The organism is Streptomyces durmitorensis (assembly GCF_023498005.1).
GTDB lineage: Bacteria > Actinomycetota > Actinomycetes > Streptomycetales > Streptomycetaceae > Streptomyces > Streptomyces durmitorensis.
The window spans coordinates 5,009,157-5,124,499 of the sequence record NZ_CP097289.1 but is presented as its reverse complement, the minus strand read 5'-3'; the positions used below and the strand labels follow the sequence as shown (position 1 = coordinate 5,124,499).

General features: G+C 69.7%; 94 protein-coding genes, 6 tRNA genes, 3 rRNA genes and 1 riboswitch (2 of these 104 cut by a window edge). Of the genes, 51 read left to right on the top strand and 52 right to left on the bottom strand.

Going from position 1 to position 115,343, the window contains the following annotated elements; all coding sequences use genetic code 11:
* The 6 genes from M4V62_RS22990 to M4V62_RS22970 form a co-directional block, all read right to left on the bottom strand.
* Positions 1-648, bottom strand: the 5' portion of a protein-coding gene (locus M4V62_RS22990) for a sulfurtransferase (protein ID WP_249589119.1). Its footprint begins 198 nt before the window's first position; 648 of the gene's 846 nt are visible here — the first part of the coding sequence; its start codon is at positions 646-648; its stop codon lies beyond the left edge, outside the window.
* Between the two features lie 155 nt (positions 649-803).
* Positions 804-884: a putative leader peptide gene (locus M4V62_RS43935; RefSeq protein WP_351007875.1), complete on the bottom strand. Its 81-nt coding sequence runs from the start codon at positions 882-884 to the stop codon at positions 804-806.
* A 202-nt stretch (positions 885-1,086) separates the two neighbouring features.
* Positions 1,087-1,842 carry an LmeA family phospholipid-binding protein gene (locus M4V62_RS22985; RefSeq protein WP_249589118.1) on the bottom strand — a complete coding sequence of 252 codons (756 nt, stop codon included), beginning with the start codon at positions 1,840-1,842 and terminating at the stop codon, positions 1,087-1,089.
* A gap of 138 nt (positions 1,843-1,980) precedes the next feature.
* Complete coding sequence (locus M4V62_RS22980) at positions 1,981-3,174, bottom strand: hypothetical protein (protein ID WP_249589117.1); 1,194 nt, start codon at positions 3,172-3,174, stop codon at positions 1,981-1,983.
* Positions 3,175-3,182: 8 nt separating this feature from the next.
* Positions 3,183-3,437, bottom strand: a complete 255-nt coding sequence (locus M4V62_RS22975; protein ID WP_249589116.1) for a MoaD/ThiS family protein — start codon at positions 3,435-3,437, stop codon at positions 3,183-3,185.
* 30 nt (positions 3,438-3,467) lie between these two features.
* Positions 3,468-4,328, bottom strand: a complete 861-nt coding sequence (locus M4V62_RS22970; RefSeq protein WP_249589115.1) for an alpha/beta hydrolase — start codon at positions 4,326-4,328, stop codon at positions 3,468-3,470.
* 271 nt (positions 4,329-4,599) lie between these two features.
* Between M4V62_RS22970 and M4V62_RS22965 the strand changes: the two genes are divergently transcribed.
* The 6 genes from M4V62_RS22965 (at position 4,600) to M4V62_RS22940 (ending at position 10,216) form a co-directional block, all read left to right on the top strand.
* Entirely contained in the window at positions 4,600-5,424 is an 825-nt protein-coding gene (locus M4V62_RS22965) for a winged helix-turn-helix transcriptional regulator (RefSeq protein WP_249589114.1), read from the top strand.
* Positions 5,425-5,447: 23 nt separating this feature from the next.
* Positions 5,448-6,470 carry a LacI family DNA-binding transcriptional regulator gene (locus M4V62_RS22960; protein WP_249589113.1) on the top strand — a complete coding sequence of 341 codons (1,023 nt, stop codon included), beginning with the start codon at positions 5,448-5,450 and terminating at the stop codon, positions 6,468-6,470.
* 293 nt (positions 6,471-6,763) lie between these two features.
* Positions 6,764-7,777 carry a S1C family serine protease gene (locus M4V62_RS22955; RefSeq protein WP_249589112.1) on the top strand — a complete coding sequence of 338 codons (1,014 nt, stop codon included), beginning with the start codon at positions 6,764-6,766 and terminating at the stop codon, positions 7,775-7,777.
* A 25-nt stretch (positions 7,778-7,802) separates the two neighbouring features.
* On the top strand, positions 7,803-8,027 hold the full coding sequence (locus M4V62_RS22950; RefSeq protein ID WP_249589111.1) for a hypothetical protein: 225 nt from the start codon (positions 7,803-7,805) through the stop codon (positions 8,025-8,027).
* Positions 8,028-8,069: 42 nt separating this feature from the next.
* Positions 8,070-8,804 (top strand): response regulator transcription factor, encoded by a 735-nt coding sequence (locus tag M4V62_RS22945; protein ID WP_249589110.1) that lies wholly within the window; start codon positions 8,070-8,072, stop codon positions 8,802-8,804.
* A complete protein-coding gene (locus M4V62_RS22940) occupies positions 8,801-10,216 on the top strand; it encodes a sensor histidine kinase (protein WP_249589109.1) in 1,416 nt (471 codons plus the stop codon). The genes M4V62_RS22945 and M4V62_RS22940 overlap by 4 nt, the downstream gene beginning before the upstream one ends.
* Before the next feature lie 4 nt (positions 10,217-10,220).
* Here M4V62_RS22940 and M4V62_RS22935 read toward each other — a convergent pair whose 3' ends face one another.
* On the bottom strand, positions 10,221-11,525 hold the full coding sequence (locus M4V62_RS22935; RefSeq protein WP_249589108.1) for an LmeA family phospholipid-binding protein: 1,305 nt from the start codon (positions 11,523-11,525) through the stop codon (positions 10,221-10,223).
* A 97-nt stretch (positions 11,526-11,622) separates the two neighbouring features.
* Positions 11,623-13,446: a bifunctional metallophosphatase/5'-nucleotidase gene (locus tag M4V62_RS22930; protein ID WP_249589107.1), complete on the bottom strand. Its 1,824-nt coding sequence runs from the start codon at positions 13,444-13,446 to the stop codon at positions 11,623-11,625.
* A gap of 235 nt (positions 13,447-13,681) precedes the next feature.
* On the opposite strand from M4V62_RS22930, the gene mshD reads away from it, so the two are divergent.
* The 11 genes from mshD to pstB all read left to right on the top strand — a co-directional run bounded on the left by mshD (position 13,682) and on the right by pstB (position 25,552).
* On the top strand, positions 13,682-14,605 hold the full coding sequence (gene mshD, locus M4V62_RS22925; protein ID WP_249589106.1) for a mycothiol synthase: 924 nt from the start codon (positions 13,682-13,684) through the stop codon (positions 14,603-14,605).
* A gap of 112 nt (positions 14,606-14,717) precedes the next feature.
* Complete coding sequence (locus tag M4V62_RS22920; protein WP_249589105.1) at positions 14,718-15,152, top strand: GntR family transcriptional regulator; 435 nt, start codon at positions 14,718-14,720, stop codon at positions 15,150-15,152.
* On the top strand, positions 15,149-16,054 hold the full coding sequence (locus M4V62_RS22915) for an ABC transporter ATP-binding protein (RefSeq protein WP_249589104.1): 906 nt from the start codon (positions 15,149-15,151) through the stop codon (positions 16,052-16,054). Before M4V62_RS22920 ends, M4V62_RS22915 begins: the two co-directional genes overlap by 4 nt.
* Positions 16,051-17,019 carry an ABC transporter permease gene (locus tag M4V62_RS22910; RefSeq protein ID WP_249589103.1) on the top strand — a complete coding sequence of 323 codons (969 nt, stop codon included), beginning with the start codon at positions 16,051-16,053 and terminating at the stop codon, positions 17,017-17,019. The genes M4V62_RS22915 and M4V62_RS22910 overlap by 4 nt, the downstream gene beginning before the upstream one ends.
* A gap of 106 nt (positions 17,020-17,125) precedes the next feature.
* Positions 17,126-19,477: an RNA degradosome polyphosphate kinase gene (locus tag M4V62_RS22905; RefSeq protein ID WP_425575274.1), complete on the top strand. Its 2,352-nt coding sequence runs from the start codon at positions 17,126-17,128 to the stop codon at positions 19,475-19,477.
* On the top strand, positions 19,458-20,765 hold the full coding sequence (locus M4V62_RS22900; RefSeq protein ID WP_249589101.1) for a CHAD domain-containing protein: 1,308 nt from the start codon (positions 19,458-19,460) through the stop codon (positions 20,763-20,765). Before M4V62_RS22905 ends, M4V62_RS22900 begins: the two co-directional genes overlap by 20 nt.
* Entirely contained in the window at positions 20,762-21,184 is a 423-nt protein-coding gene (locus M4V62_RS22895) for an NUDIX hydrolase (RefSeq protein WP_249589100.1), read from the top strand. Before M4V62_RS22900 ends, M4V62_RS22895 begins: the two co-directional genes overlap by 4 nt.
* A gap of 225 nt (positions 21,185-21,409) precedes the next feature.
* Positions 21,410-22,540, top strand: coding sequence for a phosphate ABC transporter substrate-binding protein PstS (gene pstS / locus M4V62_RS22890; protein WP_249589099.1), 1,131 nt, complete (start codon positions 21,410-21,412; stop codon positions 22,538-22,540).
* A gap of 117 nt (positions 22,541-22,657) precedes the next feature.
* A complete protein-coding gene (gene pstC, locus M4V62_RS22885) occupies positions 22,658-23,680 on the top strand; it encodes a phosphate ABC transporter permease subunit PstC (protein ID WP_249589098.1) in 1,023 nt (340 codons plus the stop codon).
* Positions 23,677-24,726 carry a phosphate ABC transporter permease PstA gene (gene pstA, locus M4V62_RS22880; RefSeq protein ID WP_249589097.1) on the top strand — a complete coding sequence of 350 codons (1,050 nt, stop codon included), beginning with the start codon at positions 23,677-23,679 and terminating at the stop codon, positions 24,724-24,726. Before pstC ends, pstA begins: the two co-directional genes overlap by 4 nt.
* A 49-nt stretch (positions 24,727-24,775) precedes the next feature.
* Positions 24,776-25,552, top strand: coding sequence for a phosphate ABC transporter ATP-binding protein PstB (gene pstB, locus M4V62_RS22875; protein ID WP_249589096.1), 777 nt, complete (start codon positions 24,776-24,778; stop codon positions 25,550-25,552).
* Between the two features lie 191 nt (positions 25,553-25,743).
* Here pstB and M4V62_RS22870 read toward each other — a convergent pair whose 3' ends face one another.
* Both M4V62_RS22870 and M4V62_RS22865 read right to left on the bottom strand, forming a co-directional pair.
* On the bottom strand, positions 25,744-26,742 hold the full coding sequence (locus tag M4V62_RS22870; protein ID WP_249589095.1) for an inorganic phosphate transporter: 999 nt from the start codon (positions 26,740-26,742) through the stop codon (positions 25,744-25,746).
* A 9-nt stretch (positions 26,743-26,751) separates the two neighbouring features.
* A complete protein-coding gene (locus M4V62_RS22865; protein WP_249589094.1) occupies positions 26,752-27,372 on the bottom strand; it encodes a DUF47 domain-containing protein in 621 nt (206 codons plus the stop codon).
* 231 nt (positions 27,373-27,603) lie between these two features.
* Here M4V62_RS22865 and M4V62_RS22860 point away from each other — a divergent pair, with 231 nt between their 5' ends.
* Positions 27,604-27,960 (top strand): metal-sensitive transcriptional regulator, encoded by a 357-nt coding sequence (locus M4V62_RS22860; protein ID WP_283779105.1) that lies wholly within the window; start codon positions 27,604-27,606, stop codon positions 27,958-27,960.
* Between the two features lie 540 nt (positions 27,961-28,500).
* On the opposite strand, the gene M4V62_RS22855 is transcribed toward M4V62_RS22860, so the two are convergent.
* Positions 28,501-28,689 carry a hypothetical protein gene (locus M4V62_RS22855; protein ID WP_249589093.1) on the bottom strand — a complete coding sequence of 63 codons (189 nt, stop codon included), beginning with the start codon at positions 28,687-28,689 and terminating at the stop codon, positions 28,501-28,503.
* A gap of 166 nt (positions 28,690-28,855) precedes the next feature.
* A complete protein-coding gene (locus tag M4V62_RS22850) occupies positions 28,856-29,677 on the bottom strand; it encodes an SCO4651 family lipoprotein (protein ID WP_249589092.1) in 822 nt (273 codons plus the stop codon).
* Positions 29,678-30,033: 356 nt separating this feature from the next.
* Here M4V62_RS22850 and M4V62_RS22845 point away from each other — a divergent pair, with 356 nt between their 5' ends.
* Positions 30,034-31,614 carry an FAD-binding oxidoreductase gene (locus tag M4V62_RS22845; RefSeq protein ID WP_249589091.1) on the top strand — a complete coding sequence of 527 codons (1,581 nt, stop codon included), beginning with the start codon at positions 30,034-30,036 and terminating at the stop codon, positions 31,612-31,614.
* A 422-nt stretch (positions 31,615-32,036) separates the two neighbouring features.
* Here the strand turns inward: M4V62_RS22845 and M4V62_RS22840 are convergent, their stop codons facing one another.
* From M4V62_RS22840 to M4V62_RS22830, 3 genes are all read right to left on the bottom strand, one after another.
* Entirely contained in the window at positions 32,037-32,759 is a 723-nt protein-coding gene (locus tag M4V62_RS22840) for a phosphatase PAP2 family protein (RefSeq protein WP_249589090.1), read from the bottom strand.
* 320 nt (positions 32,760-33,079) lie between these two features.
* Positions 33,080-34,045 (bottom strand): C40 family peptidase, encoded by a 966-nt coding sequence (locus M4V62_RS22835; RefSeq protein ID WP_425575330.1) that lies wholly within the window; start codon positions 34,043-34,045, stop codon positions 33,080-33,082.
* A gap of 117 nt (positions 34,046-34,162) precedes the next feature.
* Positions 34,163-34,396 carry a hypothetical protein gene (locus tag M4V62_RS22830; RefSeq protein ID WP_249589088.1) on the bottom strand — a complete coding sequence of 78 codons (234 nt, stop codon included), beginning with the start codon at positions 34,394-34,396 and terminating at the stop codon, positions 34,163-34,165.
* A gap of 322 nt (positions 34,397-34,718) precedes the next feature.
* On the opposite strand from M4V62_RS22830, the gene M4V62_RS22825 reads away from it, so the two are divergent.
* The gene (locus tag M4V62_RS22825; RefSeq protein ID WP_249589087.1) at positions 34,719-35,402 is read left to right on the top strand and encodes a DUF4232 domain-containing protein; all 684 of its coding nucleotides are present in this window, start codon (positions 34,719-34,721) and stop codon (positions 35,400-35,402) included.
* A 74-nt stretch (positions 35,403-35,476) separates the two neighbouring features.
* Here M4V62_RS22825 and M4V62_RS22820 read toward each other — a convergent pair whose 3' ends face one another.
* The 3 genes from M4V62_RS22820 to M4V62_RS22810 form a co-directional block, all read right to left on the bottom strand.
* Positions 35,477-35,701 (bottom strand): hypothetical protein, encoded by a 225-nt coding sequence (locus tag M4V62_RS22820; RefSeq protein WP_249589086.1) that lies wholly within the window; start codon positions 35,699-35,701, stop codon positions 35,477-35,479.
* Between the two features lie 192 nt (positions 35,702-35,893).
* The gene (locus M4V62_RS22815) at positions 35,894-36,529 is read right to left on the bottom strand and encodes an NADPH-dependent F420 reductase (protein ID WP_249589085.1); all 636 of its coding nucleotides are present in this window, start codon (positions 36,527-36,529) and stop codon (positions 35,894-35,896) included.
* A gap of 96 nt (positions 36,530-36,625) precedes the next feature.
* Positions 36,626-37,384: a TetR/AcrR family transcriptional regulator gene (locus M4V62_RS22810; RefSeq protein WP_249589084.1), complete on the bottom strand. Its 759-nt coding sequence runs from the start codon at positions 37,382-37,384 to the stop codon at positions 36,626-36,628.
* Positions 37,385-37,478: 94 nt separating this feature from the next.
* Here M4V62_RS22810 and M4V62_RS22805 point away from each other — a divergent pair, with 94 nt between their 5' ends.
* From M4V62_RS22805 to M4V62_RS22750, 12 genes are all read left to right on the top strand, one after another.
* Positions 37,479-37,700: a hypothetical protein gene (locus M4V62_RS22805; RefSeq protein WP_249589083.1), complete on the top strand. Its 222-nt coding sequence runs from the start codon at positions 37,479-37,481 to the stop codon at positions 37,698-37,700.
* Positions 37,701-38,274: 574 nt separating this feature from the next.
* Positions 38,275-39,714, top strand: coding sequence for a hypothetical protein (locus M4V62_RS22800; protein WP_249592940.1), 1,440 nt, complete (start codon positions 38,275-38,277; stop codon positions 39,712-39,714).
* A gap of 236 nt (positions 39,715-39,950) precedes the next feature.
* Entirely contained in the window at positions 39,951-40,259 is a 309-nt protein-coding gene (locus tag M4V62_RS22795) for a hypothetical protein (RefSeq protein WP_160505898.1), read from the top strand.
* Positions 40,260-40,454: 195 nt separating this feature from the next.
* Positions 40,455-41,294 (top strand): DUF8175 domain-containg protein, encoded by an 840-nt coding sequence (locus M4V62_RS22790; RefSeq protein ID WP_249589082.1) that lies wholly within the window; start codon positions 40,455-40,457, stop codon positions 41,292-41,294.
* Positions 41,284-42,636 carry a hypothetical protein gene (locus M4V62_RS22785; RefSeq protein WP_249589081.1) on the top strand — a complete coding sequence of 451 codons (1,353 nt, stop codon included), beginning with the start codon at positions 41,284-41,286 and terminating at the stop codon, positions 42,634-42,636. Before M4V62_RS22790 ends, M4V62_RS22785 begins: the two co-directional genes overlap by 11 nt.
* Positions 42,633-44,192: an SCO6880 family protein gene (locus tag M4V62_RS22780; protein WP_249589080.1), complete on the top strand. Its 1,560-nt coding sequence runs from the start codon at positions 42,633-42,635 to the stop codon at positions 44,190-44,192. The genes M4V62_RS22785 and M4V62_RS22780 overlap by 4 nt, the downstream gene beginning before the upstream one ends.
* Before the next feature lie 17 nt (positions 44,193-44,209).
* Positions 44,210-45,631, top strand: coding sequence for an ATP-binding protein (locus M4V62_RS22775; RefSeq protein ID WP_249589079.1), 1,422 nt, complete (start codon positions 44,210-44,212; stop codon positions 45,629-45,631).
* Between the two features lie 3 nt (positions 45,632-45,634).
* Positions 45,635-47,182: a type IV secretory system conjugative DNA transfer family protein gene (locus M4V62_RS22770; RefSeq protein WP_249589078.1), complete on the top strand. Its 1,548-nt coding sequence runs from the start codon at positions 45,635-45,637 to the stop codon at positions 47,180-47,182.
* A 110-nt stretch (positions 47,183-47,292) separates the two neighbouring features.
* A complete protein-coding gene (locus M4V62_RS22765) occupies positions 47,293-48,228 on the top strand; it encodes an ATP-binding cassette domain-containing protein (RefSeq protein WP_249589077.1) in 936 nt (311 codons plus the stop codon).
* Positions 48,225-49,034, top strand: a complete 810-nt coding sequence (locus M4V62_RS22760) for an ABC transporter permease (RefSeq protein WP_249589076.1) — start codon at positions 48,225-48,227, stop codon at positions 49,032-49,034. Before M4V62_RS22765 ends, M4V62_RS22760 begins: the two co-directional genes overlap by 4 nt.
* Positions 49,035-49,059: 25 nt before the next feature.
* Positions 49,060-50,334, top strand: a complete 1,275-nt coding sequence (locus M4V62_RS22755; protein ID WP_249589075.1) for a sensor histidine kinase — start codon at positions 49,060-49,062, stop codon at positions 50,332-50,334.
* On the top strand, positions 50,331-51,005 hold the full coding sequence (locus M4V62_RS22750; RefSeq protein ID WP_249589074.1) for a response regulator: 675 nt from the start codon (positions 50,331-50,333) through the stop codon (positions 51,003-51,005). The genes M4V62_RS22755 and M4V62_RS22750 overlap by 4 nt, the downstream gene beginning before the upstream one ends.
* A 90-nt stretch (positions 51,006-51,095) precedes the next feature.
* Here M4V62_RS22750 and rrf read toward each other — a convergent pair.
* From rrf to M4V62_RS22730, 4 genes are all read right to left on the bottom strand, one after another.
* A 5S ribosomal RNA gene (gene rrf / locus M4V62_RS22745) occupies positions 51,096-51,212 on the bottom strand.
* A 91-nt stretch (positions 51,213-51,303) separates the two neighbouring features.
* A 23S ribosomal RNA gene (locus M4V62_RS22740) occupies positions 51,304-54,425 on the bottom strand.
* A gap of 305 nt (positions 54,426-54,730) precedes the next feature.
* A 16S ribosomal RNA gene (locus M4V62_RS22735) occupies positions 54,731-56,256 on the bottom strand.
* Together the 16S, 23S and 5S rRNA genes form the textbook arrangement of a ribosomal RNA operon.
* A gap of 656 nt (positions 56,257-56,912) precedes the next feature.
* Complete coding sequence (locus tag M4V62_RS22730; RefSeq protein ID WP_249589073.1) at positions 56,913-57,461, bottom strand: MarR family winged helix-turn-helix transcriptional regulator; 549 nt, start codon at positions 57,459-57,461, stop codon at positions 56,913-56,915.
* 123 nt (positions 57,462-57,584) lie between these two features.
* Between M4V62_RS22730 and M4V62_RS22725 the strand changes: the two genes are divergently transcribed.
* Positions 57,585-58,862, top strand: coding sequence for an MFS transporter (locus M4V62_RS22725; RefSeq protein ID WP_249589072.1), 1,278 nt, complete (start codon positions 57,585-57,587; stop codon positions 58,860-58,862).
* On the opposite strand, the gene M4V62_RS22720 is transcribed toward M4V62_RS22725, so the two are convergent.
* Both M4V62_RS22720 and M4V62_RS22715 read right to left on the bottom strand, forming a co-directional pair.
* Entirely contained in the window at positions 58,859-60,532 is a 1,674-nt protein-coding gene (locus M4V62_RS22720; protein WP_249589071.1) for an ATP-binding SpoIIE family protein phosphatase, read from the bottom strand. The genes M4V62_RS22725 and M4V62_RS22720 overlap by 4 nt on opposite strands.
* A 142-nt stretch (positions 60,533-60,674) precedes the next feature.
* Positions 60,675-62,033, bottom strand: a complete 1,359-nt coding sequence (locus M4V62_RS22715; protein ID WP_249589070.1) for an NAD(P)/FAD-dependent oxidoreductase — start codon at positions 62,031-62,033, stop codon at positions 60,675-60,677.
* A gap of 374 nt (positions 62,034-62,407) precedes the next feature.
* On the opposite strand from M4V62_RS22715, the gene M4V62_RS22710 reads away from it, so the two are divergent.
* Together M4V62_RS22710 and M4V62_RS22705 are read left to right on the top strand one after the other, a co-directional pair.
* Positions 62,408-63,181 carry a TetR/AcrR family transcriptional regulator gene (locus M4V62_RS22710; protein ID WP_249589069.1) on the top strand — a complete coding sequence of 258 codons (774 nt, stop codon included), beginning with the start codon at positions 62,408-62,410 and terminating at the stop codon, positions 63,179-63,181.
* Positions 63,182-63,431: 250 nt separating this feature from the next.
* Positions 63,432-65,372 (top strand): sigma-70 family RNA polymerase sigma factor, encoded by a 1,941-nt coding sequence (locus M4V62_RS22705; protein ID WP_249589068.1) that lies wholly within the window; start codon positions 63,432-63,434, stop codon positions 65,370-65,372.
* A 40-nt stretch (positions 65,373-65,412) separates the two neighbouring features.
* Here the strand turns inward: M4V62_RS22705 and M4V62_RS22700 are convergent, their stop codons facing one another.
* Both M4V62_RS22700 and M4V62_RS22695 read right to left on the bottom strand, forming a co-directional pair.
* Positions 65,413-68,616, bottom strand: coding sequence for an ATP-binding protein (locus tag M4V62_RS22700; RefSeq protein WP_249589067.1), 3,204 nt, complete (start codon positions 68,614-68,616; stop codon positions 65,413-65,415).
* A 220-nt stretch (positions 68,617-68,836) separates the two neighbouring features.
* Positions 68,837-70,933, bottom strand: a complete 2,097-nt coding sequence (locus M4V62_RS22695; protein ID WP_249589066.1) for an asparagine synthase-related protein — start codon at positions 70,931-70,933, stop codon at positions 68,837-68,839.
* Positions 70,934-71,631: 698 nt separating this feature from the next.
* Between M4V62_RS22695 and M4V62_RS22690 the strand changes: the two genes are divergently transcribed.
* From M4V62_RS22690 to M4V62_RS22675, 4 genes are all read left to right on the top strand, one after another.
* Positions 71,632-73,086, top strand: a complete 1,455-nt coding sequence (locus M4V62_RS22690) for an NsdA family TPR-like regulatory protein (RefSeq protein ID WP_249589065.1) — start codon at positions 71,632-71,634, stop codon at positions 73,084-73,086.
* A gap of 176 nt (positions 73,087-73,262) precedes the next feature.
* Positions 73,263-74,465: an L-2-hydroxyglutarate oxidase gene (lhgO, locus tag M4V62_RS22685; protein ID WP_249589064.1), complete on the top strand. Its 1,203-nt coding sequence runs from the start codon at positions 73,263-73,265 to the stop codon at positions 74,463-74,465.
* A 265-nt stretch (positions 74,466-74,730) separates the two neighbouring features.
* Positions 74,731-75,522 (top strand): tRNA (guanosine(46)-N7)-methyltransferase TrmB, encoded by a 792-nt coding sequence (gene trmB / locus M4V62_RS22680; protein WP_249589063.1) that lies wholly within the window; start codon positions 74,731-74,733, stop codon positions 75,520-75,522.
* An 86-nt stretch (positions 75,523-75,608) separates the two neighbouring features.
* Positions 75,609-76,967: a PrsW family intramembrane metalloprotease gene (locus tag M4V62_RS22675; RefSeq protein WP_425575093.1), complete on the top strand. Its 1,359-nt coding sequence runs from the start codon at positions 75,609-75,611 to the stop codon at positions 76,965-76,967.
* A gap of 5 nt (positions 76,968-76,972) precedes the next feature.
* Here M4V62_RS22675 and M4V62_RS22670 read toward each other — a convergent pair whose 3' ends face one another.
* The 10 genes from M4V62_RS22670 to M4V62_RS22625 all read right to left on the bottom strand — a co-directional run bounded on the left by M4V62_RS22670 (position 76,973) and on the right by M4V62_RS22625 (position 88,007).
* Positions 76,973-77,917: an aldo/keto reductase gene (locus tag M4V62_RS22670; RefSeq protein WP_249589062.1), complete on the bottom strand. Its 945-nt coding sequence runs from the start codon at positions 77,915-77,917 to the stop codon at positions 76,973-76,975.
* Between the two features lie 139 nt (positions 77,918-78,056).
* A complete protein-coding gene (locus tag M4V62_RS22665) occupies positions 78,057-79,142 on the bottom strand; it encodes a M23 family metallopeptidase (RefSeq protein ID WP_249589061.1) in 1,086 nt (361 codons plus the stop codon).
* 11 nt (positions 79,143-79,153) lie between these two features.
* Positions 79,154-79,300: riboswitch (cyclic di-AMP (ydaO/yuaA leader) on the bottom strand.
* Between the two features lie 221 nt (positions 79,301-79,521).
* The gene (locus tag M4V62_RS22660; RefSeq protein ID WP_425575092.1) at positions 79,522-80,766 is read right to left on the bottom strand and encodes a PP2C family protein-serine/threonine phosphatase; all 1,245 of its coding nucleotides are present in this window, start codon (positions 80,764-80,766) and stop codon (positions 79,522-79,524) included.
* Positions 80,767-80,938: 172 nt separating this feature from the next.
* A tRNA-Met gene (locus M4V62_RS22655) sits at positions 80,939-81,012 on the bottom strand.
* Between the two features lie 111 nt (positions 81,013-81,123).
* Entirely contained in the window at positions 81,124-82,335 is a 1,212-nt protein-coding gene (locus M4V62_RS22650; RefSeq protein WP_249589060.1) for an alginate lyase family protein, read from the bottom strand.
* Between the two features lie 131 nt (positions 82,336-82,466).
* Positions 82,467-82,542, bottom strand: a tRNA-Lys gene (locus M4V62_RS22645).
* 121 nt (positions 82,543-82,663) lie between these two features.
* Positions 82,664-84,235: an amino acid permease gene (locus M4V62_RS22640; protein ID WP_249589059.1), complete on the bottom strand. Its 1,572-nt coding sequence runs from the start codon at positions 84,233-84,235 to the stop codon at positions 82,664-82,666.
* 109 nt (positions 84,236-84,344) lie between these two features.
* Positions 84,345-86,642 carry a DEAD/DEAH box helicase gene (locus M4V62_RS22635; protein ID WP_249589058.1) on the bottom strand — a complete coding sequence of 766 codons (2,298 nt, stop codon included), beginning with the start codon at positions 86,640-86,642 and terminating at the stop codon, positions 84,345-84,347.
* A gap of 341 nt (positions 86,643-86,983) precedes the next feature.
* Positions 86,984-87,547: a hypothetical protein gene (locus M4V62_RS22630; protein WP_249589057.1), complete on the bottom strand. Its 564-nt coding sequence runs from the start codon at positions 87,545-87,547 to the stop codon at positions 86,984-86,986.
* Between the two features lie 109 nt (positions 87,548-87,656).
* Complete coding sequence (locus tag M4V62_RS22625) at positions 87,657-88,007, bottom strand: metallopeptidase family protein (protein WP_190082831.1); 351 nt, start codon at positions 88,005-88,007, stop codon at positions 87,657-87,659.
* A gap of 59 nt (positions 88,008-88,066) precedes the next feature.
* On the opposite strand from M4V62_RS22625, the gene M4V62_RS22620 reads away from it, so the two are divergent.
* From M4V62_RS22620 to M4V62_RS22605, 4 genes are all read left to right on the top strand, one after another.
* Complete coding sequence (locus tag M4V62_RS22620) at positions 88,067-89,617, top strand: metallophosphoesterase family protein (protein ID WP_249589056.1); 1,551 nt, start codon at positions 88,067-88,069, stop codon at positions 89,615-89,617.
* A gap of 79 nt (positions 89,618-89,696) precedes the next feature.
* Positions 89,697-89,769, top strand: a tRNA-Glu gene (locus tag M4V62_RS22615).
* Between the two features lie 39 nt (positions 89,770-89,808).
* A tRNA-Asp gene (locus tag M4V62_RS22610) sits at positions 89,809-89,883 on the top strand.
* 22 nt (positions 89,884-89,905) lie between these two features.
* A tRNA-Phe gene (locus tag M4V62_RS22605) sits at positions 89,906-89,982 on the top strand.
* Positions 89,983-90,470: 488 nt separating this feature from the next.
* Here M4V62_RS22605 and M4V62_RS22600 read toward each other — a convergent pair.
* The 4 genes from M4V62_RS22600 to M4V62_RS22585 form a co-directional block, all read right to left on the bottom strand.
* Positions 90,471-91,583 (bottom strand): ABC transporter permease, encoded by a 1,113-nt coding sequence (locus M4V62_RS22600; RefSeq protein WP_249589055.1) that lies wholly within the window; start codon positions 91,581-91,583, stop codon positions 90,471-90,473.
* Positions 91,584-91,612: 29 nt separating this feature from the next.
* The gene (locus M4V62_RS22595; protein ID WP_249589054.1) at positions 91,613-92,461 is read right to left on the bottom strand and encodes a cytochrome c biogenesis CcdA family protein; all 849 of its coding nucleotides are present in this window, start codon (positions 92,459-92,461) and stop codon (positions 91,613-91,615) included.
* Positions 92,458-93,210 carry a DsbA family protein gene (locus tag M4V62_RS22590; RefSeq protein ID WP_249589053.1) on the bottom strand — a complete coding sequence of 251 codons (753 nt, stop codon included), beginning with the start codon at positions 93,208-93,210 and terminating at the stop codon, positions 92,458-92,460. Before M4V62_RS22590 ends, M4V62_RS22595 begins: the two co-directional genes overlap by 4 nt.
* A gap of 63 nt (positions 93,211-93,273) precedes the next feature.
* Positions 93,274-93,675, bottom strand: a complete 402-nt coding sequence (locus M4V62_RS22585; RefSeq protein WP_249589052.1) for a hypothetical protein — start codon at positions 93,673-93,675, stop codon at positions 93,274-93,276.
* 83 nt (positions 93,676-93,758) lie between these two features.
* Between M4V62_RS22585 and hrpA the strand changes: the two genes are divergently transcribed.
* From hrpA to M4V62_RS22570, 3 genes are all read left to right on the top strand, one after another.
* Positions 93,759-97,736 carry an ATP-dependent RNA helicase HrpA gene (gene hrpA / locus M4V62_RS22580; RefSeq protein ID WP_249589051.1) on the top strand — a complete coding sequence of 1,326 codons (3,978 nt, stop codon included), beginning with the start codon at positions 93,759-93,761 and terminating at the stop codon, positions 97,734-97,736.
* A gap of 95 nt (positions 97,737-97,831) precedes the next feature.
* Positions 97,832-97,906, top strand: a tRNA-Asp gene (locus tag M4V62_RS22575).
* Positions 97,907-98,239: 333 nt separating this feature from the next.
* Positions 98,240-98,449, top strand: a complete 210-nt coding sequence (locus M4V62_RS22570) for a DUF6274 family protein (protein ID WP_249589050.1) — start codon at positions 98,240-98,242, stop codon at positions 98,447-98,449.
* A gap of 546 nt (positions 98,450-98,995) precedes the next feature.
* On the opposite strand, the gene bldC is transcribed toward M4V62_RS22570, so the two are convergent.
* Together bldC and M4V62_RS22560 are read right to left on the bottom strand one after the other, a co-directional pair.
* Positions 98,996-99,202, bottom strand: coding sequence for a developmental transcriptional regulator BldC (gene bldC / locus M4V62_RS22565; RefSeq protein ID WP_003949541.1), 207 nt, complete (start codon positions 99,200-99,202; stop codon positions 98,996-98,998).
* Positions 99,203-99,691: 489 nt separating this feature from the next.
* Positions 99,692-100,561 (bottom strand): DUF8083 family protein, encoded by an 870-nt coding sequence (locus M4V62_RS22560; protein ID WP_249589049.1) that lies wholly within the window; start codon positions 100,559-100,561, stop codon positions 99,692-99,694.
* Between the two features lie 209 nt (positions 100,562-100,770).
* On the opposite strand from M4V62_RS22560, the gene M4V62_RS22555 reads away from it, so the two are divergent.
* Positions 100,771-101,853, top strand: a complete 1,083-nt coding sequence (locus M4V62_RS22555; protein WP_249589048.1) for a Leu/Phe/Val dehydrogenase — start codon at positions 100,771-100,773, stop codon at positions 101,851-101,853.
* 290 nt (positions 101,854-102,143) lie between these two features.
* A complete protein-coding gene (locus M4V62_RS22550; protein ID WP_249589047.1) occupies positions 102,144-102,404 on the top strand; it encodes a DUF3073 domain-containing protein in 261 nt (86 codons plus the stop codon).
* 110 nt (positions 102,405-102,514) lie between these two features.
* Here M4V62_RS22550 and purM read toward each other — a convergent pair whose 3' ends face one another.
* Both purM and purF read right to left on the bottom strand, forming a co-directional pair.
* Positions 102,515-103,582 carry a phosphoribosylformylglycinamidine cyclo-ligase gene (gene purM, locus M4V62_RS22545; protein ID WP_249589046.1) on the bottom strand — a complete coding sequence of 356 codons (1,068 nt, stop codon included), beginning with the start codon at positions 103,580-103,582 and terminating at the stop codon, positions 102,515-102,517.
* Between the two features lie 37 nt (positions 103,583-103,619).
* Complete coding sequence (gene purF / locus M4V62_RS22540) at positions 103,620-105,146, bottom strand: amidophosphoribosyltransferase (protein WP_249589045.1); 1,527 nt, start codon at positions 105,144-105,146, stop codon at positions 103,620-103,622.
* Between the two features lie 174 nt (positions 105,147-105,320).
* On the opposite strand from purF, the gene M4V62_RS43750 reads away from it, so the two are divergent.
* The 3 genes from M4V62_RS43750 to M4V62_RS22530 all read left to right on the top strand — a co-directional run bounded on the left by M4V62_RS43750 (position 105,321) and on the right by M4V62_RS22530 (position 108,443).
* The gene (locus tag M4V62_RS43750; protein ID WP_344646327.1) at positions 105,321-105,422 is read left to right on the top strand and encodes a putative leader peptide; all 102 of its coding nucleotides are present in this window, start codon (positions 105,321-105,323) and stop codon (positions 105,420-105,422) included.
* 87 nt (positions 105,423-105,509) lie between these two features.
* Complete coding sequence (locus tag M4V62_RS22535) at positions 105,510-106,919, top strand: sulfatase family protein (protein ID WP_249589044.1); 1,410 nt, start codon at positions 105,510-105,512, stop codon at positions 106,917-106,919.
* A 183-nt stretch (positions 106,920-107,102) separates the two neighbouring features.
* Positions 107,103-108,443, top strand: a complete 1,341-nt coding sequence (locus M4V62_RS22530; RefSeq protein ID WP_249589043.1) for an LPXTG cell wall anchor domain-containing protein — start codon at positions 107,103-107,105, stop codon at positions 108,441-108,443.
* On the opposite strand, the gene M4V62_RS22525 is transcribed toward M4V62_RS22530, so the two are convergent.
* The 8 genes from M4V62_RS22525 to purS form a co-directional block, all read right to left on the bottom strand.
* Positions 108,415-109,215, bottom strand: a complete 801-nt coding sequence (locus M4V62_RS22525; RefSeq protein ID WP_249589042.1) for an META domain-containing protein — start codon at positions 109,213-109,215, stop codon at positions 108,415-108,417. The two genes, M4V62_RS22530 and M4V62_RS22525, sit on opposite strands and share 29 nt — an antisense overlap.
* A 60-nt stretch (positions 109,216-109,275) precedes the next feature.
* The gene (locus tag M4V62_RS22520; RefSeq protein ID WP_249589041.1) at positions 109,276-110,070 is read right to left on the bottom strand and encodes a maleylpyruvate isomerase family mycothiol-dependent enzyme; all 795 of its coding nucleotides are present in this window, start codon (positions 110,068-110,070) and stop codon (positions 109,276-109,278) included.
* 9 nt (positions 110,071-110,079) lie between these two features.
* Positions 110,080-110,718, bottom strand: coding sequence for a TetR/AcrR family transcriptional regulator (locus M4V62_RS22515; RefSeq protein WP_249589040.1), 639 nt, complete (start codon positions 110,716-110,718; stop codon positions 110,080-110,082).
* 5 nt (positions 110,719-110,723) lie between these two features.
* Entirely contained in the window at positions 110,724-111,566 is an 843-nt protein-coding gene (locus tag M4V62_RS22510; RefSeq protein WP_249589039.1) for a M23 family metallopeptidase, read from the bottom strand.
* 65 nt (positions 111,567-111,631) lie between these two features.
* A complete protein-coding gene (locus M4V62_RS22505) occupies positions 111,632-112,132 on the bottom strand; it encodes an ArsR/SmtB family transcription factor (protein ID WP_249589038.1) in 501 nt (166 codons plus the stop codon).
* Positions 112,133-112,223: 91 nt separating this feature from the next.
* Positions 112,224-114,473, bottom strand: a complete 2,250-nt coding sequence (gene purL, locus M4V62_RS22500; protein ID WP_249589037.1) for a phosphoribosylformylglycinamidine synthase subunit PurL — start codon at positions 114,471-114,473, stop codon at positions 112,224-112,226.
* On the bottom strand, positions 114,473-115,153 hold the full coding sequence (purQ, locus tag M4V62_RS22495; RefSeq protein WP_249589036.1) for a phosphoribosylformylglycinamidine synthase subunit PurQ: 681 nt from the start codon (positions 115,151-115,153) through the stop codon (positions 114,473-114,475). Before purQ ends, purL begins: the two co-directional genes overlap by 1 nt.
* Positions 115,150-115,343, bottom strand: the 3' portion of a protein-coding gene (purS, locus tag M4V62_RS22490; RefSeq protein WP_135332092.1) for a phosphoribosylformylglycinamidine synthase subunit PurS. It continues 58 nt past the right edge of the window; only the last 194 of its 252 coding nucleotides appear in the window; the start codon falls outside the window, past its right edge — the gene reads right to left on this strand; the stop codon is at positions 115,150-115,152. The genes purQ and purS overlap by 4 nt, the downstream gene beginning before the upstream one ends.

Here is a 115,343-nt window from a genome sequence, read left to right as displayed (position 1 = left end):
GAGCTCGTCGTCCGACTTGAAGGTGCCGTCGTCGTTGGCGTTCTTCGACCACGGGATGTTGCGCGCGGACGGGACGTGGCCCGGACGCTGCGACTGCTCCTGCGGAAGGTGCGCCGGGGCGAGCAGCTTGCCGCTGAACTCGTCGGGCGAGCGCACGTCGACCAGGTTCTGCGCGCCGATCGCGGCGACGACGTCGTCGCGGAAGGCGCGGATCGACTTGTCCTGGGGCTTGGCCTTGTACGAGGTGGCCGGGCGGCTGGGAACCTCGGAACCGTCGACCAGGTCGCGGGAGTCGAGCTCCCACTTCTTGCGGCCGCCGTCGAGGAGCTTCACGTCCTGGTGGCCGTAGAGCTTGAAGTACCAGAAGGCGTAGGACGCGAACCAGTTGTTGTTGCCGCCGTAGAGGACGACGGTCGTGTCGTTCGCGATGCCCTTGCCGGACAGGAGCTTCTCGAAGCCCTCCTGGTCGACGAAGTCGCGGCGGACCGGGTTCTGGAGGTCGTCGGTCCAGTCGATGCGGATCGCGTTCTTGATGTGGTTCTTGTCGTACGCGGAGGTGTCTTCGTCGACCTCCACGATGGCGACCTTCGGGTCGTCGATGTGGGCCTCGACCCAGTCGGCGTCTACCAGGACGTCGCTGCGGCTCATACTTCTTCTCCTCCGGGGCAGTTGCGGCGGGGCTGCGGTGCTGTGCGAGGGGATGTCGCGTACGGGCTGTGATCGCGCGGTGGCACGTCGTACGCGGCACGGGGTGGCCCTGACGAGGTCAACGGGCCGGGGGATACGGGAGTCGGAGCTCCCGCTCAGAAGGTGCGACAGAGCATGGCGGCGACGCGGCACAGGTCTACTGCCCGCCGCTTCGTGAGGTCCGCCTGTCGCTGCATGCGTCCGATCGTAAGGACGCAAGGGCTGCCGTGTCACCGGCGTGTCGGATGATGAGACGGGATCATCCGTACTGTGAGATTGATTGAACGACGAAGCCGCCCGCGCGGGGGCGGAGGGCCGTGTTCACCCTCGCCGCATCCATCGCGCGGACGGCTCTGTCTCGTACTGCGGAACGGCCGCTCCGAGCGGCCCCGCCGGGCCTCAGCCCGCGAGCTTCACGTTCGTGCCCTTGACGGAGATGTCCACGCCGTCCTCGGCCGGTGTCACCTCGTCGATCTTGATGCCGCCCGGCAGACCGCTGACCTTCTCCTCGAAGTCGGTCACATCGCGGACCAGACCCTCGGGCAGGGGGATCGAGACGCCCATGACCTCGAACTTCTTCGGGATCTCGTCGGCGTTCACCTTGATCGTGTCGTCCTCGACCCGGACCGAGCTCAGCACGTGCACCGGCTTGGGGAGCTTCGTGCCGCCCTTGCTCACCTCGACCTCGACCTTGATCTTGCCGTCGCCGCCGTCCGAGAGCCCGACCACCTTGCCGGTGGCGCCGAGGGGCAGCTCGACCGGCGGCTCGCCCTGCGCCTCCTTGAGCAGCTCGTCGTACGAGATCCGGGCCGTGCCGGTGGCCTTGTCGGCGGTGGCGGAGCTGTAGTCGCCGGAGAACTCGACGCCCTGCATACGGGCGTTCAGGTCGGCGATGCGGATCTTGTCGGAGCCGGAGGTGGCGTCGTAGTCCTGGATGCCGATCTCGACGTCGTCGAGCGTGCCGCCCGCGACCTGCGTCAGGAAGGGAAAGCCCTTGATGGAGACGTCGGGTGTCTCGCTCAGCCCCTCGCTGGTACGCAGCTTCTCCGCCGCCTCGTCCTCCGCGAAGCCCACCGCGAGGCGGTCGGCGCCCACGAAGAGGCCCCCCAGGATCACGACGACGGTCAGAGATATTCGTACGGCGCGCTTGCTCATGTCCGGTGTTCCCCCACCTTGTGCCCCCGACTCAACTGCTTTTGCCGCGAGCCTAAAGGACAGGTCCCCGGCGGGAGAGCCCGACCGGGGACCTGTCGATCAGCTGTGACGATCAGCCGCGACGACCGACTTCCGCCGTCAGCCGATGGCACGGCCCAGGACGTAGACGGCCGGGGCGGCCGCGGCGAGCGGCAGGGCGACGCCCGCCGTCATGTGCACGAAGCGCGACGGATAGTCGTAACTGGCCACGCGGTGGCCGATCAGCGCGCAGACACCGACGCCGAGGCCGAGCAGCGCGCCCTTGCTGCCGAAGTCCGTCGTACCGCCGACGGCGATACCCGCTCCGGCGGCGGCGAGCAGCGCGACGACCACGGATGCGGGCGTCGGCAGGGGCAGCGCGCGGGCGATCACGGCGACCGCGACGGCGATGCCGCCCACCGTCACGGCGTCGTCCGACGCCGCGAGATGCCCGGTCGCGATGATCGCGAGCGCGGCGGACACGACGGTCGCCATCAGCCCGTACATCCGCTCGTCGGCGGAGGCGCGGCTGCGCAGCTGCAGGACGAGCACGAGCAGCACCCACACGCCCAGGGTGCCGAGGATGGCGGCGGGCGCGTGCGCCTTGCCGGTGACGAGCAGCGCGATGTCGGCGACGACACCGCCCATGAAGGCGAGCGCGATGCCCTGCCGCGCGGGCCACATCCCGTTGAGCCGGAACCATCCGGCGGCGGTGACGGCCTGCAGCAGGATCAGCGGCACGAGGAGTGCGTACTGCCCGACGGCGGCCGTACCGGCCAGCAGAAGACCGAGGACGGCGGTCAGCGCGGCGGGCTGGATCCCCGGCTCTATGACCGGCGACCGCCCTTCGGCACGAGCACGCTGGGCGTCGGTGACACGGGGGTTGCCGGTGGTGGTGGCGGGGCCGTAGGTGGCGGAATCGGCTTCGGGCTCGGGCTCCGCCCCAGCCATGGGCCGGTGGGCATGGCGACCAAGGCTGCCGGGTTCGGCGTGAGCGACGGCAGGCTCCGAAGGCAACGGCTGCCCATAGGACTGCGGGGGCAGATACGCGGTGTCGGTCACGTCCGCCACAGGTGACGGCTGGACCTGCGTGTCCCAGGTCTGCCCCTCCCACTGCTGGGTGTACGAGTCCTGGGCGTACGGCTGCTGCTGCGGGTACTGGTACTGCTGCTGAGGGGGATAGCCCTGCTGCTCAGGAGCGTAAGGCTGCTGCTGCTCAGGGGCAGGGGGATGCTCCTGACGGTACGGGTCGTAGTCCCCGTACCCCTCGTACCCCTCGTACCCCTCGTACCCCGAATACCGCGGATCGCTCATAGCGCTGCTCACCCTCCTGCGAACGGCGGGAGCACCTCGACCGTGCCGCCCTCGGCCAGCCGTACCGTCTCATGCCCACGGGTACCCACGGGGTCGCCGTCGATGAGGAACGAGCATCGCTGCAGTACACGGACCAGCTCACCGGGGTGTCGCTCGCGTGCCGCGTCCAGCGCCTCGGCGAGCGTCGTCGCGGCGTACGGCTCCTCCGCGACGCCTGCGGCTGCTTTGGCCGCGGCCCAGTAACGAATGGTGCCGTTCACCATGGCAGCTCCTCTCGATCGGCGGTCGCCGACTCACGTATCGGCGGTTGCCGACGTCCATGATGCCGTGGCCCACTCGGCGATCCGACCGAGCAGGGCGTCGTCCGCCGCGTTCTCCGCGTGCCCCATCCCCTCCTCCAGCCACAGCTCCGCCCCGCCCTCCGCGGCGGCGGCCAGCATCCGGGGGTGGTCCACGGGGAAGTACGGGTCCCGGTCGCCGTGCACGATCAGGAGCGGCGTGGGCGCGATCAGGGGGACCGATTCCACCGGTGAGAGGGGGACGGGGTCCCACTCGTGCGGGTGGATTCGCGTGCGCAGGCCGAAACGGCCCACCACGCGCCCCAGGGGACGCGTCACGACCCAGTGCAGCCGCCGCATCGGCGCCGTCCCGCGGTAGAACCACCGTGCCGGAGCGCTCACGGCGATCACCGCGTCAACCCGCGCTTCTGTGCGCCCCCCATGCGCGGCGCCGGCGAGCGCCGCGTGCCGGAGCACCACGGAACCGCCCATCGAGAAGCCCACGGTCACCACCCGCGCATGGCCGAGGGAGCGCGCCCACTCCACAGCGGCCGCCAGATCGAGCACCTCGCGGTCGCCGACCGTAGAGAGCCCGCCGGACGCCCCGTGCCCCCGGAAGGAGAACGTGATCACGGCCGCACGCTGGGCGAAGACCCCCGCGGCGCGGCGCACGTGCGGCCGGTCGAGGCCGCCCGTGAAGCCGTGCGCGAGCACGATCGCGAGCTCCCCCGCGGGGTCGGGCCCGGGGTCGTACGCCGCGTCGATGTCGACCCCGTCCTGTGTACGGAGCGTTGCGCTCCGTTGAACGCGGGAAGGAGTGCGAGTGATCGGCGGCACAGAAGATCCCGCCGCTTGACCTGCCGGACCGGATGTCATGTGGGCTATTCTCCTTGGCAGAGGATCCGGGCAGCGAAGCCCCCGGGTCCTTTCGTGCTTTCTGAAGCCTTGTATACGGCCAGTCGCATCGGCCGTCGCGAAGTGGGGAAACCGCACGTGGGGATCCCAGGGCGCGGGGTCCCCGCCGCAGAACCGCAGTAATCAGTACGAAGCAGTGCCGTAAACGTCCTCGCAGGGACCGAGGAGGAACCGACGTTATGGGCGAGCGAACCGTGCACAACCGTAGGACGACCCAGGCAGGTGGGCGGCGATGAGTTCTCTGCTGCTCCTTACCAATGCCCTTCAGCCGTCGACGGAGGTGCTTCCCGCCCTCGGCCTGCTGCTGCACAACGTGCGGGTGGCCCCCGCCGAAGGCCCGGCCCTCGTCGACACCCCTGGTGCCGACGTCATCCTGATCGACGGCCGCCGTGACCTGCCTCAGGTCCGCAGCCTCTGCCAGCTCCTCCGCTCCACGGGACCCGGCTGTCCACTCGTCCTCGTCGTCACGGAGGGCGGCCTCGCGGCCGTCACCGCCGACTGGGGCATCGACGACGTACTCCTCGACACGGCAGGTCCTGCCGAGGTCGAGGCGCGTCTGCGGCTCGCGATGGGCCGCCAGTCGATCACCGCCGACGACTCCCCCATGGAGATCCGCAACGGCGATCTCTCCGTGGACGAGGCGACGTACAGCGCGAAGCTCAAGGGCCGGGTCCTGGACCTGACCTTCAAGGAGTTCGAGCTGCTCAAGTACCTGGCGCAGCACCCCGGGCGCGTGTTCACGCGGGCCCAGCTGCTCCAGGAGGTCTGGGGCTACGACTACTTCGGCGGCACGCGGACGGTCGACGTCCACGTACGGCGCCTGCGCGCGAAGCTCGGTGTCGAGCACGAGTCGCTCATCGGCACCGTCCGGAATGTCGGCTATCGCTTCGTGACGCCGGAGAAGGTCGAACGTGAGGCCGACGGAGCCAAGGCGAAGGCGGCCACTCCGCCGGCCGAGGGCGAGCACAGGGAGCAGCACAGGGAGATCCCGAAGCGGGACGCGGCACCCGCCGCGTCCGCGCCGAAGGAAGCTGCCGTACGCCCTGCCCAGCGGTAGTTCCATCCGCGTAGACTCCGCGCGTGGCCAAGGTGACTCGGGATGACGTGGCGCGACTTGCGGGTACTTCCACCGCCGTCGTCAGCTATGTCATCAACAACGGACCCCGGCCGGTTGCCCCGGCCACGCGCGAGCGTGTACTCGCCGCGATCAAAGAGCTGGGGTACCGCCCTGACCGGGTGGCCCAGGCCATGGCGTCGCGGCGTACCGACCTCATAGGCATGATCGTGCCGGACGCGCGCCAGCCGTTCTTCGCGGAGATGACGCATGCCGTGGAGCAGGCGGCTTCCGAGCGCGGAAAAATGGTGCTGGTCGGCAACACGGACTACGTGGACGAGCGCGAGGCCCACTATCTGCGGGCCTTCCTCGGCATGAGGGTCTCCGGCCTCATCCTCGTCAGCCACGGCCTGACCGATTCGGCGGCCGCGGAGATCGACGCGTGGGACGCGCGGGTCGTGCTGCTTCACGAGCGGCCCGAGGCGATCGACGACGTCGCCGTCGTCACGGACGACCTGGGCGGCGCGCAGCTGGCCACGCGGCACCTTCTCGAGCACGGGCACGAGTACGTCGCCTGTGTCGGCGGCACGGCCGAGACGCCGACGGTGGGTGACCCCGTCTCCGACCATGTCGAGGGGTGGCGGCGGGCCATGCGGGAGGCCGGGCGGTCGGTGGAGGGGCGGCTCTTCGAGGCGCCGTACAACCGCTATGACGCGTATCAGATGGCGCTGGAGCTGCTTGCCCGGCCGGATCGGCCGAGCGCCATCTTCTGCTCCACCGACGACCAGGCGATCGGCATTCTGCGGGCTGCGCGGGAGCTGCGGATCGATGTGCCGGGGCAGTTGGCTGTCGCCGGGTTCGATGATGTGAAGGAGGCGGGGCTCACGGACCCGCCGCTGACGACGGTGGCCTCGGATCGGCCTGCGATGGCTCGCGCCGCGGTCGACCTTGTCCTGGACGACGGGCTTCGGGTGGCGGGGTCCCGCCGGGAGCGCCTGAAGCTGTTCCCCTCGCGGCTGGTGGTCCGCCAGTCCTGCGGCTGCAGCTGACGCCTGGTTCATCGCGTGCCCGGCAGCTTCGGGCTGTGCCCACCCGTTCCGCCTTGCGGAACGCCTGCCCACAGCAGGAGGCGGCTTGGCGGCCCGACAGCCCCCACCACCCCCACCCACAGCAGGAGCGGCTGGCAAGGGCGGGACGCTGCGGGGTGATCGGGTGGGTGGGCGGGAAAGTATCGCCGCGAAGCGGCGGCCTTGAGCACCTTTATAAGGGGCATACGCACTTCTACCGGTGTTCTCAGGGCGTACTCAGCCGCCTCTCATGAAGGCCCCGCAGCCTGGATTCCATGACAACCAGCGGTGAGTACCCCCAGCAGCAGCAGTCGTCAGCGCCTGTTCACCATGGCGGTACGCCGGGCGCGTACCCGCCCCCGCCCGCTTACGCACCGGAAGAGCCGCAAGTACCGCAGAAGCACCGGCGCCGGGCACGGGGCCCCCTGGCCCTGCTCGCCGCCGTGGCCATCGCGGCAGCGGCAGTCGGTGGCGGCACCGCCTACGCCTTCCAGGAGCTGACCGGCAAGGACGGCTCCGCCAGCAGCGCCACCAACACGAACGTCGTGCCCACCAGCCAGAAGGGCACCGTCTCCGGCGTCGCCGAGGCGGTCAGCCCCAGCATCGTGGAGATCAGCGCCAAGTCCAGCGCGGGTGAGGCCACCGGATCCGGCGTGATCATCACGGACGACGGCGAGATCATCACCAACAACCACGTGATCTCCGGCGCCTCGTCGGTCAAGGTGAAGACGAACGACGGCAAGACGTACGACGCCAAGGTCGTCGGCACCGACAGCAAGAAGGACCTGGCGCTGATCAAGGTCGAGGGCGCCTCCGGCCTCAAGCCCGCGAGCCTCGGCAACTCCGACAACGTGAAGATCGGCGACGACGTCGTGGCGATCGGCTCCCCCGAGGGCCTGACCGGCACCGTCACCAGCGGCATCATCTCCGCCCTCGACCGGGACGTCACCGTCTCGACCGACGAGGACCAGGGACAGCAGCAGCAACAGCAGGGCGGCGGCAACTGGCCGTTCGAGTACGGCGGCGAGCAGTTCAACGGCGACACCGGGTCGTCGAAGACCACGTACAAGGCCCTGCAGACCGACGCCTCGCTCAACCCGGGCAACTCCGGCGGCGCCCTCATCGACATGAACGGCAACATCGTCGGCATCAACTCCGCGATGTACTCGCCCAGTTCGTCGCAGAGCGGCACCGAGTCGAGCTCGGGCAGCGTCGGACTCGGATTCGCCATCCCGATCAACACGGTCAAGGCCGACCTCGACACCCTGCGCGCCGGCGCCACCGACTGACCCGCCCACTCCCCTGGAGGCCCTCATGTCCGGACCGACCATCACCGTCAACCGCGCCCGGCACGCGCTCGCCGTCACCATCGGCTGGGGCAGCCTTCCCGACACCGATCCGGCGGGGCTCGGCCTCCCCCTCGCCGTGGCCGGTGAGCTGCACGGCGCCACCGCGGCCCGTGCCCCGGAAGTGGCCGCCTCCCAGGTGTCGTCCCGCCCCGCCGCACGCCGCAAGCCCCGCGCGCGCGTGCGAGGCTGATACCGGCCCCGTCCGACCCGTACCCAAGGAAGTCACAAGCCGATGAGCCCCGCCGAAGGCGAGCAGCAGCAGCGCATCCTGATCGTCGACGACGAGCCCGCCGTGCGGGAGGCGCTGCAGCGCAGCCTCGCCTTCGAGGGGTACGGCACGGAGGTCGCCGTCGACGGCGCCGACGCCCTTGAGAAGGCGGCGGCCTACCGCCCCGACCTCGTCGTACTCGACATCCAGATGCCCCGCATGGACGGCCTCACCGCCGCGCGCCGGCTCCGCGCCACCGGGTCCCTGACGCCCATCCTGATGCTCACCGCGCGCGACACCGTGGGCGATCGCGTCACGGGGCTCGACGCGGGCGCCGACGACTATCTGGTCAAGCCGTTCGAGCTCGACGAGCTCTTCGCGCGGATCCGGGCACTCCTGCGCCGCAGTTCGTACGCGGCCGCGGCGGGCCAGGCCGAGGAGGGCGACATGCTCGCCTTCGGCGACCTGCGGATGGACCTCGCGACGCGTGAGGTCACTCGCGGGGCGCGGACGGTGGAGCTGACCCGCACGGAGTTCACCTTGTTGGAGATGTTCCTGGCGCACCCCCGGCAGGTCCTCACGCGGGAGCAGATCCTGAAGGCCGTCTGGGGCTTCGACTTCGAGCCCTCCTCCAACTCCCTGGACGTGTACGTCATGTACCTGCGCCGCAAGACCGAGGCGGGGGGCGAGCCGCGCCTCGTTCATACGGTGCGGGGTGTGGGGTACGTGCTGCGGCCGGGGTCCGGGGGCGGCGAGTGAAGGGGCTCGTCCGGCGCTTCCGGGCGCTGCCGCTCCGCTCACGCCTTGCCATGCTGGTGGCCACGGCGGTCGCGTTGGCGGTCGCGGCGGCCGCCGTCGTGTGCTGGTTCGTGGTGCGCACCGCGCTGATCAACTCGCTGGACGAAGCGCTGAGTTCCAACCGGGTGCCGGATCAGCTCGTGCTCAGCCTGATCGACGGCAACGGACAGTGCCGCCACGCGTCGGTCATCAGCAACCAGGAGAACGATCCGAACCCGTTCAAGTCGACGGTCCAGGTCGTCGACCGCAAGGGCAACAGCTGCGTCATCTCCGGCAAGCAGTCCATCGAGGTCTCCCCCGGGGACGTCGATGTCGCCGACCGCACGTCCACCCAGGTGATCCACACCGCCACGGCGTCGAACGGCGCCAAGTACCGCGTCCTCACCTACCCCCTGGACGGACAGCCTCTCGCGGTCTCCGTGGCCCGGCCCCTCAGCGAGGTCGACGACACCCTGGGCAACCTCGTCCTGGTCCTCGTCCTCGTCGCCGGAATCGGCGTACTCGGCGCAGGCGCCGCCGGCCTCTGGGTGGCCCGCACCGGTCTCCGCCCGGTGGACGAGCTCACCGCGGCCGTGGAGCACGTGGCCCGCACGGAGGATCTGGACCTGCGGATCCCCGCCGAGGGCGACGACGAGATCGCCCGCCTCTCGCGCTCCTTCAACTCCATGACCGCATCGCTCGCCTCATCGCGCGACCTCCAGCAACAGCTCATCGCCGACGCGGGGCACGAGCTCCGCACCCCCCTCACCTCGCTCCGTACGAACATCGAGCTGCTCGCCCGCAGCGAGGACACCGGACGGGCCATCCCGCCCGACGACCGCAAGGCCCTGCTCGCCTCGGTGACGGCCCAGATGACCGAACTCGCCTCGCTGATCGGCGACTTGCAGGAGCTGTCCCGCACGGACACCGGGCAGGGCGGCAAGGTGCAGGTCATCGCCCTGCACGAGGTCGTGGAGAACGCACTGGAGCGGGCGCGTCTGCGCGGGCCCGAGCTGACGTTCGCCGCGGACCTCGCCCCCTGGTACGTACGCGCGGAGCCCGCGGCCCTTGAGCGGGCAGTCGTGAACATCCTGGACAACGCGGTGAAGTTCGGGCCCCCCGGCTCCACCGTCGAGGTGGCCCTGAAGGACGGCGCGCTGACCGTCCGCGATCACGGCCCCGGCATCCCCGACGACGAACTCCCGCACGTCTTCGACCGCTTCTGGCGCTCCCCGTCGGCCCGCAGTCTCCCCGGATCGGGCCTCGGCCTGTCCATCGTGGCCCGCACCGTGCACCAGTCGGGCGGCCAGGTGGCGCTTGAGCACGCTCAGGGCGGCGGGACGGTGGCGACGGTCCGCCTGCCGGGCGCGCCCACCCCGCCCCCGACCGGCTAGGCCCCTACTTGCCGATGCTCAGCCCCGTACCCGTGAGCCGCACCCGGATCCCGTCGTCCCGCACGCTGACGTCCTTCAGCCACACGTGCCCGTCCCCCGGCAGCTTCGGCAGCTGGAAGGCGAGGGTGAGGCGGTCGGCGAGCACGGGGCGGGTGAGCTGGGAGAGGCCCTTGAGGAGCGCCGGGTCGAGGCCCAGCTTCTTCAGGAGCTCGGGGTGGCCCATGGCGACGTCGATGAGGTTCAGGCCCATCACGTCGTTGATGAAGCGCGGCGAGCCCACCAGGTCGTGGAGCTTGGAGTCGCTCTTGAGTGCCCCGCTGACCACCGAGTCCGGCACCCCGAGCCGCTCGACGATCGACGGGACGGAGAGCAGCGCCTTCGCCTTGGCGGTCTCCTCGGCGAGCCGGTCGGCGGACTTCTTGCTGAGGTGCAGGCCCTCGGACTCGCGGGTGCCGGGCCGGTAGGTCGCCAGGTCGCCGATCTGCAGGCTCATCCTGCCGATGTCGGTGGAGATGCCGCGGTCGCCGTTGCGCTGGATGCGGGCGTCGGCGCGCAGCTTCAGGTCGTGGCCCGCGACGGGCAGCGTGCCGCGGGCGAGCACCTGGTCGCGGCCGTGGCCGGTGAACGTGACCTGGGACGCGCCCAGTTCACGGTTCAGGTCGTCGAAGGAGAGCAGCACCTCGCCGTTCATCTCGGAGATGAGGGCGCCCTTGATGTCGGTGGGCCCGTCGCCGGTGATCTTCACGTCGTTGGCGGTGGCGGAGACCTGGGCGAGCGAGATCCGGTCGGCCGCGACGTCCGGGACGGTGACCTTGACCTTGTCCACGCGCTTGTCGACGACCTGGGTCAGGAAGGGGAAGCCCTCGATGTCGACCTCGGGCGTGGCGCTCAGGTGCATGGAGTCCTTGAGCTTCTGAGCGGCCTCGTGCTCGGCGTAGAGCAGGGCCCAGCGGTCGCCGAGGCCGAGGAAGGCGGTGGCGACCAGGAGTGCGACGACGGCCTTCGCGGCGAGCGGGAGCCCGGCGAACCGGTTGCTGCGGCGGCGGCTGCGGCTGCCCCGGCGGTGGTTCGGCGGCTGCCAGGGCGCGTCGGACTTGTCGGCCTCTTCGTCGTCCGTCTCGTGGAGGAAGTCCTCCAGCGGGTTCGGCGACGCGAGGGCGCCGAGCTCGTCGTACGGATTCAGGGGAGCGGTGGTCTCTACCGCCTCTGAGGCTGCTTCTGGGGGAACCGATGCGGCGTGCCAACCATCAGACGGATAGGCCTGGTTGTGATCGGGCGGAAGCGTGGCTATGCGGTGGGGGGAACGCATCAGCTGATTTCACCATACGTTCACACCCCACCCCAAGCCTCACGCCCAGTAACCGCCGATTTGGGCCACCTTCTGAGTGCGTCTGTTAACGCGTCATTCACTTCACGATGGTGATCCTGTCCGCCTTGGGCGGCGCGATCGGCTTGTCCGCCGAGGAGTTGGCGGTGAGGTAGTCGTTGAACGCCTTCAGGTCATCGCTGCCGACCAGCGGCTTCGCGCCCTTGCCGAGCTCGGCGAAGCCGTCGCCGCCGCCCGCGAGGAAGGAGTTCATCGCCACACGGTACGTGGCGGCCGGATCGATCGCCTTGCCGCCCAGCTTGATCGAGTCCGTCACGACACGGTCGGCGCCGGACTTGGTCATGTCGAGCGTGTACGTCAGGCCGTCCGAGATCTGCAGAATCTTCGGGGATGCCTCGTTCGACCCGCTGACCTGCTGCTTCAGGCCGGTGATCAGCTGGGCGCCGGTCAGGTCGACAAGATTGACCGTGTTGCTGAACGGCTGCACGGTGAAGCCCTCGCCGTACGTCACCACGCCGTCACCCTCGCTCCCGCTCGCCTTGTGGACGAGGTCGGAGCGGATGCCGCCGGGGTTCATCAGCCCCAGATCCGTCTCGGGGTCGAGCGACTTGCCGTGCGCGAGCTGCGCGTCCGCGATCAGGTCGCCGAGCGGCGCCTCGGGGGTGGTGGCGCCACGGCCGGGGATGTCGGCGGAGATGAAGCCGACGGGCTTGTTGGCGACGGGCTCGGCCAGCTTGTTCCAGCGCCCGATGAGCGAGGTCATGTCCTTGGCCTTGGCCTGCTCACGGCTGACGACGTGGTTCGCCGACTTCACCGACGTACGGACGATGTCCTTCGTCTTCCGGTCGTACGTGAGCGTCGTGTCCGTGTAGAGCTTCCCGTAGGACGAGGCGGACGTGACCATGCGGGGCTTGCCCGCGGGGTCCGGGATGGTGCAGACGTACGCGGAGTGCGTGTGCCCGGTGACCAGCGCGTCGACCTTGGGCGTGATGCCCTTGGCGATGGTGGTGATCGGTCCCGAGATGCCGTCGCCCGCGCCCGGGGCGTCACAGTCGTAGTTGTAGCTCTGCGACGCGGGAGAGCCGCCCTCGTGGAGGAGCGTGACGATCGACTTCACGCCCTGCTTGTCGAGGATCTTGGCGTACTTGTTGACCGTCTCGATCTCGTCGTGGAACTTGAGCCCCTTGATGCCCTCGGCGGAGACGATGTCGGGCGTGCCCTCAAGCGTCACGCCGATGAAGCCGACCTTCACGCCCTTGTGCTTCCACACCCAGTACGGCTTGAGGATGGGCCGTTCCGTCTTCTCGTCGGTCACGTTGGCCGCGAGGTAGGGGTAGTCGGCCCCCTTGAACTTCTTGCCCTTCTCGAAGCAGCCGTCCTTGGGGTGGCAGCCGCCCTTCTGCATGCGGGCCAGCTCCTTGGCCCCCTCGTCGAACTCGTGGTTCCCGACGCTGGTGACGTCGAGGTCGAGCTTGTTCATCGCCTCGACGGTCGGCTCGTCGTGGAACAGGCCGGACAGGAGCGGGCTCGCGCCGATGAGGTCACCGGCCGCCGCCGTGACGCTGTAGGGGTTCCCCTTGCGGGCCGTACGCAGCGACGTGGCGAGGTACTCGGCACCGCCCGCGTCGATCTTCTTCTCGGTCCCGTCGGGCTGCTTCTCCGTGACCTGGCCCGACGATCCGGCCGGCGGCTGCAGATTGCCGTGGAAGTCGTTGAAGGACAGCAGCTGCACGTCGACGGTGCGCTTCTTGCCCGCCGCGCCCGCAGCATCCTGTCCGGCGGACTGCCCTGCGCTCGCGGGCAGCGCGGCGGCCAGCGCACCGAGCGTGGCGAGACCGGCCGCGGCGGCGAGCAGACGGGTGGCGCGGCGTCTGGGCCGACGTGGCTGAGGAGTGGCTGGCACGAGTCCCCCTGGGAGAGGTATGAGACGGCTGAGGGTGTGAAACTCCGCGCAGCCTAAAGTCAACGCGCGTAGCGCGACAGGGGGTTACGGGTTACGAGGTGGTTGCCGTCGGGGGCGTTGCGGACACTTGGGACAAGCGTGACGGCGTACGAGGGACGAGCGGGGACGAGCGAGCGCGCGGGTGAGTACGTCCGTGATCTGCTGCTCGACCTGCCGTCGCCGTACCCTCGACTCCATGACTGACGAGCAGCAGCCTCCCGCCCCCCTGCGGCAGATCGACACGGTCGCCGCCCTCACCTCCGACCAGGCCGACGCCGTGCTCGGGCTCATCGCGGAAGCGGCCCGCGCGGACGGCCAGCAGGCCGTTTCCGAGCAGGGGCGGCTGCAGCTGCGGGGAGGTGCGCGGACCGGGGTGCGGCACCTGCTGCTCGGCGTCGGCGACGAGCTCGTCGGGTACGCGCAGCTGGAGGACACCGACCCCATCGAGGCCCCCGCCGCCGAGCTCGTCGTGCACCCCGCGCACCGCGGCCGCGGGCACGGCCGCGCGCTCGGCACCGCGCTGCTCGCCGAGTCCGGCCGGCGGCTGCGGATCTGGGCGCACGGCGGGCACTCGGCCGCGCGGCACCTCGCGCAGGTGCTCGGGCTCACCCTCTTCCGTGAACTGCGCCAGATGCGGCGCTCGTTGGGCGACCTGGACCTGCCCGAACCCGTCCTGCCCGACGGCGTATCGGTACGCGCCTTCGTCCCCGGCCAGGACGACGCGGCCTGGCTCGCGGTGAACGCCGACGCCTTCGCCCACCACCCCGAACAGGGCTCCCTCACCCAGCGCGACCTGGACGACCGCAAGGCCGAGCCGTGGTTCGACCCGGCGGGCTTCTTCCTGGCCAAGAAGGACGGCGAACTGATCGGCTTCCACTGGACCAAGGTGCACGCGGCCGAGGGCCTCGGCGAGGTGTACGTCCTCGGGGTGCGGTCCGGCGCGCAGGGCGGCGGCCTCGGCAAGGCGCTGACCACCATCGGCCTGAACCACCTGGCGGGGGCGGGCCTGCCCACCGCGATGCTGTACGTGGACGCGGACAACAAGGCGGCCGTGAGCGTCTACGAGCGGCTCGGGTTCATCACGCACGAGACGGACCTGATGTACCGCACGGAGTCCTGAGCCAACTCCCCTGCCAGAGGGAGCGAACCCCCAAAGGGGCGGCGTCACTTGACGTCGCCCCTTTCTTGCACCACCCTTTCACTACTCAATTAGTGAAAGGGTGGTGCAAGGCATGGTCGAGTTCCGTATCGACCGGCGCAGCGGCGTCGCCACCTATCTCCAGATCGTCCAGCAGACCCAACAGGCCCTGCGCCTTGGCCTGTTGGAACCGGGGGACAAGCTGCCCACGGCCCGTGAGGTCGTCGAGGCGACGGCCATCAACCCGAACACGGTCCTGAAGGCCTACCGCGAACTGGAGCGCGAGGGCCTGGTCGAGGCCCGCCGCGGGCTCGGCACCTTCGTGCGGAAGTCGCTGGGCTCCACGCCCGCCGACTCCCCGCTGCGGGGCGAGCTGAGCCAGTGGGCCGCCCGTGCCCGCGCCTCCGGTCTGGAGAGGGACGACGTCGCGGCGCTGTTCAGCGCCGTACTCGAAGAGCAGTTCACGCAGTCAGGGCACTCGGACGACTCCGAGCACCCACAGCACGTGACCAAGGGGGAGCACGCATGACCGACACCGCCATCGAGGCGGCCGCGCTTGCCAAGAGCTACGGGCGGCGGGGCCATGCCCTGCGCGACTGCTCCTTCCGGCTGCCCGCCGGAAGGATATGCGCGGTCGTGGGGCCCAACGGCGCGGGCAAGTCGACGCTGCTCACCCTCGCGGCCGGGCTCATGAGGCCCACCGAGGGCACGCTCACCGTGCTCGGCACCGACCCGGCCGCCGCGCGCGAGCACGTCGCGTACGTCGCCCAGGACAAGCCGCTCTATCCGCAGCTCAGCATCGCCGACACCCTGCGGCTCGGCGCCGAGCTGAACCCCGGGCGCTGGGACGCCGCCATCGCCGAACGCGTCGTACGCGAGGGGGACCTGGACCCGAAGCTGCGCGTGCGCACGCTCTCCGGCGGTCAGCGCACCCGCGTCGCGCTCGCCCTCGCCCTCGGCAAGCGGGCCGAACTCCTGCTCCTGGACGAGCCGATGGCCGACCTCGACCCGCTCGCCCGCCATCAGCTGATGGGGACGCTGATGGCGCAGGCCGCCGAGCACGGCACGACCGTGGTGGTGTCCTCGCACATCGTCGGCGAACTGGCCGAGTCCTGCGACCACTTGCTTCTGGTGTCCGGCGGCCGGGTCCGGCTCGGCGGCGGCATCGACGACCTCGTCTCCGCGCACGCCCTGGTCACCGGGCGCCGCCCCGTCGAGGAGCTCGCCCCGCACACCGTCGTCGAGTCCCGCGCCACCGGGCGCGGCCTGACCGCGCTGATCCGGCCCGACGGCCGCCCGGTCGCCGACGGCTGGGACGTCGAAGAGCCCTCCCTGGAGGAACTGTTGCTGGCCCATCTGCGCTCCCCCGAAGCACCGGCACTGCTGACGCCGAGCACGGCGCCCGCCGCTGACCGCGAGGTGACGGCATGAGCTCGCCTCTCCTGCGCGGTCCGCGCTGGGCGGACGTCCGGTTGCACCGCACCGCTCTGTGGACGGCGGGCGGCCTCATCGTTCTGACGGCGGCGGTGACGGGTTACCTGCGGTGGGCGGCCTCGGCCTACCCAGTGCCGACCGCCGACTGCTACGGCCCCTGCGAGGACACCTTCCTCGGGTTCGCCAGCGCCATGGACCTGCTCTCCAGCACCATGGAACAGGGGGCCGCGGCCCTGCTGCTCCTGCCCGTGCTGATCGGCGCCTTCGTCGCGGGCCCGGTGATCGGCCGCGAGATGGAGTCCGGCGCGTACAAGCTGGCCTGGACCCAGTCGGTCTCCCCCGCGCGCTGGCTCGCGTCGAAGCTGACGACGGCCGCCGCACTGACCGTGGGCGGCGCGCTCGTGCTCATGGCCGTCTTCCAGCTCGGCGCCTGGAACCTCCTGGGCCGCTGGAACCTCTCCTGGACCGACCGCGGCGTGTACGAAGCGATCGGTCCCGTCCTCGTCGCGTACTGCCTGCTCGCCGTGGCCGTCGGCGCGCTCGCCGGACTGCTCCTGCGGCGCACACTGCTCGGCATGGCCGCCACCGGCGTCGTCACCGGCGGCATTCTCTTCGCCCTGGGCAGCGTGCGCTGGCACCTGTTCCCGGTGACCACGGTCTCGGGGCCCGCCTCGGGCAAGAGCACGGGCTACACCATGCATGACGTCCCCGTGGACTCCCTCATCATGGACATGGGGGTCCACAACGCCGCCGGTGAACGGTTCGTGACCGGACAGTGCTCCCCCGCACAGATGGCCGACTTCCCTTGCCCGTCCGACACCCGCGTCACCGGCTGGTACGCCGACATCCACCCCCATTCCCACTTCTGGTACGTCCAGTTGATCGAGACCGGCATCGTCCTGGCCCTCGCCGCGGCAGCCGCGTACGCCGCGTTCCGGGTGCTGCGGCGCCGGACCGCCTGATTCCACAGGGCCCCCGGACGTGTAGACGTCCGGGGGACTCCGGCACATGTCCCGCACGTCATGTCGCCGTAACCAGTGATTCAGACTGGCTTGCGACCCTCGCTCAATGCAGCCCGCCGTGCCCGACCCTCCCCCCAAGAACGGGAAGCTCGTCCTCACCCCGGCACTCTCCGACGCGCCCATCGGGGTCCCCGCGCGGAAGAATGGGGCCATGAGCCAGCCCAGCACGCAAGGTCAGGTCCAGCACGCCCAGCCCTCCGTCGGCTCCATCGCCGCGCACCGCCCGCACACGCTGTCGGCGGCGGTGTCGGATCTCGACCCCGACATCGACGCGGATCTCGACGCGTACGACGAGGACGGTCAGGTAGGACACGACGGCCAGGAGCTTCCGCAGGGCCGTTTCCTGGACCGGGAGCGCAGCTGGCTCGCCTTCAACGAACGTGTCCTGGAGCTCGCCGAGGACCCGAACACGCCGCTACTCGAACGGGCTAATTTCCTGGCGATCTTCGCCTCGAACCTGGACGAGTTCTTCATGGTCCGGGTGGCCGGTCTCAAGCGCCGCATCGCGACCGGCGTCGCCACCCGTTCGGCCTCGGGCCTGCAGCCCCGCGAGGTCCTCGAACTGATCTGGAACCGCTCCCGCGAGCTCATGGCCCGGCACGCCGCCTGCTACCAGGAGGACGTCGCGTCCGGCCTCGCCGACGAGGGCATCCACCTGGTCCGCTGGAACGAGCTGACCGAGAAGGAGCAGTCCCGCCTCTTCACGCTCTTCCGGCAGCAGATCTTCCCCGTCCTGACCCCGCTGGCCGTGGACCCCGCGCACCCCTTCCCGTACATCTCGGGGCTCTCGCTCAACCTCGCCGTGGTCGTGCGCAACCCGGTCTCGGGCCACACGCACTTCGCCCGCGTGAAGGTGCCGCCGCTGCTCTCCCGCTTCCTGGAGGCCTCCCCCTCGCGGTACGTCCCCATCGAGGACGTCATCGCCGCTCCCGCGCACCTCGCGGAGCTGTTCCCGGGCATGGAGATCCAGGAGCACCACATGTTCCGGCTCACCCGGAACGAGGACCTGGAGGTGGAGGAGGACGACGCCGAGAACCTCCTCCAGGCCCTGGAGAAGGAGCTCATGCGGCGGCGCTTCGGGCCGCCGGTGCGCCTTGAGGTCGAGGAGTCCATCGACCGCAACGTCCTCGACCTCCTCGTACGCGAGCTGAAGATCAGCGAGGCCGAGGTCTATCCGCTGCCGGGCCCGCTCGACCTGACCGGGCTCTTCGGCATCGCGGCCCTGGACCGGCCCGAGCTGAAGTACCCGAAGTTCATCGCGGGCACGCACCGCGACCTCGCCGAGGTGGAGTCGGCGTCCGCGCCGGACATCTTCGCCGCCCTGCGGGAGCGCGACGTCCTGCTGCACCACCCGTACGACTCGTTCTCCACGTCCGTGCAGGCCTTCCTGGAGCAGGCGGCCGCCGACCCGGACGTCCTGGCGATCAAGCAGACGCTGTACCGGACGTCGGGCGACTCCCCCATAGTCGACGCGCTGATCGACGCCGCCGAGTCGGGCAAGCAGGTGCTCGTCCTGGTCGAGATCAAGGCGCGCTTCGACGAGCAGGCGAACATCAAATGGGCGCGGAAGCTCGAGGAGGCGGGCTGCCATGTCGTCTACGGCCTGGTCGGCCTGAAGACGCACTGCAAGCTCTCGCTCGTCGTCCGCCAGGAGGGCGAGTCGCTGGTCCGCTACTCGCACGTGGGCACGGGCAACTACCACCCCAAGACGGCCCGTCTCTACGAGGACCTGGGGCTGCTCACCGCCAAGCAGGAGGTGGGCGCCGACCTGTCCGACCTCTTCAACCGGCTCTCGGGCTACTCGCGCCGCGAGACCTACCGCCGTCTCCTCGTCGCCCCCAAGTCCCTGCGCGACGGGCTCATTTCACGCATCGACAAGGAAATACAGCACCACCGCGCGGGCCGCCCCGCCTACGTACGCATCAAGTGCAACTCGATGGTCGACGAGGCGGTCGTGGACTCGCTCTACCGCGCGTCGCAGGCGGGTGTGCCGGTGGACGTGTGGGTGCGCGGGATCTGCGCGGTGCGGCCGGGCGTCGCGGGGCTCTCGGAGACGATCCGGGTGCGTTCCGTGCTCGGCCGCTTCCTGGAGCACTCCCGTGTCTTCGCCTTCGGCAACGCGGGCGAGCCCGAGGTGTGGATCGGCAGCGCCGACATGATGCACCGCAACCTCGACCGACGTATCGAGGCACTGGTCAGGGTCACCGACCCGGCACACCGGGCGGCCCTGAACCGGCTCCTGGAGACCGGCATGTCGGACACCACCGCCTCCTGGCACCTGGGCGCGGACGGCAACTGGACCCGGCACGCGCTGGATCCGGAGGGCCAGCCCCTGCGGAACGTACAGGAGATGCTCATTGACGCCCGGAGGCGCCGGCGTGGCACAGCTAAACCATGAGACGACGACAGGCGATGTCCTGTCGGCCTATCTGCAGGGCCAGGCCACGGAGTTCCTGCGCTCGCTGCGGCTGCACCGCGAGTCGACGACGGACGCGCAGGGCGCCGAGGTGTCCCTGGAGGCGGCCATGTCCCTGCGCCGCGCGGCCCGCCGCATCGGCGGCACACTGCACACGTTCCGCCCACTCCTCGACCAGGAGTGGGCATCCGGACTCCGTCCCGAACTGGCATGGCTCTCCGGCACATTGGCGAGGGAACACGCGTACGCGGCGCGCCTTGAGCGGCTATTGGACGCACTGCACCGCTTGTCGGGAACGCCGACGGTCCCGAACCCGGCGGTGGGCACCGCTGTGGGCAACCCCCGCGCAGCCGCACACCCCACCCAGGCCACCCCCACTGTGGGCAACGGCCCCACAGCCGCACACCCCACCCAGGCCACCCCCACTGTGGGCAACGGCCCCACAGGCGCACACCCCACCCAGGCCGCTCCCGCTGTGGGCAACGGCCCCGCAGCCGCACACCCCACCCAGGCCGCCCCCGCTGTGGGCAGGCGTTCCGCACGGCGGAACGGGTGGGCACAGCCCTCACCGCAGGGTGCCGATGAACGGGGCGGGACTCCGAGGGGCCTCACGGTAGGCGCAGCCAAGGCCGCAGCACTCCTGGAGCGCCAGCTCACCCTCGCCCGCACGCGGGCCCACTCCGCCGCCCTCCAAGCCTTCGGCTCCTCCCGCTTCCACGCAGTGGCGGACAACGTCGCCGTACTGGCGAGCGAGGTCCCGCTGATCCGAGCCGCGGAGGACCTGAAGCCACTGGCAGCAAAGGCCGAGGAGAACCTCGCGGAAGCCGTCGCCGCACTCCCCCTCGGCCAGGCGGGCCACCCCTACAACGCGGAAGCGCTGACGCACGGCCTCGCCGCGGCCGAGGCCCCCGAGGCCCAGGACGCCCCCTGGCTGAAGGCCCGCGCCCTCCTGCGCCTGCACAGGTACGCCCAGGAAGTCCTCACCGGAAACATCGGAAGCACCGGAAGCACCGGCCCCGGCACCGGAAGCGCGGGCGCCCCCCGCGGGGACCTGCGCCTGGCGGAGGCGGGCCACGCCCTGGACCGCCACCGCGAGGCCGCGGACGCCGCAGCGGCAGCGGCATCGGCCGCCCGCACCCCCCGCATCGCCCCGGCGACGGCGTACGCCCTGGGCGTCCTGCACGCCGACCAGCGCCACGAGGTCGAGGCGGCCCGCTTCGCCTTCCACCAGGCCTGGCTCCGCGAGACAGAGGTGGTGAGCACCCCATGACGCTCGACGAGCGCGGAGTCGTCCTGGCCGCGGGCTGCGTCCTGTGGCGGCACTCCCCGCACGACGGCCGCCTGGAGATCTGCCTGGTGCACCGGCCGAAGTACGACGACTGGTCGCACCCCAAGGGCAAGCTGAAGCGGACCGAGGACGCCCTCGCCGGTGCCCTGCGCGAGGTCGAGGAGGAGACCGGACACCGCTGCACCCCCGGCGCCCGCCTCCCCACGGTCCGCTACCTGGCCCAGGGCCGCCCCAAAGAGGTCAGCTACTGGGCGGCGGAGGTGGCCGACGGCCGCTTCATACCCAACGACGAGGTCGACCGCATCCTCTGGCTCTCGCCGACGGCGGCCCGCAACCGGCTCACGCAACCCCGTGACCAGCACCTCGTCGACGCCCTGCTCGGCGTCCTCAACCCGGCGTAACAGATCCGCTACGTTCCGTAGCACGTTGCCTAACCAGGCCGACCGCCGAGGTTCACCCTCCGTTCACTCATGCCCTTTGGCCACTTCACCTGCCCTGCCTAATTTCAGCCTTACAACACAACGTAAGACCGCAGAACCGCAGAACGCAGAACGCAGAACCGCTCGACGAAGACCTCGCACGCCGCCAGCAAAGGGCCGGCGGCTCCCGGAAGGAAGACCCGAAAAGTGAAGCTTCAGCGCAAGAACCGGCTCCGCGCCCTCTCCCTCGGCGCCATCGCCGTCTCCGGCGCCCTGGCCCTCACGGCGTGCGGCTCCGACGACACGAGCGGCGGCGACGGTGGCACCGGCAAGGAGACCAACGCCAACGCCAACATCAAGTGCGATGACGCCAAGGGCCAGCTCGCGGCCTCCGGTTCGTCCGCGCAGAAGAACGCGATCGACGCCTGGCGCAAGGTCTACTCGACCACCTGCAAGGACGTTCAGCTGAACTACAACCCGACGGGTTCCGGCGCCGGCATCACCGCGTTCATGCAGGGCCAGACCGCCTTCGCGGGCTCCGACTCGGCGCTCAAGCCCGAGGAGATCGCGGCCTCGAAGAAGGTCTGCAAGAACAGCCAGGCCATCGACCTGCCGATGGTCGGCGGCCCGATCGCCGTCGGTTACAACGTGCCCGGCGTGGACAACCTCGTCCTGGACGCCGAGACCCTCGCCAAGATCTTCGACGACAAGATCAAGACCTGGGACGACAAGGCGATCGAGAAGCTGAACCCCGACGCCAAGCTGCCCAGCACCAAGATCCAGGCGTTCCACCGCTCGGACGAGTCCGGCACCACGGACAACTTCACCAAGTACCTCAAGGGCGCGGCCCCGTCCGCCTGGTCGCACGAGCCCGGCAAGTCCTGGGAGGCCAAGGGCGGCCAGTCCGCCAACGGCTCCTCCGGTGTCGCGGGCCAGGTCAAGCAGACCCCCGGCGCCATCTCGTACTTCGAGCTCTCGTACGCCTCCGACGGCATCAGCACGGTCGACCTGAAGACCGAGGCCAAGGAGCCGGTGAAGGCCACCGTCGACAACGCCTCCGAGGCGATCGCCGAGGCCAAGGTCGTCGGCAAGGGCAACGACCTCGCCCTGGAGCTGAACTACAAGCCCGAGGCCGAGGGCGCGTACCCGATCACCCTGGTGACGTACGAGGTCCTCTGCGAGAAGGGCAACAAGGCCGAGACCCTGGCCGCGACCAAGTCCTTCCTGACCTACATCGCGAGCGAGGACGGCCAGAACGTCCTCAAGGAGAACGACTACGCGCCGATCCCGGCCGAGATCATCTCCAAGGTCCGCAAGACCGTCGCGGGCCTGAGCTAGTCGAACCGAGTGCGGCCGGCCCCGTGAGTCAGGGCCGGCCGCACCGTCCGGTGCACCGCCGCCAGGAGCAACTCCCGCTGAAGAAGCGGTGATTGGCTCCGCAGACCGGAGAATCCCATGGATATACCCAGCAGTACGACCGCACCTCCACCCCTCAATGACGTGAAGCCCTCGGGCATCACCCCCAAGCGTCCACGCCGCAGCGCGACCCGCCCCGGTGACCGGATCTTCCTCGGTCTCTCGCGCGGCTCCGGCATCGCGCTGCTCGTGATCATGGCCGCCATCGCGGCCTTCCTGACCTACCGAGCGGCCCTCGCGCTCTCGGACAACACGGGCAACTTCCTCACCACCTTCGAGTGGGACCCGGCCGGCGGCACCACCGGCGGCAAGCCGTACTTCGGCATCGCGGTCCTGGTCTTCGGCACGGTGGTGAGCTCGGTGATCGCCCTGGTGATCGCCGTCCCCGTGGCCATCGGCATCGCGCTGTTCATCTCGCACTACGCGCCGCGCAAGCTGGCGACCCCCATCGCCTTCGTGATCGACCTCCTGGCCGCCGTGCCGTCGATCGTCTACGGCCTCTGGGGCGCCCTCGTGGTCGCGCCCAACCTGACCGGCCTCTACAGCTGGCTCGACGACTACTTCGGCTGGACCGGCGTCTTCGAGTACCAGGGCGGCGCCCCGCGCTCCCTGATGACGGTCGGCATCCTGCTCGCCATCATGATCCTGCCGATCATCACGAACGTCAGCCGTGAGGTCTTCCTCCAGGTCCCGAAGATGCACGAGGAGGCCGCGCTCGCGCTCGGCGCCACGCGCTGGGAGACCATCCGCATGTCGGTGCTCCCCTTCGCCCGCTCCGGCGTGATCTCCGCCTCGATGCTGGGCCTTGGCCGCGCGCTCGGCGAGACCATCGCCGTCGCCACCGTGCTCTCCCCGACCTTCCTCATCAGCGCGTCCGTGCTCGACCCCGGCGGCGGCACCTTCGCGCAGAACATCGCCAGCAAGTTCAACGAGGCGACCGAGTACGGCCGTGACGCGCTCATCGCATCCGGCCTGGTCCTCTTCATCATCACGCTGCTGGTCAACGGCGCGGCCCGCATGATCATCGCGCGCCGCAAGGAGTACTCGGGGGCCAACGCATGAGCGCCACCATCGTCAAGCCCGCGAGCCTTCAGGGCGCCCGCCTCCCGCGCTGGACACCGGCCGTCGTCGCGCTCGGCTCAGCGGCCGTCGCCATCGGCATCGGCGTGGGCGCGGACCTGCACAGCCGCATCCAGTGGGGCCTGATCGCGGCCATCCTCTACATCGTCGCCTCGTACGTCCTCGCGGTCGCCGTGGAGGGCACCCGCCAGGCCAAGGACCGCCTCGCCACCTCGATGGTGTGGGTGATGTTCCTGCTCGCGGTCGTCCCGCTGGCCTCGCTGATCTACGAGACCGTCGAGCGCGGCACGACCGTCTTCAACGGCTACTTCCTGACCCACTCCATGGGCGTGGTCGCGGACGACGAGCCCGGCGGCGGCATCTACCACGCGATCATCGGCACCCTGGAGCAGGTGCTCCTGGCCTCCGTCATCGCCGTGCCGATCGGCCTGCTCACCGCGATCTACCTCGTCGAGTACGGGCGCGGGAAGCTCTCCAAGGTCGTCACGTTCTTCGTGGACGTCATGACCGGCATCCCCTCGATCGTCGCGGGCCTGTTCGTCCTCAGCTTCTGGATCCTGATCCTGGGCTTCGACTTCTCCGGCTGGGCCGGCGCCATGGCGCTCGCCATCCTGATGATGCCGGTGATCGTGCGCTCCACGGAGGAGATGCTCAAGCTCGTCCCGAACGAGCTGCGGGAGGCGTCACTCGCCCTCGGCATCCCGAAGTGGCGGACCATCCTGAAGGTGGTCCTGCCCACCGCGATCGGCGGCATCACGACGGGCGTCATGCTCGCGGTCGCCCGTATCGCGGGCGAGACCGCGCCGGTCCTGCTCCTGGTCTGGGTCAACCCCATGATCAACACGAACCCGTTCGAAGGCTCGCAGGCCTCGCTTCCGCTGTACATCTACCAGCAGTACGCGGCGGGCAACCAGGCCGGTTACGACCGCGCCTGGGCGGCGGCCCTGGCCCTCATCGGCTTCATCATGATCCTCAACCTGGCGGCCCGCGGCGTAGCCCGCTGGAAGGCCCCCAAGACGGGCCGCTGACGCGGCCACTCAGCGACCCTCTCGTACCCCCCTTAAGGCAGTGATCCCCATGGCCAAGCGAATCGACGTATCGGGCCTGACCGCTTACTACAGCGCCCACAAGGCCATCGAGGACATCTCGATGACCGTGGAGCCCCGCTCCGTGACGGCCTTCATCGGCCCCTCCGGCTGCGGCAAGTCCACCTTCCTGCGCACCCTCAACCGCATGCACGAGGTCACCACCGGTGGCCGCGTCGAGGGCAAGGTGCTCCTGGACGACGAGGACCTCTACGGTCCCGGTGTCGACCCGGTCGCCGTGCGCCGCACGATCGGCATGGTGTTCCAGCGCCCCAACCCGTTCCCGACGATGTCGATCTTCGACAACGTCGCCGCGGGCCTGCGGCTCAACGGCTCGTACAAGAAGAGCGAGCTGAACGCCATCGTCGAGAAGTCCCTCAAGGGCGCCAACCTCTGGAACGAGGTCAAGGACCGCCTGAACAAGCCCGGCTCCGGCCTCTCCGGCGGTCAGCAGCAGCGTCTGTGCATCGCGCGGGCCATCGCGGTGGAGCCCCAGGTGCTCCTGATGGACGAGCCCTGCTCGGCCCTCGACCCGATCTCGACCCTCGCCATCGAGGACCTGATCGGCGAGCTGAAGGAGCGCTTCACGATCGTCATCGTGACGCACAACATGCAGCAGGCGGCGCGCGTCTCGGACCGTACGGCCTTCTTCAACCTCGCGGCGGTCGGCCAGCCCGGCAAGCTCATCGAGATCGACGAGACGGAGCGGATCTTCTCCAACCCGTCCGTGCAGGCCACCGAGGACTACATCTCGGGCCGTTTCGGCTAGGCCTCGCCCCGGGTATCCCCCGACTCCTTGCGGTGCTGCATGGCGGTGCCACCGCAGGGGCAACAAAGAAAGGCCCGCCCCCTGGCTCCCGGGGGGCGGGCCTTTCCTGTGTTCGGGCCGTGCCCCGAAGGGGCGCGGGGAACTGCGCGACCAGCCACAAACTGCTCGCGGCCGAAGAGCTAGCCGAAGAACTACAAGAACGCCAGGTTCACGATCCAGAAACTGACAGCGGCGACGATCGCAGCCGCAGGCATCGTGATGAACCACCCGAGGATGATGTTCTTGGCGACGCCCCAGCGCACGGCGTTCACACGCTTCGTGGCGCCCACACCCATGATCGCGGAAGTGATCACGTGCGTGGTCGAGATCGGCGCGTGGAACATGAACGCGGTGGTGAACATGATGCCCGCGCCGGTGGTCTCGGCGGCGAATCCCTGCGGCGGGTCCAGCTCGATGATCTTGCGGCCGAGCGTACGCATGATGCGCCAGCCACCGGCATACGTACCGGCGGAGAGCATCAGCGCACACGCGATCTTGACCCAGATCGGAATGGGCGCGTCGGCGTCCTGCACATCGGAGATGACCAGGGCCATCACCACGATGCCCATCGTCTTCTGCGCGTCCTGAAGACCGTGCCCGAGCGCCATTCCGGCCGCGGAGACCGTCTGCGCGATACGGAATCCGCGCTTTGCCTTGTGCGGGTTGGACTTCCGGAACATCCACATGATCGCGCACATCACCAGATAGCCGGCGACGAGGCCGACAAGGGGCGAGATGAACATCGGAATGACGACCTTGTCGAGCACTCCGGACCAGATCACCCCGATCCCACCGGCGAGCGCGGCTCCGACCATTCCACCGAACAGTGCGTGCGATGAGGAGGAAGGAAGCCCGAAATACCAGGTGATGAGGTTCCAGACGATGGCGCCCACCAGGGCGGCAAAGAGGATCCACATTCCCTTGTTGCCTTCGGGCGTCTCGATCAGGCCCTTACTGACCGTCTTGGCGACCCCGCTGCCCATGAAGGCACCGGCGAGGTTCATGACGGCGGCCATCGCGAGTGCCGCACGGGGCGTCAGCGCACGGGTGGAGACGGAAGTGGCAATGGCATTCGCAGAGTCGTGAAAGCCATTCGTATACGTAAATCCGAGCGCGACGCCAATGGTCACGACCAAAGCAAAGGTGTCCATGGAGAGGCCTCAGGACTCCTTGACCGCGATGGTCTCCACCGTGTTCGCGACGTGCTCGAACGCGTCGGCCGCCTCTTCAAGCACGTCGACGATCTGCTTGAGCTTCAGCACCTCTATGGCGTCGTACTTGCCGTTGAAGAGCTGAGCGAGAAGCTTGCGGTGAATCTGGTCGGCCTGGTTCTCCAGACGGTTGACCTCGATCCAGTACTCGGTGAGGTTGTCCATCGTCCGCAGATTCGGCATGGCCTCGGCCGTGAGCTCGGCGGCTCGCGACAGGACCTCGATCTGCTGCTCGACTCCCTTGGGGAGTTCCTCGACCTGGTAAAGGACGACCAGGTCGACGGCCTCCTCCATGAAGTCCATGATGTCGTCCAGGCAGGACGCCAGGTTGTAGATGTCCTCGCGGTCGAACGGCGTGATGAAGGAGGAGTTCAGCTGGTGGAAGATCGCATGTGTCGCGTCATCTCCAGCGTGCTCCGCGGCCCGCATACGCTCTGCGATCTCGGCTCGGGCGGAGGCGTCAGCCCCGAGCAGTTCCATCAGGAGCTTCGAGCCCGTGACAATGTTGTCCGCGGATGCGGCGAACATGTCGTAGAAGCTCGTCTCCCTGGGGGTCAGACGAAAGCGCACGTGGGGTCCTCGGGGTGCTTTGGATTCGGTCAGGCTGATGCTAGGCGCATCATCCGGCCACGGCTAACCGGCCAGACCCCAGTGTCGCCCATCAGGCACAGTGATCAGCACGCCCCCCGAGCAATCGAGTATTCTATACCCACTAGGGGTATAGGAAGCCAGTTGAGCCAGCGGCTTTTCTATCACTGCCCAGAAGAGTGACTGTCCAAGCAGTCCGAGCAGGAGGACGCGATGACGACCACCGATGCGGCCGGTGTGGCCATGAACACCGAAGCGCCCTCCGAGCCCGGCGGCCACGACCAGGGTGTCCACGGCTACCACAAGCAGAAGGACGAGCACCTCAAGCGCCTGCGGCGCATCGAGGGGCAGATCCGTGGCCTGCAGCGGATGGTCGAGGAAGACGTCTACTGCATCGACATACTCACCCAGGTCTCGGCGGGCACGAAGGCGTTGCAGTCCTTCGCGCTCCAGCTCCTCGAGGAACACCTGCGGCACTGCGTGGCGGACGCGGCGGTCAAGGGCGGCGACGAGATCGACGCGAAGGTCGAGGAAGCGACGAAGGCGATCGCGCGCATGATGCGGACGTAAGGCTCCCGCCTCGGGCAACCCCGGCTCGGCGCTCAGCCCTGTCTCCGGCTCACCCCGCGGCCACGCCCCGCCCGCGACAGCCGGTCCTCCCCCGGGCGCCAGCTCTGACCCGCCGCTGCGCGCCGGATGCCACCCACCCACCCACCCGATCACCCCGCGGCGCACCCCACCCACGGCCACGCCGCGCCCGCGACGACCGGTCCTCCCCCGGGCGCCAGCTCTGACCCGCCGCTGCGCGCCGGATGCCACCCACCCACCCACCCGATCACCCCGCGGCGCACCCATCCCCCGTCCCCGGGCGGGCGGACGTCTCCCACTCACCGATTACCCCGCGGCGTGCCCCCTCCCCCCCGATTGCCCGCCGAGTAACGGGTGGGCGGGTGGGGAAGATCCGCCGCGAAGCGGCGGGCTTGAGGCGGACGGAGAGCCGACACGACGGCCTCAGCCCGCCCCGCACCGCAACGCTCCCCCGCGGGGTAACGGCGGACGGGCACGCGGGAGACACCTCGCGAAGTCGAGCGAGCACGGCAGGGCCCGGGACTAGTCCCGGCCCTCGCCCAGGTGACGCTCCACGTCAGTGGAGACGTTCAGGACCTCGTCGATGCGGTCGGCGCTCAACCGCTCTTCCCCCGCGGCACTCGCCGCGATGATCAGCTCGCCGCAGAGTTCGATCTCGGCGAGGGCAACGTGGTCCTGAACAGTCGTACCGCGCACCAGAGCCACGTTCATCACCTCTTCCTGACCTTGCTTCCTGCCGCTGCCGACTTCCTAGAGTAGGGAGCGGCCTACACACCGCGCATGGCACGGACGGACCATTTCCACACCCCCGGGCGCGACTAGCCGGGTACCCCTACTTCCCGGCGATTACCGCTCCGCGGCACTCACTTCCCGGCACTCACTTCTCGGCGATCTTCCCCGCGAAGATGTCCTCACTCGCCGGCAACCGCACGTCCACCCGCACCCCGAAGTCGTACAGCAGCGTGGTCGACGCCACCTCCGCGTTCGCGACGCTGAAGTGCTGCCGCAGCTTCCGCAGCCGCCCCTGCTCGTCGACGTACGCGTCGAACGGCACCCCGCCCTTGCTGAACCCTTTCGCCGCCGCCCCCAGGGCCCGCCGCTGCCCCTCGGAAGCGGACTTCGCGGCGCTCGGCAGGTCCGCGGTCCCGCGGTAGTGCCGCACCGTCACGCCCGCCACCGCCGTCTCCCCGACGTACGACGCCTTGCTCACGCCCCGCAGCAGCTCCGCCGCGGCCAGCGGATCGGTGGCCCCGCCCGTGACCAGGTTGCCGTCGGAGAGCGACGCCGTGTCGATCCGCACCCACTTGTCGGCGGGCACCCCGGCGCCCCGGTTCTTCATGTAGAGCGCGCCGCTCGCCATCAGCTCGGTGATGGGGCGGTGCTCGTCGTCCCCGGCGGGATCCTTCGGCAGCACGACCACGAACCGCCCCACCTGCCGCCTGAAGTCGTACGAACCGTGCCCGCGGATGGTCACGCGGGTCCCGCCGCTCGCCATCTCCATGGACGTACGCGCCTTGGAACTCCCCGCGCGGACAAGGGCGTCCGCGGAGTCCCGCACGACGTCGACGGCGTCCTCGGAGGCGCTGCGCCCGTCGTCCGCCGCGGCCCCGCCCCCCGAACACCCCGTGGCGACGGCCATGAGACCCACCGCCGCGGCCGTGACGACCGCCCCGCCTGTGCGCCTGTGCTGCTGACCCATCGCCCGACTACCCCCAAGCCTTCCCGCGAGGTGCTGTAGCCCCCTGTCGTTCCGTGTAACGACCGGTACGTTGACCCGTCACGCGTAAGAGCGTTCACCCGGCGTGGGTACGGTGGAGACGTGGCCGAGGAGCAACAGGACGAACCCCACCGCACGACAACGGTCGAGCAGGGCCGATTCTGTGCGGCCCGGTGCAGCTGCGGCTGGCGCGGTCCGGCCCGCAGAGCGCGCAGCAAGGCGCGGACGGACGCCGCATCCCACATGTCGGACGGATAGACCAACACCCCTTTCCGCTCACCGGAACCCATGGGTCCCGCAGCCCGTCTCGTACTCCGGGAAGCAACGGGAGGCGGGTCATGGAGCGACGTACGTTCATCAGCACGACGGTGGCGGCGACAGCGGCGTTCGCGGCCGCGGGGTGCAGCGGTTCGGGCGGGGGCAGCGGGAGCGGCGGCGCCACCTCCCGCAGTGCGAGCGGCCCGCGCTCCGGCACTCCCATCCGCACGTCGAGCGCGGCCGCGTCCGCCGCGGCGAACCTCACCGCCCTCGCCAAGGACCTGGACGGCACCCTGGTCAAGCCGGGCGAGGCGAAGTGGGCGGCGGCGCGTCAGCTCTACAACACGCGCTACGACAGCCTGAAGCCGACGGCGGTCGCGTACGTGGCGAACCCGGACGACATCCGCACGACCCTGGCCTACGCCCGTGCGCACGACGTCCCGGTCTCCATACGCAACGGCGGCCACTCCTACGGGGGTTGGTCGTCCGGCACGGGCCGCCTCATCGTCGACGTGTCGAAACTGAACAAGACGCGCGCCAGCGGCTCGACGGCGACGGTGGGCGCGGGCGCGAAGCTGATCGACGTCTACCGCGCGCTCGCCGCGAAGGGCGTGACGATCCCGGCGGGCTCCTGCCCGACGGTCGGCGTCTCCGGCCTCACCCTGGGCGGCGGCCATGGAGTGGTGTCACGGGCGTACGGCCTGACCTGCGACAGCCTGACGTCGGCGACGCTCATCACGGCGGACGGCAAGCAGCTGACGGCGAGCAGGAGCGAGAACAAGGACCTGTTCTGGGCGCTGCGCGGCGCGGGGAACGGGAACTTCGGCGTGGTGACGGAGCTGCGGTTCCGCACGCACGCGGCCCCGCAGGGGGTCTCGGCCTACATGACCTGGCCCTGGTCGAAGGCGGCCGCGGTCATCAAGGCGTGGCAGGAGTGGGGGCCCGACCAGCCGGACGAGATCTGGTCGTCGGCGCACCTGGCGAATACGCCCGGCGGCACCCCCACGGTCTCGGTCGCGTGCTTCTCCCTCGGGACGTACGGGGAGCTCCAGAACGCGGTGGACCGCCTGGCGGACAAGATCGGCGCCCCGGCCCGCAGCGTCTCGCTGAAGCGGCGCTCGTACGAGGAGTCGATGGAGGTGTACGCGGGCTGCTCGTCCTTCTCGGCGGACGCCCAGTGCCATCTGCCCGGCGCGACGCCGGGCAGGAGCCCGCAGGGGGCCCTGAACCGCGAGACGTACGCGGCGAGTTCGGACTTCTTCGACCGCTCCCTCTCGGCGGCGGGAATCCGCGCGCTGCTCACCCAGGTGGAGAACGTGACGGGCGCGAGCGCGGGCAGCATCGCGCTGACCGCCCTCGGCGGCGCGATCAACCGGGTCGACCCGACGGCCACGGCCTTCGTGCACCGCCGCTCGCGGATGCTGGCGCAGTACATCGCGTCCTGGCGCCCGGGCACCTCCGGCAAGCCGGCGCAGGCATGGCTGAAAACGGCCCATGGGGCGATGTCCCGGTACGCGTCCGGGGCGGCGTACCAGAACTACGCGGACCCGACGCTGAGCAACTGGCGTGAGGCTTACTACGGTTCGGCGGCGGCCCGCTTGAAGCAGCTGAAGAAGCAGTACGACCCGAAGCGCTTCTTCGACTTTCCCCAGGCGCTTTAGAGCTCCCTGGTTTTTCAGCCCGTCCGGCGTTTGAGGACGAACTCGGCGAAGCCGGTGATGACGGCGACGAAGGCCCCCGCGCCAGTGGCCCGCGGCGGAGCCGCCAATAGATGCAGTCGGGAAGGGGCGGGGTTGGGGAAAAATCCCCGTCCCTCAGACGGCCGCCCCCGCAACCCGAACAGCTCACCCGACACGCCCTCAGGTGGCCCACTCAGCAGGACCCCGCTGCCCTGGGGGTATGAGCCCACGCATAGCCACCACCGCGGCGGCCACCGCCGCCCTCCTGGCCCTGGCGGCCCCCGCCGCCCACGCCGCCGAACCCGAGCACCCGGCCGCGGGCCCCCTGACCGCCGCATCCGCGGGAGTCACCGCGGCCGCGGCCGGCGCGGGCTGGTGGCTCCTGAAGCGGCGTCGCGAGGACGCTACGCGGCAAGATCCCGCTCATCGGGAACGGAAGCCGACGCCGGCGACGCCGCCGAGGGCGAAGGCTGGGGAAGCTCCGCCACAGCCTCCTCCGGCTGCGGCGCCCACACCAGCCGCCCGCCCCACCCCGTCCGCCCGACAGCCTTGGCCACAGGCGTGAGCGCGGCCATCGCAAGCGGCGAGAGCAGCAGCGCGACAGCCGTCCCGAGCGCGAATCCGCCCACGACGTCCGTCGGATAGTGCACGCCCATGAACACCCGGCAGAATCCTTCGAGCAAGGCGAGGGCGATGCCGACAAGACCGAACTTCCGGTTGGCCACGAAAAGGCCGACGCCAAGAGCCATCGCGAGCGTCGCGTGATCGCTCACGAAGGAGAAGTCGGTCTTTCCGTGCACAAGGAGCTCTAGACCGTCGTGATCCTTGAAAGGGCGACGACGTTCGACAAATCCACGGATCGGCACATTCACCAGGACAGCGAGCCCGGCCGCCAACGGCGCCCAGACAACAGCGGCGACAGAGGAAGCCGCGTCATCGAGCATCCCGCGCTTTCGCTGGCCCCACCAGCACCAGAGCACGAGCAGAACGAGTGCGAGCAGCAGTCCGTACTCGCCGACGAATGCCACCGACTTTGCCAGCCAGTCCGGAGAATCCTCAGCCAGGCCGTTGATGTCGTAGAGCAGGCTGACGTCGGGGTTCGACCCGGTTGTATCGAGTCCAGCCATGGTGCTGCGGCCCCTTGTCTTCTCGCCTCGGACGCACCTTGCCGTGCGCCCTTCCATCAACCCCCGTGTTTTCGTGCCGCTTGCTGCGTGGTCAATGCCGCTCGCTACTGGGTGGTCGCGCTCTTCCAGTCAAGGGAACGCGCAGTCCCCTTCACTACGTTCCACTCTCCACCGAATGATCACGCAGACGTTACCGAAGAGAGACTCATCGCCGCAGCTCAGAGAAGTGTACTGACGGAGAGTTCAAGCCACATCACCCCCCGCGCACGCGCCCTGCGAGGGCCCCTCACAAGGGCTCGCGGCGCGCTCGCACGGCGCTCTCAGGCGTCCGACAGCTTGTCCGGCACGGCATTCGCCCCGTCCTCTGTGACGCGAGTCGCGCCAAAATAATCCGGAGTGTCGATCGGGTCGAACCGGATCACCGCACCGGCCCGCGGGGCGTTAATCATGTAGCCGCCGCCCACATAGATCCCGACATGCCGGATGGCACGGGAATTGGTGAGGTCGTCGGAGAAGAACACCAGGTCACCCGGGAGCAGTTCGTCCCGTTTCGGATGTGGCCCTGCGTTGTACTGGTCGTTCGCCACACGCGGCAGATCGATATCCACGCTGCGATAGGCGGCGAGAGTTAGGCCGGAGCAGTCGAAGCGGCCGCCCTGTTCGCGGGTCCCGTTGCCGCCCCACAGATACAACGTGCCGAGCTTCTTCTGCGCGTAGTAGATGGCTCCTGCCGCCTGCTGCGAGGGCTGCACCCTGCCGGTGGGCCGGGCGAAGCTCTTCTCCAGGTCCGTGATGGTCTTCACGTAATTCTGGGTCTCGCTGTAAGGCGGTACGCCGCCGTACTTGATGACGGCGTAGGCGCCCGCGTTGTACGCGGCGAGCATGTTCTCCGTCGGGCTTCCCGGGGCGTCCTTCACATAGCTGGCGAGTTTGCAGTCGTACGACGCGGCGGAGGGGATGGCATCCTGCGGATCCCACACATCACGATCCCCATCACCATCACCGTCGAGCCCGTGCGTGGCCCAGGTCCCCGGGATGAATTGCGCTATCCCCTGGGCCTTGGCCGGGCTCTTGGCGTTCGGATTGAACCCGCTCTCCTGGTACAGCTGCGCGGCGAGCAGGGCGGGGTTGATCGCCTTGCAGAGATTGCCCCACTTCTGCACGAGGGACTGATAGGTGCTGGGAACGGCGCCCTTGGCGAGGCCCACGTTCCCCTGGCCCGCCCCGTTCGCCATGCTTCCGGCGGCCATGTACGTCCCCACGACGAGCAGGGCGATGAAGCTCATCGCCCCGCTGATGCCGACGGCTGCGATCAGCCACGTCTTACGCACCGTCAACCACCCCTCACCGCGCGGGAGTCCACCGCGCCTCAGTGTAGAGGCGGCACCTGTGCCTGCGGGGGATCACCGCCGACCTCCGTCGACCACTTCGCGGAGGGGGTCGCCCGGCGGCTGGAAGTTCGGGTTGCAGTTGAGGACCAGCAGCCCGGAGGCCGACAGATCCCGGATCGTGTCGCCGTCCGGCGCGATCACGGCGAAGTCCTTGCCGACGGCGAAAACGCCCTTCGCTCCGGCGAGTTCGTCCGTCCTCATCTCCTCGGCGATCTCCGCCCGGTACGCCGTCTGGAACTGCTTCATGTCGCTTCGCTGGTCTTGAAGACCCGGATCCAGCCGTCCCCGCTGTCGTCGCACGTGCCACGGAACTGGGTTCTCCAGCATCCACTTCTGACGGACTTCGGGCCCACCGCTGGTACCGCCGTTACGAGCAGGAGCCTCGTCAGAGCCCCTGCCCATCCCACTCCCCCATCCCACTCCCCATCCCAGGCGAGGCACGTTCGCGCAGGTCAGACCCCTGAAACCATCCCAGCGTCCCGGATGCCCCGGCGTTCCTTGCCCCCGCCGGCCCCCGCCCCCTTAGCTGTGATCACCACTGAACAGCAGCACCACTACGGGGGACCCCATGAAGCACACCCGCAAGGCCGTCGCCGCAGTCATCGGTCTCGTCGCCGCCCTCTCGCTCACCGCCTGCAACGGCGACGACACCGGGGCGGCGGACAGCAGGACCACCGCGCCTCCCGCGTCGGCGGACAAGGGCGGCAGCGAGGGCTCCGGCACCGGCACCGGCACAGGAGAGGCGTCCGGCGGCGGAGACGCGTCCGGCGGCGGCGAAGCCGCCCAGGGCACGGCTGCGGGCACCGGCGACAACAGCAACGGCGAGGTCGGCATCTGCCGTACCGACGAGCTCGAAGTGAATGCCACGGACAACACCACGGACAAGACGGAAGGCGTCGTCACCGTCGTCTTCAAGAACGGCGGCGGCCGCGACTGCACCATCAAGGGCTTCGCCGGAGTCGACCTGACGGCGTCCACGGGCGACACCCTCTCCGTGAACCGCAACGGCGAGCAGCCCGCGCCCGGGGTCCTGAAGGACGGCGAGTCCGCCGCCTTCAACATCACGTTCCCGTACAACAACACGGGCGGCTCCGGCGTCCGCATCACCAGCCTCGTCGTCACGCCCCCGAACGAGACCAAGCACGTCACCCTCGACTGGCCCGCGGGCACGCTCCCGGTCACCGACGGCGAAGGCGCGGTCAAGCTGGAGATCAGCCCGGTGAACAAGGTCAGCGGCTCCCCGGCGGGCTGAACCCGGCAGACCCCGGCTGAACGGGCGTGCGGGCCACCGGACGACTCCGGCGGCCCGCACAGCTGGAGACGGTGTCAGCAGGGCTTGACGTAGTAGGTGCCGCCGGGGCTCCTGACCTTGCCCTTGCTGTAGGCCCCTCCGGTCTTCTGGATCGTGTTCTTGTTCTTGTCCTTGAACTTCGCGACGGTGCCGCGCGTCTGGTTGTTGATGTAGTAGGTCGGGTGGAACTTCTTCCACGGGCCGTGGTTGACGCAGGAGTAGTACGGCTGCGCCCAGTAGTACTTCTTGTGGCCGTCCACCCACTTGTAGCCGTGACGCAGATCGCTCCGGAGTTACAGCGGTAGGCGGCCACCGATGCTGTGCGTTGCCCGCCGTGCACACGTCACTCTGCCCGGACTGCCCCAGTACGGGCCATACAGTTCGGCGGAGCCCGAAAGAACCAGCTCAGAGGCGTTTGTACGACCGCAATGCCCGACCCCACCTCCCGCCGCTCAACCAATCGTCGGCCGCACCACCTTGAAGCCGAAGCCGTACGTGCCGATCGCGTCCCCCACTCCGATGAACAGCAGCGCGGCGTGTTCCTGACCGCGTGCGGTCCCGATGCCTCCCAGATCCAGCTGGGCGGCATCGGGCCACCCCAGGTCGCCGAGCAGCTGCCGCGTCGTCCGCTTGGCGGCGGCGTCGTCACCGGAGAGGAACACCATGCCCGTCTCCTCCAGGCTCCCCGGATTCGTCATGACCACCGAGTCCATGGTGACGAGCGTCTTGACGACGGGCGTCTCGGGGAACGCCGCCTGAATCTCTTCGCTGAGGCTGTAGTTGGGGTGGGAGAGCTCCATGTTCGCGGTGAACCCGACACCGACGTCGACCAGCGTCTTCCCGGCCAGGGCAGCCGCACCGATCCCCCTCAGAACCCCCACCGACTCCGTGCCGGGCGTGGCATTCACCAACACCTCCCCGTGCGCTGCGGCCTCCCCAAGCCCAACGACGGTGAACCCGCCCAACTCCTCAGCGTCTCCCCGCTCCTTGGGAGACCGCGACCCCAGCACGACGTCATGCCCCGCCGCCTGCCATCCAGTTGCCAGCGCACGAGCGACATTCCCTGTTCCAAGCAGTCCGATTCGCATGAGTACGACGCTAAGTTCCCTGCCGGGCAAGGAAATCGGGCAGAAGTCGCGGGCCCACTGGTCCCGTCGACGTACCCCACAAGCCCGATCGGATCCTCAGGCCTCGGCCGAGGTGAAAATCTTGGCCAGGTGGTAATCCAGCGTGCCCCGGACGTCGTCCAGCGTGCGGCGGCCGTGCAGTACGTCCCCGCCGAGTCCGACCGCCGCGGCCACCAGCAGGTCGGCCTCGCGCTGGGCGTCCAGGCCGGGGGCCGTCTGCCCGCTCTCCTGGGCCGTGGCGATGAAACCGGCGACGAGTTCCTCCAGGGGGTGGTCGTCGCTCAGGAAGACCGCCGCGATGGCCGGGTCGGTGAGGCTGCGGGCGTAGTACGCGGAGAACACCCGCAGGGCCATGGCCCGTTGGGCGTCCAGGGGCAGGAACTCGTCGAGCATCGCGCTCAGTACGCCGCGCAGGTTCGCGGGGTCGAAGTGGATGCGGGTCCTGGCCAGGCGTTCGTTCTCGCGGTGGAGCATGTGCAGGGCGGTGACCAGGAGTTGATGCTTGCTGCCGAAGTGGTACTGGACCATCCTCAGCGACACCCCCGCCTCGGCCGCGATCTCCCGCATGCTCGCCGCGTCCAGACCCCGCTCGGCGGCGATGCGCCACACCGCCTCGGCGATCTGCCTGCGCCTGCGCGACCGGGCGTCGGACGTGGGCGCGGGGCGCTCGGGCGCCGGGACGGGCGGCTGCTTCCGCCGCCGGTAGGCCCTCGCCTGGCAACTGCGGGAGCAGTAGAGGGCGGGGCGGCCGCGCTTGCCCGGGGTGCTCATTCCGGCACGGCAGACCGTGCAGCGAGCCTTCTTTTCGTCACGCATGGCTCCCATTCTAGAACCTGGAATGTGTGACGTAATAGAGAGAAATCCCTTGATAGAGAAGGAGATTAAAAGATCTCGCTGATACGTTCGTAACGTGAAGTACGACATCCTGCAGATCCTCGGCGCGGTCCTGATGTGTTTCTCCGCCCAAGGCCTCATCCGACTGCTCATCGACCACGACTACACCGGCTTCATGGGCTGGCTCCCCGGCGGCTTCGCCGCCCTCCTGATCGCCTACGCCGTGGCCCTCACCGCCGGCGTACTCCTGACCGGCTGGTCCCACACCCGGGCGAAGGCGCTCGGCCGCCGGAACTGAACGATCTGACCGGAACTGAGGGGCGCGCGGGCGGTTGACGGGTGTCCAACTTTCCCCGATCGTTGGGGAATTGGGCGCAAATCAAAGCGCTGCGTTGTGACGGCTGGGGGGAGCCGAGATGCAACCTGGGGACGAGCACGGCGCGGAGCCGAGCGATGCGGTACCACCGAGTCAGGGCGGCCGGTTCGGGCCACCGCCCCCGATGACACCGCCACCCGCCGCGTCACCACCGCCACCCCCCGCTTCACCACCGTCACCCTCCCCTTCACCACCGCCACCCTCCGCTTCACCACCGCCACCCTCCGCTTCACCGACCCCCTCCGCGTCGGCGCCACCTTCCGCGTCGCCGCCGCCCCCGCCTCCCTCATCACCTCCCCCCACGCCCCCGCCTCCCGCAGCCCCGCCCACCATCGGTCCACCCGCACCGCCGCCCCCGCCCCCGGCTGCCCCGGACGCCCTGCGTGCCCTCTCCGCAGCCCTCCTCAACCTCACCGGCCTCGGCCTCGGCTACGTCCTCCTGAAGCGCTGGCTCCTGGCGGCCGTCTGCTGGGCCGCGACCGCCGGGCTCCTCTTCGTGGCGTTCCCCGCCGAGGTCGACGGCGTCCCCGGCGGCGTACTCATCGGCTTCGTGGCCTTCCTGCTCATCGCGGCGGCCGACGGGGCCCGCCGCGCCCTCCGTACGCACCGGACCTGGCCGCTGCGCGCGCCGCTCGCCGTCGGGCTCGGGCTCGTCCTGCTCGCCGTCCCCGCCGGCGGCGTCATCGCGTACGACGCCGCGCGTGACGACGCCGTCGAGGAGATGCTGCTCGACCGGCTCGACAAGGCCGACAAGATCGTCACGGCCGCCGACGGCCGCACCTTCGACTCCGCCAAGGACGACTACCGCTCCGCCCTCGCCATCTACCGCGACCTCGGCGACGACCACCCGGACTCGAAGGCCGCCAAGCGCGTGCCGGACAGCCTCAGCGCGTACTACAAGTCCGTCGCCGCGCCCTACGACGAGCGCAAGTACTGCGACGCACTCGCACCCCTCAAGTACCTCCGCACCCTCCCCGACACCCTCGGCAAGGACCGCGTCGGCACCCTCGCCACCTGGCCCGACGACCGCCTCGCCACCTCCCTCTACGAGTGCGGCAGCCAGGGCCTCGGCACGGCCCCCGGCACCACGGCCGGCACGGGGACCGGCGGCGAGTTCGGCGAGCTCCTGCGGACGTTCCCCGAATCCGACCAGGCCGGGAAGGTCGAGCCCGCGATCCGCGACGCCATCGACGCGCGCTCATCGGACCTGAAGGGCTCCGACCCCTGCAAGGCCACCGAGGAACTCCGCGGCATCGGCACCACCGCCAAGGCGCTCCCCGCCGACGCGGGCGGCGACCTCTCCGGCGACGCCGCGAGCGCGGTGGAGTCCGGGGTGTACGCGTGCGGCGTGGACGAGTTCAAGGACGGGAAGTTCGGGGCGGCAGCCAAGACGCTCAACGACTTCACGGGGACCTACAAGAGCAACGGCAAGCGCGACCGCGCCAAGGACATCGCCATCGCCGCCGAGATCGCCGAAGCCCGCCCCTCGGCAGGCAGCGGCCTGCCGCCTGCCAAGTCGCCCGGCGGCGCGAAGCTCACGTACGTCGTCGAGAACGGCGGCCCCGGCCCGCTCGAAGTCCTCTACACCGGCCCCACCACCGGCACCTTCAAGCTCGCGTCGTGCGGCGGCTGCAAGACGTACACCAGCAAGGCCCAGGGCAAGAAGGCCTGCCTTGCGGGCAAGGGCCACCCGCAGAAGACGCTCCGCCTGCCCCCGGGCGACTACCACTTCCTCTACAAGCGCGACGCGAGCAGCGTGGGAAGCGTCCGCAACAACGCCGAGGGCAGCAAGGTACAGCCCGGCTACCGCTACACCGACTGCTCGTACGTCGTGACGGGCGGCGGTCTCGGCGACCTCGACGGGCTCGACGGCCTCGACGGGCTCGATGACGTCAGTGACGTCAACGACCTCGATGGCCCCGACGGGCCTGCATGACCCATGATGTGAGTGCCCGTCACCGGACCAGGTCAGAATGAGACCTGGTCAGAGGTCACGCCGGGCCGTCATTGCCCGGCGTCACTCACCGTGATACACAGAGTGACCATACGTTTCAGCCAACGAATGACGCCAAGTCGACATGCACTGGCCCATTTGTCGGCGAGAATGAGCTGTCCTCTGTACTGCGGTAGGCAGAGGTGACGGAACAACCCACTAGGGGCGGTGAGTTACACATGCTTATGGCAGCCGAAAAGGGCGACATCACCACCATCATCGGCGGGATCGCCCCCGACTGGGGTCCCTTCGGGAGCCTGGGCAACGAGGCGCGGGTGATGATCGAGGTCGTGATGGCGATCGCCATCCTCCTCTGTCTCGGCATTGCGATCTGGGGCGCGGCGAAGCAGCGCATCGGCGCGACGGCGCTGCGCGACACCTTCAGCGCCGAGCAGGGCAAGGGACTGATCATCGCGGGCCTGACCGGCGTCTTCATCATCGGATCGCTCGGCACGGTCTTCACCATCGTGTACGGCATGGCGGTATAGCCCCGCCACTCTCTTACGTCCCCGTTCCCCCTGTCCCCCCTCCTCCTGTCCCCCTCCGACCCACCCATCCGTCGTGCCCACCGGCTGAGGTTGCAACTCCCTGATGTCGAGTCACCACACCGCGCCCGCGCGGGAACCAGCACGGCTACCGTCGTACGTGGCGGTTCACCGAGAGGTCGAGGGGGCGTACGCGGCATGAGTCTCGACGACGAGCGGAACGACGGCCCCTACGGCGGCTCGGGCGAGACCCGGACGCGGCTCCCCGAGGGCGAGGGGGGTGGCCAGGACGGGTACGGAGGACCGCGCAGATCCGGCCGTTCTTCGTCACGCAGTCTCGTGACGGTGGTCGGTGTGGTGGTGCTCCTGATCGCGGCCATCGCCTTCGCGAACCGGGGCGGGGAGGAGGGCTCCTCCGGAGGGGGAGGCGGGGACAAGAAGGCGGGGGCGGACCCCACGGCCGCCTCCGGAGAGAAGCCGGTCGACGGCAAGACGGCGGGGATTCCTTCCGGGTTCGCGAAGAGCGAGCAGGGGGTACAGAGCGCCGCCTCCAACTACGCGGTGGCGCTGGTCTCGGCCGACATCCTCAAGCCCGCCCGCAGGACCGAGATCGTGCGTCAGATCTTCGTCCCCGACAGGGTGGACGCGCTTGAGCAGGAGTTCGCCAAGACGTACTCCAAGGAGTTCCTGACCAAGGTCGGCCTGGACGCGAACGGCAACTCCGCGCCCGGCGAGACCTACGTGTCCCGCACACTGCCCGTCGGCACCAAGACCACGGCGTACGCGGACACCTCGGCGACCGTGCAGGTGTGGTGCACCGGCGCCTTCGGCACAGCGGGGCAGAAGACGACGAACCCCGTCAGCAACGACTGGTTCACCATGACGTTCAAGCTGCGGTGGTCCGGCGGGGACTGGAAGGTCGAGCGGTACTCGTCGAAGGACGGCCCGTCTCCCGTGAACGGCGACAACAAGGTCTCCACGGCCGACGAGATCGCCAAGGCAGTCCAGGAGTACGGAGGGTTCACGTATGCCCGGTAGCCGACGTGCCCTCAAGATCACGGCTGCGGCTGCGGCCGTGCAGTCCGCGGCGATCCTGCTGGCCTCGCGTGCTTACGCGGCGCCCGAACCGGACGACGACAAGTGTGACCTCATCGTCGGCCCCGCCAAGAAGTACTGCGAGAAGGGCGAGGACGGCGGCGGAAGCGGAGGCAGCGGCAAGTACCCCACCGACGCCCCCATCGACTCCACCGCCGACCCCCTCTCCTCCCTGGCAAAGGGCTGCGCCGAAGCCGCCTCCTGGACCGTCGACAAGCTCTCCGACGCCGTCAAGGAGACCGCCGAGGTCGACTTCACGAACCCCAGCTTCCTCAAGCAGTACGCGGTCGTCTTCGCCGCGTCGACCATCCTGACCCTGCTCCTGTGGCTCCTCGCGGTGGCCAAGCGCGCAGTGCGAGGCGTCCCCCTCACCACCGCGCTCACCGAAGCCATCGGATTCCTCTGGCTCACGGTCCTCGCCTCCGCCTTCACGCCGCTGATCCTCTACACGGTCGTCTCGGCGACCGACGGCGTGACCGACGTCATCGCGAAGGCGACGGGCGGTCAGACGGACACGTTCTTCGGGACGTTCTCGGGTGCCCTGAAGAAGGGCGAGGACATCGGCGGCGGGCCGATCATGCTGATCGTCGTCTCGCTCGTCTCGATCCTCGCCGCCGGCATCCTCTGGCTGGAGCTCGTCATCCGGGCCGCCCTGCTCTACGTCGGCGCGCTGCTCGGCACCGTCGTGTACGCGGGTCTGGTCGACAAGAACCTGTGGACGCACGTCCGCCGCTGGGCCGGGATCATGATCGCGGTGATCCTGGTGAAACCCATCATCGTCATCGTGCTCGGCCTGGCCGGAGCGCTCTCCGCGGGCGACGGCCCCGACTCCTTCTCCGCGGTCGTCTCCGGGCTCTCGATCATCCTGCTCGCCATCTTCGCGAGCGCCATGATCTACCGCTTCGTCCCCGGCTTCGGCGACGAGATCGCCAACTCGCGGAACAACCGCATCTCCCAGGGCGCCGAGAGCCGCGCCGCGGCCGTCATCACCTCCCCCGCGTCCCTCGTCTCCCAGGGCATCAAGACCCACAGCTCCCGTGGAGGCGGCGGAGGAGGCGGCAACAGCCAGCCGCGGCCCGCCAACCCCGTCGGCGGCGGCGTCGCCGCCCACAGCAGCCGTCCCAGCGGCGGCGGAGGCGGCTCATCGAACGGCGGCGGATCTGTCCCCTCCGCCGCACCCCCGCCCCGGGGCAGCGCGACCAGCACACCGCACGCGCGCAACCGCGGCGGGGCAGGAAACGGTTCCACTGGAAGTACCAAACGCACGGGAGGTGAAGGGCGTTGACGACTCAGTCCCACGTGTCGCAACCGGTCGCGCCCCGTCGCACATATCTGATCGGCCGCGCGCGGCCGAACGCCATCGTCGGCAAGAACCGGGAGACCGGCGAGATCGCACTGATCATCGCGGGAGCCTTCCTCGGGATGATGTGCGGACTCCTCGTCCCTGTCCTCTCCCTGCGCATCGTGCTGCTCATGGGCTTCCCCATGCTCGCGATCGCCGCGGTCTACGTCCCCTACAAGGGCCGCACGTTCTTCAAGTGGTTCGAGATCAACCGCAGCTACAAGCGCTCCCTCAAGCGCGGCACCGCCTACCGCTCGGCCACCCCCGAGGCGGGCGTCCGCCTCGACGGCCGGGAGATCGAGGTCGGCCCGCCGCCCGGCATCGGCCGCATCAGCTGGCTCGCCGCCCCCTTCGGGCCGGACGAGATCGCCGTGCTCCTGCACGCCGACCGGCGCACCGTCACCGCCGCCATCGAGATCGAGGGCCCCGGTGTGGGTCTTCGTGACTCCGAGGACCAGGAGGCACTGGTCGACCGGTTCGGGACGCTGCTCAAGCATGTCGCCAATGGCGATGGGTTCGTGACGCGCCTCCAGATGCTCGCGCGCACGCTCCCGGCCGACCCGGACGCCCACGCCAAGGACGTCAGCGTACGAGGCGACGACCGGGCACTGCCCTGGCTCCAGCAGTCGTACGAGCAGCTCCAGTCGATGGTCTCCACCAGCAGCGAGCAGCACCGCGCCTATCTCGTGGCCTGCATGCACTACTCGCGCGACCTGGCCGCCGAGGCCCAGGCGATGGCCCGCGCCAGCCGCCCGCACGGCGGCCGGAAGCTCGACAAGGACGGCGGTCTCGCGGTCGTCATGGCGCGCGAGCTGACCGACATCTGCTCGCGGCTCCAGGAAGCGGACATCCGGGTGCGTCAGCCGCTCGGGCAGGGGCGGCTCTCGTCGCTCGTGCACTCCATGTACGACCCGGACCACCCCATCGACCACATCCAGGCGATGACGAAGCGCAACGCCTGGCCCGCCGAGCTCGACGCCATGGAGCCCACCTACCTCCAGGCCAAGACCCGCGAGTCCTCCACCCGCGCGCCCTGGTGCCACGCCACGGCCTGGGTGAAGGAGTGGCCGATGACGCCCGTCGGCGTCAACTTCCTCGCCCCGCTACTCGTCCACACCCCGGACGTGATCCGCACGGTCGCGGTGACCATGGACCTCGAACCCACCGAGGTCGCCATCGAACGCATGCTGACGGAGAAGACGAACGACGAGGCCGAGGCGAGCCGCCAGGCCAAGATGAACCGCACGGTCGACCCCCGCGACATCGCATCGAACTCCCGTCTGGACCAGCGCGGCGAGGACCTGGCGAGCGGCGCGGCGGGCGTCAACATCGTCGGCTACATCACCGTCTCCTCCCGTTCCCCCGAAGCCCTCGCGCGCGACAAGCGCACCATCCGGGCCTCGGCCGGGAAGTCGTATCTGAAGCTGGAGTGGTGCGACCGCGAGCACCACAGGGCCTTCGTCAATACGCTGCCGTTCGCGACCGGCATCCGACGCTAGAGGCGAGGGCTGCCAACATGCGGGATCCGCTGACCATCCTCACGGACGCCTTCACGTCCTTCCTGTTCGGGAAGGTGGAGACGACCCGACTCCCGGTGCGTACGTCGACGGGGCAGGCCCAGGCGGTCTATCTGCCGACGGCCGCCCCCGGCCTCGGCGACTCGGGCGTGATCATCGGGCGCGAGGTGTACTCCGGCAAGGGATACATCTACGACCCCTTCCAGCTCTACGGCCAGCAGCTCCCCGCCCCGCACTGGCTGGTGCTCGGCGAGTCGGGCAACGGCAAGTCGGCGCTCGAGAAGACGTACGTCCTGCGGCAGTTGAGGTTCAAGGACCGGCAGGTCGTCGTGCTCGACGCGCAGGGCGAGGACGGTGTGGGCGAATGGAACCTCATCGCCCAGGAGCTGGGCATAACTCCCATCCGGCTCGACCCGACGGCCGCCCTGGACATGGGCATCCGCCTCAACCCGCTCGACCCGGCGATCACGACGACGGGCCAGCTGGCCCTGCTCCGCACGATCATCGAGGTCGCGATGGGGCACGGCCTCGACGAGCGCTCGGGCTTCGCGCTCAAGGTCGCCCACGCGTACGTGAACGAGACGATCGTGGAGCGCCAGCCCGTCCTGACGGACATCGTGGAGCAGCTCAGGCACCCGGAACCGGAGTCGGCCGAGGCCATGAACGTGGCCATAGACGACGTACGGGCGTGGGGTCTGGACGTCGCGCTCGTCCTGGACCGGCTGGTCGACGGTGACCTGCGGGGCATGTTCGACGGCCCGACCACGGTCGGCATCGACCTGGACGCCCCGCTGATCGTCTTCGACCTCTCGCACATCGACCGCAACTCGATCGCGATGCCGATCCTGATGGCGATCGTGGGCGTCTGGCTCGAACACACCTGGATCCGCCCGGACCGCAAGAAGCGCATCTTCCTGGTGGAGGAGGCGTGGCACATCATCAACTCCCCCTTCGTCGCGCAGCTCTTCCAGCGCCTGCTCAAGTTCGGCCGACGGCTCGGCCTGTCCTTCGTGGCGGTGGTCCACCACCTGAGCGACGTGGTGGACGGGGCGGCGGCCAAGGAGGCGGCGGCGATCCTGAAGATGGCGTCGACGAGAACGATCTACGCCCAGAAGGCGGACGAGGCGAGAGCCACGGGCCGGGTCCTCGGCCTGCCACGCTGGGCGGTGGAGATCATCCCCACCCTCACACCCGGTATCGCGGTGTGGGACGTGAACGGCAACGTCCAGGTGGTCAAACACCTGATCACGGAGACCGAACGCCCCCTGGTCTTCACCGACCGCGCCATGACGGAATCGTCGGCGGACCAGCTGCTCGGCGACGACGCGCTGCGCGCCGCGGACCTGGAGGCGGAGGAGCGGGCGGCCTACATGGAGCAACAGATGAACGGTCCGTCGTCGTCGCGTTCCGGGGTGGCATGAGCGATGGGATACCGGGAGCCGGAGCCCGATGACCGCTACCGGGGCGGCCGCCGCGAGTCACGGGAACGGGGCATCCCCGACGGCGTCCTGGTGGGCGGCCTCGCCTTCGTGCTCGGCCTGACGGTCCTCGTCTGGTCGTCGACGGGCCTTGCGGGCCTGTTCTCGCACGGCTCCTGGCCCAAGAACGTCACCTTCGGCAATACGCCGGTGGCGATGCGGCACCTGGTCCAGCAGCCGCACGACATCGTGGGCGCGTGGCCGGCCACCCCGGCGGCACAGCTCACGGGCTACGGCCTGTTCTGGGGCCTGCTCATCGGCCAGCTGATGGTGCTCGTGGTGCTCACGATCTTCGTGATGGGGACGGTCACGCGGTGGCGGGCGGTACGGAGGGCCAGGCGCGAGGAACGCCTTGCACCGGCTCCGCAGACGCAGGCTCCGGCGGAGGCGGCTCCCGTCGAGGCCGTCCCCGCACCTGCTCCCGCTGTGGGCAGGCGTTCCGCAGGGCGGAACGGGTGGGCACAGCCCACATCGCAGGGCGCCGATGAACAGGACATCAGGGCCGCTGCGGTGAACAGCACCGAGATGCCGAGCACCGAGACAGCCACGGTGGTCCCCACCCCCCGTACCCCCCTGGTACTAGGCCCCCAGGAAACCCGCAGACCCCTCGCAGCAGAGGCAATCCGAGACGCAGAGGGCGCAGCACTGGTCCTCACCTCGGACCCCACCCTGTGGGAAGAAACCAAGGACGCCAGAGCGAAGCTCGGCCCAGTCCTGGTCTACGACCCCTCCCACCTCTGCGACACCCCCGCAAGAATGCACTGGTCCCCCACGACCAACTGCGAGGACAAGGCAACAGCGGCCCAACGAGCCACCGCCCTGCTGGCCGCCATAAGGCCCAGCGCCAAGCTGGACAGCACCGTCGCCGACACCGCGGAAACCCTCCTCCGCAGCTTCCTGCACGCCGCAGCGGTGGACGGCCGCCCCGTCAAGCACGTACACCGCTGGGCCCAGGGAACCGGCGTCCAGGACGCCGTCCGCATCCTCCGCACCCACCAGAAGGCGGCCGCGGGAGCAGCGGGCGAACTGGAGGCGGCCCTCACGGCGTACCCGGAACGCCGCGACATGGCCCAGGAGTTGACGGCACGCGCGCTCTCCGCCCTCTTCACTCTCAACGTACGAGAATCGTGCACCCCAAACAGAACCGATGCCCTCACTCTGGATTCCTTCATCGATGAAGGGGGCACGCTTTTTGTGGTGGGGGAAGCCATCGAGGACCCCAAATCGCCCATGGGACCGGGCGCGATGCCCCTCCTCACGGCCCTCGCCTCAAGCGTGGTCGAGCACGGCCGGCGCATGGCCGAACGGTCATCCTCCGGTCGGCTCGACCCACCAATGACGCTGGTCCTCGACGACGTGGCCGCCGTGGCCCCGCTCCCCCAGCTCCCCGAGCTCCTGTCCACCGGAGCGGACCGCGGCCTGCCCACCCTGGCCCTCCTCCGCTCCCGCGAACAGGCCCGCACCCGCTGGCCCCACGCGGAACTCCCCGGCTAGGCGCCGACAAAGCCTCAGGGTCCCCGTCATACCCCGGTACTACCCCTCCCCACCCACGTCCCGCCCCTGGTCCGACGCCCCGCGCCCCCGCGGACGCCAGCATCAGAAGCATGATTCGGGCATACGAACTCACCAAGCGCTACGGCGACAAGACCGTCGTGGAGGACCTGACCTTCACCGTCCACCCGGGCACCGTCACCGGCTTTCTCGGCCCCAACGGCGCGGGCAAGTCCACCACCATGCGGATGCTCCTCGGCCTCGACGCCCCGACCCGCGGCCGCTCCACCATCGGCGGCCGGGCGTACGCGACGCACGCCGCGCCCCTGCACGAGGTGGGCGCGCTCCTTGAGGCCCGGTCCGTCCATCCGGGCCGCACCGCCTTCCACCACCTGATGGCCCTGGCCCACACGCACGGCATCCCACGCCGCCGCGTCGACGAGGTCCTTGACCTCGTGGGCATCCACGAGGTCGCCCGCAAGCGCGTGAAGGGCTTCTCGCTCGGCATGGGCCAGCGCCTGGGCATCGCGGCCGCGCTCCTGGGCGACCCGGCCGCGATCATCCTCGACGAGCCGGTCAACGGCCTCGACCCCGAGGGCGTCCTGTGGATCCGCAACCTCCTCAAGTCCCTTGCGGCACAGGGCCGTACGGTCCTCGTCTCCTCGCACCTCATGAGCGAGATGGCGCTGACCGCGGAGCACCTGATCATCATCGGCCGCGGCAGGCTCCTCGCGGACACGACGGTCGAGGCGTTCGTACGCGACTCGGGCACCGGCTCCGTCAAGGTCGTCACCCCCGAGGCGGGCCTGCTCGGCGAGCTGCTCGCCGCACCCGGCGTACAGATCATCAGTGACGCGCCCGGCATCCTCGACGTACGCGGCACGGACGGCGAGCACATCGGCCGCACGGCGGCGCAGCACGGCATCCCGGTCTTCGAACTCACCCCGCACACCGCCTCGCTGGAGCAGGCGTTCATGGACCTGACGCGGGACTCGGTCGAGTACGTCGCGTCGGTCTCCGCCACCGCGCCGGAAGGAGCAGCAGCATGAGCACCGCCACGCCAACCACGCCGACCACCCCCACCACGACCGCTCCCTATCGCCTCACCACCCCCGGAATCCTCCGCTCCGAGTGGCACAAGCTGTGGACGCTCCGCTCGACCTGGATCATGCTCGGCCTCGCGAGCGTCTTCACCGTCGTCCTCGGCATGATCCTCGCCGCGACCTACACACCCAGCCCCGACGACGAGATCGACCCGGTCACATACGCCCTGCTCGGTACCCAGATCGGTCAAGTCGCGATCGCCGTCCTCGGCATCCTCATCACCGCGGGCGAGTACTCGACGGGCATGGTGCGGGCCACGATGGCCGCGGTGCCGCGCCGTCTGCCGGTGCTCCGGGCGAAGACCGCCGTGTTCGGCACGGTCGCGCTCGGCACGCTCCTGGTCACCAACTTCCTCACGTTCCCGCTGGCCCAGATGTTCCTCGGCGGCACGGACCTGGAGGCGGCGCTCGGCGACCCCGGCATCGCACGCGCCCTGGCAGGCTCCGCCGCGGGCACCGCCCTCATCGGCGTCATCGTACTCGGCCTCGGCTCGGCCCTGCGCAGCGTCCCGGGGACGATCGGCGCGTACGTCGGCGGCCTGATCCTCCTGCCGCAGCTCGCCACGATGATCCCGAACGACACGGTGCAGGACGCCCTCGCCTACTTCCCGCTTCCCGCCTCCGAGTCGCTCGCGGCCCTGCACACCTCGTCCGGCGACCTCTCGCCCGGCGCGGGCCTCCTGACCCTGTGCGTCTGGGCGGTGGCGTCCCTGGCAGCGGCGGCGTATCTCCTGAAGCGACGGGACGTATGACCGAATCCCGTACCAGGATGAAGCGGTGACCCCGGCCCCGAACACCTCCGACCAGGGCGCCCCGGACCACGACTGGTCCGCGGGCGCCCAGCCGCTGACCCGGTACGTCGAGGGCGGCGTCCAGTGGGTGCGCTCCTTCGACCGGCGGCGCCCGCTGGTCTGGGACCTCCTGCTGACCGGGTTCTTCGTCGTCGCCGCGTTCATCGACGTCGCGGGCGACGGCTGGCGCAACATCACCGAGAACGAGAACGTCCCGCTCTGGCTCGTGTACGCGATGGCGGCCGTCTTCTCGGTGCCGCTGCTGTGGCGCCGCCGCCATCCGCTCGCCGTCTACGGCGTGATGGCCGCGACCACCCTGGTCAACGCCTGGTCAGGCGCCTCCCTCCAGGCCTCGCTCACCCTGCTCATCGTGGTCTTCAACATCGCGATGCGGCTGCCGGCGCGCACGCTGGCCTGGACGTACTGCCTGACCGTGGTGCCGAGCGTGGTCGGCCACATCCGCTATCCGCAGGGCAGTTGGGACCAGCAGGTGGTCCCGATGATGATGAGCTTCGCGATCGTCGCCCTGATGGGCATCGCGTTCCGCACCCGCCAGGAGTACATGGCATCGCTCGTGCAGCGCGCCAAGCAGCTCGAAGTCGAACGCGACCAGCAGGCGCGGCTCGCCACGAACGCCGAACGCACGCGCATAGCCCGGGAGATGCACGACATCATCGGCCACAATCTCTCGGTCATCACGACCCTCGCGGACGGCGGTTCGTACGCCGCCGCCAAGTCCCCGGAGCGAGCCGCCCAGGCCCTGACGGCCATCGGCACCACAAGCCGCCAGGCCCTGACGGAGCTGCGCCGCCTTCTGGACGTACTGCGTGAGGAGGCTCCGGAGACGGCAGCCCTCGCTCCCCAGCCCGCACTCACCGACCTGGACCAACTCATCGACGGGGTACGGTCCGCGGGCCTTCCGGTACGCAGCACGGTGCGCGGCCGCCCTGACTCTCTCCCGGCGGGCCGTCAGCTCACGGTCTACCGCGTGGTGCAGGAGGCCCTCACGAACACCCTCAAGCACGGGGGTCCGGAGGCGACGGCCTATGTGGACGTCGCGTACGGCGATGACGGGGTGCGGGCGACAGTGACGGACACGGGGGTGGGCGGACCGCCGACCGCGGACTCCAGCGGCAGAGGCATCACGGGAATGCGCGAGCGAACAGCCCTGTACGACGGGACACTTGAGGCGGGCCCCCGGCGAAAGCCGCCAGGCGGCTGGCTGGTAGAACTCCACATCCCCAAGGAATCCACTCAGTGACGACCGTGCTCATCGTCGACGACCAACCGATGCAACGCTTCGGCTTCCGCATGCTCCTGGAGAGCCAGGACGACATGAGGGTGGTGGGAGAGGCCGGCAACGGCAGCGAGGCGGTCCGCATGACCGCCGAACTCCACCCGGACGTGGCCCTGATGGACATCCGCATGCCGGGCCTGGACGGCATCGAGGCCACACGCCGCATCGTGGCGGCGGGCGACCGCACCCGGGTTCTGATCCTCACCACGTTCGACCTGGACGAATACGCGTACGCGGGCCTGCGCGCGGGAGCCTCGGGCTTCCTCATCAAGGACGCGCTCCCGGAGGAGCTCCTCTCCGGCATCCGCGCGGTCGCCACAGGAGACGCGGTCGTGTCCCCCAGCCTGACCCGCCGCCTCCTCGACGCATACGCCGATCACTTGCCGACGCGTACGGGTGCGGACACCGACGCCCCAGCCCGGGACCCGCGCCTGGCGTCGCTGACGGAGCGGGAGCGCGAAATCCTGACGGTCATCGGGCAGGGATGGACGAATGCGGAGATCGCGGGGCGGCTGCACGTCGCGGAGTCGACGGTGAAGACGCATGTGGGACGCATTCTCGCGAAGACGGGCGCGAGGGACCGGGTGCAGGCGGTGATTCTCGCGTACGACACGAAATTGGTGAGCCCGGAGTAAGAATGGGTCTGGAACATGGGTCTGGAACATGGGTCTGGAACGCAGAAAACCCCCGCACCCAGAGGGTGCGGGGGTTTCCCGTTAATAATAGTTCGGCGGCGTCCTACTCTCCCACAGGGTCCCCCCTGCAGTACCATCGGCGCTGTGAGGCTTAGCTTCCGGGTTCGGAATGTAACCGGGCGTTTCCCTCACGCTATGACCACCGAAACACTATGAAACTGTCAACCGCACCGTAGTCGTGGCCCGACATACGGGGTTGTTCGTGGTTTCAGAACCAACACAGTGGACGCGAGCAACTGAGGACAAGCCCTCGGCCTATTAGTACCAGTCACCTCCACCCGTTGCCGGGCTTCCAGATCTGGCCTATCAACCCAGTCGTCTACTGGGAGCCTTAACCCCTCAAGGGGTGGGAATACTCATCTCGAAGCAGGCTTCCCGCTTAGATGCTTTCAGCGGTTATCCTTTCCGAACGTAGCCAACCAGCCATGCCCTTGGCAGGACAACTGGCACACCAGAGGTTCGTCCGTCCCGGTCCTCTCGTACTAGGGACAGCCCTTCTCAATATTCCTACGCGCACAGCGGATAGGGACCGAACTGTCTCACGACGTTCTAAACCCAGCTCGCGTACCGCTTTAATGGGCGAACAGCCCAACCCTTGGGACCGACTCCAGCCCCAGGATGCGACGAGCCGACATCGAGGTGCCAAACCATCCCGTCGATATGGACTCTTGGGGAAGATCAGCCTGTTATCCCCGGGGTACCTTTTATCCGTTGAGCGACGGCGCTTCCACAAGCCACCGCCGGATCACTAGTCCCGACTTTCGTCCCTGCTCGACCCGTCGGTCTCACAGTCAAGCTCCCTTGTGCACTTACACTCAACACCTGATTACCAACCAGGCTGAGGGAACCTTTGGGCGCCTCCGTTACTCTTTAGGAGGCAACCGCCCCAGTTAAACTACCCATCAGACACTGTCCCTGATCCGGATCACGGACCCAGGTTAGACATCCAGCACGACCAGAGTGGTATTTCAACGTTGACTCCACGAACACTGGCGTGCCCGCTTCAAAGTCTCCCACCTATCCTACACAAGCCGAACCGAACACCAATATCAAACTGTAGTAAAGGTCCCGGGGTCTTTCCGTCCTGCTGCGCGAAACGAGCATCTTTACTCGTAGTGCAATTTCACCGGGCCTATGGTTGAGACAGTCGAGAAGTCGTTACGCCATTCGTGCAGGTCGGAACTTACCCGACAAGGAATTTCGCTACCTTAGGATGGTTATAGTTACCACCGCCGTTTACTGGCGCTTAAGTTCTCAGCTTCGCACACCCGAAAGTGCACTAACCGGTCCCCTTAACGTTCCAGCACCGGGCAGGCGTCAGTCCGTATACATCGCCTTACGGCTTCGCACGGACCTGTGTTTTTAGTAAACAGTCGCTTCTCGCTGGTCTCTGCGGCCACCCCCAGCTCACGGAGTAAATCCGATCACCAAAGATGGCCCCCCTTCTCCCGAAGTTACGGGGGCATTTTGCCGAGTTCCTTAACCATAGTTCACCCGAACGCCTCGGTATTCTCTACCTGACCACCTGAGTCGGTTTAGGGTACGGGCCGCCATGAAACTCGCTAGAGGCTTTTCTCGACAGCATAGGATCATCCACTTCACCACAATCGGCTCGGCATCAGGTCTCACCCACATGTCATCCGGATTTACCTAGATGACGGGCTACACCCTTACCCCGGGACTACCACCGCCCGGGCTGGACTACCTTCCTGCGTCACCCCATCACTCACCTACTACCACCTTGGGTCGGCGGCTCCACCACTTCCCTTTGCCCGAAGGCTCCAGGACGGCTTCACGGCCTTAGCATTAATGGGCTCGATGTTTGACGCTTCACAGCGGGTACCGGAATATCAACCGGTTATCCATCGACTACGCCTGTCGGCCTCGCCTTAGGTCCCGACTTACCCTGGGCAGATCAGCTTGACCCAGGAACCCTTAGTCAATCGGCGCACACGTTTCTCACGTATGTATCGCTACTCATGCCTGCATTCTCACTCGTGAACCGTCCACCACTAGCTTCCGCTGCAGCTTCACCCGGCACACGACGCTCCCCTACCCATCCCAGCAGGCGTTGGCCCTATATGCTGGAATGACACGACTTCGGCGGTACGCTTGAGCCCCGCTACATTGTCGGCGCGGAATCACTTGACCAGTGAGCTATTACGCACTCTTTCAAGGGTGGCTGCTTCTAAGCCAACCTCCTGGTTGTCTCTGCGACTCCACATCCTTTCCCACTTAGCGTACGCTTAGGGGCCTTAGTCGATGCTCTGGGCTGTTTCCCTCTCGACCATGGAGCTTATCCCCCACAGTCTCACTGCCGCGCTCTCACTTACCGGCATTCGGAGTTTGGCTAAGGTCAGTAACCCGGTAGGGCCCATCGCCTATCCAGTGCTCTACCTCCGGCAAGAAACACACGACGCTGCACCTAAATGCATTTCGGGGAGAACCAGCTATCACGGAGTTTGATTGGCCTTTCACCCCTAACCACAGGTCATCCCCCAGGTTTTCAACCCTGGTGGGTTCGGTCCTCCACGACCTCTTACAGCCGCTTCAACCTGCCCATGGCTAGATCACTCCGCTTCGGGTCTTGAGCGCGCTACTAAATCGCCCTATTCGGACTCGCTTTCGCTACGGCTTCCCCACACGGGTTAACCTCGCAACGCACCGCAAACTCGCAGGCTCATTCTTCAAAAGGCACGCAGTCACGACTACATGTGCAAGCACATATAGCGACGCTCCCACGGCTTGTAGGCACACGGTTTCAGGTACTATTTCACTCCGCTCCCGCGGTACTTTTCACCATTCCCTCACGGTACTATCCGCTATCGGTCACCAGGGAATATTTAGGCTTAACGGGTGGTCCCGCCAGATTCACACGGGATTTCTCGGGCCCCGTGCTACTTGGGTGTCTCTCAAACGAGCCGTTGATGTTTCGACTACGGGGGTCTTACCCTCTACGCCGGACCTTTCGCATGTCCTTCGCCTACACCAACGGTTTCTGACTCGTCTCACAGCCGGCAGACTGTGAAAGAGAGATCCCACAACCCCGCACACGCAACCCCTGCCGGGTCTCACACGTATACGGTTTGGCCTCATCCGGTTTCGCTCGCCACTACTCCCGGAATCACGGTTGTTTTCTCTTCCTGCGGGTACTGAGATGTTTCACTTCCCCGCGTTCCCTCCACACTGCCTATGTGTTCAGCAGCGGGTGACAGCCCATGACGACTGCCGGGTTTCCCCATTCGGAAACCCCCGGATCAAAGCCTGGTTGACGACTCCCCGGGGACTATCGTGGCCTCCCACGTCCTTCATCGGTTCCTGGTGCCAAGGCATCCACCGTGCGCCCTTAAAAACTTGGCCACAGATGCTCGCGTCCACTGTGCAGTTCTCAAACAACGACCAACCACCCGTCACACACCCTTACCAGGATGCTTCACCGGGGTCGGCATTGAGGTCGGGAACAAGTCCGTACCCTCAGATACCCAACAGCGTGCCCGGCCCGACCAATCAAGAACCTGTTTTCCACGCCGAAGCAGTACTTACAGTCCCTAACCGATCGTGCCGAATAGTCAACGTTCCACCCATGAGCTAACCACCGTCGAACATTTGCCGACGTTATGGCTCTTGGACCACCAAGCAAGCTTGGCAGTCTAGATGCTCCTTAGAAAGGAGGTGATCCAGCCGCACCTTCCGGTACGGCTACCTTGTTACGACTTCGTCCCAATCGCCAGTCCCACCTTCGACAGCTCCCTCCCACAAGGGGTTGGGCCACCGGCTTCGGGTGTTACCGACTTTCGTGACGTGACGGGCGGTGTGTACAAGGCCCGGGAACGTATTCACCGCAGCAATGCTGATCTGCGATTACTAGCAACTCCGACTTCATGGGGTCGAGTTGCAGACCCCAATCCGAACTGAGACAGGCTTTTTGAGATTCGCTCCGCCTCGCGGCTTCGCAGCTCATTGTACCTGCCATTGTAGCACGTGTGCAGCCCAAGACATAAGGGGCATGATGACTTGACGTCGTCCCCACCTTCCTCCGAGTTGACCCCGGCAGTCTCCTGTGAGTCCCCATCACCCCGAAGGGCATGCTGGCAACACAGAACAAGGGTTGCGCTCGTTGCGGGACTTAACCCAACATCTCACGACACGAGCTGACGACAGCCATGCACCACCTGTATACCGACCACAAGGGGGGCACCATCTCTGATGCTTTCCGGTATATGTCAAGCCTTGGTAAGGTTCTTCGCGTTGCGTCGAATTAAGCCACATGCTCCGCTGCTTGTGCGGGCCCCCGTCAATTCCTTTGAGTTTTAGCCTTGCGGCCGTACTCCCCAGGCGGGGAACTTAATGCGTTAGCTGCGGCACCGACGACGTGGAATGTCGCCAACACCTAGTTCCCACCGTTTACGGCGTGGACTACCAGGGTATCTAATCCTGTTCGCTCCCCACGCTTTCGCTCCTCAGCGTCAGTAATGGCCCAGAGATCCGCCTTCGCCACCGGTGTTCCTCCTGATATCTGCGCATTTCACCGCTACACCAGGAATTCCGATCTCCCCTACCACACTCTAGCCTGCCCGTATCGACTGCAGACCCGGGGTTAAGCCCCGGGCTTTCACAACCGACGTGACAAGCCGCCTACGAGCTCTTTACGCCCAATAATTCCGGACAACGCTTGCGCCCTACGTATTACCGCGGCTGCTGGCACGTAGTTAGCCGGCGCTTCTTCTGCAGGTACCGTCACTTTCGCTTCTTCCCTGCTGAAAGAGGTTTACAACCCGAAGGCCGTCATCCCTCACGCGGCGTCGCTGCATCAGGCTTTCGCCCATTGTGCAATATTCCCCACTGCTGCCTCCCGTAGGAGTCTGGGCCGTGTCTCAGTCCCAGTGTGGCCGGTCGCCCTCTCAGGCCGGCTACCCGTCGTCGCCTTGGTGAGCTTCTACCTCACCAACTAGCTGATAGGCCGCGGGCTCATCCTGCACCGCCGGAGCTTTCAACCCCCTCCCATGCGAGAGGGGATATCATCCGGTATTAGACCCCGTTTCCAGGGCTTGTCCCAGAGTGCAGGGCAGATTGCCCACGTGTTACTCACCCGTTCGCCACTAATCCACCCCGAAGGGCTTCATCGTTCGACTTGCATGTGTTAAGCACGCCGCCAGCGTTCGTCCTGAGCCAGGATCAAACTCTCCGTGAATGTTTACCCGTAATCGGGTGCACATCCGCGTTGAGCGGAACCAGGAAGAGGAATAATCTTCCGGTTCACAGCGTCCTCGCTGATGTTTTCTTCAAAGGAACCTCGTCCCGACCATGACGGCCGGAGACGGGGTATCAACATATCTGGCGTTGACTTTTGGCACGCTGTTGAGTTCTCAAGGAACGGACGCTTCCTTTGTACTCACCCTCTCGGGCTTTCCTCCGGGCGCTTCCCTTCGGTGTTTCTTTTTGTTCTTCGTTCTTGCGTTTCCGACTCTATCAGACTCTTTCGTGTCCGATTTTCCTCGGTGCCTTTCAGGTCTCCGCTCCGGCCTTTCGGCTTTCGCGTTTCCCTTTCCGGCGGTTCCGACTCTACCAGATCCTTTCGGGCCTGATTCCCAGTCAGCGGGGCTTGTCTTCCCGGCTGTTGGGCCGTTCCGACGTCTCAAACTCTAGCGGTTCTTCCCGGCTACTCATAATCGAGTCCTGGAATTGAATTCGGACATGCCGAAATCGTTCCCGGTGGGATGTCGTGCAGAGTTTGTTTTGCCGCGTCTCAGCGGCGGGATGTGCTGTCGCAGAACCGTTACGGCTCCGTGGCAACCCGAAGAACCTTACGGATCCAGTGGATGACTGTCAAACCACGAGGTGGAGCCCTCAGTCCAGGTCGGTGAGGCGTCCGCCCGCGTCCGGCTGGGCGTGCTCCACCCTGCGTAGGAGACGAGTCAGTACTTCCCCCAGGGCGCCGCGCTCCTCCTGTGAGAGGTCCTGGAGGAGGTCCTCCTCGAAGACCGTGGCCAGGCGCATCGCCTCCAGCCACTTCTCGCGGCCCTCCGCGGTGAGCTCGACGATGACGCGCACGCGGTTGTTCTCGTCCCGGTCCCTGGTGACCAGACCCTCCGTCACCATGCGGTCGATGCGGTGCGTCATGGCCGCCGGCGTGAGGCCGAGGCCTTTGGCGAGCTCGCCGGGGCCCATTTGGTACGGGGCGCCGGAGAGGACGAGGGCCTTGAGGACCTCCCACTCGGCGTTGCTGATGCCGAGGGTCGCGGTCTGCCGCCCGTAGGCGACGCTCATCCGCCGGTTGAGGCGGCCGAGGGCCGAGACGATCTCCTCGACCTGGGGGTCGAGGTCCTGAAACTCCCGCTGGTAGGCGGCGATCTGCTCTTCGAGAGTCGGCTCACTGGGGCCGGGAGTGTCACCCATGGCCCGCAGTATGGCACGCCCTCACTTGGCGTTGAAGTTCTTCTGTGTGTAGTGTTTAGATTCTAACTTTAGCTTCGAAGTCTTCATGGCTAACTCCTAAGGCAGGTGAAAGTGACCAGGGCGATGGGCGCAGCGATGCGTCGTATTCAGGTAGGCAGCGCGCTGAGCGCGTTTGGCGTCGGGTTCACGGTTCCGTTCCTCTACGTGTACGTGGCGCAGGTGCGGGATCTGGGGGCCAGTACGGCGGGCATCGTGCTCGCCGCCTTTGCCATGGCCGCGCTGATCGTCCTGCCCGTCACCGGGCGCGTCATCGACCGCCGCGGCCCGCTCCCCGTACTCATGGGAGCCGCGCTGACCGCATCGGTGGGTGCTCTCGCGCTCGGGTTCGCCAGTAGTGAGGCGACCGCGATCGTCTCGGCGGCCCTCCTCGGCGCCGGTACCGCGGTGATGCAGCCCGCGCTCGCCACGATGATCGTCTGGTGCTCGACGCCCACCACGCGCACGCGTGCCTTCGCGATGCAGTTCTTCCTGCAGAACCTGGGCCTGGGCATCGGTGGCCTCATCGGCGGCCAGATCGTCGATGAGCACGACCCGGGCAGCTTCATCACGCTGTTCTCCATCGAGGCCGTGATGTTCCTGGTGCTCGCCGCGATCGTCGTCACCGTGCGGCTTCCGCACGCGCCGTCCATCCAGGACGCCATGCCCAAGGACGGCTCCGCGCCGCAGAGTGGTCTGCGGGCGCTCCTGCGGCACAAGGCGATGGTGCAGCTGTGCGTGCTCGGCTTCGTGCTGTTCTTCGCCTGCTACGGCCAGTTCGAGTCGGGTCTCTCCGCGTACGGCGTGGAGGCGGCCGGGATCTCGCCGTCGACGCTCGGCATCGCGCTCGCCGCCAACACCGCCGTGATCGTCATCGCGCAGTTCGCCGTCCTGAAGTTCGTCGAGCGGCGCAAGCGGTCCCGGGTGATCGCGGCCGTCGGTCTCATCTGGGCCGTCGCGTGGATCGCGGCCGGGTACGCCGGGATGGGCCACGGCAGCCAGGCCATGGCGACCGCCGCGTTCATCTCGACGTACGCGCTCTTCGGGCTCGGTGAGGCGATGCTGTCGCCGACCGTCGCCCCGCTGGTCGCCGATCTGGCTCCGGCCGGGATGGTCGGTCAGTACAACTCGGCGTTCGCCCTGGTGAAGCAGCTCGCTCTCGCCGTGGGGCCCGCGGTCGGCGGTCCGATGGGGGCCGCGCTGCACGGGCCGTACATCGTGACGTTCCTGCTGTTCTCGCTGGGCATCACGGTGCTCGCGGTGCGTCTCGGACGGCAGCTCACTCCGCTGCAGAACCAGCCGTACGTGGCGAAGAGCCGGGTCGTCGCTCAGGGCACCCCCGAGCCCGTACCGGCGAACTCCTAGTCACCGCGCGGGAGCGCGAACTCGCACCAGACCGCTTTGCCGCCGCCCGGTGTGCGCCGTGAGCCCCAGTTCGAGGCGATCGTGGCGACGATGGCGATGCCACGTCCAGCCTCGTCCGCGGGCTCCGCGCGGCGGCGGCGCGGCAGGTGGTCGTCGCCGTCCGTCACCTCGATGATCAGGCGGCGGTCCGTGCGGCGCAGGCGCAGGCGCATCGGTGGCGTGCCGTGCTGGAGGGAGTTGGCGACCAGTTCGCTGGCCGCGAGCACTCCCAGGTCGTGCAGTTCGGGCGGGAACCGCCAGCTGGCGAGGACGCCGGTCGCGAAGGCACGCGCGCGTGGCGCCGCTTCCACGCCACCGAGCAGCTCCAGGGCGGCGTTGCGGAACAGCTCGGCGTCCAGACCCTTGCGCGCGGGGTGCTGGAGGACCAGGACCGCCACGTCGTCGTCGTGGTCGGCCGTCACCCCCAGGGCGCGGATCAGCCGGTCGCACACCACCTGGGGTGTTCCGGTGGCGCCCGCCAGAGCGCGCTCCAGGGAGGCGACGCCTTCGTCGATGTCCTCGCTGCGCCGCTCGACCAGGCCGTCCGTATAGAGGACGGCGGTCGAACCGGGGCCCAGCGGGACCGAGCCCGATGTGTGCAGCCAGCCGCCGGTGCCGAGCGGCGGCCCGGTGGGCTCCTCCGCGCGGTGGATCGTGCCGCCCTCGTCCCGCACGAGGATCGGCAGGTGCCCCGCGGAGGCGTACACGAGGCTGCCTTCGTTCGGGTCGTGCACCGCGTAGACCATGGTGGCGATCTGCATGGCGTCGATCTCGGTGGCGAGGCCGTCCAGGAGCTGCAGGACCTCGTGCGGGGGCAGGTCCAGGCGGGCGTAGGCGCGCACGGCCGTGCGGAGCTGGCCCATGACGGCCGCCGCGCGGACGCCGCGGCCCATGACGTCGCCGATGACCAGGGCGGTGCGGCCGCCGCCGAGGGTGATCACGTCGTACCAGTCGCCGCCGACCGCGGCCTCCGTGCCGCCCGGTTGGTACGTGGCGGCGATGCGCAGGTCGTCCGGCTGCTCCAACTCCTGCGGGAGGAGTGAACGTTGCAGCGTGACGGCCGTCTCGCGCTGGGTGCGCTCGCTGGCCCGCAGCCGCTCGGCGGCCTCCGCGTGGTCGGTGACGTCGGCGGCGAAGACGAGGACGCCGTCGTCCTTGAGCCCCGTGTCGGAGCCGCTCACGGAGAGCGTCACCGGGGTGCAGGTGAAGGTGTACGACCGGCCGCTCGCCGCCTTGCGGGACTTGACCGTGCGCGGCTTGGAGCTGCGCAGGACCTGGTCCAGGAGCGGCAGCAGGCCGAGCTCTTCCAGCTCGGGCAGCGCGTCGCGGGCGGGCTCGCCCACGGGGCGGTCGCCGAACGCGGTGGCGTACGCGTCATTGACGTACGCGATGCGGTGCTCGGGGCCGTGCACCAGGGCGACGAGGGCCGGAATGCGGTCGAGCACCTCGCGCGTCGGCAGTTCGTCGACGCCGGCGGCCGGGGTGAGGGTCGTGCCCTCCTGGCCGCCCTCGGCGCGGGCCGCAGGGACGGAGCTTTCGGCTCGCTGTGGCGGGGAGATCCCCAGGTCGGTGCGCGCCGCGGCGCGGCGCTGCGTTCCGGGGAGCCGGGCGCTCCAGCGCGTGAAGTTCACTGCGGTAGGCCTCGTGATGTCGCTTCTGGATCGGGCGGGGATTTCCGGCGGTCCTGGCCCGCCCATGGTCACACGAACAGTCTGGCCGACCGGACTGACATGCGTCAGACGCCGGTGTCACGCGGGGAGTTCCTGCCTCCGGTCAGGAGGACTCCTTCGGGCCTCTGCCCCCGGCCGCGAGTTCGAACTCCGCACGCGGGTGTTCGAGCGACCCCAGGGAGACGATCTCGCGTTTGAACAGGCCGGACAGGACCCATTCGGAGAGCACCCGGGACTTGCGGTTGACGGTGGGCACGCGGCTCAGGTGGTAGACGCGGTGCATGAACCAGGCAGGGTAGCCCTTCAACTTCCGTCCGTAGACATGTGCGACACCTTTGTGCAGCCCCAGGGACGCGACCGAGCCCACGTACTTGTGCGTGTACTCCTTGAGGGGCTGTTCGCGCAGGGACGCGGCGATGTTGTCGCCGAGCGTCCTGGCCTGGCGCACCGCGTGCTGGGCGTTGGGGGCGCACTCCTTGCCGGGCTCGTCCGCGGTGACGTCGGGGACGGCTGCCGCGTCTCCCGCGCCCCACGCGTGCGCGTGGCCGTTCACGGCCAGCTGGGCGGTGCAGTCGAGGCGGCCGCGTTCGTTCAGCGGCAGGTCGGTCGCGGCGAGCACCGGGTGCGGTTTGACGCCCGCGGTCCACACGACGGTGCGGGTGGGGAAGCGCGCGCCGTCGCTCAGGACGGCGACCCGGTCCTCGCACGAGTCAAGGCGGGTCTCCAGGCGTACGTCGATGTTGCGGCGCCGCAGCTCACGGACGGTGTACTTGCCCATCTCCTCGCCGACCTCGGGGAGGATCCGCCCGGAGGCCTCGACGAGGATCCACTTCATGTCCTCGGCCTTGACGTTGTGGTAGTACCGCGAGGCGTAGCGGGCCATGTCCTCCAGCTCGCCGAGCGCCTCGACCCCTGCGTAGCCGCCGCCCACGAAGACGAAGGTCAGGGCCGCGTCGCGGACCGCGGGGTCACGCGTCGAGGAGGCGATGTCCATCTGCTCGATGACGTGGTTGCGCAGGCCGATGGCCTCTTCGACGGTCTTGAAGCCGACGCCGTGCTCGGCGAGGCCCGGGACGGGCAGGGTGCGCGAGATGGAGCCGGGGGCCAGGACGATCTCGTCGTACGCGATGTCGACGGCGCCCGAGCCCTCGTCCTCGGTGGCGAGCGTGACGAAGGACGCCGTGCGCTTGGCGTGGTCGACCGTTTTGACCTCGCCGATGACGATCCGGCATCTGTCCAGGACGCGGCGGAGCGGGACGACGACGTGCCGGGGCGAGATGGAGCCGGCCGCGGCTTCGGGCAGGAACGGCTGGTAGGTCATATAGGGATCGGGCGTCACCACCACGATCTCCACTTCGCCCCGCTTCAGCTCCGGCTTCAGCTTCCGCTGGAGGCGCAGTGCGGTGTACATGCCGACGTAGCCGCCGCCCACAACGAGAATGCGCACAGGTTCCTTCACCATCCCATGACGCACCCAGCTCTGGAGTTTGTCCACAGCCTCGGCAATTTGTGTGACCGGTCATGGCCTGCGGCACGCCGTGCGGGCCTTGGCTCCGTGTGGGAGAAGTACGCAGGTCAGCGGGGGGAGGAGGCAGGAAGCCAGGGGGTGCAATCAGGTCGGAATCGGTGCGTACTCCGATCGGGGGGAGCTCTGTGCGGAACCCGCCTCTTCTGAATTGACTCTGGCTCAACTATGTTCGTGTGTCGTCGGGGTGTCGGGGGATGCGCTCGTCGAGTCCAGCTACGGGGCTCGGGATTCGGGCTTGCTCCTCACACTCCGGTAGCCAATGGCGGGGAGTGTCTCCGGGGGGAGACGCCATTACCGGGGGAACGCGTATGAGCATTCAGGAATCTCACTGGACTTCGAGCATGGCGTCGGCTTCAGCCGTCGCCACCAGCGGGAACGGACGCGACATGGGGGACGGACCGCGTTCGACGCCGCTGCGTGTGGACGCACAGCGCAATCTCGAGCATGTTCTTCGCGCGGCGCGCGAGGTCTTCGGCGAGCTGGGTTACGGCGCGCCGATGGAAGACGTCGCCCGGCGCGCACGGGTCGGCGTGGGCACGGTCTACCGCCGCTTCCCCAGCAAGGACGTGCTGGTGCGGCGCATAGCCGAGGAGGAGACCTCCCGGCTCACCGACCAGGCGCGATCGGCGCTCGGTCAGGAGGACGAGCCGTGGTCGGCGCTCTCGCGCTTCCTGCGGACGTCCGTCGCATCGGGCGCGGGGCGGCTCCTGCCGCCGCAGGTGCTTCGGGTGGGCGTCGCGGACGAGGTCGCGGGCGTACGGGACGACGAGGCGCGCGTGCCGCAGCAGCGGCAGGCGGCTCCGGCCGGTCCCGAGCTGCGGCTCGTCGAGCAGCGTTCGGCTCCGGCCGAGGAGTCGGCGGCGGACGACCCGGGGGCGGTCGCGCTCCTGGAGGTCGTCGGGCGCCTCGTGGAGCGGGCGCGTGCGGCGGGCGAGCTGCGCGCGGACGTGACCGTGTCGGACGTGCTCCTGGTGATAGCCACGGCCGCACCCTCGCTGCCGGACGCGGCGCAGCAGGCGGCGGCCTCGTCGCGGCTGCTCGACATCCTGCTCGAAGGGCTGCGCTCGCGCCCCTCGTCCTGAAGCGGCACGGGGCAGGCGCGGGTTCGACGCGAGGCAGGCGCGGGTTCGACGCGAGGCAGGCACGGGTTCGGCTCAACTTCCTTTGAAATGACGGCGGTTGAGCCTTCCCCGAATGGGTGAACGGTAGTGCTCGAATACGGGAAGTCACCTCGGAAGGGTGGTTGACCGTCATCGCCGTCCGCCCTAGCACGCCCGTATGGCACTCTTTCCCGGATGGCCGGGTCTGAGTGTGCAAGCGGGGGCTTCCGCGATGAGTGGTGACGGGCGGGACGAGTCGTCCTCCGCCTTGGGCGAGGAGGCCGCAGGGCTGCCTCCTCGACAGGTGCCGAACCAAGGCGGACCCGGATCCGGTGGCGGACCCGGCGGTGCGGATCCCAGCGTTCCGCCGCAGCGCGAAGGCGTCCGTGGCGGGGCCCCGGCGCCCCTCCTGCCGGCCGAGCCCGGATCCCTCGTGCCCAGGGAAGGGCCGTCGGCCGACAGCGACTTGATCGCCCGGATGCGGGCGGGCGACGACACGGCGTACGAAGAGCTGTACCGAAGGCACGCCGAAGCCGTCCGCCGGTACGCCCGCACGTGCTGCCGGGACGCCCACACCGCCGACGACCTCACGGCCGAGGTCTTCGCGCGGATGCTCCAGGCGGTCCGGGGCGGCAGCGGACCCGAGCACGCGGTCCGCGCCTATCTGCTCACCACGGTGCGCCGCGTCGCCGCGGGGTGGACGAAGTCGGCGAAGCGGGAGCACCTGGTCGAGGACTTCGCGGTCTTCGCGGCGCAGGCCTCGCGCAGCTCCGAGGTCTCCGACGACGACACTCTGGACCTGGGCGCGGACGTGCGCGCGATGCACGAGGCCGAGCAGTCCATGGCCATGCAGGCGTTCCGCAGCCTTCCGGAGCGCTGGCAGGCCGTGCTGTGGCACACGGAGATCGAGGACGAGTCCCCGAGCGACGTCGCCACGCTCTTCGGGCTCGACGCCAACGGCACACGCGTGCTGGCCAAGCGGGCGCGCGAGGGCCTGAAGGAGGCGTATCTCCAGGCCCACGTGAGCACCACCCTCACCGACAACGAGGAGTGCGCGCGGTACGCCGACCGGCTCGGCGCCTACGCACGCGGCAGTCTGCGCACCCGGGCCGAGCGCGGCCTGCGCAAGCACTTGGAGGAGTGCGCCAAGTGCCGCCTGGCCGCGGGCCAGATCAAGGAAGTCGCCAGCGGCATTCCCGGGGTCGTGCCGATCGCGGTCATCGGCTGGTTCGGTGCCGCCGGGTACGCGAAGGTGGCCGCCCTCGTCGGCGGTGGCGCTGCGGGTGCCGCGGGCGCCGGCGCGGCGGGTGCGGCGGCGGCGAGCGGCGGCTCGTCCGGTGGTGCGGCGGGCGGCGGCGCTGCCGCCGAAGGACTCGGAGCGCCCGCGAAGGCTGGTATCGCGGCGGCGGTGGTCGTCGCTGCCGCGGCCGCGGCGATCGCCCTCACCGCGGGAGACGGGGACAAGCCCAAGGACCTGCCGAGCGCCGGGAAGCCGCCGGCCGTCGAGCCTGTCGTACCGAGCAAGCCGCCGCCCCCGAAGCCCAAGCCCAAGCCCGAGCCGGCGCCCCCGGCGGCCGCGGAGCCGAAGCCCGAGCCGCCCCCGAAGCCCAGGCCCAAGCCGACCCCCACGCCCACACCGAAACCCACGCCGAAGCCCGAGCCACCGGCCCCCAAGCCGACGCCGACCCCCACGCCGTCCAAGCCGAAGCCCAAGCCACCGCCTCCGCCGCCGCCCGCCCCGACGGTCTACCAGTGGAGCGAGCTGCAGTACGGCGCCGTCGGTGACGGCACCAAGCCCGAGATGCGGCTCGGCGAGAGCAGCTGGGTCTGGCAGCGCGGCGGCCTGTCCATCGCGGACAAGCAGTACGGCCACGGCGTGACCGTCCACGGCCAGTCCTCCGTCACGATCGACCTGAACCGCCAGTGCTCGACGTATGACGCGGTCGTCGGCGTCGACGACATGACGATGGGCCTGGGCAAGGTGCGGTTCTCGGTCTTCGGGGACGGCGTCCGGCTGTGGCAGTCACCGCTGATGAAGGGCGGGGATCCGGCGGTGCCCGTGCAGGTGAACCTGACCGGGCGCAAGACGATCCGCCTGGTCGTCGAGCCGCATTCGCCGTTCGACTCGGCCGCGCTCGCGGACTGGGCGCAGTCGCGCTTCCGCTGTACGTAGGCTGCGGGCTCAGTTCAAGATCAGCTCAGTTCAGCTCAGTTCAGTTCAGTTCCGCGAGGGCGTCGGGGGCGGTGAGTCCGGCGCCCGCGGCGCACTCGGCCTCGTACCGGCGCTCGCCGAGGGCGGCGAGCGCCGCGGCCTCGACCCGCTCGGCGTCGGCCAGCTCCGGCATCGGGCGCGGATTGCCGCTCCGCAGCCGGGTGCTGAAAGCGAGCAGGCGGGCCGCGCGGGGGTGGTCGCCGACCTTGCTCACCAGGGTGGCTCCGCAGTCCACGAGCGCGGCGATGACCAGCTCCGCGCACCGGCTGTCCAGCGCCATCCGCAGTCCGTCGGCGAGCACAAGCAGTGCCTGCTCCGGGCCCGCCTCGGCGGCCACGATCTTGGACTCCAGGCCGTGGAGCGCCGCGATGAACTGCGGCGGCGGCGTGCCGCGCTCGGCCTCGGCGCGGGCCTCCTCGAACAGGGCGCGGGTCCTGGCGACTTCGCCATCGTCCAGCGCCATCTGCGCCTGCACCATCCGCATGAACGCGCGCGAGTCCCCCACGCCGTACCGGTCGGCCTCGATCCCTGCCTCGTGCAAGGCCTTCGCCGCCAGGTCGCGGTCGCCCTCGCGGTACGCGATCTCGGCGAGGCGGACGATCAGGAAGGGCGTCTCGGCGTAGGCGCCCACTTCGTAGGCGAGCCGCAGCGCTTCGTCGTACTCGACGCGCGCCTCCTCGTGCAGACAGCGCGCCATCGCGGCCTCGCCCGCAGCGCTCGACACCTGGGCGCGCATCCAGCGGTCGCCCGCGCGCATGCTCAGCCCGCGCAGCTCCGCGAGATCCTCGTCGACCCCGGACAGGTTGCCCGGGGCGTCGACGGCCTGGTGTGTGCGGAACATCAGGCTGACTCCGATCTCCCAGTCGCCGCCGTATCTGCGGCAGTTGGCGACCACGTCGTCCAGGCCGGGTTTGGCCGCCTCGGGGCCGTCCAGGAAGTACGCGGTGAACGGCCAGATGATCCCCGGGAAGCGGGCCGCCGCCGGCACCGGTTGCGCGAAGGCGTCCCGCAGCCGCCCGAGGTACACGCGGTCGTCCTCGTCGGCCAGCGCTTCCATGGGCCTGGACTCCGCCACCAGGAAGAAGTGCAGCAGGCGCAGGCTCATCCAGGACCAGTGGAGCGGTTCGCCCGTGTCCTCGGGGATGCCTTCGGGACCGTCGGGCGGCATCGGCGGTGCGAGGCGCAGGATGCCGGCGACCCAGTTCGCGCCCTCTCTGCGGTAGTTCCGCATGGACCAGAACCAGCCCACGGCCAGGGCGATGGCCAGGGCGTCCTCCCCATCGCCGGACTCGGTGGTTCGTTGCAGGGCCGCGCGGATGTTGTCCAACTCCGTCTCCAGGCGCTGGATCCAGGGGAGTTGGTCGGCCGAGCGGAGCAGGGGTTCGGCCTTCTCGACCAGGGCGCGGACGTACGCGGTGTGGCGGCGGCCTGCGGCGGTGCGCAGCTCGGGCGTCTCTGCGGCCCGCTCGGACGCGTACTCGTGGATGGTCTCCAGCATGCGGTAGCGCATGTCGCCGCCGGCCGTGGGTTCGGCGATGAGCAGGGACTTGTCCACGAGGGCGCCGATGAGGTCGGCGGCAGGGCCGGTACAGACCGCCTCGGCCGCCTCTATGTCCCAGCCGCCCGCGAAGACGGACACCTCGCGCAGCACGGTCCGTTCGGGCTCGTCGAGCAGGTCCCAGGACCAGTCGACAACGGCCCGCAGCGTCTGCTGGCGGGGCAGGACCGTGCGGCTGCCGCTGGTGAGGAGGCGGAAGCGGTCGTCGAGGCGGTCGGCGATCTGCCGGGGCGTGAGCAGGCGAAGGCGGGCCGCGGCCAGTTCGATGGCGAGCGGGAGGCCGTCGAGGCGTCGGCAGATCTCGGCGACGGCCCCGGCGTCCTCATCGGGGTCGAAGTCCGGGCGCACGGCCGTGGCGCGCTCGGTGAAGAGGCGGTGCGCCGGGTCGGGCGGCAGGGGCTCGACGGGGCGCACGAACTCGCCGGGTACGCCGAGGGGTTCGCGGCTCGTGGCGATGACCGTGAGGTCCGGGCAGTGCGTGAGGAGGGTCTGGGCGAGGCCGGCCGCGGCGCCGATGACGTGCTCGCAGTTGTCGAGGAGCAGGAGCAGGGCGCGCGGGGCGCAGTACTCGACGAGCAGGGCGATGGGGTCGTCCTGCGGCACGGTCATCTCGCTGGTCATCAGCGCGGTCTCGCGCAGACCGAGCGCGCTGACGACGGCTCCCGGCACCGCCTCGGGACGGTCGAGCGGGGCGAGCTCGGCCAGCCATGCCTGCGGATGCCCGGCGGCGGCTTCCTCGGCGAGGCGGGTCTTGCCGGAGCCGCCGGGGCCGGTGAGGGTGACCAGGCGTGCTCTTCTCATGTCTGAACGGATGGCGGCGAGTTCGGGTTCCCGGCCGACGAAGCTGGTCAGGCGGGGCCGGAGGTTGCCTGTCCGCTCCGGGCGCTCCGGGCGCTCCGACCTCTTGGCGCTCGGCTCCGGGACCGCGGCCGGGTCCAGCAACTCCGCGTGCAGCGAACGGAGTTCAGGTCCGGGGTCCGCGCCGAGGCCGTCGGCGAGCGTGCGGCGCGCGGTCTCGTACGCGGCGAGGGCGTCGGCACCGCGGCCCGCGTCACGCAGGGCGCGGATCAGGAGGGCGTGCAGCGTCTCGTCGTACGGCTGGGCGGCGGTGAGCTCCTTCAGTTCCGGTACGACGTCGGAGGCGTGGCCCAGGAGCAGGTCCGCCTCGACCCGCGCGCGGGTCGCCTCGGCGAACAGCGCTTCGGGGCGGGCCGCCGCGCTGCGGTCGGGCAGGTCGGCGAGGGCGGGGCCGCGCCACAGGGTGAGCGCTTCGCGCAGCGTGCGGGCGGCCGACGCCGGGTCGCGGCGGTCCAGGGCCGCCTTGCCCTCGCGCACGAGGCGTTCGAAGCGGTGCAGGTCGATGTCTTCGGGGGTGGTGGTGAGGCGGTAGCCGCCGGGTTCCGATGCGATGGCGTCCTTGCCGAGGGCGCGGCGGAGGCGGCCGACGAGGGCCTGGAGGGCGGCGGGGGCGTCGGTGGGCGGCTCGTCCTGCGCCCACACCTCGGCGATGAGGGTCTCCACGGGGGCCGTGCGGTCGGCGCGCAGGGCGAGGGCGGCGAGCAGCGCGCGAAGCCGCCGGCCTCCTACGGGCAGGGGCGCCCCTTGTTCGTCGTACGCCTCGGTGGCGCCCAGGATTCTGTACCGCACCGGGTCATTCTCGCCGGTGGAGCGGGGCGGGGCGCGGGGTTTCTTCCCCAACCCCGCCCCTTCCCGAGAACCCGCTCGGCGCGGGGCCTACCTGGGGCTCCGCCGCAGGCCCCGTACAAGATGTCCTCAAGCGCCGGACGGGCTGCATCCAACCCGTCCGGCGCTTGAGGACGAACTCGGCGAAGCCGGTGATCAACCGCGCGCGAGGCTCCGGAGCCAGTTACCGCCCCGCCCCCAACGCCCCCCTCTGCGGCACGACGCTCCCCGTGGGGACCGCCCGCTGCCGGGCCGGAGTGCCGGTCCAGCACGTGCCGCGGCGGGAGAGCAGGCGGCGCAGCCACAGCTCCGTGGAGACCAGGTCCGCCAGGCCGTCCAGCGGCAGCGGCTCGCCCTCCGCCGCCGCGCGCAGCGCCTTGCGGACCACGCGGGCCTCCACCAGGCCCGCCTGCGCGAGCAGGGGCGTGTCGAAGAGGGCCAGGAGGTCGTCCACCGCCACCCGAAGGCCCGTCCGCGACGCCGCCGCGGACGACGCGTGGGACGGAGCGCCCCAGCCGGGCGGCAGTTCGGCCACTCCGGCGCCTTCCAGGACCGTACGCAGGATCGCCGCACGAGCCCCTGGCTGGACGCGCAGGGCGACGGGGAGCGCGCGGCAGGCGCGGACCACCTGGTTGTCCAGGAACGGCGCGTGCAGGCGCTGGAAGCGGACCTCGGCGGCCTGCTCCAGGACGCGCAGGTCCGCCGCGTGCCGGGCGAGGGCGGCGCGGGCGCGGAACTCACCGGGCCGCTGGCCGGGCCCGGCGCCCGGCCGCCCGGTGGTGTCCTGGAGGCGAACCGATACTTCAGCGAGGGCCTCGCCCGTCAGCCACCGCGCCGCGGGCCCCGGTCTCGCCCACGCGAGGGCGGCCATCGACGCCCCCACCGCACCGCCCGGCTCGTCGAAGCGGCGCTGGAGGAGGCGGTCGGCGAGCGAGTCGACGCCCGCGCGGTAGGACATCCGGGAGAGCTTGCGGGCGGCGCCGTACACGCGCGCGGGCACCATGACGGAGCCGGGCGTGCCGTCCGCCTTCGCCAACGCGGCGACGGGGCGCACCAGATGGCGCCGTCGGCGGTCCATCAGGAGGTCGGCGAGGCGGGCCGGGTGCGCGTCGAGTACCTGCCGTGCGCCGTACCCCGTGAAGTGGTCCGCGCTGCCCGAGGAGAGCCGCGCGCGGTGGCGCTGGGCCATGACGAGGGAAGAGCTCGGTTCGTCCGTCAGAGGGCCGTCCAAGTCCGCGTACGGAAGGGCCTCTTCGCCCGCGGCGACCACCACGTGGTGCAGCCGGGGGTTGGCCGCGATGGCACCCGCCCGCTCCAGCTCGGCCTCGCGGCCGTTGACCGCGAGGTCGTTGAAGGTGACGGCCAGGAGCCGCTCCCCCGCGCCCGTGCCGTGGCCGAGGACCGTGCCGGGCATCCCCGGGAGGCCCGCCGCGAGCAGCGCGAGGGTGCCGGAAGCGGGCCCTCCGGAGAGGTCGGCGCCGATGCCGGGCACCGGCATCCCGCGCGCCGCGCGCCGCTCGGCGGGACCCATGCCGGGCACGGGGCCGGGGTCGACGTCCGCTCCGGGGACGTGCCGCGGGGCGCCGAGCCGGGCGCGTACGGCCTCCACCAGGGCGTCACGGACGCCGTCCACCGCGGTGGTCGCGTCGGCGGCGGGCGCGGCGACCGCGAGGGACGCCACGTGTTCGTACCCGGCGATCTCCCGTGCGCCCGCGCGCAGGATCAGGGCGTGCCCCGGGGGCACGCGCCGCACGCCCTGGTAGGGCGTCGAGTCCTGGAGCGCCTCCGGCACGTCGGGGGCGGCGAGCAGCGCCGCGAGGTGGCCGATGTCCAGGTGGGCCTCGATGAGGTCGGCGAGGGGCAGCGCGGCCGTCGCGAAGGCCGTGCCGGAGGCCCAGGGGGTGTAGAAGACGGGGCGCGCGCCCGCGAGGTCGCCGGCGACCATGACGCGGCGGCCGATCTGGACGACCGCCGTATAGCTGCCGGACCAGGCGGTCAGGTGCCGCAGGGCGCCGCCGCGGGCCGCGAACAGACCGACCCTGAGCTCCTCGTCGCTCGCCCCGCAGGTGCCGAGGACCGCGATGCGCGTCTGCTCGTCGGCCTTGACCGTGCGCACCTCGTCGGCGCGCCAGTCACCGACCGCCCACAGCGGATCCGGGTCGCCCCACAGGAGTTGGGATCCCACGGGATGAACGGTCTCGCCGTTCTCACCGGTGGCCCCGGCCGAGCCCACCACCGAAGGCTTCGCGGCAGTGCTGCTCCACCCCACCAACCACCGCATCGTTGCCTCCACAGGCTGTGGACAACCAGTGCATCGAGAACTGGGGTCCCATGCTGCCACGAAGGAGGCGCGCAGGAGTGGCTACGGAGGTGGTCGCGCTCCCCTTAATCTGCCCCGGGGGAGCGGTACTTGAAGGGCGCAACAACGCCCCTCTCCTTGCGCGACGGTGCTTTGCACCGGCCTCCGGAGAGGCGGTTTTCGGCCAAATCAGCGGGTGGCGCTCGCGTGACGGAACCGTAAATGGCAACACACAGTCCGGGAGGCGTTGCCCGCCCCCCGGACTGGTCCGCCGCCCGCGGGGATGGAGGCGGCGGTGTCCCCCAGCCCGCTGACTCCAGCGCAGCGGGCCGACCCACGCACCGTCAATGGAAGCGCTCCCCTTATGGCCGGTGAAGAGCGCACACGCAGGCGCACGGCCACACACCCGGAGCACGCCCCGGCACTCCCCCGCTTCCCTACCGGCAACAATCTCGCCATACGGAACTGCGCCTCTTAACGCTTGGGATTCGGCGAACTACGCTGTGTGTGCTGATGTTTTCGCGGAGGCATATACCTGGGGGCTCGGCCAAATGCTCTTGCGGCCGAGGTTCCGGGCCACGGCGGCTCGTAGTCGCGGACGCCGCCGCCCCCGGGGGAACGCAGCACGCATGCCGCGCGGTCAAGCCATCGCGGCAGCCGTCTGTGTCGAGGGGTGGCGCATGTCCAGGGAGCAACGCGGGCCGAACGAAAAACTCGGCACCGTTCTCGCCCTCGCGGGAATCAGCAATGCGGGACTCGCCCGCCGGGTCAACGACCTCGGCGCACAACGCGGGTTGACGCTTCGATACGACAAGACATCGGTGGCCCGGTGGGTGTCCAAGGGCATGGTGCCGCAGGGCGCCGCCCCGCACCTCATCGCCGCGGCCATCGGGCAGAAGCTGGGCCGCCCCGTTCCGCTGCACGAGATCGGGCTCGCGGACGCCGATCCGGCGCCTGAGGTGGGCCTCGCCTTCCCGCGCGACGTGGGCGCCGCGGTGAAGTCGGCGACCGAGCTCTACCGCCTCGATCTCGCGGGCAGGCGCGCGGGCAGCGGCGGCATCTGGCAGTCGCTGGCCGGCTCCTTCGCGGTGAGCGCGTACGCGACGCCGGCCTCGCGCTGGCTGATAACCCCGGCCGACAGCTCGGTCGCCCGCGACGTCGCCCTGGACGAGCCCCGCGAGACGGGCCACCTCGACGACGGCGCGAACAGCGGGCCGATGAAGGTCGGCCACAGCGACGTGCTGAAACTGCGGGAGGCCGCCGAGGACGCCCGGCGCTGGGACTCCAAGTACGGCGGCGGCGACTGGCGTTCCTCGATGGTCCCCGAGTGCCTGCGGGTCGAGGCGGCGCCCCTGCTGCTCGGTTCGTACTCGGACGAGGTGGGCCGCTCGCTCTTCGGGGCTTCGGCCGAACTGACGCGCCTGGCCGGGTGGATGGCCTTCGACACCGGCCAGCAGGAAGCCGCCCAGCGGTACTACATCCAGGCCCTGCGCCTGGCCCGCGCGGCGGCCGACGTGCCCCTGGGCGGTTACGTCCTGGCCTCCATGTCCCTCCAGGCGACCTACCGCGGCTTCGGCGACGAGGGCGTCGACCTCGCGCAGGCGGCCCTGGAGCGCAACCGCGGCCTGGCCACCGCGCGCACGATGAGCTTCTTCCGCCTCGTCGAGGCACGCGCACACGCGCGCGCCAGTGACGCGCAGGCGGCGGGAGCGGCGCTGCGGGCGGCCGAGGGCTGGCTTGAGCGGGCCCGGGACGGCGACAACGACCCGTCGTGGCTCGGTTTCTACGGATACGACCGCTTCGCGGCGGACGCCGCCGAGTGCTACCGCGACCTGAAGGCGCCCCGCCAGGTGCGCCGCTTCACGGAGCAGGCGCTCTCCCGGCCGACGGAGGAGTTCGTGCGCTCGCACGGCTTACGGCTCGTGGTGTCGGCGGTCGCCGAACTGGAGTCGGGGAACCTGGACGCGGCCTGTGAGCAGGGCACACGCGCCCTGGAGGTCGCCGGACGCATCTCGTCCGCGCGGACCACGGAGTACGTGAAGGACCTGCTGCACCGCCTGGAGCCGTACGGCGACGAGCCGCGCGTGGTGGAGCTGAGGGAGCGCGCGCGGCCGCTGCTCGTGGCCCCCGCGTAGTTCAGCGGGACTCCTCTCGTGCGATCTCCAGGATTCAGGTTCAGGGCCCGGGGCGTCCCCCCGTGCACCGCCGGAACGGCAACAGCATTTCCGCACCCTGTAACCCTGCGGTCCTCGCCGGGTTTGAGGGCGTTGTCAGTGGCGCAGTGCACTATCGGGGTGGGAGGTGATGCGGGATGGTCCGGGCCGCGGCGTACGACTGCGATGTGCTGGTGATCGGCGGGGGAATCGTCGGTCTGTCGACGGCGTATGCGATCACGCGTGCCGCGCCGGGCACGCGGGTCACCGTCCTGGAGAAGGAGCCGGGCCCCGCCCGGCACCAGACGGGACGCAACAGCGGGGTGATCCACAGCGGGATCTACTACCGCCCCGGCTCCCTGAAGGCGCGGTACGCGGTGCGGGGCGCCGCCGAGATGATCAAGTTCTGCGCGGAGTACGGAATCGCGCACGAGGTCACCGGCAAGCTGATCGTCGCCACGGAGCGCGACGAGCTGCCCCGCCTGCACGCCCTCGTCCAGCGCGGCCGGGAGAACGGCATTCCGGTGCGGGAGCTTGGCCCCGCCCAGATCGCGGAGTACGAACCGGAGGTGCGGGGCCTCGCCGCGATCCAGGTCGGGACGACGGGGATCTGTGACTACGGCTCGGTGGCGGCACGCCTCGCGGACGCCTCGGGGGCCGATGTCCGTTACGGCGCGGAGGTCGTCCGCATCGACCGGCGCCCGGAGCTCGGGGTGGCCGTCGCCACGGCCGACGGCTCGGTGGTGCGGGGGAAGGTCCTGGTCAACTGCGCGGGGCTGCACTGCGACCGGGTGGCGATGCTGGCCGGTGACGACCCCGGGATGCGGATCGTGCCCTTCCGGGGCGAGTACTTCGATCTGGTGCGGCCCGAGCTGGTCCGTGGCCTGGTGTATCCGGTGCCGGATCCGGCTTTCCCCTTCCTCGGGGTGCATCTGACGCGGGGCATCGGGGGCGGGGTCCATGTGGGACCCAACGCGGTGCCGGCGCTGGCCCGTGAGGGGTACGGATGGGGTGTGGTGCGGCCGCTGGAGGTCGCGGGGACGCTGGGGTGGCCGGGGGCCTGGCGGATGGCCGGGCGGCACTGGCGGTATGGGGCGGGGGAGTTCCGGCGGTCCCTTTCGAAGGGGGCGTTCACCGCGGCGGTGCGGAGGCTGCTGCCCGCGGTGACTCCGGACGATCTTGTACCTGCGGCGGCGGGGGTGCGGGCGCAGGCCGTCCTGCGGGACGGGGCGCTGGTGGATGACTTCCTCATCCGGGAGGGGGTGCGGGCGGTTCATGTGCTGAACGCTCCCTCGCCTGCGGCGACGGCCTCTCTCCCTATTGGGCGGGAAGTGGCCCGGCGGGTGCTGGCGGCTCTGTAGGGGCGGTCCCTGCGGGGCTATCCCCAACCCCGCCCCTTCCCGGCTGTGACATTTGCGGCTCCGCCGCGGGCCGCTGCGCGGGGGCCTCGGTTGCCGTCATCACCGGCTTCGCCGAGTTCGTCCTCAAACGCCGGACGGGCTAGATGTGCCAGCCTCTCCGGCGTTTGAGGAGCGGGGGTCTGGGGGCGGAGCCCCCTGCGCGGCAAAGCCGCCAATAGGTACAGCCGGGCAGGGGCGGGGTCGGGGAAGATAAAATCCCCCCACTGTGTCTGAGTCACCCACCACCCCCAGCAGCCCTCACACCCCCCGCCCCAAGGGCCAGCCCCGCTTCCCGCAGGGCCCCGCGCCCGACCCCGCGGGCTCGCACTTCGAGCGGCGGATCCGCAGCTTCCAGCCCCGGCGGAGCCGCGTCACCACAGGCCAGGCGGACGCACTCCAGCGGCTCTGGCCCAAGTGGGGCCTGGACATCGACGGGCAGCGCACCCTCGACCTCGCGGAGCTGTTCGGCGGCGAGCTCCCCGTCGTACTCGAGATCGGGTTCGGCATGGGCGAGGCCACGGCCCAGATGGCCGCCGACGACCCGGACACCGGCATCCTCGCGGTCGACGTGCACACCCCGGGCCAGGGAAACCTCCTCGGCCTCGCCGAGCGGAACGACCTCACCAACATCCGCGTGGCGAACGGCGACGCCGTCATCCTGCTCCGCAAGATGCTCACGCCCGCCTCCCTCGACGGCCTCCGCGTCTACTTCCCCGACCCCTGGCCCAAGGCCCGCCACCACAAGCGCCGCATCATCCAGCCCGACTTCCTCGACCTCGCCGCGCCCCGCCTCAAGCCCGGCGCCGTCCTGCACTGCGCGACCGACTGGGAGCCGTACGCCGAACAGATGCTGGAGGTGCTCGGCGCGCACCCGGACTTCGAGAACACCCAGGAAGACGGCGGGTACGCGCCCCGGCCCTCTTTCCGTCCCCTCACCCGATTCGAGGGCCAGGGCCTGGACAAGGGACACGTGGTCCATGACCTGCTGTTCCGCCGTACATCCGGCCAGGAGGCCTGAGATACCGGCCACGCGGGCCTGAGATACCGGCCACGGGGCCCGAGACACCGTCGCGGCCCACCCCTGTCCCTCGTTAGGGTCAACGGGTGGCCACCCGTTCTCCGCTCCCGCACCCGATGCCCCTCGACGGGCCCGCCGGGCTGCGGCACGCGCGCTGGTGGCAGCGCCGGGCGATACGCGCGGCCGCCCTGGTCACGCTGCTCGCCCTGTCCGGCCTGGTCATCCTGGCCCTGGTCAGGGAACAGACCGGCACCGAAGGCTTCCTGGTCGGGCTCGGCCTCGCGACACTTCCCGTGCCGCTCCTGGTGGCCGCCTTCCGCTGGCTGCAACGCGTCCAGCCGGGCCCCTGGCGCAACCTCCTCTTCGCCTTCGCCTGGGGCGCCTGCGCGGCCGCCCTCATAGCGATCGTCGCGAACAGCTTCGCGACCCGCTGGATAGCCACCGCCACGGCCGACCCCACCAGCGCGGACACCCTCGGCGCGACGGTCATAGCGCCGATCGTCGAGGAGAGCGCGAAGGCCGCGGCCGTACTGCTCGTCTTCCTCTTCCGCAGACGCGAGTTCACCGGAATCGTCGACGGCGTGGTGATCGCCGGAGTGACCGCCACCGGCTTCGCGTTCACCGAGAACATCCTCTACCTCGGCAGCGCCTTCGGCACCGACCAGATCAACGGCGGGACCGGGCTCGCCTCCGTGACGGCGGCGACCTTCTTCGTACGTGTCGTGATGTCGCCCTTCGCGCACCCGCTCTTCACCGTGCTCACCGGCATCGGCTTCGGCATCGCCGCGCTCAGCGCGGAGCGCCAGAACTGGCGCCGCGTCCTGCTCCCGGTCGGCGGACTCCTCCTGGCGATGGGCCTGCACGCCCTGTGGAACGGCTCGGCGGCCTTCGGGGACTACGGCTTCTTCGCCGTGTACGCGGTCTTCATGCTGCCCGCCTTCGGCCTGCTCACCTGGCTGGTGATCTGGATCAGGCAGCGCGGCCTGCGCATCGTGCGGGCCGAACTGCCCGCGTACGCGCTCGCGGGCTGGCTCACCGCGCCCGAGCCGTACGCCCTCGGCACGATGCGCGCCCGCACCCTCGCCCGCGACTACGCCTCGTACACCCAGGGCAAGGCCGCGGCGCGCACGGTCGCCCAGTACGAGACGTACGCGACGTCTCTCGCGCTCCTTCGCCACCGTGGACGCAAGGGCCGGGCGGGCGCCGACTTCGTCGTACGGGAGCGGGAGTTGCTGCACGCGCTGTGGGAGCGCCGCGAGGCGGCACGGCCCGCCCTGGCGTACGCGGCACGCGCGACGGCACCGGTGTTCGTACCGATGCCGCCGCCGTACGGATACCAGCAGCCGTATCCACAGCCCTATCCGCAGCAGCACCAGCCCCCGTACGGCTATCCGTACGCGCAACCGGCGATGCCCTACCCCGCGTACATCCCCTACCGCGGCTAGGACCTCTAGGCGGAAGCCTTGGTCAGCGCCGACACCTCGGCGGACGTCAGCTCGAACTCGCCCACCGCCAGCAGCGCGGGCAGCTGCTCGACCGTACGGGCGGACGCGATCGGCGCCGCCACCGTCGGCTGCGCCGCGAGCCACGCGAGGGCCACGGTCGCGATCTCGGCCTCGCGCTCCTGGGCGATCCGGTCGAGGGCGGCGAGAACGCGCAGGCCGCGCTCCGTCTCCAGGTGCTTGCCCGCGCCCTCGGCGCGCGCGCTGTCGACCTTCGCACCCGGGCGGTACTTGCCGGTCAGGAAGCCGGAGGCGAGCGCGTAGTACGGGACGGCGGCCAGGCCGGAGCGCGAGGCGACCTGCTCAAGGGTGCCCTCGTACGTGTCGCGCGAGACGAGGTTGTAGTGCGGCTGGAGCGCCGAGTAGCGCGCGAGGCCCTCGCGGTCGGAGAAGTCGAGGAACTCCTGGAGCCGCTCGGCGCTCACGTTCGAGGCGGCGATCGCGCGCACCTTGCCGGACGTGACCAGCTCGTCGAGCGCGCCGATGATCTCCTCGACCGGGACGGACGGGTCGTCGTAGTGCGTGTAGTAGAGGTCGATGTAGTCGGTGCGCAGACGGCGCAGCGACTCCTCGGCACCGGACTTGATGGTGTTCGCGGACAGGCCCTTGTAATCGGGGTGGGCGCCGACCTTGGTGGCGAGCACGACGTCGGAGCGGTTGCCGCGCGCGGCGAACCAGTCGCCGATGACGGTCTCGGACTCCCCGCCCTTGTTGCCGGGCACCCAGGCCGAGTAGACGTCGGCGGTGTCGATGAAGTTGCCGCCGGCGGCGGTGTAGGCGTCGAGCACGGTGAAGGACTGCGCCTCGTCGGCCGTCCAGCCGAAGACGTTGCCGCCCAGGGCGAGCGGGAAGACCTCGAGGTCGGACGAGCCAAGCTTGCGGAGAGAAGTCATACGGGACTCAACGCACTTGCGGATCACGGAATTCCGCATGCCGTACAGCGACCCGGGTACGGGCTGAAGCGGGCATGCCGAACCGGCAGCCCTGACGTCGGGGGGTTGTCGCCAGGACCGCCGGGGTTCTGGGGCTACCTCAGAGGGACTGGCCCTTGCCGCGCAGCCACGCCGCCGGGTCGACCCCGGTGGAGTCGCCGCCCGGGTGGACCTCCAGGTGGAGGTGCGCGCCGGTGACGTTGCCGGTCGCGCCGACGCGGCCGATGGTCTCGCCGGTGGTGACCTTCTGGCCCGCGCTGACGTTCATCGAGGACTGGTGGCAGAACCAGAGTTCGGTGCCGTCGTCGAGTTCGAGGATCGTGCGGTAGCCGTACGCCCCCGCCCAGCCGGCTTCCTTGATGGTGCCGGAGTGAATGGCCTTGATGGGCGTGCCCGTCGGAGCGGCGAAGTCCAGGCCGGTGTGGTAGCCGGAGGACCACATGGAGCCGGGCTGACCGAAGGTGCCGGTGAGCGTGTACGAGGCGACGGGGAGGGTGTAGCTCTTCGCGAGCTTGGCCAGGCGCTCCGCCTCGGCCTTCTTCTTGGCCTCGGCCTCGGCCTTCTTCTTCGCGGCGGCCTTCTCGGCGGCGATCTTCTTCTCGGCCGCGGTCTGCTCGGCGGCGGCCTGTTCGGCGGCCTGCTTGACGGCGGCTTCTTCGGCCGCCTTCTGGACCGCGTCGTCCGCCTGGTCCTGCTGGTTCTCGGCCTGCTCCATGATGCGGGCCCGCAGTGCCTCTCCGGCGTCCGTGGTGCCCTGCTCGGCGTCGGCGGTGCTGACTCCGGCGGCGCTCAGGGGCGCGGCGGCGACCGTCACACCGCCGTCCGCGGCGGCGGTGTCGGAGGAGTCGTCGGATATCAAGGACCCCACGCCCGGAAGCGACTTGGCCTCCGGCAGCGAGTCCGTGACGGCCGACAGGTCCGGCATCTCGATGGAGACCGGGGGCTTGCCGCCCTGCGCGGTGGCGATGCCGCCCGCGCCGACTGCGGCGATGACGCCTACGCCGAGAACAGTGGAGCTGCGGGCGAGCCCGCCACCGCCCCGCTTGTGGACGCGGTGCCTGCCGCGGACGGGGCGAATGGACTCCTCGGTGGGATTCCATTCCTCCCAGGAACTGTCTTCGTACCCAACGAAGTCGTCGTCATTCGGTACGTACGCGCCTTGGGGGGCAGGGCGGTTGGACGCCACTGGGGCGCACTCCTTTCCTTCCTTCTCGCCTACCGGGTTAGCTGACGGGTTCGGAGCAGGAAGGTCTCCTACGAACATCTGGCACGGATGCACAGATGCCCGATTCACCCCAATTAGTGGTTCCCCGGCTCCCTTTCGGGATTAGGCGCGTGCGCGCGGAGCCGACTCGAGTGACGGCTGGGACGACCGCGCTGCGTTATCGAACGTTAATAGACAGCGGGGTCGTATTCCAAGCCGTTCCGACTGATCGTTAACGGCTTTGGCCCGTACTTAACGGGACACGGGGGTGCGGAACGGGGCGAGTTGACGCCACTTCTTCACACACCGGAGCTTCACACTTCCTTGACAGTACGTCAGTTGTTATGCGGAGTGGTGTTCTTCAGTCACGGCCGGTGACATCGATCTCCGCGTCAGCCCCACCTTCGGTCCCGCCCTCGGTCCCGGCGCCCGTCGCCAACGGCCGCCGCACCGCGAGCAGCGCCATGTCGTCGGTCGTGCCGCCCCCGGTGTGCCTGCGCACTTCCTCGGTGAGCGTGGCGAGCAGGGCGTCCGGGCCGTTGGGTCCGGGGAAGATGCGGCCCCCGAGCCGGGTGGCCGCGTCGTAGAACTCGCCCCGGCTGTCACGCGCCTCGGAGAGCCCGTCGGTGTACAGGAGCAGCATCGCCCCCGGCGGGAACTCCGTCTCGTCCGCACGGTCCGGCCAGGCGCCCAGGTCGCCCATCCCCAGCGGCAGCGCGGGCTCGGTCGCGGACAGCACGCACAGCCGCCCGTCGCCGCGCAGGAGCAGCGGTCCCGGGTGCCCTCGGTTGATGAGGCGCACCAGACCGTCGCCGTGCGAGATCTCCGCCAGGACGGCGGTGGTGAACCCCTCGAAGGCGTCGAGCCCGTCGCGCCGCGTGCCCTCGCGCGCCAGGGCACGCTCAAGGCGCTGGGCCACCGCCTCCAGCGTGGCCTCCTGCTCGGCGGCCTCCCGGAACGCCCCGATGACGACGGCGACGGCCGCCACCGCGCCCATCCCCTTGCCCCGTACGTCACCGACGATGACGCGCACGCCGTGCGGGGTGTCCTGCACGGCGTACAGATCGCCCCCGATGAAGGCGTCGGCCTCCGCGGCCTCGTACCGCGCCGCGACGTCGAGACCGCCGATCCGGGGGTCCGGCTGCGGAAGGACGGCGCGCTGGGCGGCCTCGGCGATGGAGCGGGCGGAGGCGAGCCGTTTGTCGCTGCGGCGCTGGACGCGGTTGATGAGGACGGCGAGCACGGCGACGGTCGCCACCGTGATCAGTTCCGTGACGGCTTCGACGTCGGTGGTGGTGCTGGTCTTGAAGTGCAGGGCGAGCACGGCCGCGCAGGAGCCGGCGCCGATGAGGGTGGTGCTGAGCAGCGAGTAGAAGGGGGCCGCGATGAGCGGGGCGGCGGTGAAGAGGGGCGCGGCGGTGAACGCGGGCGGGGTGGAGATGTCGTAGACGACCCCGGCGACGATGAGCAGCAGCGGAAGGGCCCGCACGAGCGCCCGCTCATGCCGGACATCAGGCCGGACATCGGGAGCCTCGCCCCCGCCGCTTCCTCCTCGCAGCCCCACCGGTCTTCTCCTGCCGAATCCCGCGGCCAGGACCAGATCCATGACCACGCTCAACCAGGGTTCCCAAAGCGGCGGCGCGGGGCGACCGCTGTGGGCCGACAGAGTGACGAGAGAGCGACGGGAAACAACGGGGAACAACGGGGAACAACGGGGAACAACGGGGAAAACACCGAAGGCCCGGATCCATTTCTGGATCCGGGCCTTCGGTCTTTAGTAGCGGGGACAGGATTTGAACCTGCGACCTCTGGGTTATGAGCCCAGCGAGCTACCGAGCTGCTCCACCCCGCGCCGTTGAATGCAACTCTACGCCATCAGGGGGAGTGAAAGCGAACCGGTTGAGAAGCAGCCGGAAAGCGGGCGGGAAGGAGCCGGGAACCACCGGCGAACGGGGCCCGCCGCTCACGCGTTCTCGGCATGCGTCAGCGTCTCCCAGGCCACGAACAGATCGTCCGTCCCCTCGGGCCGCTGCTCGCGCGTGAACCTCTCCGTCTGCGGAAGCTCCAGCTTCAGCCGGTCCCGCAGGTGATTGAGGCCGACCTCGGTGTCGGGCCCCATGTCGCGCTGCACCTTGCCGCCGCACAGCCACTCCGGCGCCTTCGCGCCCAGCTGGTACTTGGAGTGGAACTCAAGCGCGGCCCGCAGCCGATCCTTGACCTCGCCGTACAGGTCGACGCCCTGATGCCAGGCGGTCTCCGCGATGTGCGCGGTGGCCGCGAGGGAGTAGCTGGCGTGCTTGAAGTTCCGGCAGGTCTCCTGGGAGAGCCCGTCGGCGAAGGTCTTCTGCCCGAACCAGTACTTCTGGAGCTTCGCCGGGGTGTTGATGTCGCTGCCCGCGGGAGAGACCGGCAGCGGGCCGTCCGACTTCAGATAGAAGTAGGCGGGCACCCGGGTCCTGAAGTGCGTCACCGCCTTCTCGAAGGACTCGTGGTCGTCGAGGAAGACCGCCATGCTGATGGTCGCGTCGGCCATCAGGAGGTCCCAGTTGCCGTTGAAGTCGGCCGCGCCGTCGCGCACTTGGGGCAGATAGGCGTTGCGCAGCATCCGCTCGAAGCGCAGGAGTTCGCCGTCGGTCCAGCCGTCGTAGGTGTAGCGCACTGCCTCGGCCGCGCGGGCCCACGAGGAGGCGGCCCAGGCCGTCTGGAGGCCCGCGTTGGCCTCCGTGTGCCCGGTGATCACCCGCGACCAGGCGTCCATGATCTGCACGGCCTTCTTGGCGTGCGCGCGGTCGCCAGTGATGTTCCAGAGCAGTGCCTGCGTGTACGCGGCGATGGCGTCCTCGCGCTCCTCGACGCAGCCCTGTCCGGGGCGGGTGTCGGGCGGGCACTCGACGACGGCGTACGGCTTGGCCCGGTAGTCGGCCGCGCCGTACTTGCTGTCCCGCATCTGCTCGAACGCCTTCAGCCAGGGCTGTTCGCGCGCGGCGACGTGGGCGCGCACGCGGTCCAGCTGTGCCTTGCTGACGAGCACTCCGGGGTGCTCGAAGGCCAGCTCGGCGGGGCGCGCACGCTCGGTGGCCTTGTCGGTGCCGCTCCCGGAACCGCCACAGGCAGCGCAGACGCCGACCAGCAACGGCACGAGCACCATCACGAGAGCCCGTCGTACGGAACCCATGCTGTACCTCCGGATCGGCCACCTGGCAGGCCCAGCGTCGCCCGTGGGCCGCGGGGGCGCAGGCGAGGAGGGTCCGTTCGGGCGACCGACGCCACAGGCCCAGGTCAGAACGTTCCTGACCTGGGCCTGAGTGGTAGACCGTGTGGGACTCGAACCCACAACCAATGGATTAAAAGTCCACTGCTCTGCCAATTGAGCTAACGGTCCGTGCGGATGCACCCCCCGAGCATAGCCGGACAGGGCAACGCGTCCGATCGGGTATCGCCTCCTTGGCCCGTCGCGCGTTCCGCGACGGGCCGCGTGCGGGCCCGGACCGCCGTCGCAGCGGTCAGGGATCGGAGGGTTCCGGCGCCCCTTTGCGGGCCGCCTCGCGGGCCGCCGTGCGCTCGTGGTCCGGGTTGAGGAACCAGTGCCTGGCCGATGCCAGCCACCAGGTCGTGGCGAAGCCGAGGACGGCGAGGACCGCGAGCGGGGCGTAGTTGAAGGTCTCCCAGGTGACCGGTGAGACCTGCGGCAGCATGAACAGGACCGTGATCACGCCCACCCAGGCCACCGCCACGATGCCGATCGGACGCGACCAGCGGCCCAAGTGCCAGGGCCCGCGCTCGAATTCCTCGCCCTTGCGCAGCCGGAGCAGGGTCGGGATGACGTAGGCGATGTAGAGCCCGATGACGGCGATCGACGTCACCGCCGCGTACGCCGTGACGTTGATCAGGTACGGCAGGCCGAGCACGAGCGCGCCGAGGGCCGCGAGCCACACCGCGGCGACGGGCGTGCGCGTACGCGGGTTGACCGAGTGCCAGATGTGCGAGAACGGCAGCGCTCCGTCCCGCGAGAAGGCGTAGATCATCCGGGAGTTGGCGGTCACGGACGCCATGCCGCAGAAGAGCTGTGCGCCGATGACGACGAGCAGGAGCAGCTTGCCCGTGGTCGCGCCGAGCGCGTCCAGGAGGATCTGGGCGGGCGGCGCTCCCGTCGCCGACTCGCGGGCGCCGTCGTACGACTGGATGGCGAAGGTGAAGCCGAGGAGCAGGACGAAGCCCGCTATCCAGGACGTCCAGATGGAGCGGACGATGCCCTTGGGCCCGGCGGTCGAGGCGTCGTGCGTCTCCTCAGTCATGTGCGCGGACGCGTCGTACCCGGTGAAGGTGTACTGGGCCATCAGCAGCCCGATCAGCGCCACGTAGAGCCCGCTGCCCCAGCCCGTGTTGTTGACGAACTCGGTGAAGACGAAGGACGCCGACTGGTGCGAGTCCGGGGAGAAGGCAAGCGCGCCGACGATGACGGCGCCCCCGAAGACGTGCCACCAGACGCTCACGCTGTTGAGCAGGCCGACGATGCGCACGCCGAACGTGTTGAGCAGGCCGTGCAGTACGAGGATCGCGGCGAAGAGCAGGATCGTGCGCTCCTCGGTGACCTGGAAGTCGAACTGCAGGTTCAGATACGCGCCCAGGAAGGACGCGGCCCCGAAGTCGATGCCCGCGGTGACGGCGACCTGGCCGAGCACGTTGAACCAGCCCGTGAACCACGCCCAGGCCGCGGCCGTGCGCGGGGGCGCGAGCCGGTGCGCCCAGAAGTAGAGCCCGGCGGACGTCGGGTAGGCGGAGCAGATCTCCGCCATGGCCAGGCCCACGAACAGCGTCATCAGGCCGACCCCGACCCATCCCCAGGTGATCAGGGCGGGCCCGCCGGTGTTCATGCCGAACAGGTACATCGTGAGGCAGCCGGACAGGACCGAGATGATCGTGAACGAGACCGCGTAGTTGGAGAACGCGGACATGCGGCGGGCCAGGACCTGGGTGTAGCCGAGCTGGGCCAGGCGTTCCTCGTCCGAGCCGGCCGTGGGTACGGGTGGTGGTACGGGTGGTGGTTCGGGTGATGGTCCAGGTGGTGGTTTCATGCACGAGCGTTGCCCACGGCAGGGACATGACACACGTCACGTTTGGCATACGGCAGCGGGCCCGCCCCCGAAGGGACGGGCCCGCTGCCGTGGTTCAGTCGCTCAGGCCTCAGCCGTTGCGCTTCCAGCGCGGCTTGTCGTCACGGCGGCCGAAGGAACCGGTGCCGGTGCCGGAGCGGTCGCGGTTGAACGCCGGGCGGTCGTGGCCACCGGAGCGGGCGCCGCCGGAGGGGCGGTCGTCGCGGCGGTCACGGTTGAACGGGCGGTCGCTGCCACGGTGGCCGCCCGTCGGGCGGTCGTCGCGACGGAAGCTCGAGCCACCGCGGTTGTCGTCACGGCGGTCGCCGCCACGGAAGCCGCCACGGTCGCCGCCGGAGGGACGGTCGTCACGACGGAAGCCGGAGCCACCGCCACGGTTGTCGTCACGGCGGAAGCCGCCACGGTCGCCGCCCGAGGGACGGTCGTCACGACGGAAGCCGGCGGAGCCGCCACGGTCGTTGCGGTCACGGTTGAAGCCACCGCCACCCTCGCGACGGTCGCCACCGCGGAAGCCGGAGCCACCGCCACGGTTGTCGTCACGACGGAAGCCGGAGGAGCCACCGCGGTCGTTGCGGTCACGGTTGAAGCCACCGCCACCCTCACGGCGGTCGCCGCCACGGAAGCCGGAGCCACCGCGGTCGTCACGACGCTCGAAGGAACGGCCACCACGGTCGTCGCGGCGCTCACGCTCGTAGTTGCCGCGGTCGTCGCGCTGCGGGCGGCGCTCCTCGCGGGCGGCCGGAGCGGCCGGCTGCTCGGGGACGGAGGCAGCTGCCTCGACGGCGGCCTCGGCAGCGGCGGCGGCCTCGGCCACCGCGGTCTCCGGGTCGTCGCCACGCTCGCGGGCGGCACGCGCGGTGAGGCGCGAGGCCTCCTCGCGCAGCTCCGTCGCGCGGCGGGTGGCGCGCTCCAGCTCCTTGGTGAGGTCCTTGACCTCACGCTCGGCCTGGGTCGCGGCGTTGCCCGCGGAGTCGGCCTGCACCTCGGTCATCGAACGGGCGCCGGTGATCTCGGCGACCTCCGGCTCGAAGGTGCCGCCGCCGTTGATGATGTGACGCGAGGCGTCGACGCCCGCGTCCTCCATGAGGCGGAAGATCTGGCGGCGCTGGTGCGGCAGGGACAGCGAGACGACCGTGCCGGAGCGGCCCGCGCGAGCGGTACGCCCGGAGCGGTGCAGGTAGTCCTTGTGGTCACCGGCCGGGTCCACGTTCAGGACCAGGTCGATGCCGTCGACGTGGATGCCGCGGGCGGCGACGTCGGTCGCGACGAGCGCGTTGACGTAGCCCTTCTTGAAGTCCTCCAGGACGCGCGTACGAGCGCCCTGCGTCATGCCGCCGTGCAGCGCGTCGGCCTTCACGCCGGACTCGCAGAGCTGCTCGGCGATACGGTCGGCGCCCAGCTGGGTGCGGACGAAGATGATCGTGCGGCCCTTGCGCGCGGCGATGGCGGCCGTGACGGGCGCCTTGTCGCGGGGCTTCACGATGAGGATGTGGTGGGTCATGGTCGTGACGTTGCCCTGGGCGCTGTCGACCTCGTGCGTGACCGGGTTGGTCAGGTAGCGCTTGACCAGGGTGGAGATCTCGTTCTCCATCGTGGCCGAGAAGAGCATCCGCTGGCCGCCGGAGGGGACCTGGTCGAGCAGCTCGGTGACCTCGGGCAGGAAGCCCAGGTCGGACATCTGGTCGGCCTCGTCGAGGACCGCGATCTGGGTGTCCTCGAGCGAGCAGGCGCCACGGCTGATGATGTCGCGCAGACGGCCCGGGGTGGCGACGAGGACGTCGACGCCACGCTCGAGCGCGTAGATCTGGTTGCCCATGGACGTACCGCCGCAGACGACCTTCATCTTCAGGCCGAGCACGTCGCCGTACGGCTGAAGCGCGTCCGCGACCTGCATCGCGAGCTCACGGGTCGGGGTCAGGATGACGCCGCGGGGCTTCTTCTTCTCGGTGCGGCCGCCGGCCAGCGTCGCGAGCAGCGGAAGACCGAAGGAGAGGGTCTTGCCGGAGCCGGTGCGGCCACGGCCGAGGATGTCCTTGCCGGCCAGGGCGTCCGGGATGGTCGCGGCCTGGATCGGGAAGGGGGCGGTCACGCCGTTCTGGGCGAGCTTGCGGACGATGCCCTCGGGCAGCCCGAGGTCACCGAAGGTGGGGCCGGTCTCGGCCTCTTCGTCGGCCTTCGCGGCAGCGTCGGTCGCGGGCTCATCGGCCTCGGCGACGACCTGCTCGGCGGCCTCCACGACGTCGGCGGCCTGGACGGTCTCGACGGCTTCTGCGGTCTCGACGACGGCCTCGACGACGGCCTCGACCGTCAGCTCGTCGGTCGTCTCGTTCTCGGGCAGGACGGCGTGGTCAGAATGAGAAATGGACATGCGAAATGCGAAACCTTCCGGAGTCTCGGCACGCGCCCGTCAACTCCGTGATTTCGCAATGGACCGCCTCGATGCGGTCAGCCACGGCAAGGGAGAGTACGCGCCACGCGGCGCTCTTCTTTTTCGGCGCCGGGCAAATGGGATCAAACGATCTACCACCATACGCACCCAACCCCCCAGAAGGCAAACCGCACCCTCCGGGGCACCTTGGATTCCACCCCCCACAGCCCGCCTCACCTGCGAGGAAGCGGGTTTCGGACAGGGCCGGAACCCGACGTAACCCGCCGCGAACCGCTCCAAGCACCCCGCCCCACGCGGTTCCCGGCCCAAGCGGACCCGGCCTAAGCGGGCCCAGCCTCCGGCGAAGGCTCCCGCGACCTGAGCCCCTCCGACCGCTCCCCCAGCTGCGCATCCTGCTTCGGGGGCTCGTGCGCCGACGAGGAGGGCTCCGGAGTGGGCTCAGGAGTGGGCGTCGGGGTCGGCTTCGGGGGCTCGGGCGTCGGCGTGGGGCGCGGCGGGTCCGGCTTGGTACGCGTGGGCGCGGGCCGTCCGCCCTTGGTCGGCGGGGCGGGGTCGCCGCCGCCCCCGGTCGCGGAGGCGGAGGCCTGCGCGGCATCGGAACCGGACTCCCCGTGGGCGCCCGACCGCTCCTTGCCCCCGCCCTTCTTGCCTTTCTTGCCCTTCTTGCCCTTCGCGTCACCGCGGTCGGCACCCGATTTACCGGCCGAGCCGGCGCCGGGCGTGACGCTGCCACCGTCCGGGGCCGCGGCCGCGCTGCGCTCGCCCGCGGACCGCGCGGGGCCGGGCTCGCCGCCCCCGTCGTCACCGATGCTCATGCAGCCCGCGGTCGCCATGACGGCCACTGCCGCCGCGGCCCACCGAGCAGGAACGTACAACTGGCGCACGGCCGAGCACCTCCGAGGCGCTGAGAAGCGGGGACGTCCTACCCAACTCCCTTGCCCCGCAAGAGGACACGGACCGTGAGCGCCGACAGCCGCCGTCCGCCGCCGGCCGTCAGCCGTATCCCAGGGCGTGCAGGCGCTCGTCGTCGATCCCGAAGTGATGTGCGACCTCGTGCACCACTGTGATCTCGGTCTCGGCGACCACGTCCTCGCGCGACTCGCACATGCGCAGGGTCGGACCCCGGTAGATGGTGATCCGGTCGGGCAGCACTCCCGCGTACCACTCGCCCCGGTCCGTCAGCGGAGTCCCTTCGTAGAGCCCGAGCAGCTCGGGATCCTCGGCCGGTGGTTCGTCCTCCACGAACACCGCCACGTTGTCCATCAACCGCGTCAACTCGGGCGGAATCCGGTCAAGCGCCTCGGCGACCAGTTCCTCGAACTCTTCCCGCGTCATCTCCAGCACACCCCCATTGTCAGCCACCGCCCCGCATAGCCGCCCCTCCCCATGGGCATACCGGACCAATGGCCCGCGACTTCCGTGCGCCCGCCGCCCTCGTACGCCACTACCGCGCCCGCCACCCGCACCCGGTGAGCGAGCTCATCAGCCCACCCCATCCGTACGGCCGCGCCGCGGGCCTGATGGCGGTCGTCGTGCTCGGCGCCTGGCTCGGCCTGCTGATCGTCGGCAGCGTGCACGCGCCGGTGGGCCCGATGGACACGCGCATGACGCTGCGCCCCTCGCTGACGGGCGGCACGAAGATCGACGTCTCCCCGCTCGGGGCCCTCGAACTGCGCTCGCACGTCGCCCCCATCCGCCTGGACGTGGACGTGGACCGCCTGGACCCGGTCCGCTCCCAGGCCCTGGTCGACCACCCCGAGCGGATCGCGGGCCTCCAGGACGAGGTGACGCAGGACGTCGGGCACGGCACGCTCGACCTGGCCGTACGCTCCTGCGCAGCCGTCGTCGCGGGCGCCACGGCCCTGGGCCTCGCGGTCTACCGCCGCCCGCGCAGGGCCCTGGCGGCGGGCGGCCTCGCCCTCGCGCTCCTCGCCGCGTCGGGCGCGGCGGCGTACGCGACGTGGAACCCGAAGTCGGTCCTGGAGCCGAAGTTCTCGGGCCTGCTCAGCAGCGCGCCCTCGGTCGTCGGCAACGCCCGCAGCATCGTCAGCGAATTCGACGTGTACCAACAGGAGTTGGCGCGCCTGGTCACCAACGTGACGAAGCTGTACGACGTGACGTCGACGCTCCCCGCGTACCAGCCGGACCCGTCCACGATCAGGCTCCTGCACGTCTCGGACATCCACCTCAACCCGGCGAGCTGGAAGATCATCGCCTCGCTGGTCGAGCAGTACGACATCAACGTCATCGTCGATTCCGGCGACACGATGGACCATGGAAGCGCCACCGAGAACGCCTTCCTCGACCCGATCGAGGACCTGGGAGCCCCGTACGTGTGGGTCAGGGGCAACCACGACTCCCTGACGACCCAGCGCTATCTGCAACGCATGAAGAACGTCCACGTCCTGGACGAGGGCGGGGCCGCTTCGGTGGCGGGCCTCCGCTTCGCCGGGACGGGCGACCCGCAGTACACCCCGGACCGCTCCGTGCGGGCGGAGGGCAAGCCCGTCGAGGAGATGGCGGGCATCGGCCTCGCCTCCGCCCTCCGCGACCAGCGGGCGGCCGGCACTCCCGTCGACATCGCGGTCGCGCACAACCCTGACGCCGCGCGCGAGACGGACGGCGAGGTGCCGCTCGTCCTGGCGGGGCATGTGCACCGTCAGGAGATGGAGGTCATGGAGGACGGGACGCGCCTGCGCATCGAGGGCTCGACGGGAGGCAGCGGGCTGCGTGCCGTGGAGGGCAAGTACCCGGACCCGGTCGAGACGTCGGTCCTCTACCTGGACCGGGAGACCCGGCGCCTCCAGGCCTGGGACGAGATCAAACTGGGCGGCCTCGGCCTGACGAAGGCGGAGGTCAGCCGCCACTTGCCCAAGGAGAACCAGCCCGGTGCGACACCGTCGCCACCCCCTGCGGGCCGCTCACCGGGCAGCGGCTCCCCGGCCCCCCGATAACCGTTTTGGCGATAGCTCCCCGCATCCCATATGCTTCTCACGTCCCCGACGCGCTGCAAAGCGCCCAGGTGGGCCCTTAGCCCTCATCGTCTAGTGGCCCAGGACGCCGCCCTTTCAAGGCGGTAGCACGGGTTCGAATCCCGTTGGGGGCACGCAACACCTTGTGCGAGACTAGTGCTCGCACAACGCTTGGTCCTGTGGAGCAGTTTGGAGTGCTCGCCACCCTGTCAAGGTGGAGGCCGCGGGTTCAAATCCCGTCAGGACCGCTTGCGATTCCTTGAATCGCGTGGCTGGGTAGCTCAGTTGGTACGAGCGATCGCCTGAAAAGCGATAGGTCGCCGGTTCGATCCCGGCCCCAGCCACCACTTCGAAGGCCCCGTCCAGTGGACGGGGCCTTCGCCGTTCCCGGCATCCGCCCGCAGCGTGACCTGGCCGAAACGCCTTCCCTCCCACCCGCCCGATCACCCCGCATCCGACCCTGGACGAACAGGCCTTTCCCGCCCACCCGCCCGATTGCCACGCAGCCACAAGGGGTGGGTGGGGGAGTGCCGTCAGGGACGCGCCCCGGCCAGGGAGGGTCGGCCCTCACGTACCCGCAGTCGGGAGCGCTCGTGAGGGGACGGGCCGGTATGTCCGCCCGGAGCACGGTTCCCGGCGCTCCGGAGCCGAAGTGGCCCGGCGGCCACCGGACGATAGCGAGGACGGACATACCGGCGCGGCCCCGCCCTCCAGACGGACCAACCCCGCACCCCCGCACCCCCGCACCCCCGGTCCGCGGCCACCGGACGATGGCGGGGACCGACATACCCGCACGGCCCCGCCCCACACCAGACCAGCGCCGCACAAACCCCGCTCAGGCCGCCCCAGGCGCAGCCGCATGGACCGCAGCCTTCTCCCGGCCGCCCGGGTGCCGGTGGCGCCACACCCAGAACACCGTGCTGGCCAGCACCGCCCACCCCGCGAGCACCAGGAAAGGGAAAGCGTGCTGGTGGCTGCCGAAGTACACCGCCGTGTGCTGCGCGTTCACCGACGCCCCCGGAGGCAGCCAGCGCCCGATGTGGCCGAGCACCGACGGAAGCAGCGGCCACGAAACCGCCCCGCCCGACGACGGGTTGCCGAGCAGCACCATCAGGCCCCACGTGGGGATCATCGCCCAGCGCCCGAACATCGTGTTGAACATCGTGAAGACCATCCCCGACGCGAACATCGTCAGCGCCAGGATCAGCCACGACTCGACGAACGGCAGATCCACCGCCCCCAGCCACCAGTCCACCACCGCCGCGATCACGAACCCGCCGAGCAGCGCGTAAAGGACCGTGAAGGCGATCCGCTCCGCCGGGTTCAGACCCCGCGCGTGCACGCTCAGCTGGATCGCCCCGACGAAGCCGATGATCACCGCCGCCAGCGAGATGTAGAAGATCGCGAGCCCCCGCGGGTCCCCCTCCTGGAGCGGTTTGATGTCCTTCACCGTCACAGGGACCCCCACCTGCTTCCCCACCTTCGGCGCGGTCTCGGCAAGGACCTGGGCGACCGACGCCCCCGAAGCCCCCGAGACCTCGAACAGGACCCGGTCGCCCGGAGCCTGAGCGAGGACCGCGAAGACCTTCTGCTCCTCCACCCCGACCCGCGCCGCGGCCACGCTGTCGTACTCGTGCAACTCCAGCGAGGCGTTCAGCGCCTTCTCCATGCCGGCGAGGAACTCCTTGCCCCGCGGAGCGTCCTGCGCGGCGACCACCGCCGTGGGGATGCGGTGCGGGGTCGGGTTCGCCATGGAGTACGTGTACGAGCCCGCGAAGAGCCCCGCGGCCGCGGCCAGGATGAACACCAGCACGGTCGCCGGCAGGAAGGGCGACTCCTTGAAGGACGTCCACCGCTCACCCCGGGTCGGAGTCCTCCCGTGGGCGCCGTGCTGGTGCTCCCCGTGGGCGCCGTGCTGGTGCTCCTCATGCTCACGCTGGTCAGGCATACGAATACGCTAAACCACCCATAAGGGACTTACCTCTGCTCGGCCTCCACCGGCCCACTCCCCCGCCTCCGCCACGCCCGCACCCCGAACCCCGCGCCCACCAGCGCCACCACACCCACCAGCAGCACCGAGTCCGGCACGGCACGGCCCACGTCCCCGGCCCACCGCTCCACGGCGAACGAGTCGTCCACGTCGAGCAGACCCGGCAGCGCCGTGGTCCCGTCGTACGCGAGGAAGAGCGCACCGAGGGCCACGAAGAAGAGGCCCGACAGGAGCGAGGTCGTGTGCAGTTCGACGCGGCCGACCCGGAAGGAACGCCCCCGCAGCCAGCGACGCCGCCCGAGGTCGAAGCGCTCCCAGAGCAGCGCGAGGACGAACAGCGGCACCGCCATCCCCAGCGCGTAGACGGCCAGCAGCAGCCCTCCGTAGACGGGGCTCCCGCTCACCGCCGCCACCGTCAGGACACTCCCCAGGATCGGCCCCGCGCAGAAGCCCGCGAGCCCGTACACGGCGCCAAGGGCGTACACGGACACCGCCGTGGTCGGCCGGATGCGGCCCGAAAGCTCGGCCATCTTCCGCGAGGCGAACCCCATCCCCACGACCTGGAGGACACCGAGCGCGATGATCAGCCACCCGGCGACGAGCACCAGCTGGTCCCGGTGCCCGAAGAAGAACCGCCCCGCCACCGAACCCGCCGCGCCCAGCGGCACGAGGGTCGTCGCGAGACCGGCGTAGAAGATGCCGGTACGGGCGAGCAGCCGCGAGGTCGAGTCGATCGAGTACGCGAAGAAGGCGGGCAGCAGCAGCGCGCTGCACGGGCTCACCAGGGCGAGCAGACCGCCCAGGAACGCCGCGAAGTACCCCACATCGGCGGTCACTTGTCCCCCGCCCCGGACGGCTTCGCCGCCTTCGCCGCCTGCTCGATCGCCTGGTCGAAGACCTCGTCAGGCTGCGCCCCGGAGATGGGCCGCCCGTTGACCAGGAAGGACGGGGTCGACGTGGCCCCCAGGCCGTACGCCTCCTCCTGGTCCTTCTTCACGGCCGCCTTGGCCTCGGCGCTGCCCGCGTCGTCCGAGAAGCGGCCGACGTCCTTGACCCCGGCCTCCTTGGCGAGCTCCTTCAGGCGGTCGCCCCCGAAGCCCTTCTCCTTGGAGCCGTCGGCGTACGCCGCCGCGTGGAACTGCCAGAAGCGGCCCTGCTGCCCGGCGGCCCACGCGCCGCGCGCGGCGGACTCGGAGTCCGCGCCGAAGATGGGGAAGTTGCGCCACTCGATGCGCAGGGTGCCGTCCTCGACGTATTTCTTCACCAGGTCCGGCTCGGTGTCGCGGGCGAACTTGCCGCAGTAGCCGCACTTGAAGTCGGCGTACTCGATGAGTACGACCGGCGCGTCGGCGCGCCCCTGGGCGAGCGGGTCCTTGGCGTCGCGCCGGGCGAGCTTGGCCAGCTCCGGGTAGACCCCGGCCTGCGGATCGGCGGAGACGTCCGCGGGGGACTCCTCCTTCGCGGTGACCGACGAGGGCTCGTCGGGCTTGGTCGCGCTGTAGGAAGCGGCGCCGAGCAGCAGGGCGGCGAGGGCCACGCCCGCTCCGATGGCGATGTTCTTCTTTTTGTTGTTGTTCTTGGGCATCAGGGAGTTCTCTCTCGTTCCTGCACGTCTGTACGTCGTTGAAGGGGCCCCGGACGGGGGCCTCTACACGCGCAGGATGGAGAGATCGACAGGCGAGGGCGGCGCGAGCGGCGGCGGCCCGCGCTCCGGCGTCAGGGACGGCACCGTCTGGTCGAAGCCCCATGCACCGGACGCGGCGTGGGCCTGATGCAGGGCGGGCAGCAGCTCGTAGGCGGAACTGGAGCGCGGCGGGGCGGCGGGAGCCTGACCGGCGTCCTGCTGACCGCCCTTGCCGCAGCCTGGCACCCCGGCAGACACCCCGGCGGACACCTCGGCGGACGCTTCGGCAGGCACCTCGGCCTGCACCGACACCTTGGGCTTCGCGGGCGTCGACTCCGCGGCCACCGCAGGCCCGCAGAACGCCCCGAGCACGACGAGCAGCACCCCCAGCAAGGGGCACCACGACAGACGCGTACGGGACGACATGCCCGGAATCGTACGTCCCCGGGCGCCCCGCCAGATAAATCGGTTCGCCACCTTCGAGCGGCGGGTGAGATCCTGGACGCCGTATGTCTACGCAGCCTGCCCTCACCCTCGACACCCTCGCCCCGCGCCTGTCCGAGCTGTCGCTGCGCGACGAGCACCGGATCGGCCGCCGGCTCGAGGGTGCGCGCCGGATCCGCAAGCCCGATGCCAGGGCCGCCGTCATCGCCGAGATCGCGGCGGAGGTCGACAAGGCATCGGCGCGGATGGCCGAGCGGGGCAGCCGTCTGCCCAAGATCACGTATCCGCAAGAGCTCCCGGTCAGCCAGAAGAAGGACGACATCGCCGCGGCGATCCGCGACCACCAGGTCGTGATCGTGGCGGGCGAGACGGGATCCGGCAAGACCACGCAGATCCCCAAGATCTGCATGGAACTCGGCCGCGGCCTGCGCGGCATGATCGGCCATACGCAGCCCCGCCGCATCGCGGCCCGCACGGTCGCCGAGCGCGTGGCCGACGAGCTGAACACCCCGCTCGGCGAGGCCGTCGGCTGGAAGGTCCGCTTCACGGACCAGGTGGGCGCCGACACGTACGTGAAGCTGATGACGGACGGCATCCTGCTGGCCGAGATCCAGACGGACCGCGAGCTGCGCGCGTACGACACGATCATCATCGACGAGGCCCACGAGCGGTCGCTCAACATCGACTTCCTGCTCGGGTACCTCGCCCAGCTGCTGCCCAGGCGCCCGGACCTGAAGGTCGTCATCACCTCGGCGACCATCGACCCGGAGCGGTTCTCACGGCACTTCGGTGACGCGCCGATCGTCGAGGTCAGCGGCCGTACATATCCGGTCGAGGTGCGTTATCGCCCGCTCCTGGAGGACGACTCCGAAGACACGGACCGCGATCAGATCACCGCGATCACGGACGCCGTCGAGGAGCTCCAGGGCGAGGGCAAGGGCGACATCCTCGTCTTCCTCTCCGGAGAGCGCGAGATCCGGGACACGGCGGACGCGCTGAACAAGAAGAACTACCGCTTCACGGAAGTCCTCCCCCTCTACGCCCGCCTCTCGCACGCCGAGCAGCACCGCGTCTTCCAGCAGCACACGGGCCGCCGGATCGTCCTCGCCACGAACGTCGCCGAGACCTCCCTGACCGTCCCGGGCATCAAGTACGTCATCGACCCGGGCACGGCCCGCATCTCCCGCTACAGCCACCGTACGAAGGTGCAGCGGCTGCCCATCGAGGCGATCAGCCAGGCCAGCGCCAACCAGCGCAAGGGCCGCTGCGGGCGTACGTCGGACGGCATCTGCATCCGCCTCTACTCGGAGGACGACTTCGTCGCCCGCCCCGAGTTCACGGACGCGGAGATCCTGCGTACGAACCTGGCGAGCGTCATCCTGCAGATGACCGCGGCCGGTCTCGGCGACATCGAGAAGTTCCCCTTCATCGACCCGCCGGACCACCGCAACATCCGCGACGGCGTCCAACTCCTCCAGGAACTGGGCGCGTTGGACCCGACGCAGAAGGACCCGAAGAAGCGCCTCACCCCTGAGGGCCGCAAGCTGGCCCAGCTCCCGGTGGACCCGCGCCTGGCCCGCATGGTCCTGGAGGCCGACAAGAACGGCTGCGTACGCGAGGTCATGGTGATCGCCGCCGCGCTCTCCATCCAGGACCCGCGCGAGCGCCCCGCCGAGAAGCAGACGCAGGCCGACCAGCAGCACGCGCGCTTCAAGGACGAGACCTCCGACTTCCTGGCCTTCCTCAACATGTGGCGGTACGTCCGCGAGCAGCAGAAGGAGCGCGGCTCGTCCTCGTTCCGCCGGATGTGCAAGGCGGAGTACCTCAACTTCCTGCGGATCCGCGAGTGGCAGGACATCTATACGCAGCTGCGTACGGTCGCCAAGCAGATGGGCATCCATCTGAACGAGGACGACGCCCCCGAGCAGCAGGTGCACATCTCGCTCCTGGCCGGGCTCCTCTCCCACATCGGGATGAAGGACGTGAAGGAGTCCAAGGACAGCGACCCCAAGCAGCGCGGCGGCCGTGGCGAGTATCTGGGCGCCCGCAACGCCAAGTTCGCGGTCTTCCCCGGCTCCGCGCTCTTCAAGAAGCCCCCGCGCTTCATCATGTCCGCCGAGCTGGTCGAGACCTCCCGCCTGTGGGCCCGGGTCAACGCGCGCATCGAGCCGGAGTGGGTCGAGCCGCTCGCCCAGCACCTCCTGAAGCGCACGTACAGCGAGCCGCACTGGGAGAAGGACCAGGCGGCGGTGATGGCGGTCGAGAAGGTCACGCTGTACGGCATCCCGCTCGTCACCGACCGCAAGGTGAACTACGGCCGCATCGACCCCGAGGTCTCCCGCGACCTGTTCATCCGCAACGCCCTCGTCGAGGGCGACTGGCGCACCCACCACAAGTTCTTCGCCGCCAACCGCCGCCTCCTGACCGAGGTGGAGGAGCTGGAGCACCGCGCGAGGCGCCGCGACATCCTCGTCGACGACGAGACGCTCTTCGACTTCTACGACCAGCGGGTGCCCGAGGACGTCGTGTCCGGCGCGCACTTCGACTCCTGGTGGAAGAAGAAGCAGCGCGAGGAGCCGGAGCTGCTCGACTTCGAGCGGTCGATGCTCATCAACGAGCGCGCGGGCGACGTGTCGAAGGACGACTATCCCGACACGTGGCGCCAGGGACCGCTCAAGTTCAAGGTGACCTACCAGTTCGAGCCGGGCGCGGACGCGGACGGCGTCACGGTCCACGTCCCGCTCCAGGTCCTGAACCAGGTCACGGCGGACGGCTTCGACTGGCAGATCCCCGGCCTGCGCGAGGAGGTCGTGATCGAGCTGATCCGCTCCCTGCCCAAGCCGATCCGCCGGCACTACGTCCCGGCGCCGAACTACGCGACGGCGTTCCTGGACCGGGCGGTCCCGCTCCAGGAGCCGCTGCACGTGACGCTGGCGCGGGAGCTCCAGCGGATGGTCGGCGTCCCGGTCTCGCCGGACGACTTCGACCTCACCCGCGTACCGGACCACCTGAAGATCACCTTCCGGATCACCGACGAGCGGCGCAAGAAGCTCGCCGAGGACAAGGACCTGGAGGCGCTCAAGCTCCAGCTCCGCCCGAAGGCCCGCAAGGCCCTCTCGCAGGCGGCCGCGGCGACGGCCGAGCGGACGGGCGGCTCGGCGGTCGAGCGGACGGGCCTCACGGACTGGTCGCTCGGCTCCCTCAGCCGCGTCTTCGAGACCCGCCGCGCGGGCCAGCCGGTGAAGGCGTACCCGGCGCTCGTGGACGACGGCTCCGCGGCGAACACCGTCTCCGTACGCCTCTTCGACACCGAGGCCGAGCAGCAGCAGGCGATGTGGAAGGGCACGCGTCGCCTGATCCTGCGCAACATCCCGGTGAATCCGGCCAAGTTCGCCTCGGACAAACTGACCAACGCCCAGAAGATCGCCCTGTCCGCGAACCCGCACGGCTCCATCCAGGCGCTCTTCGCCGACTGCGCGATGGCGGCGGCGGACAAGCTGATCGGTGACTTCGGCGGTCCCGCCTGGGACGAGGAGTCGTACCGCAAGCTGTACGAGAAGGTGCGCGCGGAGATCGTCGACACGACGGTCCGCACGGTGAGCCAGGTCCAGCAGGTCCTCGCCGCCTGGCAGGCCTGTGAGCGCCGCCTGAAGTCGACGAAGAGCCCGACGCTCCTGGCCAACCTCACAGACGTACGGACGCAGTTGGACGCCCTCGTCGGCCCCGGCTTCGTCACGGCCACGGGGATCCGCCGCCTCGGGGACCTGATGCGCTACATGGTGGCCGCCGACCGCCGGCTCCAGCAGATGCCGACGAACGTGCAGCGGGACACCTCGCGCATGGAGAAGGTCCACGAGATGCAGGACGAGTACGCCTGGCTCCTGGAACAGCTCCCGCAGGGCCGCCCCGTCCCCCGGGAGGTCCTGGACATCCGCTGGATGCTGGAGGAGCTGCGCGTCAGCTACTTCGCGCACGCGCTGGGCACGGCGTACCCCGTCTCGGACAAGCGGATCGTGAAGGCGATCGACGCCGCGGCGCCGTGACGGCCCGCTCACACAGAGCGAGTTCGACCAGCGCCCGTGGGCTGCTGTAGAGTCCTGTCTCGCAGCGCAACGCAGCAATAAGCGCCGCAAAGCAAGGTCCTGTGGAGCAGTTTGGAGTGCTCGCCACCCTGTCAAGGTGGAGGCCGCGGGTTCAAATCCCGTCAGGACCGCAGTAAAGGAAGGGCCACACTCGGCAAACGAGTGCGGCCCTTCTTGCGTACCGCCGCCTCACCCGCCCCAACTGCTCTCGCCACCCTGCCAAGGTGAAGGCCGCGCCCGCGGCGCAGCCGCAATCAGACACAGCAAATCCCGTCAGGACCGCAGCGCAGCAACACAGGCCGGACTCGATCACCGAGTGCGGCCCTTCTTGCGTACGTCGGCAACGGGCCGTACCCCTTGGGGATACGGCCCGTTGTCGTTCCCGCATCTTGACTCCGTCACATTCCGCCGGTACCCAGACAACAGGGGACGGGGCGGGACCGCTCCCCAGCGGGAGGTGGCGCATGACGGCTTCGGCGGCGTCCGCACGGCACGAGACTCGCGCTCTGCTGCGCGCCCACCTCTCCGCGGCGACGAGCTATCGCCATCTGACGCGGCACTGCCCGATCTGCCACCGCCTTGAGCGTCTCGCCCTGGAGACCGCCCCTGCCGCCCAGGGCGGCTGTGAGAGCGGCTGCGAGTCGGGTGAGGACGAAAGTCCCCCGAACGCGTGACCAAAGCCGACCCGCGACCCACCCCGGTGGTGGGAGGGTGAGGGGTAGAGCCTCGGGCGCGCGGAGCCAACTCCCCTGCGTGTTCCGGGATCTCCTCTAGCTCAGAGGTATCGCAGGCAACAAGGTTCACGGCGTGTGACGGGTGTCACCGAACTTGTTTTGGAAACCCCTGAACTTACCCCCGCCTTACAACAGGTCAATTTAATATGTGCAATTGCACCACCCGGCACAGCGTCCGCCCGGGCCAAACAAGGGCGACGGAAGGGTGGCGCCACAGCCTCCCCACAGCGCGGCCCCAGCACCCCTCAGAGACCAACAAGCCCGCTCACAGCGGCGCTCACCAGGGGCTACCGGGCGCACAAAAAAGATCGCGCTGGACCCGGCGGAGTCCAGCGCGATCGAAACGACTCACCCATGAGGCTCAGGCGTGGGACCCGTTGGGGCGGGACCCGCGTCGCATGTAGCTAAAAGTCGGACGTTGTGGCTGGGTTGGGGGACCCAGGACCGGTCGTACTCTTCGTCCGGGTACTGCGGTAATGCGGTAAATCAGGCCTCGCTGCGCTGCTGCGGGATACCCGCGAGCAGTGCGCGGACCTCAGCCTCGCGGTAACGGCGATGGCCGCCGAGCGTGCGAATCGACGTGAGCTTGCCAGCCTTGGCCCAGCGCGTCACCGTCTTGGGGTCGACGCGGAACATCGTGGCAACCTCAGCCGGGGTCAGCAGCGGCTCGGCATCAGGGGTGCGAGCGGTCATGAGCGGCCTCCTCGGAGAACCGAACCTTCTCGGTTCATTCCTCTAAATTCTGCACCTTGACCCGCGTTGCCCGAAATGGCGGACGCGAGTCGAGTCGGTTATAGGACGAACGGCTTGTCCTCGGCACTACAACTACACCATCCGTCCAGCCACGTCGGCCAAACCGATGGAATTGCCCTCCCAGGTGTCTATCAGCGACGGAAGCCGATGGACCATGCCATAGCGGACAGTCACGCCACAGTGACGATCAGTCACAGAGCGATCAGGAGTCAACAGACCCCCCATAGCGTGCAATGTCGAGTATTCCGCCCATAGATGGACGGAAGGAGCCCTCCCCGGACTCCTTGTCCTATTTTGGCACGAGGGGGGGCGATGGGCGCAAGGGCCCCGTAAGTGCGGTCCGTCACGCTTGATACAAAAGCCCGGATCGGGACCTACGTCCCGTGTAGGCAACACGTAGGGATGACCCGCGCGCGGCCGGGCTGACGCTCAGTTCGAGAACTGGCGGTCCCGGACCGCCCTCCATCGCTCCATGAGCCTCGCATACGCCTCGCCGGCCCCCTCGCCGTCGCCGTTGCGCAGCGCCTCGATTCCTTCGGCCACGTCCGCCGCCGAGTGGTCCTCGTCGAGCTGCTCCTCGGACAGGGCATGCACGAGCCCGCCGTAGTCGAGCTCGACCAGCGAGCGCGGATGGAACTCCTCCAGCCACCGGCCCACGTCCGTGAGCCCGTCGACGAGCGGCCCCTCGTCGATCGTGTCCCGCAGCGTCCGCAGACCCCGGGCCACCCGGCGCCGCGCCTGCACCATCGGCGTGCGGTAGCGAAGGACGGGCGCGCAGGCCGCCGCCTCGTCGCCCTCACGCCCCTCCTCGTACCCCTTCTCGAACTGACGCTCCTCGTCCGAGACGAGCACGAACCAGTTCAGGGGCACCTGCCACGTCGACGTACGGATCCACGGGCGCGCGTCGGGGTTCCGCACGAGCCACTGTTCGTAGTCCGCGGCCGTCTGGCGGCGCACCACCGGCGGCAGGACCGCGTCGAGGACCGGCGTCGGCAGCTGCCCCGGCAGCTCGCCCAGGGCCTGCCAGCCGCGCAGCCGGGTGCGCCAGGGGCAGACGCACACCACTCCGTCGGCCTCCACCACGAACGCGTCGCTGCTCTCGTGCACCGGCACGGGCACCGGCGGCGTGGGCAGCAAGTCGGCCAGGGAGCGCCTCAGTTCGTCCTGGTACGAGGGGCGGTCGGTGCGACGCGCGTAGCGCGCCCAGTGGCCGCGCTCGGGTTCGGGGAAAGCGGCGAGTGGCTCATAGACGCGCAAGTAGGACGCGTACGGGACGACCAACGAAGACACCTTGGGCACGGCTGCTCCCTCCCCCGCGTACCGGCTGGAAAACACTGCAAAGCGTGCCATGGCCGAACTCCGCCGTACCCCTGACTGCGCCGGGAGAGGGTGATCCTCGGCACTGCGCGGCCACCGGGTTCTTCCAGGCTCTAGTCTCATGCCCAACGGGCCCCGCCACCCGCACGGGCGCCCGCCCAACCGCCGCCACTTGACCGGGAGTCACCACAGTGACCGAAGCAGACAACGGCGTCCTGCACACCCTGTTCCACTCGGACCAGGGGGGCCATGAGCAAGTAGTGCTCTGCCAGGACCGTGCCAGCGGCCTCAAGGCCGTCATCGCCATCCACTCCACCGCCCTGGGCCCCGCCCTCGGCGGCACGCGCTTCTACCCCTACGCGAGCGAGGAAGCCGCCGTCGCCGACGCGCTGAACCTCGCGCGCGGGATGTCGTACAAGAACGCCATGGCCGGTCTCGACCACGGCGGCGGCAAGGCCGTGATCATCGGGGACCCCGAGCAGATCAAGAGCGAGGAGCTGCTCCTCGCCTACGGCCGCTTCGTGGCCTCGCTCGGCGGCCGCTACGTGACGGCGTGCGACGTCGGCACGTATGTCGCGGACATGGACGTCGTCGCGCGCGAGTGCCGCTGGACGACCGGGCGCTCCCCCGAGAACGGCGGCGCTGGCGACTCCTCCGTGCTCACCGCCTTCGGTGTCTTCCAGGGCATGCGTGCCTCGGCCATGCACCTGTGGGGCGTCTCGACGCTGCGCGGCCGCAAGGTCGGCGTCGCGGGCGTCGGCAAGGTCGGCCACCACCTCGTGGAGCACCTCCTGGAGGACGGCGCCGAGGTCGTGATCACCGATGTGCGCGAGGAGTCCGTGAACCGGATCATCCACAAGCACCCGTCCGTGACCGCCGTCGCCGACACCGAGGCGCTGATCCGGGTCGAGGGCCTCGATGTGTACGCCCCCTGCGCGCTGGGCGGCGCCCTGAACGACGACTCCGTGCCGGTGCTCACCGCGAAGGTGGTCTGCGGCGCGGCCAACAACCAGCTGGAGCACCCCGGTGTGGAGAAGGACCTCGCCGACCGCGGGATCCTCTACGCGCCCGACTACGTGGTGAACGCCGGCGGCGTGATCCAGGTCGCCGACGAGCTGCACGGCTTCGACTTCGACCGGTGCAAGGCGAAGGCGTCGAAGATCTTCGACACCACTCTTGCCATATTCGCTCGTGCAAAGGAAGACGGCATTCCGCCGGCCGCCGCGGCCGACAGGATCGCCGAGCAGCGGATGGCGGAGGCCCGCCTCCGTTGATCCCGCAGGTGCCGTGGGAGGGCCCCGCCGACGTGCGCGAGAGACAAGACTCACCCCCGTCGGCGGGTCGCCCGGCAAGAAGAGGTTAAAATCGCAGTTGACCAGCGAGGACAGGGCTCCTCGCGGGTTCTGCGCCGAGGCGCGTCCTGCGGGCGACGTACCGTATGGCCGCAGGAGCAGGTACCGTGGAAGCCCTACGGACCGGCCTCTCCACGGAGAGCCCGTTCCTGATCATGAACGCGTGTCAAGACTCTGGGGTCACCAAGCCCCATATCCGAGGGGGTCGAGCCATGGGGCGCGGCCGGGCAAAGGCCAAGCAGACGAAGGTCGCCCGCCAGCTGAAGTACAGCAGCGGCGGGACTGACCTCTCGCGTCTGGCCAATGAGCTGGGCGCTTCGACTTCGCAACAGCCGCCTAACAGCGAGCCGTTCGAAGACGACGACGAGGAAGAAGACGACCCGTACGCCCAGTACGCGGATCGCTATAACGACGACGAAGACGAGGACTCTTCCGACGAGTCCGGTTCTTCGCCGCAGCGCCGCGGCGCTTGACCTCGTTGTATTCGCAGCACTTGCAGTATTCGCAGTTCTCGTAGCAACTGCACCTCACCCGGTCCGGGGTGGTCACCACACCGGACCGGGTTTTGTGCTGCCCTGAGGGCTTACTTGGCGTAGTCACCGATGAGCTCAGCGCCCGTCGCGTGGTCCCCGCGCTCGGTGATCTCACCGGCGATCCAGGCGTCCACGCCGCGGTCCGCGAGGGTCGCCAGGGCCGCGTCGGCGGACTCCTCGGGGACGATCGCCATCATGCCGACGCCCATGTTCAGCGTCTTCTCCAGCTCGAGGCGCTCGACCTGGCCCGCCTTGCCGACGACGTCGAAGACCGCGCCGGGCGTCCAGGTCTCGCGGTCGACGATCGCGTGCAGGCCGTCCGGGATGACCCGGCCCAGGTTCGCCGCAAGGCCGCCGCCCGTGATGTGGCTGAAGGCGTGGACGTCCGTGGTGCGGGTGAGCGCCAGGCAGTCCAGGGAGTAGATCTTGGTGGGCTCCAGGAGCTCCTCGCCGAGCGTGCGGCCGAACTCCTCGACCTGGCGGTCCAGGGACCATCCCGCGCGGTCGAAGACCACGTGCCGGACGAGCGAGTACCCGTTCGAGTGAAGACCGGAGGCCGCCATCGCGATGACGGCGTCACCCTTACGGATGCGATCGGGGCCGAGCACGCGGTCGGCCTCGACCGCGCCCGTGCCGGCGCCCGCGACGTCGAAGTCGTCCGGGCCGAGCAGGCCCGGGTGCTCGGCCGTCTCGCCGCCGATGAGGGCGCAGCCGGCGAGTACACAGCCCTCGGCGATGCCCTTCACGATGGCCGCGACACGCTCGGGGTGGACCTTGCCGACGCAGATGTAGTCGGTCATGAAGAGCGGCTCCGCGCCGCACACCACGATGTCGTCCATGACCATCGCGACCAGGTCGTGCCCGATGGTGTCGTACACGCCGAGCTGGCGGGCGACGTCGACCTTCGTGCCGACACCGTCGGTGGCGGAGGCGAGGAGCGGGCGCTCGAAGCGCTTGAGGGCGGAAGCGTCGAAGAGTCCGGCGAAGCCGCCGATGCCGCCGAGGACCTCGGGGCGCTTCGTCTTCTTCACCCACTCCTTCATCAGCTCGACGGCGCGGTCGCCCGCCTCGATGTCGACGCCTGCGGAGGCGTAGCTGGCACCAGTGGTCTCAGGCATGGGGGATGAGAGCTTTCGTGTCGTTACTACGGGTGGCTTACGGGCGACGGATCGCGTCGGCCGCTGCCGTGGACGCCGGACCGGCGGCCAGCTCCGTCTCCAGGAGCTGCTTGCCGAGCAGCTCGGGGTCGGGGAGGTCCATCGGGTACACGCCGTCGAAGCAGGCGCGGCACAGGTTCGGCTTGTCGATGGTCGTGGCCTCGATCATGCCGTCGATGGAGATGTACGAGAGGGAGTCGGCGCCCATGGACGTGGCGATCTCGTCGATCGTCATGCCGTTGGCGATGAGCTCGGCGCGGGTCGCGAAGTCGATGCCGAAGAAGCAGGGCCACTTCACGGGCGGCGAGGAGATCCGGATGTGGATCTCGGCGGCTCCGGCCTCGCGGAGCATCTTGACCAGGGCGCGCTGGGTGTTGCCGCGGACGATCGAGTCGTCGACGACGACAAGACGCTTGCCCTTGATGACTTCCTTGAGGGGGTTCAGCTTGAGACGGATGCCGAGCTGGCGGATCGTCTGCGAGGGCTGGATGAAGGTCCGGCCGACGTAGGCGTTCTTGACCAGTCCGGCGCCGAAGGGGATGCCGGATGCTTCCGCGTAACCGATCGCGGCGGGCGTTCCGGACTCCGGGGTCGCTATGACGAGGTCGGCTTCCGCCGGAGCTTCCTTCGCGAGTTTTCGGCCCATCTCGACGCGCGAGAGGTAGACGTTCCGGCCCGCGATGTCGGTGTCGGGGCGCGCCAGATAGACGTACTCGAAGACACAGCCCTTGGGCTTCGCTTCCGCGAAGCGGGACGTTCGCAGTCCGTTCTCGTCGACCGCGATGAACTCGCCGGGCTCGACCTCGCGGACGAAGCTGGCGCCGCAGATGTCCAGCGCCGCGGACTCCGATGCCACGACCCAGCCGCGCTCCAGGCGGCCGAGGACCAGCGGGCGGATGCCCTGCGGGTCGCGGGCCGCGTACAGCGTGTGCTCGTTCATGAAGACGAGGGAGAAGGCGCCCTGCACGTCCGGGAGGACCTTCTTGGCGGCTTCTTCGATGGTCAGCGGCTTGCCGTCGTCGTCCACCTGGCCCGCGAGGAGAGCCGTCACCAGGTCGGTGTCGTTGGTCGCCGCGACCTGGGTCGCGCGGCCGTTCTCCTTGGGCAGGTCGGCGACAAGATCGGCGAGCTGGGCCGTGTTGACGAGGTTGCCGTTGTGCCCGAGCGCGATGGAGCCGTGCGCGGTGGCACGGAACGTCGGCTGGGCGTTCTCCCAGACGGAGGCCCCGGTGGTCGAGTAGCGGGCGTGACCGACCGCGATGTGACCCTGGAGCGAGCTGAGAGAGGTTTCGTCAAAGACCTGGGATACGAGCCCCATGTCCTTGAAGACAAGGATCTGGGAGCCGTTGCTGACCGCGATTCCCGCGGACTCCTGGCCTCGATGCTGGAGGGCGTACAGCCCGAAGTAAGTGAGCTTGGCGACCTCTTCACCCGGAGCCCAGACACCGAAGACGCCGCAAGCGTCCTGGGGGCCTTTCTCGCCGGGGAGCAGATCATGATTGAGTCGACCGTCACCACGTGGCACGACACCGAGTGTAGGCGAGATCGACCACTGGTCCGAATTGGGGATACGGGCCCCGCACGGAGCGTGATGACGCTCCCGGTGCGTCCGTGGAGTACGCGTGGAGTACGAAGCCCTTGTGAACAGGTGAGCGGGAGCGTTGACAGGGGCGGGCGGGTCCCGTGAAGCTCCTGGTCCATGCCCCTGCAGCCCCTCGGTGACCCGACGGTCATCCTTGTGGAGCGCCGCCACGTCGACCTGGTCCGTGTCGCGAGCGCCATCTGTCGCAGCGCTGTCTGAGCTCACTCTCCGTCCCGCTTTTCCTCGCCTTTCCCGTCTCCGGGTACGTGCCCCTCGCCGCGCCGTGCCCCGATCAGGAGCACAGCCATGTCAGCGACGCCTTCGCACCACCCGTCCGCCCTGTCCCGACGCGCCTTCGGGGGCGCCGTGGGAGCCGGAGCCGCCGCCGCGGTGGGCCTGCCCGCCGCCGCCGAGGCCCGCGAGCGGCCCTTCCGCGCGGCCCCGGGCCGTGGCGCCAAGCGGCCCAACATCCTCTTCATCCTCGGCGACGACCTCGGCTGGGCCGACCTCTCCTCCTACGGGTCGCCGCACATCAAGACCCCCAACCTGGACCGCCTCGCGCGCCAGGGCGTGCGCTTCACCGACGCCTACTCGGGCTCGGCGACCTGCTCGCCGACCCGCTTCAGCCTCTACACCGGGCGCTTCCCGGGACGTACGAAGGGCGGGCTCGCCGAGCCCATCGCGGACAAGTCCGTGGGGCTGGAGCCGACCCACCCCACGCTGGCCTCGCTGCTGCGGGACGCCGGGTACGCGACCGCCCTGATCGGCAAGTGGCACTGCGGCTATCTGCCGGACTACTCGCCCACCCGATCGGGCTGGGACGAGTTCTTCGGGAACTTCGGCGGGGCCCTTGAGTACTACTCGAAGCTGGGGCTCGGCGGTGAGTACGACCTCTACGAGGGCGACGCGGAGTACAAGGACCTGCGCTACTACACGCGCATCCTGACCGAGCGGGCGAGCGAGTACGTCGGGCGGGACCACGGGGACAAGCCGTGGCTGCTCAATCTGAACTTCACCACCCCGCACTGGCCGTGGATAGCGGACGGCGACAAGGAGGAGAGCGCCGAGATCGTCCGCAGGATCAAGGCGGGCGAGAAGGGTGCGCTCTGGCACCAGGACGGCGGTTCCGTCGAGAAGTACACGGAGATGGTGCAGGACCTGGACCGGTCGGTCGGCGAGGTCCTGAAGGCCCTGAAGAAGTCCGGGCAGGAGCGGGACACCCTGGTGTTCTTCGCCTCCGACAACGGCGGCGAGCGCTTCTCGTACAACTGGCCCCTGTCGGGCAACAAGGCCTCGCTCCAGGAGGGCGGCATCCGCGTGCCGACCATCGTGCGGTGGCCCGCGCGGCTCGACGGCGGGCAGGTCAGCCACGAGCCGGTGTTCACCCCCGACTGGACGGCGACGCTGCTCGACATCGGCGGGGCGCGGCCCAACCCCGCGTACGCACTGGACGGGACCAGCCTCGCGCCCTATCTCCTCAAGGGCGAGGAGCTCGCCGAGCGTGAGCTGTTCTGGCGGGTGCGCGGGGAGCGGGCGCTGCGGCGCGGGGAGTGGAAGTACTACCGGGGCAAGGGCGGCAAGGACCAGCTCTTCAACCTCGCGGCGGACCAGCGGGAGCAGGCCGACCGGGCGCCGGACGAGCCGAAGCTGCTCGCCGAGCTGAAGGCGGCGTGGGAGAAGACGGACGGGGGGCTGCTGCCGTATCCGGCCGCGTGACCGGCTGCCGATCTGCCTCCGACCGGCTGCCTGAAGCCGAGCCGTCAGCCTGAACTGAGCCTTAAGCGCGGCCTAAGAAGCCTTCTTGGGGGTTCGCGTGGACCGAAGTGATCGCTAACGTGCCTCGCGCGCGCCCAAGTTGATCTACAGGCCCGCGCGAACCCCCACTCGGAAGGTCCCCCCATGAAGCCGTCCCCGCGCCTCTGCCTCATACCGGCCGCCGTGGCCGCCGCCCTGACCGCTGCCGCAGCCGCGCCCGCGCCCGCCGCCGACGAGCCTCAGCGGCGCGTCCAGGTCGCCATGGTCAACTTCACGGACAGCCGTATCCCGGACGCGGGCAAGCTCGAAATCGCCCTGAAGGACAACTACTTCGGCTCCACCGGCTCCCTCACCTCGTACTACAACGAGGTCACCGGAGGCGCGACCACCTTCAAGGCCGCCGAGGGCGACGGGGTCACCGGGCCCGTCGACATCGATCTCGCGGCCACCGGCTGCGACACCGGCAAGATCAACGACCTGACGCGCAAGGCCCTCGCCGCGAAGGGCGTCCCCGAGGACAGCTACGACCACCTGTCGCTCGTCTTCCCCTCGGAGAAGGCGGGCTGCGACTGGCTCGCGCTCGGCACCGTCGGCGGCGGCACCACCTGGATGCCCATCGGCGCCGACGGCAAGATGTCGATGACGGCCCTGGTCCACGAGTTCGGCCACAACTTCGGCTACAGCCACCACATGCGGCTCCGCTGCCCCGAAGGCGACCTGGGCGCCGGCTGCAAGGAGGACGGCACCAGCCACAAGACCCCGATGGGCGGCGGCGGTTGGGAGGCCGGGCTCACCTCGCCCGAGCTGCTCCACAACAAGTGGCTGACGGGTGGCGAGGTCGGAGAGGTCACCAAGTCGGCGACGTACACGCTGCGTCCGCTGTACGGGAGTGGCGGCGGGGTCCGTGCGCTCGACATCCCGCTGGGCGACGACCGCCTGGTCGTGGAGCTTCGGCACAAGTCGGGCACCGTCGACGGGGAGATCCAGGGCGTGCACGCCTACCGGGTGCCGGAGAAGGACTACACGAAGTCGGCGCTCATCGACCCGACGCCGGACGCCGACGAGTCCACCGGCGGCGAAGCCCCGGCCGACGCGGACGCGCTCAAGGCGGGGGCGACGCTGACGGACAAGGCCAGGAAGGTCGAGGTCAAGGTCGTCAAGGCGGCGGCGGACGCGGCGACGGTGCAGGTGAGCCTGGACGGGGTGGCGGCGCCTGCGGCTCCCGCGAAGGCCGCTGAGCCCGAGCCCGTGCGGGACGAGGCCGCGACGGCCCCCGGCGACGCTGCCGCACCCGATGACGCCGCAGCCCCCAACGACGCACGCCCCGAAGGCGGTTCCACCGAACTCGCCGAGACCGGCGGCGACTCCGACACCACGCTCGCCTACTCCATCGGCGGCGGCCTGATGCTCGCCTTCGGCGGGGCGTTCCTGCTGAAGTCCCGCACCCGCCGCGTCGCTACTTCTTCTGGTCGGCGTTCGCGCTGACGACCGTGCCGTCGGCCGCGGTGAGCGAGAGCCCGCCGTGGCTCAGGCGGTAACTCACCTTGCCGTCGAAGAGCTTGAGGAGCTTCTTCTCGGTGTCGCCCGCGGCCCCCTGGCACATCATCCGGGTGGTCCGCGGGGCGCCCAGGGTGATCTGCCCGTCCTTCACCTCCGCCTTGGCCGAGACGGTGTTGCAGCCGAGGTTGCCGCGAACGGTGCCGTCCTTGCCGAAGGTCAGATGGGCCTTGCCCTCCACTTCCTTCGGCAGGGGCGTCGCCGCCTTCTCGTCGCCGATGGCGTTCACCTTCCACTTGGTGCCCGTCAGCGGGACGTCCGGCTCCGAGGTGAGGGCCACGCGGTCTCCCTTGTCGGTGGTCAGCGTGAGCTTGTCCCCGTCGACCGCGGCCTTCAGGCCGCCCTTGCCGAGAGCGCCCTTGAAGGCGTCCTCGAAGTCGAGTTCGTCGCAGCCCCGCTTGGTGGAGATGGCGTTGGCGAAGTCGACGCTGTCGCCGTCCGTCGAGACGTCCGCGGAGAAGCCGTTGCAGCCGTAGTTGCCCTCGGCCTTCCCCTTGTCGCCGATCTTGACGTAGGCGTCGGCCGGGGCCTGCTGTTTCTTGCCGTCCACCGTGACGCTCTCGACGCTCCAGTGGACGCCGGTGAGGGACGGTTCGGACCCGACGGACCCGCTGCCGGATCCGGTCTCGGTGCCGCACGCGGTGAGCATGCCCGCGGCGGCCAGGGCCATGACGGTCGGAGTCAGTCGTTGCTTCTGCATGCCGCTGTGACGGGACAAGTGGGTGATCTGGTTCCCCTCCCGCCCGCCGGGCGGTTCCGGCTAGCTCATGACCGGCAGCAGCGCGGCGAGATCCGCCCGCTCCCCGCTCGCGCTGACCTTCGCCGCTTCGAGGGCCGTCTTCCAGTCGCTGCGCCCGGTCGCGAGGCGGATCCAGGTGAGCGGGTCCGTCTCGACGACGTTCGGCGGGGTGCCGCGGGTGTGCCGGGGCCCTTCCACGCACTGGACCACGGCGAACGGCGGGATCCTGACCTCGACGGCGCCGCCGGGCACCTTCACGGCGAGGGCGTCGGCGAGCAGCCGGGTGCAGGCGGCCAGGGCCTGCCGGTCGTACGGGACGTCCAGGCCCGGCACCGCGTCGTTCAGGTCGTCGGTGTGGACGATGAGTTCGACGGTCCGGGTGACCAGGAAGTCCTCCAGGGTCATCGCACCGAACCGGGTGGGCATGAGGCGCCCGGCCGTGACGTCGGGCAGCGCGGCCTCGAAATCGGCGAGCGTGCGCGTGTACAGCCCCGCCAGATCCTCCTGCGCGGCGAAGGCCCGCGACGCCTCGTCGACCTGCGCCGCGGCCGAGGCGGTCGCGAACGGCCAGTCCAGCAGGGCCACTTCGCGTGCCGCTGGCTCGGGCATGGCGAGGAAGCGGGTGGCGCCGCCGAGGGCCATCGTGAGGTGCGCGGCCAGCTCGCGGACGGTCCAGCTCCCGAGCCGGGTCGGCAGGGCGAGCTGCTCGGGCTCCAGGGCGCCGACCGCTTCCCGTACGTTCCCGAACTGGGCGAGCACGGCGGTGCGGATCTTGGCGGCGTCGTACGAGCGTGTGCGCTTCTTGGCCGGTGGCATGGGCCGAGCCTAATTCTTCCCGGGGTACCCCTGGAGACCCTTTTCCACCTGGCCGAAGACGCGCTCGGCGGACGCGGCGCAGTCCTTCGCGATCTCGTCGAGCGGGTCGTCGACGAGGCTGCGCTGGTGGTTCTCCATGATGAGCGCGTTCCGGGCGCCGATCAGCTGGGCGGCGGCGACGCGGGCGAGGAGCATGTCGCCCGTCTCCTCGGCGAGGGCGTCCGCGAGGAGCTGGACGCTGCGCATGTGGAAGCTCACCATGCGGTGCGCGAGGGTCGGTGTCTCGCTGATGAGCTGGCGCACCTTGAGGGTGCGCGGGTCGCCGCTGAGGCCGATCGAGGCGTCACGCCCGGTGACCTGCTCCAGGAACTGGCCGCGCAGCGCGGCGACCGCGGACTCCCCCGGCTGCCGCTCGCGCACCGCGCGAGCGGGATCGCCGACGTGCTCCTCCATGGGGCTGACGATCACGCCTTCCTTGGTGCCGAAGTAGTTGAAGACGGTCATCTTCGACACCTCGGCCGCCTCGGCGATCTCCGCTACGGAGACGTGGTCGAAGCCCCGCTCGGAACAGAGGTCCACGGCCGCCTGCCAGATCCGCGACGCGGTCTGTCTCTTCTTGCGCGCACGCAGCCCCAGCTCCTCAGTCATGCAGGTCACGGTACCGGGACGGCTTCTTCCCCCACCGTGAACGTCTCGCCGTTCGCGGGCACTCCGACCCCCCGCCAGCGGAACGGCACACCCCGCGCGGTGTCCAGGTCGGGGCCGTCCATCAGCTGGAAGTGCACGTGGGGTTCGGTGGTGTTGCCGGAGTTCCCGCAGCGGGCGATGGCCTGCCCGGCGACGACCTTGTCCCCCGCGCGGACCGCGAGCGAACCCTGCTGGACGTGGGCGTACACGGCGTACGTCCCCTCACCGAGGTCGAGCACGATGTGGTTGCCGACGACGCGGCGGGCTCCGCCCAGGGTCCTGCCGATGCCCTCGATGATGAACAAGTAGGCATACGCGAGGAGGGAGTTGCGGCTGAGGTGGTCGCGCTGACCGTCCTCGGCATGTACGACGGTCGCGTCGGCGACGCCCAGGAGCGGGGCCCCGAAGGCGGGGAAGGCCTTGTTGCCCCGCGCGACGGGCCAGAGCCAGGCGAAGGCGGGACGCTCCCCGCCCTCCGGCTCGGCCACGATGTCGATCGCGTAGGTCTGCCCGAGGCCGTGCGTGCCGTGGCTCGGCACCTTGTCGGCGGGGCTGTTCAGGGCGGTCCAGCGGCCGGTGACGGGCGGGGCGATCTCCACGGGGGCCGGGGGCTCGGCCCGGGCGGCCCGGTGCCGGCGGGCCGCCCGGCCGAGCACGACGGTGAGGACGACGAAGCAGGCCGCGGGGATCACGCCCCACCAGGAGGGATAGGGCAGCTCCACGAAGAGCCCGGCGATCACGTGGACGAGGACGACGAGCAACAGCAGCCGCTGAAGCAGCACCGCGATCTTGCGCAGACGTACGGACATGATGGTTCCCCCAGTGTCAGTGGCGCCGGTGATCGGTGATCGGCGGCCGGTGGTCAGTGGTCGGTTCAGGGCCGCGAGGCGGAGAGCACCACGAGCAGCGGGACGACCCGCCCCGCGGGAACCTCGTGCCGCCCGCGCCCCGTGGCGTGCAGCCAGCCCGCGCCGGTCAGTTGGCGCAGGTGGTGGTAGATCTGGCCGGTCGTGCCGATCTCTTCCAGTTCCGCGAGCTCGGCCGCGGTGCGCCGGCCGCCGAGGATCTCCCGCAGGAGCCTCAGCCGCACGGGATGCCCGAGCGCGGCGAACGACTCCGCGGCCTCGGACCAGTCGTCACCGAGGAGCTGCTCGGTGGTGTGGCCGTACTGCCACTCGTACCGCTCGCCCGTCGGCACGCGCACCGCTCCGGTGAACACGACGGCGCCGTCCGGGACCCGCGCCTCGGGCAGTCGGGCCTTCAGCGCCTCCAGGGCCCAGAAGTCACCCTCGCCCACGGCTGGCGTACTGGCCCCCGCGCTCTCCAGCTCCGCCATGCGCCGTTCCAGCTCGGCGACGCGCTCTTCCAGATCCATGGAGCAAGTATTACGTAATTACGTAATCGCCTGCAAGGGCACGAAGCCCCCGCCCGGACCAGGTCCGAACGGGGGCTCGCGGCAGTGATCGTCAGGCGAAGAGCCCCGGAAGGGTTCCCTCGTGCGCCTCGCGGATCTCGCCGAGCGTCAGCGTGAACTCGCCCTGCAGCTCCACGGCGTCACCGTCGACCACACCGATGCGCGTCGCGGGAAGGCCCCGCGCCCCGCACATGTCGGTGAAGCGCAGCTCCTCGCTCCGCGGCACGGAGACGACCGCGCGCCCCGCCGACTCGGAGAACAGGAGGGTGAACGCGTCCAGACCGTCCGGGACGACCAGGCGCGCGCCCTTCCCGCCGCGGAGGCAGGACTCGGCGACGGCCTGCGCGAGGCCGCCGTCCGAGAGGTCGTGCGCCGCGTCGATCATGCCGTCGCGCGAGCCCGAGATCAGGATCTCGGCGAGCAGCCGCTCACGCTCCAGGTCGACCTTCGGGGGAAGCCCGCCGAGGTGGTCGTGGACGACCTGCGACCAGGCCGAGCCGCCGAACTCCTCGGTGGTGTCACCGAGGAGGTAGAGCAGCTGGCCCTCTTCGGCGAAGGCGATCGGCGTGCGCCGCGCGACGTCGTCGATCACACCGAGGACGGAGACGACGGGCGTCGGGTGGATCGCCGCCTCACCGGTCTGGTTGTAGAGGGAGACATTGCCGCCGGTCACCGGGGTGCCCAGGATCTGGCAGGCGTCGGCGAGGCCACGGGTGGTCTCGGCGAACTGCCACATGACGTCCGGGTCCTCGGGCGAACCGAAGTTCAGGCAGTCCGACACGGCGAGCGGCTTGGCGCCGGTCGCGGCGACGTTGCGGTACGCCTCCGACAGGGCGAGCTGCGCGCCGGCGTACGGGTCGAGCTTCGAGTAGCGGCCGTTGCCGTCGTTGGCGAGGGCGACACCGAGGCCGGTCTTCTCGTCGATGCGGACCATGCCGGAGTCCTCGGGCTGCGCGAGCACCGTGTTGCCCTGCACGAAACGGTCGTACTGGTCCGTCACCCACGCCTTGGAGGCCTGGTTCGGCGACGCGACGACCGCGAGGACCTGCTCGCGCAGCTCGTCCGAACTCGCCGGGCGGGCCAGCTTGTTGGCGTCGTCCGCCTGGAGGGCGTCCTGCCACTTCGGCCGCGCGTAGGGGCGCTCGTAGACCGGGCCGTCGTGGGCGACGGTGCGCGGGTCGAGGTCGACGATCTTCTCGCCGTGCCAGAAGATCTCAAGCCGGTCGCCGTCGGTCACTTCACCGACGACGGTGGCGATGACGTCCCACTTCTCGCAGATGGCGAGGAAGCGCTCGACCTTCTCCGGCTCGACGACCGCGCACATGCGCTCCTGCGACTCACTCATGAGGATCTCCTCGGGAGTGAGCGTGGAGTCGCGAAGCGGTACGTCGTCGAGCTCGACGCGCATGCCGCCGGAGCCGTTGGACGCCAGCTCGGAGGTCGCACAGGAAAGTCCGGCCGCACCGAGGTCCTGAATACCCACGACCAGCTTCTCGGCGAAGGCCTCCAGGGTGCACTCGATGAGGAGCTTCTCCTGGAAGGGGTCGCCGACCTGGACGGCGGGACGCTTCGACGGCTTGGTGTCGTCGAAGGTCTCGCTCGCCAGGATCGAGGCACCGCCGATGCCGTCGCCGCCGGTGCGGGCCCCGTAGAGGATGACCTTGTTGCCGGGGCCGCTGGCCTTCGCGAGGTGGATGTCCTCGTGCCGCATCACACCGATCGCACCGGCGTTGACCAGCGGATTGCCCTGATAGCAGGCGTCGAAGACGAGCTCGCCGCCGATGTTCGGCAGGCCCAGGCAGTTGCCGTAGCCGCCGATGCCCGCGACGACACCCGGCAGGACACGCTTCGTGTCGGGGTGGTCGGCGGCGCCCATCCGCAGCGGGTCCACGACCGCGACCGGGCGTGCGCCCATCGCGATGATGTCGCGGACGATGCCGCCGACACCGGTGGCCGCGCCCTGGTAGGGCTCGACGTACGAGGGGTGGTTGTGCGACTCGACCTTGAAGGTGACCGCATAGCCGTTGCCGACGTCGACGACACCGGCGTTCTCGCCGATGCCGACGAGCATCGCGTCGTTCTCGGGGGCCTTCTCGCCGAACTGGCGCAGGTGGACCTTGCTGCTCTTGTACGAGCAGTGCTCGGACCACATGACGGAGTACATGGCGAGCTCGGCGCCGGTGGGACGGCGGCCCAGGATCTCGCGTACGCGCGCGTACTCGTCTTCCTTCAGGCCCAGTTCGGCCCAGGGCAGCTTGACCTCGGGGGTCTCGGCGGCGTGCTTGACGGTGTCCAGAGTCATCAGACGTTGACCAGCTTCTTCAGGATCGAGGTGAAGAATCCCAGGCCGTCCGTGCCACCGGTCCCGACCAGCGGCTCGACGGCGTGCTCGGGGTGCGGCATGAGGCCCACGACGTTGCCCGCGGCGTTCGAGACACCGGCGATGTCGCGCAGCGACCCGTTCGGATTCACGTCCAGGTAGCGGAAGACGACCCGCCCCTCGGCCTCGAGCATGTCCAGGGTCCGCTCATCGGCGACGTAACGGCCGTCGATGTTCTTCAGCGGTACGGAGATCTCCTGGCCGGCCGCGTAATCGGCGGTCCAGGCGGTGTCGGCCGTCTCCACGCGCAGCTTCTGGTCGCGGCAGATGAAGTGCAGGTGGTTGTTCTTCAGCATCGCGCCGGGCAGCAGGTGCGACTCGGTGAGCACCTGGAAGCCGTTGCAGATGCCGAGAACCGGCATACCGGCCTTCGCCTGCTCGATGACCGACTCCATGACGGGCGAAAACCGTGAAATGGCCCCGGCCCGCAGATAGTCGCCGTACGAGAATCCACCGGGAAGCACCACGGCGTCGACCTGCTTCAGGTCCTTGTCCCGGTGCCAGAGCGGCACGGCTTCGGCGCCGGCGACGCGGACGGCGCGCTGGGTGTCGCGGTCGTCGAGCGTTCCGGGGAAAGTGACGACTCCGATTCGAGCAGTCACTTCTCTTCCTCCACCTTTACGAAGAAGTCCTCGATCACGGTGTTGGCGAGGAAGGTTTCCGCCATCTCGTGGATACGGGCGAGGGCCGCGTCATCGACGGGCCCGTCCACCTCGAGTTCGAAGCGCTTTCCCTGACGTACGTCGGCGATCCCCTTGAATCCGAGGCGCGGCAGTGCACGCTGCACCGCCT

Bases quoted from the DNA above. Each gene is read 5' to 3' on its own strand.
- M4V62_RS43935 (WP_351007875.1), bottom strand. From the start codon at position 884: ATGCAGCGACAGGCGGACCTCACGAAGCGGCGGGCAGTAGACCTGTGC.
- M4V62_RS22985 (WP_249589118.1), bottom strand. From the start codon at position 1,842: ATGAGCAAGCGCGCCGTACGAATATCTCTGACCGTCGTCGTGATCCTG.
- M4V62_RS22980 (WP_249589117.1), bottom strand. From the start codon at position 3,174: ATGAGCGATCCGCGGTATTCGGGGTACGAGGGGTACGAGGGGTACGAG.
- M4V62_RS22975 (WP_249589116.1), bottom strand. From the start codon at position 3,437: ATGGTGAACGGCACCATTCGTTACTGGGCCGCGGCCAAAGCAGCCGCA.
- M4V62_RS22970 (WP_249589115.1), bottom strand. From the start codon at position 4,328: ATGACATCCGGTCCGGCAGGTCAAGCGGCGGGATCTTCTGTGCCGCCG.
- M4V62_RS22965 (WP_249589114.1), top strand. From the start codon at position 4,600: ATGAGTTCTCTGCTGCTCCTTACCAATGCCCTTCAGCCGTCGACGGAG.
- M4V62_RS22955 (WP_249589112.1), top strand. From the start codon at position 6,764: ATGACAACCAGCGGTGAGTACCCCCAGCAGCAGCAGTCGTCAGCGCCT.
- M4V62_RS22950 (WP_249589111.1), top strand. From the start codon at position 7,803: ATGTCCGGACCGACCATCACCGTCAACCGCGCCCGGCACGCGCTCGCC.
- M4V62_RS22945 (WP_249589110.1), top strand. From the start codon at position 8,070: ATGAGCCCCGCCGAAGGCGAGCAGCAGCAGCGCATCCTGATCGTCGAC.
- M4V62_RS22935 (WP_249589108.1), bottom strand. From the start codon at position 11,525: ATGCGTTCCCCCCACCGCATAGCCACGCTTCCGCCCGATCACAACCAG.
- mshD (WP_249589106.1), top strand. From the start codon at position 13,682: ATGACTGACGAGCAGCAGCCTCCCGCCCCCCTGCGGCAGATCGACACG.
- M4V62_RS22920 (WP_249589105.1), top strand. From the start codon at position 14,718: ATGGTCGAGTTCCGTATCGACCGGCGCAGCGGCGTCGCCACCTATCTC.
- M4V62_RS22915 (WP_249589104.1), top strand. From the start codon at position 15,149: ATGACCGACACCGCCATCGAGGCGGCCGCGCTTGCCAAGAGCTACGGG.
- M4V62_RS22910 (WP_249589103.1), top strand. From the start codon at position 16,051: ATGAGCTCGCCTCTCCTGCGCGGTCCGCGCTGGGCGGACGTCCGGTTG.
- M4V62_RS22905 (WP_425575274.1), top strand. From the start codon at position 17,126: ATGCAGCCCGCCGTGCCCGACCCTCCCCCCAAGAACGGGAAGCTCGTC.
- M4V62_RS22895 (WP_249589100.1), top strand. From the start codon at position 20,762: ATGACGCTCGACGAGCGCGGAGTCGTCCTGGCCGCGGGCTGCGTCCTG.
- pstC (WP_249589098.1), top strand. From the start codon at position 22,658: ATGGATATACCCAGCAGTACGACCGCACCTCCACCCCTCAATGACGTG.
- pstA (WP_249589097.1), top strand. From the start codon at position 23,677: ATGAGCGCCACCATCGTCAAGCCCGCGAGCCTTCAGGGCGCCCGCCTC.
- pstB (WP_249589096.1), top strand. From the start codon at position 24,776: ATGGCCAAGCGAATCGACGTATCGGGCCTGACCGCTTACTACAGCGCC.
- M4V62_RS22870 (WP_249589095.1), bottom strand. From the start codon at position 26,742: ATGGACACCTTTGCTTTGGTCGTGACCATTGGCGTCGCGCTCGGATTT.
- M4V62_RS22860 (WP_283779105.1), top strand. From the start codon at position 27,604: ATGACGACCACCGATGCGGCCGGTGTGGCCATGAACACCGAAGCGCCC.
- M4V62_RS22855 (WP_249589093.1), bottom strand. From the start codon at position 28,689: ATGAACGTGGCTCTGGTGCGCGGTACGACTGTTCAGGACCACGTTGCC.
- M4V62_RS22850 (WP_249589092.1), bottom strand. From the start codon at position 29,677: ATGGGTCAGCAGCACAGGCGCACAGGCGGGGCGGTCGTCACGGCCGCG.
- M4V62_RS22845 (WP_249589091.1), top strand. From the start codon at position 30,034: ATGGAGCGACGTACGTTCATCAGCACGACGGTGGCGGCGACAGCGGCG.
- M4V62_RS22840 (WP_249589090.1), bottom strand. From the start codon at position 32,759: ATGGCTGGACTCGATACAACCGGGTCGAACCCCGACGTCAGCCTGCTC.
- M4V62_RS22835 (WP_425575330.1), bottom strand. From the start codon at position 34,045: ATGAGCTTCATCGCCCTGCTCGTCGTGGGGACGTACATGGCCGCCGGA.
- M4V62_RS22830 (WP_249589088.1), bottom strand. From the start codon at position 34,396: ATGAAGCAGTTCCAGACGGCGTACCGGGCGGAGATCGCCGAGGAGATG.
- M4V62_RS22825 (WP_249589087.1), top strand. From the start codon at position 34,719: ATGAAGCACACCCGCAAGGCCGTCGCCGCAGTCATCGGTCTCGTCGCC.
- M4V62_RS22815 (WP_249589085.1), bottom strand. From the start codon at position 36,529: ATGCGAATCGGACTGCTTGGAACAGGGAATGTCGCTCGTGCGCTGGCA.
- M4V62_RS22810 (WP_249589084.1), bottom strand. From the start codon at position 37,384: ATGCGTGACGAAAAGAAGGCTCGCTGCACGGTCTGCCGTGCCGGAATG.
- M4V62_RS22795 (WP_160505898.1), top strand. From the start codon at position 39,951: ATGCTTATGGCAGCCGAAAAGGGCGACATCACCACCATCATCGGCGGG.
- M4V62_RS22790 (WP_249589082.1), top strand. From the start codon at position 40,455: ATGAGTCTCGACGACGAGCGGAACGACGGCCCCTACGGCGGCTCGGGC.
- M4V62_RS22785 (WP_249589081.1), top strand. From the start codon at position 41,284: ATGCCCGGTAGCCGACGTGCCCTCAAGATCACGGCTGCGGCTGCGGCC.
- M4V62_RS22775 (WP_249589079.1), top strand. From the start codon at position 44,210: ATGCGGGATCCGCTGACCATCCTCACGGACGCCTTCACGTCCTTCCTG.
- M4V62_RS22770 (WP_249589078.1), top strand. From the start codon at position 45,635: ATGGGATACCGGGAGCCGGAGCCCGATGACCGCTACCGGGGCGGCCGC.
- M4V62_RS22765 (WP_249589077.1), top strand. From the start codon at position 47,293: ATGATTCGGGCATACGAACTCACCAAGCGCTACGGCGACAAGACCGTC.
- M4V62_RS22760 (WP_249589076.1), top strand. From the start codon at position 48,225: ATGAGCACCGCCACGCCAACCACGCCGACCACCCCCACCACGACCGCT.
- M4V62_RS22730 (WP_249589073.1), bottom strand. From the start codon at position 57,461: ATGGGTGACACTCCCGGCCCCAGTGAGCCGACTCTCGAAGAGCAGATC.
- M4V62_RS22725 (WP_249589072.1), top strand. From the start codon at position 57,585: ATGGGCGCAGCGATGCGTCGTATTCAGGTAGGCAGCGCGCTGAGCGCG.
- M4V62_RS22715 (WP_249589070.1), bottom strand. From the start codon at position 62,033: ATGGTGAAGGAACCTGTGCGCATTCTCGTTGTGGGCGGCGGCTACGTC.
- M4V62_RS22710 (WP_249589069.1), top strand. From the start codon at position 62,408: ATGAGCATTCAGGAATCTCACTGGACTTCGAGCATGGCGTCGGCTTCA.
- M4V62_RS22705 (WP_249589068.1), top strand. From the start codon at position 63,432: ATGAGTGGTGACGGGCGGGACGAGTCGTCCTCCGCCTTGGGCGAGGAG.
- M4V62_RS22695 (WP_249589066.1), bottom strand. From the start codon at position 70,933: ATGCGGTGGTTGGTGGGGTGGAGCAGCACTGCCGCGAAGCCTTCGGTG.
- M4V62_RS22690 (WP_249589065.1), top strand. From the start codon at position 71,632: ATGTCCAGGGAGCAACGCGGGCCGAACGAAAAACTCGGCACCGTTCTC.
- lhgO (WP_249589064.1), top strand. From the start codon at position 73,263: ATGGTCCGGGCCGCGGCGTACGACTGCGATGTGCTGGTGATCGGCGGG.
- M4V62_RS22670 (WP_249589062.1), bottom strand. From the start codon at position 77,917: ATGACTTCTCTCCGCAAGCTTGGCTCGTCCGACCTCGAGGTCTTCCCG.
- M4V62_RS22660 (WP_425575092.1), bottom strand. From the start codon at position 80,766: ATGGATCTGGTCCTGGCCGCGGGATTCGGCAGGAGAAGACCGGTGGGG.
- M4V62_RS22650 (WP_249589060.1), bottom strand. From the start codon at position 82,335: ATGGGTTCCGTACGACGGGCTCTCGTGATGGTGCTCGTGCCGTTGCTG.
- M4V62_RS22640 (WP_249589059.1), bottom strand. From the start codon at position 84,235: ATGAAACCACCACCTGGACCATCACCCGAACCACCACCCGTACCACCA.
- M4V62_RS22635 (WP_249589058.1), bottom strand. From the start codon at position 86,642: ATGTCCATTTCTCATTCTGACCACGCCGTCCTGCCCGAGAACGAGACG.
- M4V62_RS22620 (WP_249589056.1), top strand. From the start codon at position 88,067: ATGGCCCGCGACTTCCGTGCGCCCGCCGCCCTCGTACGCCACTACCGC.
- M4V62_RS22600 (WP_249589055.1), bottom strand. From the start codon at position 91,583: ATGCCTGACCAGCGTGAGCATGAGGAGCACCAGCACGGCGCCCACGGG.
- M4V62_RS22590 (WP_249589053.1), bottom strand. From the start codon at position 93,210: ATGCCCAAGAACAACAACAAAAAGAAGAACATCGCCATCGGAGCGGGC.
- M4V62_RS22585 (WP_249589052.1), bottom strand. From the start codon at position 93,675: ATGTCGTCCCGTACGCGTCTGTCGTGGTGCCCCTTGCTGGGGGTGCTG.
- hrpA (WP_249589051.1), top strand. From the start codon at position 93,759: ATGTCTACGCAGCCTGCCCTCACCCTCGACACCCTCGCCCCGCGCCTG.
- M4V62_RS22570 (WP_249589050.1), top strand. From the start codon at position 98,240: ATGACGGCTTCGGCGGCGTCCGCACGGCACGAGACTCGCGCTCTGCTG.
- bldC (WP_003949541.1), bottom strand. From the start codon at position 99,202: ATGACCGCTCGCACCCCTGATGCCGAGCCGCTGCTGACCCCGGCTGAG.
- M4V62_RS22550 (WP_249589047.1), top strand. From the start codon at position 102,144: ATGGGGCGCGGCCGGGCAAAGGCCAAGCAGACGAAGGTCGCCCGCCAG.
- purM (WP_249589046.1), bottom strand. From the start codon at position 103,582: ATGCCTGAGACCACTGGTGCCAGCTACGCCTCCGCAGGCGTCGACATC.
- M4V62_RS43750 (WP_344646327.1), top strand. From the start codon at position 105,321: ATGCCCCTGCAGCCCCTCGGTGACCCGACGGTCATCCTTGTGGAGCGC.
- M4V62_RS22535 (WP_249589044.1), top strand. From the start codon at position 105,510: ATGTCAGCGACGCCTTCGCACCACCCGTCCGCCCTGTCCCGACGCGCC.
- M4V62_RS22530 (WP_249589043.1), top strand. From the start codon at position 107,103: ATGAAGCCGTCCCCGCGCCTCTGCCTCATACCGGCCGCCGTGGCCGCC.
- M4V62_RS22525 (WP_249589042.1), bottom strand. From the start codon at position 109,215: ATGCAGAAGCAACGACTGACTCCGACCGTCATGGCCCTGGCCGCCGCG.
- M4V62_RS22520 (WP_249589041.1), bottom strand. From the start codon at position 110,070: ATGCCACCGGCCAAGAAGCGCACACGCTCGTACGACGCCGCCAAGATC.
- M4V62_RS22515 (WP_249589040.1), bottom strand. From the start codon at position 110,718: ATGACTGAGGAGCTGGGGCTGCGTGCGCGCAAGAAGAGACAGACCGCG.
- M4V62_RS22510 (WP_249589039.1), bottom strand. From the start codon at position 111,566: ATGTCCGTACGTCTGCGCAAGATCGCGGTGCTGCTTCAGCGGCTGCTG.
- M4V62_RS22505 (WP_249589038.1), bottom strand. From the start codon at position 112,132: ATGGATCTGGAAGAGCGCGTCGCCGAGCTGGAACGGCGCATGGCGGAG.
- purL (WP_249589037.1), bottom strand. From the start codon at position 114,473: ATGACTCTGGACACCGTCAAGCACGCCGCCGAGACCCCCGAGGTCAAG.